Here is an 89,486-nt window from a genome sequence, read left to right as displayed (position 1 = left end):
ACACCAGCGCCGCCGACATACGCGCCGGCTGCGACGCCGCCGACGAGGGCTGCGCCTCGCGTTGCACCACCAATCACCTTCGCGGTGAGGGGCGTCGCGTACGTGAACGTCTTCCAAGTCACATAGAGTGAGATGAGTGGGAGAGATACAGAGACGAGATAGCTGAGAAACGCTGAATCAGGTGTTAGCGACGCTCCAACGTACAAGAGGTCGTATCCCTTGAAGATTATTGCAGCTGGAAGCGGAAGAACAGCCAACGGGACGAAGCGTTTAGCGAATCCCATTGCAACATCCGAGACAACTGGGATGTTTCCGTAGGTGAGAGCGAATGCGATCGGCATCCCATACAGATAGACGAAGAGAAGGATTGTCCGAATGTAGAACACCGCTTCCAGGGCCCACATAGAAACACCACCCAGAAAAGCGAACAGCAGGCCTAAGCTCGGGTTGGTGATGGAACCCCCTAGAAAGCGCAGCATCGCCGTAGATACTGAAGAGACATCCGGCAGTAGAGCGATAGTGAATCCATCAATAAGGAAGAGTGAGAGGGCACTAATCCAGTACCAAGAGATAATCAAGACGGCACCGACCCAGGCAGTTTTCTTGGTTTTTCGTGCTTCGTATGCACTACCGATATTGAATATTCGGATCGTATGACGGCCCTGGACACACATTATGAGCAATACGAGTGCAATGAGCGTTATTTCGCCACCAATGAGTCCATCGTGAATCGCTGGCCAAGGCGTATTGGTTGGATCACCAAAGACGAACACACCATCGGTCTGAGGCGTCGGGGTTCCAAACATACCTTCAGACAACGTTCGGTATCCAGACCGCAAACCCTCCATGAACGAAGAGATAATCCACTCAACGATGTCTTTGAACCCTTCTAGTACGACATCGATTAAGTCAACCATTGGTCAGGCCTCCGTGATAGTGACCTCACACTCACTCATACTGTTGGACCCAGAGTACGTCACATCGAACGACTTCGAGACTTGATTTGCATCAACTCGGGTCTCAATAATGGTTCTAAATTGTCCAGAGTTCCCCTCAGAGGAACAACCCATGCCTTTCTCTGATTCTGAACCGAATGGGAATGAGTTACTGAACAGGTCAACTGTCTCTCCCGGCGCAACAATGACTTGTTCAGTTTCGTACATTCCACTCCCACGAGGGTCCGAAATAGGATTCGGAACGTCTTCAGCAAATATCAATTCAACAACTGCGTCAGGGCCTGTTCCATGATTCTCCACGGTGACTACTGCTTCACCGTTTTTGAGACGGTCTGTCTCAGTATCTCCATAGACCTCGTCCCACGGCTTATCCGGGACATTCCGAAACAGCCCAACGTCCTGAATCTCAATCTGGGGGCTAATCTCAAGCAAACCCTCAGCAACCGTCTCCTCACCATCCAAGGCAACGACACGGTACTCACCGGGTTCGTAGGCAGTCCCGATTTCGAACGAAACCTGTCGTGCGCCGGCGGCAAGCCCACGCTTCCCGAACAGTTCTCCATTCGGCTGTATGAGGTTCACCTGCTCAACGGGTGCGTCAGCGTCGGTCTCGACAACGATGGCTTGCTCCTCGACAGCGATGCGTGAGAGAGGGCCAGCACGCTCGGTCGTCGCAGACGTCTGGTCGGGCGTCGTTGTGCCCGAGTTACGGCTACTATCGAGGCAGCCAGCAACGCTGGCGAGTGTGACCCCGCCGAGGGTTCGGAGGACAGTACGTCTATCAATCGGTGAATCGGTTGGAATCATTGGTTTCTGTAGGTGCTATCTGTCGGTCCAAACATGCGGAGGAGTCGGCGACCGGCGTAGAACGTCACAACGAACGGGATCGCCTGCCAGCCGACTTCGAACACGAATGCAACCCAGCCCTCGAGAGTTCCGAGCGGGTGCCAGCGAACCGAGGCCGTGTCGCCCACATACGCCGGGTCGTGACCAAGCCATGTGCCGGGGTGGTAGCGGGCGGTGTAGATCCCCGGCTCGTCCAGCGTGACGATCGCGATGCCACTCTCGTTGGTCTCAACACGCTGGTCACCCACCGTGATGTAGCCGCTGTGTGACGATCCGCCAATCGGGTACTGTCGGTCGCTCCCATTCGATGCGATTGGCGCACCTGTCTGGTTGTCGCGCAACTCGACTCGGAGCGTCGCGTTCGACGTCGTCTGCGAAACGAGCTCGACAGAGAGGTTACTCTCTCGAAGCTGTCGCGCTGACCCGACTTGGGGGTCGACAATCGTGGCATTCACCCCGCGAACGATCCCACTTACCCGAAGCGCCTCCGGGTCGACAGTCTCTGCACGGACGGCCAGCCCGTACGTGGGCGTGTAGGACTGGTTGACGACCTCGACGGTGACGTTCTCTCCGATCGTCTCACGGGGTGATGCCCGTTCAGCCCCCCACGTGTCGATGATATCCGGGCCATCGCGAACCGGCTCTGCGCGCGGCCCGATCTGTGAGGGATACGCATGAACTCGGACGGGAATCGCATCCGACTGTGCCGTGGTCGTCGTTGTCCCGGTCGACGTAACGAGTGTGTCCCAGTCCGTGTTCCGAGCGGTGTAGAACCGCCACACACCACGGACTCTGGAGCTCTCATCGTCGGTGAGCGTATAGCCCTGCCACGGCCGGGACTGGAAAATCGCGACGCCAGTCTCCCCGTTCGGATACTGCGCGTAGTATAGGGGTACGCTGCGAGGTCGTAAATCTCGGCATCGAGTGTATCCGAGACGGTTCGTGTCTCGGTCCGGTAGTTGATTGTCGTCTCAGATTCGCCACCAACCGTTGTCTCGACGGTCTTCTTGAGGCGAACGGAGATGGTCGCTTCGAGCGTGAGATTCGCGCTCCACGAGTGGGTAGTCTGATACTGTAATTCTGGCGTGTGAGTGCCTGCAGTCGAGGCAACCGGGATACCATCGATTTTCAGACGGGTGTTCTCAATCTCGTGGGAGACAAGCGTCCAATCGACGGTCCGATTGCCCGTTTCGTTCCCGGTTGGAACACGAACACGATAGTCGACGAGCCCGCGAACCATCCCATTGGGAGCGATATAGAGCGGCGTCTCACCCGCATCGAGATGGCCACGCGTCGATGGCGTGACCGCGAATATCGTCGCGTGCGCATCATCGATGAACGTCCCATCTTCGAGTGACGCATGGGGCGGGTACGTCGACGTGTCGGGCCCGCCGGCGTCGAGATCCGCGAAGTCGTTGCGCGTCCACGTCGCGGCTGTTGCCGGCGGCCGGGTGAACGTTATGTCAGTCCCATTGGCGAGCTGGTGGAGTGCCGTTCGGTCGTCGCCGTACTGCTGCTGGTAGGCCTGTTGGCTGACGTAGCGGTCGCTATCACGAGACCAGAGCGTTGCCGCCTCGTTTTCCGTGAGGCCGTTTGTTTCAGTCCCTGGTCTCGGGGGCTGTGCCGTGGCGAGGCCGATAATGGAACTCGACACGAGCAAAGCGGCTACCAGTACGGAGGGCACTCGATGCTCCATGGGAGGGCAAAGGTGGATTGGTGGGGCTTACCAGGGAGCGAGGTTCACACAGTCACCGAGTGGGAGGCCCATGATCGACGCTACGACGGTATACAGCGGGCCGAGCACCGCCAAGATGAGGGCGGACTTGAGTGCTGCGCGCTTGTGGACTTTGAGTCGCTTTTTCTGTTCGGGGCTGGCCGTGAAGATCTCAGCGAGGGAGTCGGCCTGCCAGATGACTGCTAACCCAATGAAGCCGAGCGTTGTCGTAATCTGGAAGAAGCCCTCGACCATCCCCGGCAATTTCTCAGCGCTGCAGACCACGCTGTCTTGTGCGGCAACTGGCTGGACAGCAGCGATCGTGAACAGGACGCTCCCGATCGCGACGTGTCGGAGGATAGACCGGGAGGGCCGTAGCCGATGGACGGACTGAGCGTCAGCAGAGAACTGGTGTGAGTCGGACATGAGGTCACTTGGTGTGGTCGTACACGAGCGCTTGGAGGTCGGCGTAGCGACTCGTCATGGTTGCAATCTCATCGAGCGAGTAGCCCAACTCACGCGCTTCGGTGAGTTGCGCGCGGAGTTTGTGCGGCTCAACGTCGCGAAGTTGCATCTCGTCGCGGAGGGCTTGCCGATAGAGGGCCGATGCGTTGAGATGGTCGTTCCACCTGAGGAACAACTCATCGATGTCTTCGACGGTGACTGAGCGGGAGATCATGTGTTCGGTATCGTTCCACACCGATTGTCTTGCGGTGCATACATGTCAACTAAATTTCCGGAATATTATATATTTACTGGCCAACATGAAGTGTGGTAGCATGCCAAACTAGGTGCTAGAATACCTGAGGCAGATAGGAACCAGACTATTGCTGTCAATCCATACTGGTTGAGATATTGTCCCGCCGAAACTGAGAACTCACTCTTCAATGCCAAACTTCGAAGGATACTGTTGGTACCGCCACCAACATAGTTATTATGTTGGCAGACATACCAACACTCGTAGATGCCACCCTCCGATGAAGTCGAAGTTCTGTATCAAGACACCCGCGAGTTTGATAACAAAATTATTCATATCCGTATCCTCAGCGTTCCCAAATCGGAGAAATTCCCAGAGGGTGTCAAATACGGGCTTCACTACGGTCGGAAGGGAGGCGACGATCCTATCGTTCGTTACGACAACCATCACGGTGTACACGAACGACACGAGGGAGATACCGTCGAAGAAATCCCATTCCCAGGGGTAGAAACACTACTTCGACGCTTCCAAGACGAAGTTGAAACACACCGATAAACCAGTAGGGGCCATCTACACCAACCAACAAACCATGACCGAAAACACACTCACCGTCCGCGTCGAATCGAACGACGAGTTCTTCGACCGTGCACTCGAAGCCGCAGCGAAAGCCGACGCTGGTGAACTGACTGATGACCACACTGGCGTCTCACTTCCAGACGAGGCTGCACTTGCACGTGTTCTGAGCGAAAAAAATCTCGAACTGATCCGGACTACTGCCCGCGAAGAACCGAAGAGTCTCCGCGAGCTCGCACGACTCGTTGATCGTGACATCAAGAACGTCTCGAACGCTATCAACGACCTCGCAGAACTCGGACTTGTCGAATTTGAGCAGGATGGCCGATCAAAGCGGCCGGTCGTCTGGTACAGCGATATCCACGTAGAGTACGACCTTGGCGTTGGGACTGACGATACCGAGGTCGCTGCACAAGGGTGAAGAACGTACTCAACTTTCTACTTCCTTCGTGAAGTGGCTTCATCTCTAATCTACAACAGAATCAGTATCACATGCGTCTCCACACTCCCCTATGACGAGTGATTCGACGATACTCGGTCGATGTCCTGACTGTGGCGAAGAGACTGAGGCATACCAGTCGATCATCGAGTTTGAGGATAGCGATGGCTCAACTGGCGTGTTCGCAGAGTGCTACTCGTACGACGAAGTTGTCCGCCCAGAGTGACGAACTGGCGCTACTTATCCACGAGGAGGTCTATGCTTGCGCCCGAATGTTGGACGATGCGTCGCAGCACGTTGTAACCTAGCGCGAAGCAGGAAGTCGGCGTCATCAATTTAACCAACAAAATTTTTGATTAGCGTCGTTGGTCTTCCCGGGCGAGAAAGCGAGATATCCTCTGAGAGCGTATTTCTAACGTTGTGACACGCCCAGTTGGGAGCCAAACAGAGTTAGAAGCGCGGCGACGGCTTGCCGTCGCCTTGCTTCGGCTAGGTCACAGCGTCTCCGACGTTGCACAAGTCGTTGACGTCTGGCCTAGCTCGGTTTATCGCTGGAAAGACGCCTACGAAGCCGGTGGCGATGCTGGTCTTACCTCAAAACCGGTCAAAGGCGGCCCATCGACCAAGTTATCGGACGAACAGCTAGTAGCGCTTGTGGCCCTCCTCGAAGAGGGGCCGCAAGCTCATGGGTTCGATACTGATCTCTGGACGCTCAAACGCATCGCGGTGGTGATTGACCAAGAATTCGGCGTCTCTGTCGGCTAAACAACCGTCTGGCGATATCTTCAGAAGATGGGCTGGAGTTGCCAGAAGCCTGAGTGTCGCGCGATCAAGCGCGACGCGAATGCGGTTCGTCGCTGGAAACAACAGACGATTCCGACACTTGAAAAAAAAGCGCGAGTGAACGATCTTGCGCTCGTGTTTCTCGACGAGAGTGCCGTCCGAATGCAGTCGACAGTTCGGCGAACGTAGGCACCGTGTGGAAACACACTAATCCACCGGAATTCGGGTAGCTGGCAAAGTATACGTGCGATTGCGGCCCTGACGGTCGCGCCGAAAACTGGCGCGACCGCCTTGGATTATTGGCTCTCTGAGAAAAGCATCGACAGCGAGAAAATGGCATTCTTGCTCCGCGATTTATTCAATCAACGAGGACAAGATTGTATCCTCATCTGGGACAATTACCCGGCGCACAAACCGACAGCAAGGATGATGACAACACCAGGATGGCCGATGGCTCCCAAGGTCACCATCGACATCCAGTTCCTCCCGACCTACGCACCAGATTTCAATCCGGTCGAACAGGTCTGGAAATTGGTGAAGCACGACGATCTCGCGAACTACGTACCCACTGATCTCGCCACGCTGAAAGCACGATTCGATCAGTCGCTCCGAGCAGTGCAAGATCGGCCGGAACTACTCAGATCCTTTGTCAGATGGGCAGGATTCGATCTTGATGAGTCGCATTACAAGTGAAAAGACCAATTAGAATTGTTGGTTAATCTTATCGTATATTAACTCGAGAGTTCCTCGATAACCGCTACTGTAGCAGCGAGTGTCTGTCGCCGGTCTCCCGTTCTTCTATCTCCTGGTTCAACTGCCGAATCACTGTTGAGAGTAGCTCAACTACGTCCGTCGTCTCAGGGAGACGGCCATCGGGACGAGGGACGTTCCCACTGCGAATTTCGAGATCGGTCCGCCGTAGATGCTTGCACCCACCGCTCGGGCTCCGCTTCGAGAAATCTGGACACGTACACGTCGCACTCGCAACGTCGACCTCGTAGATGTTCCCTGACTCCGATTTCACCTCGTAGATTCCTCCCTTCTGTAGTAACGAGACGTCCATCTCTTCAGTTCGAACTCGCTTAGTGTGCAGCCCGAGTGTCTCTTGAGACGGCGACTAGTCGGTGAGAACGTACAGGAAACGCTATTCCTGTTCTGTATCACTGACCGAGCGGAAAATGACGCGTCGGGCCTCGAAATCCTCCAAGAACGCCTTCGAGCCGCCGACGGTAAACGTGTCGTCAGACGTCTCAACGACGAACGACTCCTGGGTCGGAAAGTCGTTCGAGAAGGGCCGGACGAGGCTCTGTTTCACCGCCACGATCGTCCCAGTAGTCGTCTCGAACGCCGCGTTACTCTGGGTGGGACGAATGTCCATCTCGGCCGTGACGACAGCACCGTCCATCAGATGTAACGTCGCGTCGAACACCGCATGGCGGAAGCTCGTGAACGTCGCCGGCAGTTGGCTTTTCGACCCAACGTGTACCTGCTCACCCATCGGCCAGTAGTTGGCGATAAATGAGTCAAACAACGAGGAGACGATATGCTCCTCGGCGTGATAGATGGCGTACTCATCTGAGTTCGAGTTCAGTATCGCATCTGCCGAGGCAATGATACCGTCACCCCGGTCAACGGTCAGCGTCACTGGCGCCGGGGCGCTCCACGTCTGGATGATACTCGCAGTCGCACCGTCGATCGAACTCGTGCCGTCGTATTCCGTGACGAGAAGCATACAAAATACTCCCCGACTCTGGGCCTCTCTGAGCGAGTCTTCGACCCGATGAAGAACCGATGCGGGAAGTGCGAGAACGAGTTCGGATTCAGCGGTGTCGATCAGCTTGTTGAGCTGAGCGAGTATCGTCCGTCGAGATTTGATGATACTGAACTTCTGCTGTTCGTAGCTCTCGGAGTCAAACAGATCCTCTAACTGGGATTCGACGGTCTGTAGTTGAGAAACGAGATTATCGATGCCCTCTGCGGGCGGAATCGCTCGTAACTGCGTCGGTTGGACGTGGTCGTCGATTTCGATGAGGTCGCGCTCCTCGAGTTTCCCGACGATATCGTACGCGTAACTCTTAGAGATGTCAGCCTCTTCGGAGACGACCCGGATTGTCGTAGCCCCGTTACGGAGTATCGTCACGTATGCTCGTGACTCCTTGTCCGAGAGCCCGATCCGCATGAGGCTGTCCACCACCTCGTCTTCCACCATACCCAAGTGTTCGGCCAAGGCGGGGGATAAATCTTAGTATGGGAGTACAGACAGGGAGCTGTCCGGCGGGTAACCGCCTCGAACCCCGTTGTTCGAATGTAACACTCCCTACTCGGTGCGGGCACCTCGGGTGACACGGGATGCGTGCGTGGCTAGTCGAATGGCGTGGGACCAACCCAACGGCGTCGCGCTGTCCGGCGCCCCAGTGTCGAAGAACTGCTCTGGGAGGTACCCCGATGGAAGGCACAGACTGCCGTCGAGATCAATTTGGTCGAACAACTGGTCGGCCCACTTCTCGGAATCGTACTCGTCGGTCGACGAGAAGAGTCGAATCGACTTCTCGGCCGCGTACGCGCCCCAGCCAGTCGAGACGGTCCAAACCTTCTCGCTTCCCTGCCCTCGCTGCCGCCACGTATCGCCCTCGAATCGCGTGAGTCCGGAGATGTCGTCGGTCTCTTTCCAGAGCCTGGAGAACGCGGTGTGGAGATGGCGCTCAAGCCGCCGCAGTCGTGTTTCGCCGATGTCCTCGATGGCCCGGTAGGCGAGGTAGGCGTCGACGAGCGAGAAAGTCGTGCTGTCGACTCGGTCGTCCAAGTTACCGTCACCGTCGTCTAATCGAAGCGCGTAGATTCCCTCGTCGGCGGCCCACGCCATATCGAGCGCGTCGAAGACCTGCGTTGCCCGCGTAGCTGCGCGCTCTCTGGTGGCTGCATCGCACGTGATGGCCGCAATCGTACTGTAGGCCTGAACGAACTTCGCGGCAGTGTGCGTGAAACGACCATTCGTATTCTCCCACGCGTTTTCGCACACCGTCGGAAAGCCATCGTCTTCCAGCGAACTGTCGAGCCCGTCGACTCCCGACTGTAACGCGTTCTCGATGGCCTCGACGGTGACGTTTCGGAGCGACTGTCGATATGCCGAGAGATACTCGGCGAGGAAAACGAGGACGCTCGCAGTCTGGTCGGCTTGGTACTGCGTTTCCGTGCCCTCGATGTGGCCGTTCGCCCATCCCGGCGCAAGCCGGCCGTTCATCGGCCACACCCGGTGAGGCCACCGGCCGTCAGGTAACTGTGTCCGCAAGTAGAACTCGGCGCTCTGTCGGTGTATCTCGGCTGCATCGAACCCGAGCGACTCGTCGGCTTCCAAGAGAAACGTCGAAACTTCTCCGTCGTCTCGGAACCACGTGTAGCCGTAGCCGCCGGAGTACTGGTAGTATGGGTCGAAATCCGGTCCCGCAATTCGGGCCCCAGTCGGTGCGGAGAGTAACTCAAGGACCGAAAGGTCAGTCGCGACAAGTCGGTCCGTGACCGTGGGGTACTGTCCGGCCTGCCGTGCCGTCGCGAGGAGCGCGTCTGAATCGCTGTTAGTTCGTCGCGTTCGGGTCGCGACCGCAGAGAGCGCATCCGAGCGCGACTGCGTTTCGATGTCCGACAGCAGGGTGACGAGACTGGTCTCACCGTCCTCGAAAGCGACGCGGACTCCAACACCGCCGGTGAGGCGGCTCTCCTCGTACTCTTCGGACGCGCCGAACTCCGGAAACGACCGCGATTCCGCGGCGAGTATCTCGTCGAACCGTTCGAGTACTTGGGGCGTACACTCCACGAACTCGGTCGAGGTGCCGAGATAGTCGTGTTCGCGGTTGTGATACACCTCGACGGCCTCGTCGTGGATTAGCTGCCCGACGCGCCCGTCTCGCCCCTCCGGGCTGATCTCGACGAACCCGGCCAGTTCGGCATCTTCCGGCGCACCGTCGCCAAGCTCAAACGTCGTCGTGTGGGCGAGTCCATCGGTAACGTCGCGTTGTATCACGTCGAATCCATCGAGACGGTGCGTCGTCTCGACGAGCGACCGGCCCGCTCGGTACGTCTGGCTCCCCGTGTCGAGCGCATCGAACCACTCGACTGCGTCACCGACACGGACGCCGAAGCGTGAGGACACGATGCCGCTGAATCCCGAAAGTGGGTACGAGTAGTCTCGGAGCGACCCGGCTGGTGAAACGTGAACGAGGCGTTGGTCCGACCCGCTGAATCTGCCTTGCTGCGTACGCCGTTCGCCCGGAAATACGTCGGTTGCGTCTTCGTTCTGCTTGTAATCGTCGAGTGACCGTCGGAGTCCCATACACCTACTGGCCACAGAGTTCAGATAAAGTTCTTGTGATATCTCAAAGCTAATCCCTAAAGTATAAGTGGCCCTATTTTGATGAACAATTCGGACGATGACAGCGAACCCAGAGACGAGCAAGACGACGAAGAAGAGCGTCTCACGACGGCGGTTTATCGCCGCTGCAGGTGCGACGGGAGTCACAGCGGGCCTCTCCGGCTGTGCGAGTATGTTCGGCAACGGCTCCGACACCGGTGCACAGGTCGGTGAGTCTGAAAGCGGCGGAACGACCGTCGTCTGGGGCTTTGACGCGACTGTCGCACAGGACCACGCGGACCAGCTCCGCACTGCGCTACACGAGAAAGGAGGGCTCTCGGACGACATCCGCGTCGAGTTCCAGCCGGGCCAGCCGGACAGCGGGAAGCGTCGCTCGACGTACAACCGGCTCTTGAGCTCTCAGGAGACGACGCCGGATATGTTCATGATGGACAACGGCTGGGTGAACATCTTCATCCAGCGGGGACAGCTCGCTAACCTCTCTGAGGTTCTCCCCGAAAGTGCGCGTTCGACCATCGAAAACGAGTACTTCGCTGGATTCACTGAGACGGCCATCGACCCCGCCAGCGGGGACCTGTTCGGTGTTCCGCTGTACCCCGACTACCCGACGATGTTGTACCGGAAAGACCTCGTCGAAGAGGCCGGCTACAATCCGACCGAGGAAAACTGGGCCACCGAGCCGATGACGTGGAAGCGGTGGTCGAACATCGCTGCCGAGGCACAGGAGGTCTCGGGCGTCGATTACGGCTTTACCACCCAGTGGGATATCTACGTCGGAACCGCCTGTTGTACCTTCAACGAGGTCCTGTCTTCGTGGGGCGGCGCCTACTTCGGTGGTCGCGAGAACCTCTTCGGTCCCGTCGGCGAACGACCCGTCACCGTCGATTCGGACCCGGTCGTTAACTCGTTGAATATGATGCGAAAGTTCGTCCACGACGAGAGCTTCGACGGGCAGTTCAGCGACTACGGCGGTGGCTTCACACCGACGAACATCCTCGGGTGGATCGAAGACAGTTCGCTCGCGCCGTTCGTCGACGGGAACGCCGTGTTCCACCGCAACTGGCCGTACGCGATTAACCAAGCAGCGTCGGAGTTCGGCGACGACCTCGGGACGATGCCGCTTCCCTACGGCGTCCCCGAAAGCGAGGCGCAGTTCCCCGGAACCGGTGGGTCCACCTCCGCACTCGGTGGCTGGCACATTACTGTCAACCCGAACAGCCAGAAGCTCGACGCTGTCACGCAGGTCATCCAAGCGTCGATGCGCGAGGAGTTCCAGCTGTTCCTCCTGGAGGTCGAGGGATGGCTACCGCCGCGGGCGAGCCTGTTCAACTCCGAGACGGCTTCGGAGCTCGAACCGACCGGCGACTACATGGACACGCTCCGCGTCGCCGGTGAGAACACGATGGCTCGACCGGTTACGTCCGTCTGGAACAACCAATCGAGCAAAATCGCAGAACAAGCGAACCGTGCGGTCGGACAAGAGGTGTCGTCGGCCGAGGCGATGGCGACGCTCCAATCCAGCCTCGAAGAGACTGAGAGAAGCAACTGACGAGCTGAGAGCTCCACACTCAACAGATCAAACCATGAGTCCCACACCTCTCGGAGGGATAGTATGAGCGCCGATACGGCTGCGGAGCCGGCACGTGAGTCACGGCAGTCGGGGCCAGTCGTCGTCTTCTTGCGGTGGCTGGAGAACCTGAGCGACACGCAGTACGCGTACCTACTGCTGACCCCAGTATTCGTCCTGCTTGGTATCGTGGCTATCTACCCACTCTTGCGGACGTTCGAGCTGTCACTGTACGCCGTCTCGACTGACCTCTCCAGTGTCCGTTTCGTTGGTCTCGACAACTACGTCGCGCTGTTCACCGGAGAGAAAAACCGGTTCCTCCCCGGTGGAACGACGTTCCTCCCGACCGGATTCGACGCCGCGAGTCTCCTCGATAGCGCCCTCGTAATAACCCTCATCTTCGCCGTGGCCAGCGTATTGTTCGAGACCCTCATCGGACTGGGTCAAGCGCTCGTCTTAGATCAAGACTTCTACGGCCGGCGGTGGGTCCGTGCGGCGATTATCATTCCGTGGGCCGTCCCAATCGTCATCCAGGGGATGATGTTCTTCTTGATGTTCGACTCGAACGTCGGATTCGCGACGCCGATTCTCGCCGACCTCGGAGTAGTGGCACCAACCAACACGCTGAACGATACGGTCAGCGCGACGTTCATCATTATCGTCGCTGACATCTGGAAGACCTCGGCGTTCATGGCGCTACTCATCCTTGCCGGGCTCCAGAGCATCAATCGTAATCTGTACGACGTGGCCCGCGTCGCCGGTGCGAGCAAGTGGCAGCAGTTCAGATACATCACGCTCCCGCTCATCCTGCCGACCATCGGAGTTGCAGTATTATTCCGCTCGGTGCAGGCGATGCGCGTGTACGGTATCATCGATACGGTCTCAAGCTGTACCGTCGTCCCCTCACTCTCCTGCATGGTCGTCTCGACGTTCAACACGCACGAGGGGACGTCCGCGGCCATCGCATTCGTGACAGCGGCCATCATCGGCGTCGTCGTGATGGGTATCATCCTGTGGCAGGGGGAGGACGCGATATAATGTCCAGCGAAACCGACGGCACGGCAGACGACGCCGGTCCGCTCGCGCGGTGGGCACGGAACGCGATCCACAACCCACGACGGGTGTATCGAGCGCTGTTCTACGTCGCGATGGCGTTTTTCATGGTCACGACAGTATTCCCGTTCTACTGGTTACTCGTCCTCGCGGTGACGCCGCAGGGGAACCTGCTTTCCGGGAGTTTCCTCCCGACGGTCGAAATATTCGGTGTCAGCGGCACGTTCCCGCTCCCCGTTCCGAAAGGATTCAATCCGACGGCATTCGTTACCGTCTTCGAACAGGTCCCGTTCCACCTGTACGTGCTGAATAGCTTCGTGCTAGCTGCCACGACGACAGTTATCGTCCTCGTCGTCGCGAGCCTCGCGGGCTACGTGTTCGGACGGATCGAGTTCCCCGGACGCGCGCTGTTGATGCTCGGTATCCTCGCCATCAGCTACTTCCCGCCCGCAGCGTTCGTCATCCCGCTGTTTCAGGCGTTCGCCGGTAACGCCCCGATAACGATTCCGTTCATAGGTGTCCCGCTATTCACGCCGCCCCGACTACTGAACACCCCGGGGTCGATGGTCATGCCGTTCAGCGCGCTGTTCCTGCCGCTGTCGATATTCATCCTCACGACCTTCTACGGGCAGATTCCCGACGGGTTGGAGGACGCGGCGCGGGTGGAGGGAACGACCCGACTGGGCGCGCTATTCCGCGTCATCGTGCCGCTTTCGGCACCCGGCGTGGCGACCGCGGGCGTCCTCACGTTCATCAGCGTCTACAACGAGTACTTCTTCAGCTCGATTATGGCGACGTCGCCCGAAGCGTCCAAGTGGTCGCCGATCGTCGGCGGGATTCTCAGCTACCAGACTCAGTACACGACGCAGTACAACCTCATGGCCGCAGCGAGTGTTGTGGGGGTTATCCCCGTCGTCGTCCTCGTTATCATCGCGCAGGAACGCATCGTCAGCGGACTGACCGCAGGAGCACTTAAAGAATAACAATGGCACGAGTACGACTCGAACACGTAAGCAAGCACTACGACGACGTAACGGCGGTCGACGACATGAATCTCGACATCGACCACGGCGAATTCATCTGCTTTGTCGGCCCGTCGGGATGTGGGAAGTCGACGACGATGGAAAGTATCGCTGGACTCACGAAGCCGAGTGAGGGTGAGATCTACATCGGCGACCGCGAGGTGACGAACCTCCCGCCGAAGGACCGCGGGGTGGCGATGGTGTTCCAGAACATCGCGCTGTTCCCCCACATGGACGTCTACGACAACATCTCCTTCGGGCTTCGCCTCCGCAACTACGACAAGGAGGAAATCGAGCGCCGCGTCGAGCGCGCCGCCGAAATCGTCCAGTTGCAGGGCATGCTCGACCGCATGCCCGACGAGATGTCCGGCGGCCAGCGACAGCGCGTCGCCATCGCCCGCGCCATCGTCCGTGAGCCTGATGTCTTTCTCATGGACGAGCCGTTAGCGAACCTCGACGCGAAGCTCAAGGTCCACATGCGGACCGAGCTCCAGCGCCTCCACAAGGAACTGGACACGACCATCATCTACGTCACCCACGACCAAGAAGAGGCGATGACGCTCTCGGACCGTATCGCCGTCCTTGACGCCGGCCAACTCCAGCAGATAGACCCGCCGCTTGTCTGTTACAACGAGCCGTCGAACCTGTTCGTCGCGGGTTTCATCGGCTCGCCCTCGATGAACTTCGCCGAGGCGACGGTCACAGAAGACGCGCTTTCGACAGCGAACTTCTCGCTCGCGTTCGATCCGGCGTCTGTCGAGGCTGTTGAGGTGGGTGACGAGGTAACCATCGGGATTCGTCCCGAAGACATCTATCCCAGCGGAGCACGGGTCGAAGTCGAAGACTCCTCTTCGCTCATCGCCGCGCGCGTCGATATTCTCGAACCGATGGGTGACGAGATATTCGCGTACATGCTGTTGGGCGAGGGTCGAACCTCAATGGACCAGTCAGGGACTGATGACCAGTTGCTGATGAGCGTTGAGCCCGACTCGACGATTCGGGAAGACACGGACGTCGAAGTCGTGATAGACCGGGGGAATGTCCACCTCTTCGATACGGCGTCAGGAAACGCACTCGCCCACGGCCTATCCCCCGTTTCAGGCAAGTTAGAGACCGAGACGACAGCCGACGCAGACGACTGAAGCGACCCGGCAACCTCGCCGTCGGCGACGGTGAGACGCAGTAACTCTTGGAGGCCACCGAAAGAAACCGCTCTCTCGGGCCTCCTCTCCTCACACCAAGGGTGTGCCGAGCACAGATGGGTTCCGCAGTTTCTATCAAGACGCGTTGACATCCATACTTTCCTGCAGGGCGGAGTTTAGCCTTGGTTTTTCCATAATGGGGGGAGAATAGGTTCCGCTACCCCTCATCGTATAAGTGTATTAGTGGAAACGGTGAGGTCTGATATTCGTCAGACAGTCTAGATAGATTCCCAACGTAGAGAAGAATGCTGTTCACTCGTTGGTTATCGAAGTCGACTGCGAACGAGTCCGCCCCGTAGGCGGCGTGGTAGGCGCGGTGGCGTTCGAGCGAGCCAGTCACCTTGAAGTGGAAGAATGCGGCCGCCGTGAAGGGCTTGCTCTGTGTTTCGACCTGCGACTCGACGGATGCGGGGAGCGCGATTTGGGGCGTCTCCGCGTCGATACTCGCAGCGAACTCCTTCGCTTCCTCGACGGTTGCTTGCGAATGTGCCGGTGTCTCGCCGGTGAACACGTTCACCGGGGGTTCCGTCCCGTCGGTGAACAGGACGTCTTCGAAGGTGTGTGTTCCGAGGATCGCCTCGGGACCTAACTCGCAGTCGTGAAACGGATCGTCGCCTTGTTACTCGGGCATCAAATCACGAGCCTCCGGCGGGACTCACCCATTCCGGCCCCTGAAAAACAGCAGTTGGCTTCGAGTAACCCGCCCACCGATGGATACCCAAAACCCCTATGGGTTCTGTATCCGACGTTTCGGTCAGATGCCCTCCATATCGCGCCGTGAATACCTTGTAGTCTCAGCCACGACGGTTCTCGCGGCAACTGCCGGCTGCCAGACCAATTCGTGTACACCGACAGATCCTGGCGTCGCGCAGTGGCCACAGACACGTGCCTCTCCGCACAATACGAACGCCGTTCCCGATCAGCCGACGCTCACGGCTGGCGGTGATTATTGGACGAGTTCCCTCGCAGACGATATCGATATCACCGGACTCGTTGCCACAAATGATACGGCTGTCGTCGTCGGCCGCGCGCCTCGCGAGCAGAATGGTATCGTGACCACCGTACAACTCGACGACGGGTCCTCCGAGACGACCCACGAACTCAATCGGCGTCCAACTGGGCCGCCAGCCCTCGCAGGTTCGATTGCTGTTACGCCCGTACTTGGCGACTATACTGAACCATCGACTGGCGGGATCGTCGCACTCGACACCGCTAGCTGGACGACCACTTGGACACACGATACGGCTGGCAGACCCAATCCGGCGACCGTCGCTGACGACCTCCTCGTCGCCACGAGCGATCGGGGCGATGTAACCGCTCTTGATACGTTTACCGGCGATACGCAGTGGGCGCGGTCGTTCGGTGACGATCACCAGCGTGCAAGCATCCCGGCACCGCCGGCCATCGACAATGACTCTGTGTACATCACGGCAGATGGCTCTGCCGCCCAAGGAATCTACGCGCTAGACCGCGAGACGGGTGAGACCCAGTGGGGGACCCCTGGGCCAAATATCCCGGAACCGCTCGTCCGCACGGAGGATGTCGTCCTCGCGAGCTACGACCGTTACGAACTCGTGGCGTTCGATGCCACCAGTGGAGACCGGCAGTGGTCAAAAGCGATGTACGATGGTGACCTGTTCGCGCCAGCGGTCGGGTACCGCCGCGTTTTCAGCGCGGACAAGGAAACCGTGTATGCGCTGGCCGTTGAGAGTGGAGACGTCCAGTGGGAACAAGCCCTTGATGTCGCAGGCCCCCCATTGGTCGTTGGGGAGTCGGTCGTCGTTCCGACGACTGACCGGACTGTCGGTCTGAGCATTGAGGACGGGAGCGAGTTGTGGACTCTGGCTGAGACGGCTGCAACAGGACGTGTGCCTATCAGCCGTGGTCTGCTTTTCACGTCTGGGAATTCGGTGACGCTACGAACGAACTGTGACTAACCAGAACGAACGGGGTGCTGGTCGGTGCTGGGGATGCGCAGTTCTTGGCGGTCCCCGACTCGCTCGGCCAGCTTCCGTTGCAGGTACTGCCTCGCCGTCGACGGCGTGAACACGCCTGTGTCAAGTACGTCGCCGACGACGTGCTTGAGGGCCACGAACTGTCCCTGCAGGTGGTCGTCGCCGACCGGCTCGCCGTCGTACCAGCGCACCGTCGCGAGCGCGCCGTTCCCGACCGTCTCTCCCTGTTCGACCGTCTCCGAATCGTACTGCAGGCCGAACCACAGCGTCCGGTATGCAGTCACCTCGAACGTGGTCGACACCACAAAGAACGCCTCGTGGTGGAGATAGTCGAGAGGGTCAGCGACGATTTCGTCGAGGGTGAGCCCGGTGGCGCGGGACTTCGGCTCGACGACCGTCGACGGTCGATCCTCGCTGACGAGATAGCCGTCGACCGCATCCGCTTCGAGGCCATCGGCCAGTTCCGCCAGCAGCTGTTTCGCCCACGTGGTGTCGGTGTCGTCGCCACCGAACGGCGACTCCGCCGATATTCGGTGCTTGAGCTTCAGGTTCGCTGCGCCCCAATGAGAGTAGTGGAGCGTGTACTGTCCGTCTGTGCGTTCGTACGCAACGAGTGTGCGGTGGCCCATTGAACAATCACCTCACGGGGCGACCGCGACTGGATCGCCCTGCACCCCTCCCGGGGGACGAACAACTCTACTCGTCGATCGGCTTGAGGGAATTGAGATCGGCGTGGAGGACTTCGCCGTCGCGAACGACGTACCGCTTCGCAAGCACGGGGAAGCGGCAGTTCGTGAACCCCGCCGTCTGGATGTCGAGTTCTTCACCGGGTTCGAGATGGTTGGCCAGCTTTCGGAGGAACTCGTGAGTGACGAGACCTCCTTCGTAGTCCGGAAGTCCATCCTCACAATTCGTTGAACGGCACCGTAGTTCCCGCAACGAGACAGGAGGAACAGAAGCTGAGCAAGCGCTTGTTCACGTCTGACTCGATATACCCGACTACTAGACTGAACAGAATCAACAGTCCTCCCCAATCACAAGTTCTTATACAAGTGCGCAAAACCTGCTCCAGTATGCCCTCCGTGTCAGTCGTACGAACAGAGTTCCAGCGATGCCTCCGAGGAAAGACGCCGTGGCTTCTGGCGCTCTGTCTCCTCCTCGTGAGCCGCGTCCCCACGAGTCCCGAACAGGCCGTCATCCGACACCTCGGCGACGCCGCCGCGTTTCCACGCGCTCAGACCGCCGTCGCAATTGTCGTTCCGTTCGCCGCCGCCGCGCTGGGCTTCCGATCAGTCGTCGGCGAGCGCGAGAGCGGCACCGCCCGCGTGCTCCTTGGCACTGAACTCTCTCGCACCGACCTCGTCGTTGGGAAGGCTCTCGGCCGCGGATCCGCCATCATGGTTCCCGTCCTCGTCACCACGCCGCTGCTCGTCGCCTACGGTACGTACACGTACGGGAGTATCTCTCTCCCCGTGCTCGCTGGCCTCCTCGTCGCGGCGGCCGCCTATGCGTTCGCGTGGACGACCGTCACCGTCTCGCTCTCGGCCGCGATGTCCTCGACCACGCGCGCCGCCGGCGTCGTCTTCGCCGTCACGCTCCTCCTCGGGATATTCTGGAGCGACATCACGGTTGCGCTCCTCTGGAATCTCGTGACGGGCTCCACGCCGAGTAACGAGATGGCCCACCCCGAGCTGTTCTCTGCTCTCAAATGGTTCTCTCTCCCGAGCGCCTACTACGTGCTCACGGATTGGCTCCTCGGGGTCCCGGTCGGTCCCGGAAGTGCCGCGCTCCAAGTGAGCGACGCGCTCCGCAACAACGGGACGCTCGCCACGGCGTCCCCGCCGCTGCCGGTATGGGTCGGTGTCCCCATCTTCCTCGCGTGGCCTGCCCTCGCGCTCCTCGTGGGCGTCTCGGCAATCCGCTACGGCGACCTCACCCCGCGTGGTGGCCCCGGCCGGCTCCGCCGTACGTGGGCGAACCGTCCGTCACTCCCGCGTGTCGCCGTAACGCCGGCCACAGCGGTCGTCGGCCGCGGAGGCTGGGTGGATTCGCTCCCCGGACGGTGGCAGCCGCTCGCGCGACGCGAGTTCCGCCGGCTTACGCACGGCTCCGGCGTCTGGCTACTCGGCGCGACCGTCCTCGTCGCCGGCGTCCTCAGCCTCTCGCCGTCAACACTTGTTCGAGATGCCCTCGGAGCGCGCGTGCCGCTTGCTGCCCTGCAATCGCCGATCAGCGTTATCGGCGGATTTGGAACGCTTCTGCTGACATTTCGCACGGTCGTCACCGAACGCGACTCCGGGAGCATCCGTATGACGGCCGGGACGGCCGTTTCGCGCTCCGCGACGCTCGTCGGTGTTATCATCGGACGAGCCAGCGCAATCGCGTTCTCGCTCGTCCTCGTCGTCCTCGGAACGTGCCTCGTCGCCATCCCCCAGCACGGCGTCGCCCCACCACACGTACTCGTCGGGTTCCTTGCGGTTACTGTCGCTTTCGTCTACTGCATGACGGGATTCGGCGTCGCGCTCTCGACAGTCGTACGCCGGCAGATGGTCGCGGGCGTCGCCGTCCTTGTGCTTGCCGGCCTCTACCTGACGTGGTTCCAGATTTCGAACATCGTCTACGGCGCGCTCACCGGGACGGCCGTAAACGGTTTCTCCCCGCCAGCGAGCCCGACGTACCTTCTGCTCCGGTGGGCGCCGCCAGCGAGCCTCTATCACGTCGTGACGAACGCCCTCCTCGGCGTTCCGAACTCTGCCGGGAACGCGGCCGGGGTACTCACCGACGCGCTTCAGTCGAACGTCTTCTCAAATATTGTGGTCGTGCGGGCGGCCTACGGCGCGGATGTCCCTGTCTGGTATCTTCATCCGGCGGTCGCCCTCGGGGAACTCCTCTGCTGGTTCGCACTCCCAGTCGCGCTCGCCCTCATCAGCTATCGGCGCCGCGCACTCGATTGATTACGGCGCGTCCTCGCTTGGCGCCGTCGGCTCACCGTCGGCCATGGCGACGAAGGCGTCCTCTATCGTGCCCACATCGACGTCGAACGACCGAATCGTCGCCCCGGAATCGTCGAGTGCTTCGAGCGCACGATAGCGAGTCGCGGCGTCGCAGACGACCTCGATTCGACCGTCCGTTCGCGTGATACGCGTAACGCCATCGATGGCTCGCACGGCCGCGAGCGCGGTATCATCGGCGTCGGCGTCGATACGGAGGCGGCTTTCGACACCTGCCGTCGCGCGGAGTTCTGCCGGCGTGCCTTCGGCGACGAGTTCGCCGTCGGCGAGCAGGCCGACGCGGTCGCAGACGCGCTCGACTTGGTCGAGGACGTGACTGGAGAAGAAGATTGTCGCACCGCGGTCGCGCTCGTCCGAGACGACTTCACGGACTAACCGAACTCCATACGGATCCAGTCCGGAGAACGGCTCGTCGAGGATGAGGAGGTCTGGATCACCGGCGATGGCCATCCCCAGGCCGAGGCGTTGTTGCATCCCCTTCGAATACCCCCCGGCGCGTTGGTCAACGGCGTCCGTGAGGCCGACACGGTCGAGGATCGTCTCGGGGTCGCCGGTCGCGTCGTTCGCGTCGAGGATATAGGCGACGTGTTCGCGGCCGGTGAGCGAGTCGTAGACGCCGAAACGGTCCGGGAGGATGCCGGTGCGGGCGTGAATCGTGCTTGCCTCCTCGCGGACGTCTAACCCGAAAATCCGCGCTGTCCCCGCACTCGGGCGTGTGTAGTCCATCAGCATATCAATGGTCGTGGACTTCCCGGCGCCGTTCGGGCCGAGGAAGCCGTACACCTCGCCCTCGTCGACGGTGAGGTTGAGGTCGGCGACGGCGGGCGCGCCGCCGTAGCGCTTCGTGAGGCCGCGCGTCTCGATGGCGGTCATCTCCGGTCACCGCCCGCTCTGGGCGTTCGTTCGCTGGCGACGCGTGTGGGCTGGAGGGCCATGCACTCCCGTATTCTGTGAACGTGGAAAAGTCTTCGCGGTACTCGGCGCGACGAGGTGCGGTGCCGAAGTGAGTTAGATATTGGTTCGCTAGTATGCAACAGTATGCTCACAGAAGGCGAGGTTCGCGCCCTCATTGCCCTCCACGGTGAGCAGACGGTCTCTGAACTCGCAACGAACTACGTATTGCATTTTGTTCCACCAAAGAGTACCCAGAAGACATATTATCTCGACAAAAAAGAAACAAATATGTCAACAGGTGGAGCACCGGGGTTCGTTACAACTCTCCCCCTCGTGGCTCTTATCGGTCTCTTCGGTAGTTCGGCAACGATTGCCTACTGTATTCGAGTACTCGCTACCCGATACGAGACACCGCCACCGTTTTCAACAGGAAGTCTCACGCTCATCAGCGTGCTAGGACATTTGGCGGTTCTATTCACCGCAGGAACTGTCCTCGCCGCAATTGGTGGAATTCCTGCGAGTCCTTCCTTCTTCGGTCCCGCAGTCCCAGTACTCTTGTTTGGCTATGGACTCCCTCTCGTAGTCATCGCAGTTCTCATCGGGAAATTAATCGAGTGGCGCAGTCAAAATGAACCGCCACGTCGATTCGTACATAGTTCGAGCACCGTGTTCGCATTCATCCACTTGCTATCGATCCCTACGGTTTGGGCTATGTTTGTTCTAATTGAATTACTGATTCACAGCAACGGCACCGTCTAGTTAAGGGACGAGCAGGTCGAAGAGATAGTCTCCTATGCTACTCTCAAACCTGCTCAACGAGCGTTTGGACACAGCTACGCTTGAATGTTGGCAGCGTGAGCGGACGACGAACGCCCGAACGGGCGTCCCCAGAAACCTCCGGTTTCTGGTGTCTCGAAATCCGTTGGATTTCGACGAGTCCGCAGGACCTGCGGTCCTGCGAGATGCGAACGAGACGCTGCGCGTCTCGTCGCGTCGCCGTCCGGCTCCATGCTGCCGGCTTTCACTCAGAGAGACAGAAGCGACTCTTCGGCTGCTCGGCGTAGAACGCTCGCTTCAAGCAATTTTTCAGTAAATGTGTCGATTGTCTGATAGTGTTGCAGACCCGCCGAAGGCGCAGCCGAGGCGGGTCGCAGTCGACGAGACCGCTGTCAAAATCAATGGTGAGTGGTCTTGGTTGTGCGCTGCAATAGACCTCGACACGAAAGTAATTCTTGACGTCGCGTTGTTCAAGCGTCATGGAACTGACCCGGCGGCTGCGTTTCTCCACGGAGTCTGTGAGAAACACGACTGTTCAGAGACGGTGTTTCTAGCTGATGCCTTTGACTATCGGATTGCCTTCTCTCGATTAAGGCTGAATGATCGGGTCGACTATACCGACCGAAACCTGATTGAAAAGTGGTTTCACACGTTCAAAATGAGGGTCGACCGTTTCCACAATTCGTGGGTGGACAGTCGGCTGAGCGTCCGCCAGTGTCTTGCAATATTTATTCATTACTATGAGTTTTATCGACCGCATCAGTCGCTCGACGGACGAACGCCAGCTCAGGGGGGGTAACTAGACAGTGCCGCATTAAACAGATTCCGAGTTGTTCACGAGCAGTCACGACCGTGATGACTCCACCGGTCCCGGACAGTCGCCGACTATACTAACAACAACACGGTCGTTGTACGGTCGGTTCGTCCCCGATGGTGTCGGGAAGCAATCGACCGGGGCTGGGCGGAGTCCGGAACGACGTCAAATCCGATTCGTTATCGAAATCTGATTAATCACTGTCCGTGCTCTTGTCAGAATTACTTTGTGACTGTTTCGCCGACGAGATCCAGTTGACGAGCGTGTTCGACGACCCCCAGTCTTCCTCGCGCGTGAGTAGGACGGGACGGCTCTTCTCCAACTGGTATGCGAACCCGACCACCGTTACCAAGGCGAGAAGCGCCATCGGGAGCCCCGCGATAATCGTGAAGTTCTGGAGGATTCCCACGCCGCCGATTATCAGGAGTAGCGACGTGAGAAGCCCGATAATCACGCCCCAGACGAACCGGTTGGCGATTGAGGGGTGCTGTGTTCCCCCGCTGGTGGTGAGGATGGCCAGGCTGATCGTCGCGGAGTCGATGGTCGTGATGAGGAAGGTGAACACGAGCAGTAAGAACAGCGCGACGAACAGTTCCCCGAACGGCAGTTGCGCCAGAATCGGATACGTAGCGACCGAGATTCCGTAGGAATCGATGATAGACAGCAGGTCGACCTGCCCCGAATGCTGGAGCAGCATGGAGTAGCCGCCCATGGTGACGAACCATGGCAGCGTCGCGGCGGTACCGCCGACCATCGCGCCGAAGATGACCTGTTTGAGCGTCCGACCGCGGCTGATGCGCGCGATGAAGATGCCGGTCATCGGGGCGAAGCTAATCCACCACGCCCAGTAGAACACCGTCCACGAACCGACCCACGACTGCCCGCCGCCCACGTTGACGTACAGCGACATATCGACGAAGTTCGCGATGTACTTCCCCATGCCCGCGGTCCCGAGGTTGAATATCGACGCGAACGGTGAGAAGACGAGAATGCAGACGAGGATGAACAGGAAGAGCATCACGTTGAACGTGGACACTCGCTTTATTCCCTTTTCGATTCCCAGCACGGCCGAAGCGGTGTATCCGACCGTTAGCCCCGTCACGAGGGCGATAATCCCGAAGTCGCCGACCGACACGCCGTAGTTGTACGAGAGGCCGGTGATAAACTGCTGGGCGGCGAGGCCGACGGTGACGGTCGCGCCACCGGCCGCGGCGACCACGGCGACGACGTCGACGACTTTCAGCCAAGTCTTATCCAAGTTGTTCACGCCCAGAATCGGTGCGAACACCGAGGAAGGCTTCATCGGGGCGTCCTTGCGGTGGACGTAGTACGCGAGCGGGACCGACAGTATCATGTGATTGACCCACGGCGAGATGCCCCAGTGGAACATCGTGTACTGCATCGCGCCAATCATCGCGCCGACCGATTGAGGCTGCGCGTTGACCAAGGGAGGGACGGTCTCGTAGTGAGACAGCGTCTCGGCGGCCCCCCAGAACACGATGCCCGCGCCGAACGTCGCCGCGAACACCATCATGATGTACGAACCGTAGCTGAACTCCGGCGGCTCGTCCGGCTTGCCTAATTTAATCTCCCCCCACGGGCTGACCATCCACGAAGACGAAGAATATCACGAGCGCGAAGATTAGTGCCTGGAAGTACCACGAGAGGTTCGTCGTGATGACCTCGTTGACGTTGCCAATCACGGTGCTCGACGCTTTCGGGTAAAAGGCTAACGCCGAGACGAGAACGCCCGTTAGGAAGACTCCAATCGCGAACACGGGTGTGTCAATCTCGTCGTACAGGTTGGCGATCTCATCGCGGATTAGTGAGCCTGTCATTGGAATAGTTACGTCCGGGTGAAGTTGCTGCGCGCTGGGCCGAGTCGGTGGAACATCTTCTGCGTCTCCGCGACTCGGAGACGGAGTACGCGTTCCGCAGTTCCCACAAACTGCCTGTTAATACCTGACATACACTATGGTGGTCAATCTTCATATATTTAAATTCTTTGGATTTCTCTCAAACTGGCAGTCGCGCACAGCGGCCGCCGCCGTATCGAGACCGCTCAGCGCTCGACTGCGCCGGCCAACTCTGCGAAGGCATCGCGGAGAACGGGTGCGTCCTCAGCGAGCGTGACGTACTGAACACCCGTTTCGAGCCATTTTCCCGCCTGCGTTGGCGTGTCGGCATACGTTCCCACGACCGTACCGGAGTCCTTGGCCTTGCGGACGACGGACCGCATCGTCTCGACGACGTCATCGTGCTGTACGTCGCCGGGGACGCCCAGCGATTGCGAGAGGTCGTACGGTCCCAGAAACAGGACGTCGATGCCGTCGACGTCGAGGATGGAATCGATGTTCTCGACCGCTTTAACGCCCTCTACCTGCAACGCCAGCACGGTCTCTTCGTTCTGCGTCGATTCGAATTCGGGTCCCCCCTCGTACGTTCCGGCGCGGCCGTAAGGCGAGAGCCCGCGCTCACCTACCGGGTGGAACTTGGCCGCGTTCACCGCGCGTTGAGCGTCGTCCGCGGTTTCCACCTGCGGGACCTGCACGCCGTCGGCGCCGACGTCCAGGGCCCGCTGGATTTCGCCCGGCGCGTTCTCCCGGACCCTGACGACCGCCGACCCACCCTGAGACTGCGCGCCGGCACAGGCGCGCATGGTCGACTGAGCGGTCGCGGGGCCGTGTTCTTGATCGATGACGACGAAATCGAACCCGGCCACGGTCGCGATTTCGGAGACCATCATCGAGTTCACGATCTGAAACGTACCGAGGACGGCATCGCCGTCTACGATCCGCTCTCGGAGAGAGTTTCCAGGCATATCGAGCACGTTTCGAGGGCCGAAGTATCAATCTGCCGCTGGCCGCATTGCCCCCCGTGTTTCGTGTGATAGAACACGATTCGCCGTCATGAGGCGCTCCGCTGTCACTTGCGAGCGCGCCCGAGGGATTGAGGAACTGAACCCCCGCGTCAGTAATCGCGGAGGTTCAACTCAATCCGGTTTCTGACCCGCTTGAGTCGCCTGGGAAGCTCCGTCGCCAACCGCTCACCGACGACCTCCGTCGCGGGCCCCGACGCGCTCAGCGCCCCGACGACTGCGTCATCGCCGTTCAGAACCGGAACCCCGACGCATCGCAGTCCCTGTCCGTACTCCTCGTTGTCTTCCGAGTATCCTCGGTCGCGTATCTCGGCTAACTCCGAGCGGAGCGTCTCGCGGTCAGTTATCGTGTTTTCAGACCGCTTCGGAAGGCCGTGTTGGTCGAGAATCGATTCGACCCGACGCTCCGGCAAGTGCGCGAGAATCGCCTTTCCAGTGGCGGTGCAATGTAGCTCGTGGACTTCGCCGGCCCGCGTCGACAGGCGGATGCGGTCATCGCCTCTCGTCCGGTAGAGGTACACGCCCTTCCCCCGGTCCTCGACGCTGATGTTGACGAGTAGTCCGGTCTCCCGAGAGAGCTCGTCGGCGTGCGGCCGAGCGACCTCGTATATCTCCGTGTTCGTGCGGGCGCTCTCGCCGAGTTCCAGAAAACGGAGGCTGAGTTCGTAGCCCCGCTCGCCGTCAACCACGTAGCCGTGTTCGCGGAGCGTACTCAGATGGTTGTGAGCCGTGCTCTTCGAGACCCCCGCGTGAGTGGCCACGTCGCTGACGCTCGGGGCCGTCTGCGCTTCCAGCGCCTCAAGTATCGCCAGCAGCGTTTCGTCCGACCGTATCGGCCGGGTCGCTTTCTCGGTCATATGACTCCTCCCGCGTCCAGCCCATAGAATGTTTCCCAACCGATAATCGTTCAGCGTGGTCGAACGCTCGTTTGAAAAATTATGGACGCCTTTGGTGACGGTTTGTGACACCGCTGGTGGGCTGTTGTTTTGGTACGGATGCGTATTACAGATATATGCTTGTAATGTATCAGGCGGGTAAACGACCGCTCGGCAGGCACGAATCCGTTCGATGTCATAGAACGCCCCGTCGACGTCCCGTGGTCTCGTCGTGTTAGCACCCTGTCTAATACGGACGCGACGCTCTACGTGGTCGGGAAAAAACGGCGAAAAGTGCGGGGCGCGTGAACCCGGGACCGGGCTCAGTAGTTGAGGTACACCGTCTTCGACGTCGTGAAGAAGTCGAGGCCAGCGTCACCCTGCTCGCGCCACGTCTCGCTCGACGACGACTTCATGCCGCCGAAGGGCACGTGGAGTTCGAGACCAGTCGTCTTCTCGTTGACCTTGACGACGCCGGCTTCGACGTCGTCGGCGAACTGATGGGCCTCGCTGAGGTCTTGCGTGACGATACTGGCGGAGAGCCCGTATTTCGTGTCGTTGGCGAGCGTCACCGCTTCCTCGTAAGAACTCGCGGGGATGACACCCACGACCGGCCCGAAAATCTCTTCCTGTGCGATGCGCATCTCGCTGGAGACGTTCGAGAAGACCGTCGGCTCGACGAAGTAGCCCGACTCGTGGCGCGGTGCTTCGGGGACGGACCCACCGGTTTCGAGGGTCGCACCCTCCGAGACGCCGACGTCGACGTAGTCCAGCGTGCCTTCGAGCTCGGATTTACTGACGTGCGGCCCCATGTCGTAGCCGTCCAGCGCTGGTCCGATGCTGATGTCCTCCGCAGCGGCCACGAGTTCGTCGACGAACTCGTCGTAGACGTCTTCGTGGACGATAGCTCGGGACGCCGCAGTACAGGCCTGTCCGGTTCCGCCGAACGCGCCGTCGGAGACGATTTCCGCGGCGGTACTGACGTCGGCGCTCGGCATCACGACCGTCGGGTTCTTCCCGCCCATCTCAAGTTGGATGCGCTTGCCGTCCGCCGCGGCCGTCTCGCCGACCTGCTGTCCCACGACCGTGCTCCCGGTGAAGGAAATCGCGTCGATATCGTCGTGGGTCGTGAGCGTGCCGCCGACCTCGCTGCCCGAGCCGGTGATGACGTTGAGCACGCCGTCCGGAAGGCCGGCTTCGTCGAGGCACTTGGCCACTTCGTGTGCGACGGCGGGGGCTCGGGACGCGGGCTTGAGAACGACGGTGTTGCCGGTGACGAGCGCGGGCGCGAGCTTCCACGTCGGGATGGCGATGGGGTAGTTCCACGGCGTAATCAACCCGACCGTGCCCAGCGGCTCGGTCTTGGTTTCGAGGCGCGTGTCCTGTGAACTCGACGCTTTGACCTCGCCACCCAGGTCCAGCGCCTTCTCGGCGAAGTAGTACAGGATACCGACGGCCCGGCCGACTTCGCCCGTCGCCTCGGGGAGTGCTTTTCCTTCCTCCCGAGCGAGGAGTTCGGCGACCTCGTCGGACCGGGATTCGAGACGCGACGCGGCGCGGCGGAGAATCGCACCGCGCTCGGGCGCTGGGGTGTCTTCCCACGCCGCTTGAGCCGCGACCGCGGCATCGACCGCGTCTCGGGTGTCGTCGGCCGTCGACGACGGGAACTCGCCGATTACGTCGTCCGGGTCCGCGGGGTTCCGCACCTCGAACGTCTCGCCTGATTCAGAGCCTGTCCACTTGCCGTTACAGTAGTTATTGAACACCGGCATGTACTCTCATCCACAGAACCCTCATTATAATATCTGTCGGTCTCGTCAATACGGGCGCCGTCGCGGCCGTTCGCGGTCACCCTCTCTCACGGTCACGCCGGTGGTTTCGGAGTGGCGCGTACCGCTACTGGGAACTCGTTGGGACGTTGAGCACCGGTACTTCGGAACTGAGCATCACGCGCTGCGTGACGCTTCCGAACAGGGCCTTCCCCGTCGGCGACCTGCGTCGTCCCCCGACGACGATGTATCGGGTGTCGACGCCGTCGGCGTACGTCGTGATCTGTTCCGCCGGGTCGCCGACGCGGACGACGTTCTCGATCTCCGCTGTGTCGTGTTCGAGTTCTGCGTTCGCCGCCGCTCGCTCGATAATCTCGGCTCCGACGCGTCTGACTTCGCGGTTCTCGGTGACCGCCTGCCCCTCGACCTCCTTTTCGAGGGTGTCAACGAGATCCGTGCGCTGGAGCACGTGAAGCGAGTGAAGCGGTTCGCCGAGGTCCGCGGCGAGCGCCGATGCCCGCGCGAGAACGGTTGCTGCTCGGTTCGAGTCGTCGACTGCGGCTACGACCGTCATATCTCACGTATGAACGTCGGACAACAAATTTCCTTGGGAGGCGGTATGCTCCGCATCGCCTACTGTGCGAGCAGTATCACCGCGCCGACCGCCAGCGCGATACCCGCGATTTTGACCTGCCCGAGAACTCCTCCAGAAAGACGACCGCGAGGAGGGTCGTCCCGAGGAGGTACATCCCGCTGATGCTCGTCGCGACGGCGGCGGAGCCCTGACTGAGCGCGAGGTAGTAGCTGATCGTTCCGAGTCCGAGGAACAGTCCTCCCGCGAGCGCGAACCCGATTCCTCTCGTGGAGACGACGACCGGGCCGCCGCGCCACAGGAGATACGAGGCGGCGGCCGTGAGCCCGGCGACGTACGTGTAGATGACGGCTTGCTCCGCCGGCAGTGACTTCGTTGCGACCTTGGCGAGAAACGCCCAGCCCGCGTAGAGCGCCATCGACCCGAACGCGAAGATAACTGTCTTCGACATAGCGTGCGTTACCCGTATATCAGGGACAATCGGTATTGGTTCTTCGGCTGTCCGTGACGGAACTCACCCCGGAAGAAAGCCTGCTCACGTCCCTCTCTCCCCCTCGCTCGGCCGGCGGCCGAGGAACGCGTCACTCGTCGGGTCAATCCGACCCCCGGGGGAGGTAGTACCCGCACGTTCTACAGACGAACTCGCTGTCGTGGTACGTCTCGACGGCGACGAGGGTTTCGTCGCAGTTTGGACATCGCATACGGGTCCACGTCGTATCGACAGTAGGTTAAATCTTTATACGACAAATGTCGAATTAAGAGGGACAGCGACCGATACTCTCGGCGCGTTCGCTTACGCGGACGTCGCGGCCTGCTTAGGCGGCGTCTGTTCTTCGGTCAGCTCGAAGCCGCGCGCTTCCATCATCTCGAAGTATCGGTCGGCGTCCATGCCGCTGGTCTCGGTCACGAAGATGCCGTCCTTGTTCACGGCACCCTCGGCCATGAGCTGAAGCGTCACCGACAGCGGCACGCCGACGTAGCAGCCGTACTCCCGCATCATCGAGATTTCGTTGCCGTCGAAGAACGGGAACGGCTGTTCGAAGTGGTAGACCGCGGTCCCCGCTTCTCCGCCCGCCGTCCCCGTGACCTCCGACGAGAGAATCGTCTGTGGCGTCCACTCCGTCTCGCTGGAGAGTTCCTCGGGTGCCCGCCACTCGGCGTCTCGCTGTCGGCCGGCGCGCTTGACCTGCGACTGGGCGACTTCGAGGGGGTCGACGGTCCCGCCTTCGACCTCGATGGGGTCGGCGTCGAACGCGTCCATCGCGTGGAGCGTCCGCTCGTATTCGGTCCACTCGTCGTGCCAGACGCCGCGGGTGATGATTCGGTCGACGTTCGTCTCTTGTGCGATGGGTGCCTTCGGGAACGTGATGGGTTCGGGATGGGAGATGACGTACGTCTCCTGTTCCCCGATGGGGTCGGGGAACTCGAACGTCCGCTCCTGAGAGAACGGCGGGAGGTCGTTGATGACCGCTCCGTCTTCCCAGCGGGCCCGCTCGTCGACGTTCGGGTCGTGTTCGTAGGTAACGGTGTCGGTGAGGCCGGCGGTCGTCTGGCTGAGGAGCCGCCACATCCCCCAGTAGAAGTTCACGTCCTCGACGTCGTCGAACTCGTCGCAGCCGACCATGCCGAGCGCGATCGTGCTGACGAGGCCGCCGTTCGCGAACCACAGCGAACAACCCGCCTCAGCGAACTCGTCGGACCGGCTGAGTACGGCGTCGAAGTCGAAGGCGTTCAGGTCGACACCGGTGAGGTCGCCGACCTCGACGATGGCGTCGAGGACGTTCTCTTCGAACTGGTACGGGAGTCCGTTCACCACGTACGCCGCGTCGTCGAGGACGCGGGCGATGTCGTCTGCGCTCGTCGCGTCCACGGGTTCGAACGTGACGCGGTCGTCGTCGATTAGTTCGACGAGCCGACGGGCGTTCTTCTCGTCAGCGTCCGCGACGACGATTTCGTCGAAGTCGCTGGTTCGGTACAGGTCGTACACGCAGGCGGAGGTCATCGCTCCGGAACCGCCAAGGACTACGGTCTTACCGCTCATAATACAGTAGGATATGCATGATTAACCGACTTAATTCTATGGGGTGTCGGATGGCCGCAGTCCGCGTCTCCTACGGACCGGAACCCGGCCCGCCCCCGTGAATCGGCGAAATCCGCCCGCTGGTCGTCTCGGAGGCCCGTTACACTTCTTCCCAGGGCATCGGCTCGTCGTGAATCATCAGACTCGACTCGCGCGTGACGGTCCGCTTCTCCTCGCTGATGGCGTCGATTTCGGCGATGTCCTCGGCTGCGAGTTCCAACTGTCGTGCGGCCCAGTTCTCCGCGACGTGTTCACCCGTCGCCTTCGGAATCGCCGCGACCCGGTCTTTGCTCAACAGCCAGGCCAAACTCACCTGTGTCGGCGTCGCGTCGTACTTGTCGGCGATATCGACGAGCATCGGTATCTCCAGCACTTCGCCCCCGACGAGCGGACGATACGCGACCAGCCAGTAGTCGTGTCGCTGGGCGTGTTCGAGCAGGTGCTGTTGCTGCAGGAGCGGGTGCATCTCGACCTGGTGAGCAAATAGGGGTGCGTCAAGGACCCCCATCGCCTCGTCGAGCATCGGTATCGAGTAATTGCTGAGACCGACGTTGTCGATGAGTCCCCGCTCGTGCAGTTCCGTGAACGCCGCCATCGTCTCTTCGACGTCGTAGGCCTTCAGCGGATAGTGGACGTACAGTAGGTCGATCGTCTCGACGCCGAGCGCGTCCAGGCTCTCTTTCGTGCTTTCGAGTACGCGGTCGTGGCTGAGATTGCTCGGCCGCACCTTCGTCGCGACGAACACCTCTTCGCGCGGAACGTCCGACTGTCGGATGGCTTCGCCGACGTATTCCTCCGTACCGTACTGCTGTGCGGTGTCTACGTATCGATACCCCTCGTCGAGCGCGGTGAGAACGCTGTCGACGCATCGCTGTCGCTGGTCCGGGTACCAGGTTCCGATACCCATCCCAAACGTGCTACTATGACTCACGACACCAACTACCAACGAGCGAGGTATAACGCTTTGCCCCTCGGAAGCGGCCTCGGACCGAGGCGAAGTTTCTTTGCGGTCGCTCGACCAGTGATACGTATGACCGATAACTCCGACACTGACCGGCCTGACGACGTTCCGCCGTGGTGGGACGACGAACGTGGAGATTCGCGAGGAGCTCGACCTCCCGGGCTACGACGCACCGAAGTTCGAAGACGACGTCTACGTCCACACGGTCGTCGAGGAACTCGAAGCGAGCCACGGCTGCAACATCCGACTCGTCGACCCGTCGCCGTCGAAACTGAGCACGTGGCAGATACGGCTCGACGGCGAGCCAATCGAGTCGGTCTACCGGTCGCGCGACAGTAGCGCGAACACCGTCTTCTCTATCACGTCGTCGTCGTTCAGATCGCTCGTCGAGGACGCGGTCGCCGAGCGAGAGTGACCGCGCGTCTCACTCGGCAATTTTAATTGCCAGCGCCGCGGACCGGGACATAACGCGCTGCAAGCAGCGCCCGAGACGGTCGCCCGTCTCGTCACGCTCCGGGTGGAGTTCCTACCGCGGCGCGGACCGCCTCCCCGACCGTGCGAGCAGTTCGCTTCCCGCCCCCGACGACGACGACCGAGACTCACCGATGACGACCGAGACTCACCCGACGACTCACCCAGACACCATGACACTCCCACACCAATGCTAGAGACGTTTCGCGGTTACAACGGCGGACAACTGAACCTCCACGCGCTCGGCATCGTCGTATCGCTCTCCGGTCTCCTCGTCGTCGCACCGATGCTCCCGGAGATAATCGACTACTTCGGGGTCAGCGCGGCCGAGGCCGGCGTGTCCATCTCGTTCATGTGGGCGTGCAACGCCGCCGCGCAGTTCCCCGGCGGTCGGTACTCCGACCGCCTCTCGGCCGGCGTCGTGTTGCTCGGCAGCCAAGGCGTGATGATTCTCGGGTTCCTCGTCTTGGCGGTGGCGACGACGTTCCCGGTGTTCGTCGCGGGACTCGGACTCATCGGCGCGGGATACGGGCTGTTCGAACCCGCCGGATTCGTCCTGCTGCAGACTCACTTCGAGGAGAACCGCGGGCGCGCTTTCGGTATCCGAGACGCGGCCGTCAACCTCGGAAGCGCGCTGTCGGCGGTGCTCGCGGTCGCCATCGTCGGGACGTTCTCGTGGCGAGACGCGTTCGTTCCGGTGGTCGTATTGCTGGCGCTCGTCGGGGCCGGCACGCACAGACACAACCGCGGCGAGTACGCCGTCTCGCGCGTGGCGCTCGACCCCAAAGCGGTGTGCTCTCGGCTCTTTCGGGAGCGCGAGACGTACGCCGTCCTCGTCGTCATGTCCGTCTCGATGTTCCTCTGGCAGGGCAGCGCGAGTTTCCTCCCGGCGTATCTGCAGGCGGTGAAGTCCTTCTCGTCGTTCGAGGCGACGGTCGCCTTCGCGAGCATGTTCGTCGTCGGCATGGTGGTTACGCCCGTCGCCGGCGCGCTCAGCGACGCGTGGTCTCCCACCGGGATGGGCGTCGCCGCGATGGGATTCGGTGTCGTCGGGCTCTCGACGCTCGTACTCGTCGACTCCCCCGTCGGCGTCGGGGTCGGACTCGTCGCCTACGCCGTCGCCATCACCGCCATCTGGCCGGTCATGTACGTCTATCTCAGCGACGTGCTGGCGACGGAGACGATCGGCGGCGACCTCGGCGTCCTCAGAACGGTGTACTTCGCCGTCGGCAGTCTCGGCCCCGCGTACATCGGGACCGCCGCCACGCGACTGGGCTACACGTCGGCGTTCGCGAGCCTGCTCGTCGGCTTCGGGCTCGCGGCGATACCGCTGGTGTGGCTCGGGCGACGCTGATTCGAACGGCTCGTCGGCTTTGCGTGTCGCTGCCAACGATGCGGTGACAAGAGGGTACGAGGGGCAACCGTCTCGGGGGACTCGATTGGCGGCTGTCGGTTCAGGCTTCCGCGGCCGGACCGCCGCTTTGCGTGGTCTGCGTGTCGAGGTTCCGCTCGGCGACGCCGAGAATGGTGTCGAGCGAAATCGCCAACACCGCGCCGGGAATCGCGCCGGCGAGAATCTGCGGCGTGTTGAACAGTTGGATGCCGGTGACGACCCAGTCGCCGAGTCCCCCGGCACCGATGAAGATGGCGAGGTACGCCGTTCCGACGTTCATCACGGTGCTGGTCCTGATGCCGGCGAAGATGACTGGGACGGCCAACGGGAGTTGGATCTGACGGAGGATTTCGCGGTCGGTCATGCCCATCCCTTCCGCCGCTCGGATGGTTCCCTCGTCGACGTCCTCGATGCCGGCGATGGTGTTCGTGATGATGGGCAACAGCGCGTACACCCACATCGCGAGCAACGCCGAGTTGAAGCCGATGCCGACGAACGGGAAGACGAGCGCGATGACGGCCAGCGGTGGGACCGTCTGGGAGACGTTCCCCGACGACAGGACCCACGTCTTCGCTCGCTCGTTTCGCGTCGCGAGGATGCCTGCCGTCACCGCGACGACTATCGCACCGACCTGCGCGACGAGCACCAAGATGAGATGCTCGCGCAGCAGGTCGACGAACGTGTCGAAGTTGTTGAGCAGGTAGTTCGTCGCCTCGACGAGCAGGTTACTCATGCGTGAGTTCCTCCCGCGTTGGTCCGTTACTGTGGCGGAGGTGTTCGAGGGTCACCGTCCCGACGACGCTGTCGTCTCGGACGACCGCGAGGTCGTCGCAGTCGGATTCGAGCAGCACCGACAGCGCCGTCTCGGCGCTTTGCCCGGCGGTGACGTACGGCGGCGTTCCCGCGCCGTCCGCCGCGGCGGCTTCGAATTCCGGCCGCTCCCGAGCCAGTTCGGAGACGGACTTCCCCACGAGCGAGTCGTCCGCGTCCATGACGTCTTCGACCGGTAGCACCTGCAGTTTCTTCAGGCCGCGGTTCGACCCGATGAAGTCCTCGACGAACTCGTTCGCCGGGTCCTGGAGGATGTTCTCGGGCGTGTCGTACTGGACGACTTCGCCCACGTCGTAAATCGCGATTTTGTCCCCCATCTTCAGCGCCTCGTCGATGTCGTGGGTGACGAACAGAATCGTGGTGTTGATCTGCTCTTGAATCTCGAGGAACTCGTCTTGGAGGTTGTCGCGGGTGATGGGGTCGAGCGCCCCGAACGGCTCGTCCATCAACATCAGGTCCGGGTCGGCCGCGAGGGCACGGGCGACGCCGACGCGCTGTCGCTGGCCGCCGGACAGTTCCCGGGGGTAGTTCTCCCGGTACTGATCCGGCGGGAGGTCCATGAGCGACAGGAGTTCGTCGACCCGGCTCTCGATGCGGTCTTCGTCCCAGTCTTTCAGCCGCGGGACCGTTCCCACGTTCTCCGCGACGGTCATGTGGTCGAACAGGCCGATGTCTTGGATGACGTAGCCGATGCTTCGCCGGAGACTCGTCTTCTCTACATTCTGTACGTTTTCGCCTTCGAACCGAACCGTCCCATCGGTCGGGTCTTCGAGGCGGTTGACGAGTTTCATCGTGGTCGTCTTGCCACAGCCGGATGGCCCGACGAGAACAGTCGTTGTCCCAGCTTCGACGCTGAAACTCACACCGTCGAGCGCCACCGTCTGCCCGTACTCTTTCCGAACGTTTTCGAACTCGATTGCGTGTTGACTCATGAGAGTATCCTCCAGATTGCGCGGGTCGGTCGTGCTTGGTCTATCCGCTCTCCGTTACGAAGTCTGAACAGTTGCTCGCTGACCGCGAAGCAGTAATCGAACGCCAGCGTCAGCACCACCAGCACGACGGTCGTGACGACGATCATCGGGATGTTGCGCTCGCGGATTCCTTGGAAGATGAAATCCCCCAACCCGCCGGCTCCGACGAACGCTCCGATGGCGGCGACGCCGATGATGATGACGACGGCGTTTCGCAGTCCGGTCATGATGACCGGGAGCGCCATCGGAACCTGAATCCGCCGAAGGCGCTCGATACGGGTCATGCCCAGTCCCCGACCGGATTGGATGACCGCGTCGTCGACGCCGTTGAGCCCGACGTACGTGTTCCTGACGAGTGGAAGCTGCGAGTACAACACCAGCGAGACGATGACCGGCGGTTCCCCGATTCCGAAGACGGGGATGAGCAGACCGAACAACGCGATGCTCGGCACCGTCATGGCGACGCCGGCGAGCCAGAGAACGACCGTGGCCGCTGTGTCGTTGAACGTTATCAGGACACCGAGAGAGATACCGATGGGTATCGCGAGCAGCATCGAGATAGCGATGATATCGATGTGCTCCAGCGTCAACACGAGCAGGTCGCCGGCGTACCGGGAGACGAACGACTGGTACGCTCCGAGTGTGGAGTTCAACGTCACCGACGTGAGGACGGTGAGGACCGCTTCGAGGGATGTCGTCGATGGCATGTCAGATGAGCCCTTCGGAGCTCAGGTGGTCGCGAGCGATGCTCGCCGGGTCCTTGTCTTCTTCGCTGGCCTCAAGCGCCATCTGCTGCATCTTCTCGGTGGTGACGCTCGGTGCCACCTCGTCCAGCGTCTCTTTGACGGCGGGATTGCTGTCGATGGCGTCCTGCTGTATCATGGGGACGATCCAGTACTTCGAGAAGTGACCCTTGTCGTCGTGGAGGATGCGCAGGTCGTACTTGTATATCTGCGGCTGCGTCTGCCAGCCCGAGGTCGCGACGGCCTGGCCGTCGTTGAGAATCTGGTAGTTCAGGCCGCCGTATCCGACCTTCCGCAGTTTCACCTCGTCCCACGCGGACTGCTCGATGCCGTAGTCTTCGATGAGGGCGGGCAACCCGTCCTCTCGTTCCGCGTATTCCGTGTAGGACACGAACGTCATGTCCGTGTTCCCGTCGTTGACGTACGAGGCGAAGTCGCTGATCGTTTCGATACCGTGTTCGCTCGCCCAATCGGGGCGGGCGACGATGGTCCACGACGCGTCGGCCCCGGTGGGCTCCGTCAGCGTCAGTCCCCACTCTTCTTCGGCGGCGCTCTTCGACTCGCTGTATATCTGCTCCCCGTCGGGGATGACGTTCGACTTCCCGAGAATCTGGTGCCAGAGCGTCCCGGTGTACGTCCAGTAACAATCGATTTCGTCGTTCTTGAGCGCGTTGAAACACTGGGAGGTCCCGCCGAGTCCCGTCTCGTCGTTGACCGTCAGGTCGGTGTTTTCCCGGAGGGCGGCAATCGCCATGTGCCCGAGAATCTCCTGTTCCGCGAACTGCTTCGAACCGATAGTGATACTGTCGCCGCTACCGCCGCCGTCTACGATACTGGAACAGCCCGCCATGCTTGCGATACCGATTGCTCCCGCTGACTGAAGGAACGCTCTCCTACTGTTGTGCATGATTCATCCTGATGAACTGGGTCGGAGATATTTATAATTTATCCTCAGACAGTTTTTGCCGCCCGAACTGGGCGAATCCTGCGCGTCTTAGATGATGTACGCACGCGCATCCAGAAATAGCAGCTAAGCAACATGAATATCCGCTCTCGCTCCCCGTCCAGCGGATCGGAGCAGCGCCGGACGACCTCGGGAGCCGGTCTCGCGGGAGCGGGTTCGCTCACGACCGCAATTCCGTCTCTCCGAGCGACTGAGCAGCGTGCTGCTCCGTGCTCACCCATTCGGGGTTGCGCCGTCGTCCTTCGCAGGTTGTTATGGGACGCTCCGCTGTCGTCTCGAAAACGCCTAGAACGTCTCGTGTTCCTCGTAGGCGTCGAACGCCCCGACGCCGTCTTCGAGGGCGGCCCGAACCGCGTCTTCGGACGACGCCATCTCGTGGGCGTCGTCGGCGACGTCCTCGGCGATTTCCTGGGGAACGACGACGACGCCGTCGCCGTCGCCGACGACGATGTCCCCGGGCGAGACCTGAACGCCGCCGACGACGGCATCGACTCCCCAGTCGAGCAATTCCCAGCGGAAGATACAGTCTACGGGGGTCGTGTATCGATTGAACACGGGGAAGCCGCGCTCTCGGATGACGCTCGTGTCGCGGACGCCGCCGTCGATGACGGCACCGGCCACGCCCGACGGTTGGAGTGAGGTCACCTCCAACTCACCGAGATGGGCCGAGTTCGTGTCGTTGGTGTCGTAGATCATGACGCCGTCTTTGGGGACGTCCTCGTGCATTTCGAGGAAGCGCTTGAGCACCTCGTCGGCGTTGACGCTTCGGTTCGGTCGACCGACGATGGGGAATGCGCTTCCGATCACGGTCATGCCGTCGTCGAGCGGCGTGATTTCGGGGTCGAGCGTCTGCTCTTCGTACCCGTACTCGTGCATTACGTCCGCCACCGCCGGCGTGTACAGGTCTTCGTATTTGGCGAGCAGTTCCTCGTCGACTTCTCGTTCTCTCTCTGAGGTGGATTGGTTGATCATCGGTTTGGGTTGGTATGGTGTGGTTGGTGGGTGTGGTGTTCGGATAGCGATTACAGCGTGACGACGACGTAGCCGGACTCGTTGCGAACGGGAATAGACCGGAGTTTACAGCCGTCGTCGACGAGGCAGTCACCGGTCGTAGCGTCGAACTCCCAGCCGTGCCACGGACAGCTGAGAATCTCTCCTTCTCGGCACCACTCGAGTTCGGTCGTGAGCGTGTCCCGGTCGTGTTCCGCTTCGACGGTTCCGCTCACCCTGCCTTCACAGAGCGGGCCGCCCTGGTGAGCACACCAGTTCGGGTAGGCGTACAGCTCGCCGTCGATGTTGAAGACGCCGATCTCTTTTCCATTCAGGAGCGCGATGACGCGCTCACCGTCGGTGAGTTCATCGGACCGCGCGACGACGTGCTCGTCGTCGTCGAGCGGCAGATTCTGTGCATTCTGGCTCATGAGACGTCGATGTCGAAGACTTCTGCCGAGTTTCCGTACAACACCTTGTTACGGTCTTCCTCGGAGAAGTTGCCGAGGTACTTCAGCAGCGCTTCCGTGTTGTCGATGTCGAAGTGGGGGTGGTCCGTCGCGAACATGAGCACGTCGCCACCCCACATCTCGACGAGCTGTTTCATCATGACGGGGTCGTTCGGCTCGTCGAGCGGTTGCGTGGCGAAATAGAACTGGTCGCGAACGTACTCCTCCGGCGTCTTCTCCAGCAGCGGGACCTCGCTCCGGCGCTGCTTGTACTCCCGGTTCAGACGGAAGATGAGCGAGAGCCACGCGATGCCAGCCTCCTGGAACACGAAGTCGACGTCGGGGAACTTCGCCGGTGTCCCGTTCTCGAAGAGACTCGTCAGCGTCAGGAACTGAGAGTAGACGTGTGCGAGCGCGTGGTTCGCCATGTACGTCTGTAGTTCGTGCTGGAGCGTGGGGAAGTCGAGAGCGAGCCCCGGAGCGGCCGCCCCGTGGAAGACGACGGGGAGGTCGTTGTCCTCGGCCGCACGGTAAATCGGGTCGTACTTCTCGTCGCCGAGTGGCGTCTTCGTCCCCGTCGAGTTCAGGAACACGCCGCAGATCTGGTCCTCCTTGGCGAAGCGGTCGATCTCCTCTGCGGCGGCCGACGGGTCGTGTGGGACGACCGACGCCAGGCCGTAGATGTTGTCGTGGCCGTCGAGGAAGCGCTCGACGAGCACCTTGTTTGCAGCCTCGTTGATTGCCACCGCCTTGTCCGTCTGCCGAACCATGTTGAGCTCCGGCAGCATATTGACGATGGGATAGTCGACGTGGAACTCCTTCGAAAGGATATCGTCGATGTCCTCTTTCGGCTCCGTCACCTGCATTAGCTCTGTCGGGAGCTTCCCACTCAGGTCACGGTTGTAATTGTCCGTCGGGTACATCCCATCGTACGAGGACGTCCCCGGCTGAAGGTAGTACTCGATTTCCCGCTTGTACGGGTCGTCGAGGTGTTTCAGTAGGTCCCGCTGGATTTCCTCGTTTCTGAAGGACGTGTGAACGTCCATGTCGATGACCGGCACTTCCTTGAGCTGGTCTGCGAGGGGGTTTGACCTGGCTTGCTCACTACGTTCGGCGAGTCGCTTGCTTTGGTCAGCCATACGGTTCCAATGTTGGATACAATCGTTATAAATGTTCTCCTCAGACAGCGAACCAGAGATGCCCCGAAACATTTTGTCACACGAAACGGGTTCGGTTCCGAGCGGTTAGTACGTTCCCTCGGTCCGCGTGATGTTGAGGCTGATAACGTTTGCCGCGCTTTTGACGGCTTCTGCGAGCGTTTCGCGGTAGTACTCCCCGGTGAATTTCATCGCCGGCCCGGAGACGCTGATTGCGCCGAGCGCGCGGTCGTCCTTGTCGAGAATCGGGGAGGCGACGCATCGAAGCCCCTTCTCGTACTCCTCAAGGTCCAACGCGAGTTGGCGTTCGCGAACTGTTTCGAGGCTTTCTTCGAGTTCCGCGCGGTCCGTGATGGTGTTTTGGGTGTATCTCGTCAGGCCGTGGACGTCCTCGAATTCGTCTAACACCGACTCCGGCGAAAAGGCGAGTATCGCCTTTCCGGTCGCGGAGCAGTGGAGGTCGTGGTACTCGCCGGCGGCTGTCGAAAACCGCACTTCTTGCTCGCTCTGAGTTCGGTAGAGATAGACGCCACGGGCGTGTTCTACGGTCGATAAGTTGGTCAGCTCTCCTGTTTCGTTGGCGACTTTGTCCGCTTCCGGGCGACCGAACGAGAACAGCGGCCCGCGGTTTCGTGCGACCTCCCCCAGTTTGAGGAACCGTAGCCCCAGGTAGTACCGGTCTCCGTCTTTAACGATGAATCCCTGCTGACGGAGCGTACTGAGGTGATTGTGGACCGTGCTTTTCGTGATTCCCGTCTCGTCGGCGATGTCTTGGATGCGCCCTCCGCCCAGCTCGTCCAGTCCGTTGAGGATTTCGAGCAATGTCAAATCGGAGTTGATGGGATTCTTGGCTTTGTGTGGCATATGCTAGCGTTAGTTTCGTGCGGACTTTACTGTTTCGCATCACGAAATATGACGCATCGTGTTCTGAGACACCAGTTCAAACCACGCTTGGGCGCGGTTGTGTTCGTCCTCAGACGAGCAATCTAACCGGAGACCGGTTCGGGGCTTTTGTGGATCACCCCGTCTGCCAACCGCGGCCGTTTCATATCACGAAACGCAAGGTCGCTATCCACTCTCGACACCTCCGATGAGCGCTGTCGAGCCGAAGTCGCGTGACGAGTTACTGCCGCGGTGGATAGTCGCGCGGCCACCCGCAGTAGCCGAGACACAGATTACATTAGTACTGGTGTAATCTTCTGACCGCTATTTATCTCGCGACACGTCCTGAACTGGCCGGATAACATGGCACGAGACGTTCACGGGTCGTTGCGTGATTCCTGGTGTCGGCTCGTTCGGACGAGTTTGCCGTCAACCCGGCCGCTGCGTACCATTATCTGCACTCGATCAGTGCGATTCTCACTAGCGCACCGAAATTCGCGAACATGTCCGAAATGTATCACTGTCTAGTTAAGTCAGTTTGAGAAGCGAGCAGGTCGTTGAGTTTGCTTGGGACAACGCTCGCAGACCTACTCAGCGAGCGCTTTGCAGCGGATTTAGAAGAGACTTGGGAGCGTGAGCGGACGGCGACGCGACGAGACGCGCAGCGTCTCGTTTGCCCACCAGAAATCAAAGATTTCTGGGGACGTCCCAAACTCGCAGAGCGAGTTTGTGGGCTCGAAAGACGCCTGTCGGTCAGTTTCTCGGTGGGTGTACGCGTTCTGGGGGGTCACAACACGCCGACTCGCGGTATCTCGACTGTTCTTCCTCTCAGAACAACTATCCGCGGTTCGATACGAGTACGGCACCCCACAGAGCGGGGCTCTGCTCCCACCCGTGACCCTTTGTCCGAGGCCACGAGTTAGCGCGTGGCCGAAACCGGTCTCTGTAGCGCCTTATTCGCGACTCCACCATCTCTGAGATGAATCACCAAGCGAGCTCGCCGTTCGTGGGGGGCGCGCCGATAGGTGCGGTCGGAGAACCCGATGTATTCTGTCTTCCTGCGCGTATTGGAACTCTCGACGCAGCGCTCTCATCAGCGCCTAAAATATCGATATTCGGATGAAATCAGTCCAGTAAATTACATACACAATTATGTAAGGCTTACCTGTGTGCGGCCGATGAAAATTCTCAGATAGCAAACGAGGAGTTGGCAACCGACGCCGCTAGTCGAGGGGTCGCTTTCAATTTCGCGTGAGTCGGCTAGAGGTGGTCTCGAAGGAGAACAGAATCGACGGTGACCCGTGTGCTCACGTGTACTTCACCAACCGAACAGTCCGTGGTTGAGTTCTCTCGCCGGGCAAGCGATACTTACTGACGACTCCGGGAGACGAGGTTCACCGAGTAGTGACGGTGACGAATCCGTCGAACTCAAGGATGACTCGCTGCGTGGTGTCACCGAAGATAGCCTTACCCGCCGGCGACCGTTGACGTCCGGAGAGGAAGATATGGTCGCACTCGTTTTCGACTGCCGTATCGAGTACTTCGGCGGCCTTGTCGCCGAGGGACCCGACCGCCCGGTACTCCACCTCGAAATCAGCGAGCACTTCGCGTCCGAGGTCGCGAGCGAACTTCGTCGCCCCCTCTCGCGCGTCGTCGTGTGTGTAACTCCTCGAAGCGCTCAGGAGCGTCTCCATCGTCCCGCGTCGAGCTTTGTACTCGTCTTCCGTCGTCACGTGGATGAGGACCATTTCGGCATCCATCTGTTCGGCCACCGAACCGGCCTCGCGGACGACCTTCTTCGAGGTCTCCGATGGGTCTACGACGGCTAGGACTCGTTCCATACCTCCTACACGTGGGTCTTCTTTGAAGAAACCACGGGCAGCGACTTCGCAGATTGTCTCAGGGAACGATATATTTCCCCGAACAGTACACATAATCAAGCAGTGGCACATAGTAACAATTATTAACTAACATGATTGATCGGAAGACGGATCATGACGGTGGAGTTCGTCCATAGTCCGCTACTTACGTTCGTAGCCGGGCTCATACTAGTTGTACTGTTCCTCGTCGTGTGGGACCTCCCCGCGTTCGTGGGGTTAGGACTCGCCGCGTTCTCCGTCGGCATCGTCAACTCGGTGTTCGTCTCGGACTTCGCGCTCGTCGATGCGGCGACGAGAACGGCAGCGGCGTTCGGAAACGGGATGGAAGGTATCGGCATTCCGATCCTCATGGCGGCAATCATCGGCAAGTCGATGCTCGAAAGTGGGTCCGCTCAACGTATCGTGCGGACGTTCCAATCGCTCGTCGGGAGGGAGAACTCGGAATTTGCGCTGTGGGGGAGCAGCACGGTCCTCTCGATTCCGGTGTTCTTCGACAGCGTCCTGTTCCTTTTGGCTCCGCTCGCACGCTCGATGCGTGCACGCCGCGGAAAGAACTACGCGTTGTACCTCATCGCCGTGGGCGCCGGCGGCTCTGCGGCGCACGTGTTCATTCCACCGACTCCGGGACCGCTGGCAGTCGCTAGTCAAGTGCACGCCGACCTCGCCATGACGATGGCTGTCGGCGTGGCCGTCGCGATTCCCTCGGCGACGATGTCCGGGCTCGTCTTCGGCCATTGGGCCAACGCTCGGATGGAGATTCCGCTGCGAGACTCGATGGGGACGACGACCGAAGAACTCGAAGAACGGGCACAGCAGAGCAGTAGCTCGCTTCCGGGGACGTTCGAGGCCGCGCTCCCGATAATCCTCGCGGTCGCGTTAGTGAGCTCGCTTACGATTCTCAACACGCTCGAACCGCTCTATCCGTCTCTCGCGGTCGTCAGACCAGGAATCGCATTCGTCGGAGACAAGAACGTCGCCATGACGCTTGCTGGGCTTACAGCGGCGCTCACGTACCTTCGCTGGTCTGACCTCTCGCGTTCGCTGTGGGAAGACGAGCTTACTGAGGCACTCAAGAGCGGTGGGAACATCGCTGCAATCACCGCGATGGGTGGCGCGTTCGGTGCGCTGCTCGCTGCGTCGGGAATCGGTCCGTACATCGCCGATAGCCTCCGCGGGATTGGCATCGGACTGCTGGTGACCGCGTGGCTTATCGCCGCTATCGTCCGCATCGCACAGGGGTCAGCAACGGCCGCGATGCTGACGACCGCGGGTATCATGGCACCGCTGACGAGCCAGCTCAACGTACACACCGCATACCTCGTTATGGCAATCGGCTCGGGCGGCATCATCTGTTCGTGGTACAACGACTCCGGTTTCTGGCTGATGAAGGAAATCGGCGGTCTGACGCAGATGGAGACGTTGAAAACGTGGACGGCGCTGACGACGATTATCTCGGTCACGGGAATCGCTTCGGTGCTCGTCTTCTCGACTATCGTTCCGCTCGCGTGAATTTCGGCCGTCGAAACCGAGTGTCAAACGGAAGTGATGCACGCACCGAGACCACAACCGCGTAATCTCTGGGTGTCTTTTTCCTCCGTCGCTCGGCAGTGAGCCGCTGTGGACTCCGGAGATGCACGGCGTCGGCGCGTCGTTCGTCACCAGCCACCTGCTGTACGTCGCCGGCGGCGACGCCGTGCCGTAGGTCCGGTCGGTCGCTCGGTCAGACCGAGGTGAACGTCCACCGCTGGTGTGAACCGCCGTTGTCGCTCCACTGCTGGACGTTGTCGCCGTCGGCGGTGCCCGCGTTCGCCACCTCGGCGAGCAGCCCGCTGTTCGCGTTGACGAGGCGGTACTCACCGCCGCCCGCGTCTTCGATAGTCCAGGCCTGAGTCGGGTGGGTGGTGTTGCTGTACTGCTGAATGTTGTCACCCTCTGCCGTGCCGGCGCTCGCAACCTCCAGCCAGAGGCCGCTGTTGACGTTCGTGATCGCGTAGGTGCCGTCGCCGTTCGCCGTGACGTCCCAGTCTTGACACGCGCTCCCGGTGTCGGCGTACTGGCGCACGTTGTCGCCGTCGGCCGTTCCGGCGTTGGCTACTTCGAGCAGTTTGCCGCTGTTGACGTTCGTGATCGCGTAGGTACCGTCCGAAATGGGACCGCTTTCACAGCCCGAGGGCTCGCCGGGGACGGGGGCCTCGCTGCTCGGTACGCCGTTGCAGGCGATGACCGGCCAGTCGTTGTTGTCCCACTCGATGCGGTCTTGCATCATGTAGCGCGTCTCGTCGTCGGCGGTCGCCTCCACGTGGTAGAAACACCACCAGTCGCCGTCGGGGCCCCGGAAGACGTCGTTGTGGCCCGGGCCGGTGAACTCGCTGTTGCCCTCCAGAATCGGGACGCCCTGGTGGGTCTCCGTGAGGTCCCGCAGGTCCGTGCCGTTCTGGTTGTAGTACGGTCCCGTGAACGACGTCGCGCGGCCGCATTCGAGGCGGTAGGTGCTGTCGTACCCCTCACAGCACTGCCCCGAGGAGTAAAAGAGGTACCAGTACCCGTTGTCTTGGAGCATCACCGGCCCCTCGATCATCTGACCCGCCATCTGGAACTCGGTGCCGGGGACGATATCGTCCATCGCGCCGTTCATCTGGACGGCGTAGATGCCTTCGTAACTGCCCCAAACTAGCCAGGGTTGCCCGTCGACGATTACCGTGTCCGCGTCGATGCAGTTCGTCAGGTCGAGGTCGCCGCTCTCGATGACCGGTCCCTGGTCGGTGAAGGGACCGTCGGGTGTGTCCGAGGTGGCCAGGCCGATTCCGGCGTTGTCGCTCCCCCAGACCGACAGCGAGTAGTAGAGGTGGTACTGGCCGTCGTGGTATCGGATATCCGGTGCCCAGCAGCCCGGGTCCGATTCCGTGGGGTGCCAGCCCGGCGTCTCCGTGAGCGCCGGCGCGATGTACGACCAGTTGTACATGTCCGTCGACTCCGCGATGGGGATGATGTCTTGGGGCGTCTCCGTTCCGTAGGCGTAGTAGGTCCCGTTGTCCTCGATGATCGACACGTCGCCGAAACCGATCGGCCCGACCGGGTTGTGGTAGTGCGTGGAACTCTCGTCCGCACTGACGGTCCCGCTCAGTCCGAGGCCGCCGACGGTCGCCACCGCACCCGCCCCGAGCGATTTGAGTACTGTCCGTCTATCGATATTGTTGCTGCCATGACGTTTAGTCATGTCTTCTAGCATACAGATGGCGGGTATATAATGCTTGTTGGTAACATTTGTGACGGCTCGGTCAGCGCCGCGGTGAGAAGACCGAACGGCAGGCTGAACAGCAGACCGAACAACAGACCGAACTGCAGTTGAGAGAAGCAGCGAACGGTATCGAGTTGAACAGCCGGGGATACCGACGCGACTGTTTGCTCTGCGACGTTCGGGCCGACTCCAGAATCCGGTTCGGCTCTAGTGCCGGGTTTGCAACGGTTCCCCTGTCGTTACGGCTGAGAAAACGAGAACCGAAGCCAGAAGAGATGAGCCGGACAATAACAGCAAAAAGCATTATGTATGTGTGCCTATATTTTGGCAGTTGCATGCCAGAAGATGACAGTGGCGTGAACAGGCGGAACGTCTTGAAAAGCATCGGTATCGGCGCTCTCGGCTCGACTCTTGCAGTTGGCGGGGAGCGGGTCAGTCTCCGCGACGACGGACGATTCGACACACTACCACAACGCGCTGTACGGCCCTCACTTCCCCGACCCCACGATTCATCGGGCGGGAGACGGAACCTGGTGGGCCTACGGAACGAACATGAATCGGAACAGCGACTCCGACGAGTTGCTCGTCCCGATTCTGCGCTCTGACAACCTCCACGAGTGGACCTACGTCGGGGAAGCCTTCGACTCCCGTCCGGGCTGGACGTACGGCTCCATCTGGGCACCGGACATCCACTACTACGACGGAGAGTGGGTGATGTTCTACTCGCTTTCGCCCCGCCCGTGGGAGAGCGGTGAGTTCGGTATCGGCCTCGCGAAGTCCGACACGCCGGACGGCCCCTTCACTGACTACGGCCAGATTATCGGTGACAACGACCACGCCGGCGGCGGGTCCATCGACGGGTACTTCGTCGACTACAACGGCACGCCGTATCTGTTCTGGGGGAGCTTCCAGGGAATCTATCTGGTGGAGCTCACCTCGGACCTACAGGACTGGAAGCCGGGGACGCTCCAACAGGTCGCCGGTGACGCCTACGAGGGGTCGACGGTCTTCTACCGCAACGGCTACTGGTACCTGTTTGTCGCAACCGGGACCTGCTGTAACGGCTACAGCAGCACCTACGAGGTGGAAGTCGGGCGCTCGACGAACTTCTTCGGGCCGTACACCGACGTGTCCGGAACGGACATGATGAGCTACAACAGCGACAACGCCGGCATCGCGCAACTCACCTCGAACGGTCGGTTCGTCGCGCCCGCCCACGGAGACATCACCACGGACGACAACGGGCAGGATTGGTTCGTGTATCACGCCTACGACCGTACTGGTCCGGAGTACGTAGACGGCGTTCCGGCCCGGCAGTTCTTCATCGACCGCGTCGAGTGGACAGACGACGACTGGCCCGTCATCGCCGGCGATAAGACGCCCAGTCTTCAGTCGGTCGAACCGAACACCAACGACAGCGGCATCCTCGCCGACGGCATCTACGAGATCCAGAACGTCAACAGCGGGAAAGTGATGGAGGTCGCAGATGCCAGCACGAGCGACGGGGCGAACGTTCGGCAGTGGACCGCGAACGACTGCACCTGCCAGCGATGGTGGGTCGAGTACATCGGTGGCGGCGAGTACCGCATCGTCAACGAGAACAGCAACCGCGCACTCGACGTGCCGGACGGGACGACCACGGACGGCGCGAGTCTCCAGCAGTGGCCGTGGTTCACCGGTGCCGCCCAGAAGTGGAACATCATCGACAACGGTGATGGGACCTACCGCATCGAAAACGTCGCGACTGGTGATGTAGCCGAGGTGTACAACGCCGGGACCGCTGACGGAGACGACGTGGTCCAGTGGCCGTGGAACGGCGGGGACCAGCAGCGATGGAACTTCAACTTCATCGGCGGCGTCCAACCCCTCTGGGACGGTCGCCCGTGGTGATCGGCAAGACAACACCGCAACGGCGCTAAGCCAGCACGCAGCTTCTGACCCCGTTGCAACGACAGTCGCTGGGCATGGCTCGCGGTTCGGCGTCTCGTCGTTGCAGCGACGCACCTTTTTCGAACGTGGAATCCGCCCCGCACTCTACTACTGGCGCTCGGGCGCGTCTGCTTTAATACGCCACGGGCAGTGGTTCAGCAACTTGGGATTGCTATCTTAGTGATAGGCGTCGATGTTGTGGTTTGGGCAAGAAATATTCTATCGTTGATACCCGATTCGAGGAACTGAAACCCCCTACACTTAGTGCGGAGACGCTGGCTATGACGACCGACTTGTAAGTTCAGCACGGCCTCTAAAAAGTGTCACAGATTGGTACTTCGACGGGGTCGGTAGGTCTGAAGTTCACGAATCCATCCCGAGGCAGCGCCGAAGCGGGTTGCGGTCGACGAAACCACTGTCAAAATCAATGACGAATGGTCTTGGTTGTGCGCTGCAATAGACAGCGAGACAAAGCTAATTCTTGGCGTCGAGTTGTTTGGACGACATGGTACTGATCCGACTGCTGCGCTTCTCCATCGACTCTCGGAGAAACACGATCTCTCAGACGCGGTGATTCTCGTTGATAGCTACGGATATCTGCTGTTCTCTCTCAGTTAGGGTGATCGGTCGACTTGACTACATCGAGCGAAATCTCATCGAAAGTGGTTTCACACCCTCAAGATGCGAGCCGACCGCTTCCATAATTCGTGGGTTGGTAGCCATGGTGTCGCCCGCGACTATTTCATATGGTTTGTACAATATACAACATTCAAAGACCTTGCCGAGCTCTCGGTGGATAAATACTCGTAGATGAGACCACTAAATAGGCATTCGACTCCGTTGAAATTCGCCAACGTTGATATTAGAAGAGCTATTCTTCCAACCGGATTTCGTCGATTCGGTTAGAAACGAGCCTCTCAGCGACTCGACAGACGCGAAGTGGGTTTCAACAGAGCCAGGTATTCTTAAATCCGAAATCTGTCACTAGGTGACTGTCTAGAGTCACACTCTCGATATCATTTTTGAATATCCACACAGTGGAGTGTTCACTCCAAGATTCCAAGTTGGAGTGGTCGCACTATTGATGATTAATGCTGGCGTCGAGGGCGCATGCACTTTAGCCCGACACGCGGTCGAGTGGCGGAGAAACGAGACCGCGACAGTCCGAGATGGTCGGTCGCGAGCGAAGCGAGACGCGACCGCAAAGAGCGTCTCGATGCGAACGGCGAGCAGCGCGAACCGTGAGCAAGCGGAGGGCGGCGAGCGGTGCGAGCCGTATCGTCCCACACCAGCCACCCGATGGCGTGCGTTGATTCCGCAACGAGCTCCAGGCGAGATAAGGGGTCGGGGTTCGAAACCGCAAGCGAACGCATATGTTTCCGGCCGCCGCAGCATCACTATGTCTCTCTCGTTGAGCTGTTATCGTTGCGGGGAGCGCTACGACGACGGCACCCGGGTCAGGTGTGACTGCGGGGAGCCGCTCTGGGTCGATACGGAGCCGACGGCATTCTCGTGGGGCGACTGTCGAGACCGGGGTGGGATGTGGCGGTACGAAGCGCTGTTGCCGGTCGATCGCCCCGAGGGCGTCGCGCGGGCCGCAGGCGGCACACCCCTGGTCAGGAGCCCCGGACTCGACGATGCCGCGGGCGCTCGGGTGTTCGTCAAAGACGAGGGTGAGAATCCAACTGGTGCGTACAAGGACCGTGGGAGCGCGGTGGCCGTTCCTCACACGGTCGCGACCGGCGACGACGTCGTTGGCACGGTCTCGTACGGGAACATGGCGATCAGCACCGCTGCCCACGCGGCGAGCCTCGATCGGGAGTGCGTCGTGTTCGTCCCGGAGCGGACCTCGTCAGTGCGGCTGGAGCTCATCGCTCAGTACGAGCCGACTATCGTACAGGTCGCCGGCGACTACGGGAAGCTGTACGGGGACGCGCTCGACCTGTCCGAGCGCCTCCCGATCGACGTGCTCGTGAGCGACGCGCCAACTCGTGTCAGTGGGTACAAAACGGCACTGTTCGAGATCTACGAATCGCTCGCGCCGGCCGCGCCCGACGTGATCGCGCTACCGGCGAGCTCCGGTGGATTCGCTTCGGGGATATGGCTCGGAATCCGGGACCTGGAGCGCGCGGGACTGATTGCGGAGCCGCCGCGCCTGTGTCTCGTCCAGACCGCGACAGCCGACCCGCTAACGCGGGCGTTCGAGGCCGGAGAGACGGAGCCGACGCCGCTGTCGCCCGACGAGACCGGCGATACGATCGCTCACTCGATCGGTAACCCGGACCCGCCGAGCGGCGCTCGCGCCCTCGCCGCGGTTCGCGACACTGACGGCGTCGTCGTCTCCGTTACCGACGACGAGATACGGACCGCTCAGCGCCGGTTCGCCGTCGACGGCGGTTTCTGCGTCGAGCCGGCGTCGGCGACGACGCTAGCAGGCGTGTCACGCCTCGCGGAGCGCGGCGATATCGCCGCTGATGAGTCCGTCGTCCTCGTGCCGACCGGGACGGGGTTCAAGGAGATGGGAACCGGCGAGGGTGAAGTCGCGACTGAGACGGTCCACAGGGACACTCTTCGGGATCGGCTCGAATCGCTGCTCGCCCCGTAGCGCTCGTGGTTCGGGTCGAGAGAGATATGTCAGTTAACGTTGATTCTTGACAACAGTTACATCGAACTTGCCACGCCAGCGATATCGCCGACCACCCCAGACGAACGTCCGACGGATGAGCGCATAGAAAAGAAGGGGCACGAACACGAACACCGCCGGGTAGGCGAGTACGGCCGTCCACCGACGGACGCCTAACACTTCGTTGATGGCGAGGTGGAGCACCGTCAGGACTGCCGCTGTAGGGAGCGGGGCTATGATTGCACCAGTCAGGACGACCAGTGAGATTGCCAACGTCCCGGCGATGGCACTGGGAAAGTGCCACCGGAGAATTTGTGTCCATCGGACCGGGCGCTCAATCGCCTCACGGACGGTCCCTCCGATGGGAACCATGCGCGTTCGACTGACCGTCGTCACCTCAAGGTATTCCATGAGGAGACCGTCGTCGCTGACGGTCCGCCGAAGCTCATCGAGGAACGCGACCTCGTCGATGTCGTTCCGGTTGAATATTACTGCGCCGCCCCAGATCTGGTTGCCGAGGTAGAGACCTAACGAGCCAGCAGAGGCGTACAGTGGTTCGAGCAGCACCGACAAGGGGTCCCGTCCTATGAAGTACGGCACTTCCGAGGTCGGCCCGTGGGATTCGTAGTCCGCGTTGAGGGTCGCCAGCCAGTCTGGGGGGTGATGATAGTCGTCGTCCGTCCAGACGAGGCGGTCATGGCGCGCCGCCCCCATCCCGGCAGCGATGGCATTGGCTTTCCCGGAACAGCCCGTCGGCTTACCGGCAGTGATGAATCGGACTTTCTCGTGGTGGGGCGCCTGATCGGCGACGGGGTCGTTCGGGCAATCGTGAATAATCAACAACTCGTCGCCATCGTTAAGTTGGGCGGCCAGCTCAGCGCATGTGTCGGTCCACCGCGTGGTCGGGAGGAGAACGCTCGTCGGCGGTCGGTCGGACATGTCGTTATTCTTCCTCACCGATGGCGATGAATCCGCTGCCGGCCATCCATGGACGCTTATGGGGCACAACGTCTGGAGCCCGTCGGCCGCACGCCCGCAGGCGATTGCCATCGAGCCACGCGTCGTCACTCCGAATTGCCGACGATTCCAGCCGTCATTCGCCGCCAGATCGACGGGAACCAGCGGGTGAGCGCCAACCCGACTCGCGTCGTCAGGTCGGGTGTGATTACCGGTCGGGCTGAGTGAATCTTATCGGCCAGTTTGCGGCCGACTTCCTCGGGTTCGACCGTCATCCACTCGGGATAGTCGATGTCGGCGGTCATCCCCGTATTCGTGGACGGCGGAATCATCAACGTACAGGTGACGCCCGTGCCACGGAGTTCGAGCCGGAGCGAGCGGACGAACGCCTTGACGGCACCCTTGGTCGCGGAGTACCCGGACAGGCCGGGGTGTCCGGTATCGGCTGTCCCCGAGCACATGTTGTGAATAAGACCGGACCCCTGCGCTCGCATGTGCGGGAGGACCGCCCGGATTAGACGCTGATAGCCGAAGAAGTTGACCTCGAACTCACGACGCGTCTCAGCCATCGGCTGTGACTCGAAAAACCCGGCTCGAGCGACACCCGCATTGTTGACCACGACGTCGATCCGACCCCACCTCTCCACGATGTCGTTCACCGCCGTGGTCACGTCGTCGGTGTCGGTGACGTCGCACTCGTAGTATCGAACCCGAGCGGTTACGTCGTCTCGGGCGTCAAGCACGTTGTCCCCGGCCACGTCGAGTGCAGCGATCAGACGGTCTTCCTCGGCAAGCGCCGTCAGCAAGTGATAGCCGATCCCTTCGTTCGCACCGGTGAGAACGATAACCTCTTCGTCGGTGGGTATTGTCATACACGGACCCAACAGATTTCTCGTCTGCAACGGTTTACACGCCTCAGCGCAGGGCCATCACAGTGGTTGTGGAACCGAGTCCGACGAGCGCCGAGGACGTTCGCTCGCTCGGTCATTTCGCCGGGAACTGAGTCTACCGTCTCTCTCATCGCGTCTCCGAATTCCATCGGGTAGATCTCTTCACCCGGAGATGGTGAGCGTGCTGCCGGCGATCCACGGACGCTTATGAACACTGGTTTTATGGGCGGCGACCCATCGTGACGCATGCGCTGTGTCACTCTCGTGGCTTACCCCGACGAGGACGGGATCAACCGGCTCGACCGGCGAGTCATGAATCTTGACCTTGAGTATCGCGCTATCCACCGCATGGAACTCCTCGACGACGATACCGTCGCCATGTTCGCCGAGGGGCGCGGCGACGTGGAGGGACTCCGTCGGGTGCTCTCGGAGTCGTCTAAGGTGATCGAGTTTACGATATCCGGTGACGACGGTGGTTTTTTCTCGTACACACGCTACGCGGCCGACGACCTGACAAGGACACTCATGGAGGGCCGACGTGAATCATCGTCCCTCATCGAGATGCCGGTCGAGTACACCGACGACGGCGGCCTTAGAGCGACCTACATCGGAACAGAAGCGGCCTTCGCCGACGTACTTACCGAACAGCCCGAGGGTGTCAGGATCGAAATCGAACGCACAGGACGATACACACCCGGCCCACGCCACGTCGTCTCCCGCCTGACCGAGCGACAGCGCGAGGTACTCCGGGTGGCGATCGACCTCGGCTACTACCGGGAACCCCGCGAAGCGACTCACCACGAGATCGCGGCGGCGACCGGACTCGCCGGGACGACCGTCGGCGAGCACCTCCGGAAGATCGAGGCGACGGTGTTCTCGTCGCTACACGTCGGCACCAGCGATCGCTGAAGCCGCCGATGTTTCGGGCAGCTACGTTGGTGCGAATTAAACACAACCGTGGTTTCTCGCCCGAATCGAACCGCTCCGGTTCCAAGCGCCGTCTCCCCGCGACGGACTCTGCTGGGGACGCGCTCACACTGGGACTCAAAGGCGTCTTTGACTCTCCGCGGACTCTATATTTCCGTCCGCGTCAGTCACACGTACTTATAAATTCGCTCCTGCCCTCAAATCGCCAACCGAGTCAATATCTGACCGCGATGTCGATCCGAAACTCGTGGACTTTGAGGATGCGGACGCCGACGAGATTCTATCGGTCGTCTCACAGACGACTGTTGTTCCACGAAATCAGCTTTTAAGCACGACTGGTCTACTATTCGGAGCTGTTGCTATCGTGTTTGCACTCGTGGAATTCAAAAATGTGCTCTGAATCCACTCATCTACAACGATGAATTCGCAGTAGTCACTTAACAGCGGTTCCGGGAGTCGAGACAGAGAATACAGGGGCACACAGCGATTCCATCCTCCGAGGTTGTGCCGCTCCACAGTTTCTGAGGATAGGGGATTTTATTGTTTCTATACGCCGGACTAGTCACGGATACGGGAAGGAAGAGCTAGAATACCTGTCAATTACAGTTATCACCCTGTGATTCACAAAAATAATCTGAAATATTCCACCCAGAGATGGTGCCACCGCCCATGAGAGGCAAGCCGATGTGTTCGTTCAGTTAATCAAGTGGAAGTACGCCAAAGAGACCAACTCGACGCATTCTCCTGCGGTTATCGCGGGCGCGTGTCTATTTCACCACTGACACCGGTCCTCAACAGAAAATCGGTGAGCCGCCAGATATTGTGCGGTAGCACCACGACTTCGAAGTAGAATAATCGCATGCGGTGATCTTTCGAGGAGGTCTTCGACAAGAAGTCGTAGTTGATGCTCTTGTACTCGTTCTCAATCTGCCAGTGACGGCTGTAGCGGCCGCGGAACGTCTCAGATTTCTTGGGAGTGACCGAGGAGTTCATCGCAAAGACCGCTGTTCGCTCTCCTTTTGTTTAGAATGAGCCAACCTCGGTTAACTAGTACTCCGATGGTTCGGAAAAGACCCGGAGCCAGAGTTAGCGACTGGTATTGGAGGCGGCAACACGGCGCCGCAGCCACCGTCAGAAAACCAGTCGCAGTCAACCACTCAAACCACGTCATCGGTCACCGATGAGTCGACAAGTAGTGCAGATCGCACAGTTGAGTCAAAATCCGATTCTCCGGAAGAGGAACTTGAGACCTTCTTTTTGCGGCATAATATCCTTGAACCCTGTACGGACGCGGATGACCTCTGTTTGACCGATGAGTTCGAGGCAGATTGGACTGCGGCGACCGACCCACTACTCGACTCGGACATCACGGGAGAACTGGTCGCAGAGACTTTCGGGATGGAGGCAGATACGCACGAGGCGTTCGAACTCATCGAGCAAGACGAGGCGCAGATTCTTCAGTCCGACTCTGAATGGGTTGGCCAGTGGCCATCCCGTGCAGCCCTTATCGCAGATATTGCAGCCAGCCGTGTCCTTCAATCGTGGGTCCCGGGATGGAACAGTTTCGACGCAGAAGAACGAGGACCGATTCTCAACAGTTTGCGGATATTCCTCGAAACGTGCCCGACGACCGGTGGCGACATCCAACTCGGCGAGGAAGTCGTCGAGTCGTGCTGTAGTTCTCACAGGGTCATCGCGGTCAGTTGTGAGGAGTCTGGCGAACGGCTTTTCGAACACCCACTTCCAGATTCTGAATAGCATATAGACATATAGGGCATTCTGGTGAAAACCTGTAAACCGTGCACAGTACTAATTTCCTATGATTCGGGTCAAAACGAATACCGCATTGATAGAAGTGGGTATGGGAATACTCTCGATGGTCAGGGACCACTGCCGTAGAGCACTATTAGCAACGTCAGGAAGAAAAACGTGGATGCCAGTAAGATAGAAAAGCTAATCCAGCGAGTATTGGACGGGTTTGAGGGAACTGCGTATCCGGCGATGATCGGAAACGAAAAGTGGAGAAGGAAATCAATGAGCGCGAAGTCTTTTGAGACCCCGTCCGGATGAATGACCGAGAAGGTAATAGCGATAGATAATATTGCGAACGAAAAACTAATCATCGTGAATTTTGACTTTATCCCTCGGGCGGCGGCAACAAGCCCGGAATACAGAAAGTATGAGAGAAACCTGAGTCCAAGTATGATTGCTACGGACAGCGGGTTGGTATATTGACTAGTAAACCAGTCAATCATAATCGTGAAATGTGACTGCAATGCTATATTTTTCTCATTTGTCATCTTCACGATTTGTCGTATAACCTTGTATAGCATAGTGGAAGAATAATGAATATTCAGCTCTGTTGGCACTGTCTAGTTAGTGACCTCCTCAACCGGTGTTCGCCCATCGAGCGCTTGATGCGGTCTCTGAAAATTGTAGTATTGCACAAATTGTATGAACCACTCGCGGACGCTTCCGTGACTGCCCACCCACGAATTATGGAAGCGGTCGACTCGCATTTTGAGGGTGTGAAACCATTTTTCGATGAGGATTCTCTCGACGTAGTCAAGCCGACCGCTCAATCCTAATCGAGAGAGGGCAGTCTGATATCCGTAGCTATCAACGAGAAACACAGCATCTGAGAGATCGTGTTTCTCCGAGAGTCGATGGAGAAACGCAGCAGCCGGATCGGTACCATGTCGTCCAAACAATTCGACGTCAAGAATCAGCTTTGTCTCGATGTCTATTGCAGCGTACAACCAAGACCACTCGCCATTGATTTTGACAGCGGTCTCGTCGACCGCAACCCGCTTCGGCGTTGCCTCAGGCGGGTTGTGACCGCTGTCAGCCAGTCGATATACTCACTGCCAAACAGCTTGATGAGACCGTTCAACGCCGAGATATCGAAGAATCTGTTTTGTTTCTCTGAGCGAATATCCGGTCGCGTGGAGCTGGACAGCGAACGCCCTAACGGGCGTCGCTGTCCGCTCACGCTCCCAAGTTTCTTCTAAATCCGTCGCAAAGCACTCGCTGAGCAGGTCTGCGAGCTTCATCCCAAACACACTCAACGACCTGCTCGTTCCTCAAACTGGCTTAACTAGACAGTGCCAGTTGAAATCAAGTATCAAAAAGAATACAACTGAGAAATAAAATGATTCGATATGTCCCCTGCTGGTCCCCTACTACTCAGCCTTGGAACCCTACTTCAGATGGCTGTATTAGTCGCCGCAGTTATCTGGGTAATATCTGATGCACGGGGTCACGGCAGTTCTCACCCTTTTGCTTGGAGTATTGCACCACTCACAGGCATTGTGCTCCTATACTACATAATCTGGTGGCGTCCCCGACACGATCGAACTCGTCCTCGGTCTCGCCGGGAGAATTACGCTGGAGCTATCGCTCTCAGCGGACTTGGAGGACTTACCATGAGTACGATTGCATTTCCCGCAGACCCAGTGACCCAAATGATCGTGTGGCCAGCAGCATTCTTGTGTTGTATCCCGCTTGCATACTGGTTGACAAAACGTACCCTACAGGAGACATGACCCCTACAAAAGTTTCATAGCTGATCGTGTATACTCGCACTCAACGCCTTCTGAGTGCCGCGAGAAAGCCGTCGAGCCATTTACAAACCGCATCGGCCCTATTCTCAGTACGACCTCAACAAACGATCAGCAGCAGATCATCTCAACAGAGTCGGTATCTCTTATTAAGTATCTCAGATATCGCAACGAAGGCATCTTCAATTGTTGCGCGATTCACATTAAACGTGGAGATAGACGCGACGATCTCGAGGGCATGGAGGACCGTTATCTGAACACCTGAGTCTCGACAGGCCATGTAGCCGCTTCCGATCATCGAACTCGGCCAATCGTCATGCCGCCAACTGTTTGTGCCCGTCTGAGTAGTTCTTGTGTACACTACTCACATTTCTAAATGAGAGAAACAACTCTGAGGTGACGCCGGCTTGTTCCCGTACTTGTGTGGGTGTGACCTCAGCTACAGGTTCTCCACCGGCGAGAAGGCCGATCCGGTCACACACCCGTTCGGCTCAGACCGACGGCACGGCCCGTGCGGTTCCAGTGGGACGACCACCAATGGTATCCCGTCGGGGTACGGTGGCTCACGACGAATAGCGCACAGACCTGCAAGATGCCGCCGTGGTGTCGCCGTGACACCAGCGAGCGGACGCTCCGAATTTCTGGAGTGGATGTCGATCCACTGGTCGCTCGCTGTTCGAACAGATAAGAACCCGGTTAGCCCTGAACCAGCTGTTCGGATAGACGTGTCGTCCATAATGGATAAGCGACCTGCGGTGACTTTTGAGAATATGCCCTCCGAACTAGGTCCACTTGCCCGAGAATTATCGCGCGCATATTACGAGGCCGCCTTCCCCGCACACGATATTTTCCATGCCAAGCGCGTACACGATGTCTCACAACAGCTCGCGGACAAGCACCCCGAAAGTGTTGATAGAGACGTACTCGCAGCAGCTGCGTGGTTTCACGATATCGGACGGCCACTCGAACGTGTCGGAGAGATCGATGACCACGACAGATGGGCAGCTAACGAAACCACAAACTTGCTTGAAGCTGAAGGCGTGAGGGCTGACCAGATTTCAGCCATCGAACACTGCCTCCGAGCACACAGCATCCGAGCAAGCTCTCCTGACCCAGAAACGATCGAAGCAAAGCTTCTCTTCGATGCTGATAAGCTCGATGCGACCGGTGCAGTCGGACTCATTCGACTCGCCTGTATCGTCGGCGAACGCTCGGGGCGTACTGGCGATCAGTATGCCGTTATCGATGACGCATCCACGTTCAGTACAGAATACGCCGACTTACCGGATATCGAACTCGTACGTGAATGGGCACGCGAGCGACTTGACGCGTTATATACTGAACAAGGCCGACGCCTTGGAGCGTCCCGGTGGGATTTTATGAAGGGCTTTTTCGAACAGTTCGCCCTCGAAACCACGAGGGCGTAGAACAGTAAAGGAGCTGTATTCAGCATCAGAGCCAAGAACCAATACGCGACTTATTCCAGATTTGTGATGCCCCGACTGAAGACATCTCTTATCGATGCGCTCGGCCTTGATGTTCCCACTGTTCAAGCACCGATCGGAAGGGTGATTGATGCGGAAGAGACTGACACAGTTCACTCGACACTGTTCGACGAAGGATGGCCAGCCGTGCCGCACCGGGTACTCGAAAACGAGACTGTCGCAGAATGGAAGGCGGCAGAACAACCTGCGATGGACCGACCGGGAGAGGGAGACGTTGTCGCGGAAACAGATGATGGGAATCCGGTACGGCGGTATGAGGATTCACTTGCAGTCCCCGATATGAGCGGAGATGTAGGGGAATTACCGCTCTATGCGGGTCAGAGTGTCGGGTTAACCCAAGAACTGCAACCAGCAGACGAGCTAGTGACGGCTCTCGCTGAGGAAACAGCCGAGGCGCTGGTGGGGGGTAACTGATAGATACACCCGCCGCCGATTCAGCACCGATTCGGCTCAACTTCAGAGGGATTTCACAACCTTGGTCCTCGCGCTGGAGATCAACCTGAACTGAGAGAATCGTTCCAGAGAGCGTCTTAGCATATTACGTACCGCCCCCATACCCATTGGGGTTACATAACGAACCATTTTGTACTCTCCCAGTTTGATAGTTAATTAGCTATGTGCGAGCGTTCCGACCTAGGCCCGAAGCGGGACGGGGAGCGAGTCCGAATTGGCACCGAGATGACTGTGTACTGTAGCCTTATGGACAAATAATGGTCACTTCCTTTCCTATCACCGATTCGTCGACTGTGTTACTCGTCGGTACTGACGACTGGCTCACGCGTTTCGCCGCGACGCTTGAGTCTCGGACTGACGCAACGGTACGGACAGTTGGCACCAAGGTAGAAGCGCTTGAAATGGTCCGAGAGCGGACCACTGACTGTCTCATCAGCGAGTACGTACTCGAAGAGGCAACCGGACTCGAACTTCTCAGAGACATCCGGACTGAAACCAGAACGCTTCCAGTATTACTCTGTACCGCCGCAGGGAGCGAAACCCTCGCTAGTGAGGCAATAAAAGCCGGTGTCACCGATTACGTCGCACTCACAGACCCGATAGAACAGACGGCAGATGACCTCATCGAACGAACTGAACGCGCCATCCGAACTGTACAGCGGTCGGCCACGAAACAGGAACGGGCCAGACAGTTCGACGCGATGTTCAACGATTCGCGGACCGCGACGTGGGTACTTGATCTGGATGGTTCACTCGCCCGCGTGAACGAAACGGCACGAGAGATGGTCGAAGCAGACGTTGAAACGATTGTTGGAGAACCCTTCTGGACGCTTCCGTGGTGGGCGGCCCCCGATTCAACGAACGCGGATGTACAACAAATCGTGGAGAACGGACTCGGTGGGAAACTCGGCAATGCCGTCGTCACACAGCCACCACACGTCGAGGATCCACGCGTCATCGATCTCTCCGTACACCCAGTCGAGAACGAGTGTGGTGACATCGTCTCGATCGTCGTCGAGGGCGTCGACATCACTGCGCGTGTCGATCTCGAACGCGACCTCCGTCAATCGGAGGAGCTCCATCGTGTCACGCTCAACAATATGACCGATACGGTTCTCATCACGAACGAAGACGGCGAGTACACCTACGTCTGTCCCAACGTCCACTTTATTTTCGGCTATACGGCCGAAGAAATCCACGAGCAAAGGACGATCGACGATCTCCTCGGTGCGGATCTCTTCGACCGTAAGGAGCTCGCAGAGGACGGAGTTCTCAAGAACATCGAGACGACTGCGACAGACAAGGCGGGTCGCGAGCACACCCTCCTCGTCAATGTTCGTGAAGTCTCGATTCAGGACGGGACGCTCCTGTTTAGCTGTCGGGATATCACGAAACGCAAGCAACGCGAGGAGGCGCTCGCAACCCTCCAAGAGACCGCCCGTGATTTCCTGTACGCCGAAACGCACCAAGAGATTGCCCAGCATGTCGTCGACGGCACACCCGGCGTTCTCGATCTGGATGCGAGTGCGGTCTATCTCTTCGATGCCGATGCCAATGAACTCCAACCCGCGGCCCGCTCGGCGACGATGAAAGAGCTCAACGGTCCGCTCCCCATCGTTCACGCCGACGGCGAAACGCTACCGAGTTATAGTTTCGTCGAGGATGAAGCGCTGTTCTTCGACGACGTTCACGGGGCAGACCGGCTCGAAAACCGGGCGACTGACCTTCGCAGTACAGCCTACATTCCACTCGGCAACCACGGCGTGTTCGTCGCTGGCTCGGACCGAGTCGGCGTTTTCGACGACGTAGCCCGGGAACTGGCAGACCTTCTCGCTGCAACCGCTGAGGCGGCCCTGGACCGCGTCACACGGGAGTCCAGACTTCGAAAGCAAGATCGCACACTTCAGGAGCAAAACGAACAGCTCACCGCGCTGAATCGCATCAACGAGACCATTCGAGAGATCGATCAAGCGCTCGTGCAAGCCGAGACGAGAGAGGAAATCGATCATACGGTCTGCGAGCGGTTGACCGGTGAGGACCGGTTCTGGTTCGCCTGGATCGGCACGATTGACCGGATAACCGACACCGTCGAGCCACGGGCCTGGGCAGGCAACGAACAGGGGTATCTGGATAGCCAATCATTCGCCATCGGCGAGCCAGGTGCAGAGCCAGCCGGCCAAACCGCGGCCACTGGCGACGTGACGATGGTGACAAACGTCGCTGCCAGGCTCCGTGAGGATCCGTGGCGGAAGGCCGCACTCGCTCGTGACTACCTTTCCGTATTGAGTATCCCTCTCGTCTACAATGACCTCACATACGGGGTGTTGACTGTCTACGCACCGCGTCAAGGCGCGTTCGACGACACGACGAAAGCTGTCCTTGCTGAACTCGGCGAGACCATTGCGTCTGCGCTCAGTGCTATCGAACGAAAGAATGCACTGCTCACGACGTCGATGACGCGTGTCGAGTTCGATATCGATGATTCGTCATTCATCCTCTCAAGGCTCGCTCAAGATTCAGAGTGTACACTCTCGTATCAGGGTGGCGTCCAGCAATCCACAGAGGGAAGCTACGTGTTTGTGACTGTCGACGACGGAGCGGTAACTGCCGTTGCCGACGCTGCCTCGAAGTTGGTCGGGGTTGATGAGGTCCAACAGATTAGTGTGGATGGTGAGGAGGGTGTGCTACGGCTTCGGCTCACACAGCCGTTTCTTGCCCTGGAACTGGCCGATCATGGTGCCGTCTTCCGCGAGGCGACTACCGACCAGACGTCCACGACCCTCATCATCGACATCCCGGATGGTATCGACGTCCGGACGATCACACAACTCGTCCGGGACACGTTCTCCACTGTCGAACTCCGTTCGAAGCAGGCTCTGGATCAGTCCTTGGAACGCGACTTGTACTCGAAGTTCCTTGAGAAGCTGACTTCGCGGCAACTCGAAGTCATTCAGACGGCATACTACAGCGGATTCTTCGAGTCACCACGCGAGAACACGGGCGAGGATGTTGCGGAGACACTCGGAATCTCCCCGCCGGCGTTTTATAAACACTCCCGGACCGTCCAGCGCAAACTGTTCGAAACGCTCTTCGAGGAGAACAACGTCTCAATTCCGTGACCTGAGGGGGTTGAATAACTAACCATGTCTTTTAGAGGTCGTTGGGTAATTAACAACCAGATATTCCCTTATACACCTATTACTCCCAGACAGAGTACCGATTCCCAGCAGGTACTCGTGAACTCACAATGAGAGATGTCGACACTGAATCAGACGAAGAAGCGCCCTACGAGTGCTTCGAGTGCGGAAAGATCATCATCGCGGAGGATAGCCCGGGCCAGTGTCCCGACTGTAGCGGCCCGATACGAAACCGACGAATGCCGCTCGAATGACTATAACATCGAAATCCGACACGGTCCACGACGAGTCGGGAGATTAGACTGAATCGGAATCGGCACTCGAAACCGCCCGCCGCCAGCGGCATCATGCTGCCAACCATCTCGATATTAACCCGCACATCGTCGAACGGCTCAGCTATCCTAAGAAGGTCCACGAGGTGGCAATCCCCATCGAGCGACTGGACGGCCGAAGTGTTCACGGGCTACCGCGCTCAGCGCGACAGTGTTAGAGGTCCGTATAAAGATGGGATTCGGTATTACCCCGCGTGACCAGCGACGAGTGTGTCGGCCTCGGCACGTGGATGGCCTGGTAATGCGCCGTTATCGGGTCAACCGAGACATCTCCGCCCCGGATACGGGGGCCGTCGGTTCGAGGATATCGACGCGCGTGGAAATGAGCGAAGAAGGGCCTTCCACTTCGACGCGCGTTCCGCCGGGATAGATATCTTCGGGACGAATTCCGACGGTTACCTCGCCATCCACGTCGACAGCCCCGATAGACGCCGGATCGAACGCGAGCGAGAAGTTCGCCGTCGAAAGCGAGTCTTCTGTGACCGTCGCCTCGGCGAATTTTATCGAGTGAGCCGATGAGGCCCGCGACGAACAGGTTCGCCGGCTCGTTGTGACTTTGACGCCGGTTACTCCGCCGTCTACTCCGGGACCGGTACTTATTCGACTCGGCCCGAAACAGCACCGCATGAGTAACAGCTCGCTCGGCCGCCGGCGCGATTTCCGGGACCTGTTCGACCAGCTTGACGGAGTCGCGCTTTGGACGGTGTCCACCCCCGGCGAGTTCGACTACATCAGTGCCGGCTTCGAAGCCATCTGGGGGATTCCCCCCGATGACGTCGTGGATGACGTCACGCGGTTGCTCGACGGCATCCATCCAGAAGACCGCGACCGGGTGCGACGGAACATCGAGGCCTCGGCCCAAGGGGCCCACGACGAGGCGTACGAGGGTCGTGTCGTCCGACCAGACGGGTCGGTTCGCTGGGTGCTGACGCGACAGGTGCTCCTCCGCGATGACGATGGCGACGTCTCGGAGGTCGTCGGTATCTGTACGGACATCACGGAGCAGAAACGCCGGGAGCGAGAACTCGAACTGCTGAACCGAATCGTCCGCCACGACATCCGCAACGATATGGGAATCGTACTCGGCTGGGCCGAGATGCTCGAAGACCACGTCGATGCCGGCGGGAGCCAGTACCTCCAGAAAATCCTCGACAGCGGTGAGCACGTCGTCGAACTCACCGAGGTCGCGCGCGACTACGTGGATACGATCGCATCGAACGACAGTCTCACCGTCGAGTCGGTCCCGCTTCGCTCGGTCCTCGAAACCGAGCTATCACTTCGCGAGGAGTCTTTCCCGGAGGCGGCGTTCGTAGTCGAGGGAACGCTCCCCGACGTCGAGGTCGCCGGGAATAGCATGCTCAGTTCCGTGTTTCGGAACCTCCTGAACAACGCCGTCCAACACAACGACAAGGACGCGCCTCGCGTCGAGGTCTCGTGTACGGCCCGAGCGGACGACGTCGAGATTCGAATCGCAGACAACGGGCCGGGAATCCCCGACGACAAGAAAGACGTCGCGTTCGGGAAAGGAGAGCGAGGCCTCGGGAGCCCCGGGACGGGCCTCGGGCTCTACCTCGTCGACACTCTGGTCACGCAGTACGGCGGGTCGGTCCGGGCCGAAGACAACGAACCGACGGGGGCCGTCTTCGTCGTCGAACTCCCGCGCGCCGACTGACTCGACTGCGGTTTCTGTGGTACAGTACGACATCGCCCTTGGGGTGGGGACGCCGCGCGACGTCGCCGTGAGGGCAGAAGAAGGCGGTGACGGGCTGGAGATTCACTCACCGCCGAGGCGCGCCGGTGGGACGACACCCGGCCGGCCGAGTCGGAAGCGATCACCGACTTCGACCTCCTCGATCACGTGCGGGTACTCGAACGTCGTCGCGGCCTTCGAGAGTGCGCCGGGGTCGGCGTGAATCGACCGCCAGCGCCGCCAGTGCTCGGGAATCAGGCGGTCGATGCCGAGCGCGTTCGCGGCCTCGACGATCTCGTCCGCGTCGTTGTAGAGTTTGCGCGTGACGACCTCGCCGTCTTCGACGAGGCGGGCGTCGGTGCCGTAAGATAGCATTCCGAGGTCGATGTCGAACTCCGAACCGGTCTCGTGGAACGCCTCACAGGGTCGGTTGTCGCCGCCGTGAAAGACGGTGCCCGTCTCGTGCTCGATAACGTACGTCACCGTGCCGTCCGCGTCCGGGTCGTACCCGCCTCTGACGTGAACCGTGAGGTCGCCGACCTCGTAGCTGTCGCCGGGTTCGACGACCGTCCGCTTCGCCTCGTCGATTGCGCTCACGTCGAAGTTCTCGTAACACTCGGCGGGCGCGTGGACGGAGCCGCCGTGGTCGAGGAGCGGCCCGAACGAGGGCGGCCAGAAGTGGTCGCGGTGGTCGTGGGTGCAGAAGACCGCGTCGCAGGCGTCCGCCCACTGCGGCTCCATCGGCACCGGCGACATCCGCGCGACGTACTCGCGGTCCCGCTCGGTACTGAAGTAGGGGTCGATGTAGATGGCGGTCTCCGGCGTCCGTATCGCCCAGCCGGCGACCCCGAGATACCACAGCGAGACCCCTTCCTCGACGTCGACGCCGTTGAGTTCCTCCCGGGCCCACCATTCGCCCCAGTCGCTCGTAATCGTCATCGTACGCTCCGCGCCGCGCTGCCGGGTTCGCCGTGATCGTACATGTGACAGCGGTCCGCACGGGACCTGTAAAAACTTCCGGCGCGGCGAACACGCACCCCGATGCTGACCCGAACAACGGCTTCTCCGTCGAGACGCCACGTGACGCACACTCTTTCGTCGTCCCTCTCGGGTTGACCGCTACGAAGTGCGTCCCCTCGCGCTCGCACTTATTCCAGTAGCGAGAGGAACGTCCGCCACGCGGCAGAGGCGGTGTTGCGGCTGTTCAACGGCGACTCCATCATCCCCCTCACGTTCAAGTCCTCAACCGCCACGAGGTCGTACTCCCGAGCGTAGCAGTTCGAGAGCTTGTGCAAGACGTCACGGCGCTTCCGTCGGAGGTCCGCATGATACTCCGCAACCCGACGCCGTTGTTTCCTGTAGTTGTTCGACCCGTGTTGCCACAGTTGCCTACAAGCTCGACACCATAGTTGTCCGTGAACCCGCTGATGACCTCGTGAATGAATTGGGTTCGGTCAATAATACCCTACTGCATAGACACTCCGACTGCGCGGGCCTGTGGGCTTGCCACCGAATTGTGTATGAGAACTGTGCAGCGTTGACGAGACGCTTGCGTCTCGTCCGCACACAAGAGCTCTGCTCTTGTGAACGCTGTATCCCCCCGATCGCGCCTCCCATTCGGTCGGCGCTCGCTGAGGAAGGGGGCTTAGCGCCTCAATTCAGCTAAACTGAACCGTATCATGTGACAGTACTCACGTCGAGACCGTTCACCTTCCTCCTCGGTGGCGCTCTCCTCCCTCGAAACAACGGCACTGATGACTTATTTTCTGAGCCAGAAAACCAGCGTTGGCGGTTATACCATCGGGCCTCTTTCTCTCACCCATGGGAGTCCTCCAAGCCCTCAGACGGACACCGGGTGCGCTCAAGCGTGCTCCGGGTCTGTTGGTCCCACAACTGATCGTGTTCGTGCTGCTAGTACCCCAACTGCTGTTGCAGTCGTCGTACCCACTCATCTCGACGTTCTACTCGTTGGGCATCTCCGCAGTTCTCCTCCTCGTGACACCCTTCATCCAGGGCGGCATGTTCGGGATGGCGGACGAGGCCCTTACCACCCGCAGCTCGCTATCACGTTTCATCGCCGACGGGAAGGCCAACTATCTCTCGTTGCTGATCGCCTACGTACTCTTGCTCGTCGTCAACGGTGTCATCGGTGCAGTCGGCGTTGCGGCTGGCTTCGGGGCGTTCCTGGCTCACGGCTCCATCGGGACGGTGTTTATCGGTCTGGTGGCCATTGCGGGGTTCCTGTATCTCGCCGTGGCGTTCTTCGTCCAGTTCTACGGCCAGGCCATCGTCATCGACGGTGCGTCCGCAATCGACTCGTTCAAGCGGAGTTATCGCGTCGTCCGGGAGAACCTTCTGGCGACGTTCGGTTACATGCTTCTCACAATGGTCATCGGCGCGCTTTCCGGCGGTGTCTACGCCGGCGTCTCGCTCTTGGCTAGTCCCGAGGCTGCTTCGACGGCTGGCCTGCCGACGCTCTCGACGCCCCTACTCATCGTCGTGGGGGTCCTCGCGGCGGTCATCGGTAGCGTCGCGTCGGCGTTCATGCTCACGTTTTCCGTCGCCGTCTACGACGAACTGACCGGGTGAACTACGGCGCACTACGCAGCCGTTCGTTCGCCCTCAAGAACTCTGTTCCCGTCTGGTGGAACAGATTATTGATCTTCTCAGCGTAGCGGTTTCGACGGATTTCCTGTCTCGAAAGCGCGCATCGGCCGCAAGATGTGTATTGCGACGAACGAACTTTGGCCGTGTCCCGCGACGTTGCCATTTCATGGAAGGTGTTTGCTTTCTTCGTTCTCTTTCCACCGGCGGCTATCGTTGCGATTGTGTTCTTTCCGTTGACGTGGCCGTCTCGTACTGTCTATAACTGAGACAAATCTCTCAAGAGACACGTTCTCTGTCTGTCGGACGACTTCCGGGAGTATCACCTGTTGGTGGATACAACGACGCCACATCTCCGCGACTACAGGCACTATCGAGCGGAACTCGAATCGATAGCAGCGGCTCAGGATCGGCTATAAAGCGAATAGAGGATACAGACCAGCCCGACGACTTCGATGAGTCTGTTCAGTATGGGGGCGTAGTACGTGTACACAACCGGGCCGAACCCGAGCGCGGTTCCGGCCGATGCGACCGTCAACGATACCACGAACGGCACGACCGTGAGGAGGACCAGTCCGACCGCGAGCCACAGCATCGGCTGGCTTCGATTGCGTCGGTACCCGCGGTAGGCTTGAAAGACGATGGCAAGGCTGAGAACCAACGCCAGCAACGTCACCGCCAGCAACACGAGGTAGTTCACGTACAGGTCCATGCTGGGTTGAACCATCTCAGATTCCCTCCCAGAGGTCGGTGAAGCGGTCGGCCGGGTCTTCGGCCCGCCCCGTGTCGAGACTCACTGAGATGTCTCCCTCGTCCACTTCGACGGTGAGACTGTCGAGTCGTGCCTCAAAGATGCTGTAGTGGTGGCCGTTCTCACCGATTTCGGTCCGTTCTGCGAGTAAGTCACAGTTGATGAGCCTCTCCGTGCGCCGGTATATCGTGGGCAGGGAGGCATCACATCGATCGCTCAAGGTTTTGGCGGACATCGGTTCGATGCTCGTCTGAGCGAGGATTGCACGCGCGTACTCGTCATCGAGGAGCGCGAAGATTTCCTCGGTGGAGGGATCCTCACTCACGTCGGATACTTCAGGGCGGAGTAATTAATACCCTCTACTCTTTTTCCAAACCAGAAAGTCGACGGCCCCAATTTAGCGTCTCGCTGTCATCGTCCCACGTGCCGGTCCCCGTACCGGCCCTCCTGCCATTGCTCCAAGCCCCGGGCCTGCACCCCCCGCACGCGATATTTTCCGAACCAGAAAAGCACCCCTGGGTTTGAACTCACGGCACGAAGAATCGCGGTGCATGGTCCTCCACGTCCGACAGATCGTGTCCGACGGACTCGGACGCGTTCTCACGCGAAATGGCGCGCTCCTCATGACGACCTTCTTCGTTGCAACCGTTCTCCAAAGCGTGTTTGTCTGGCTGTTGGCGACCACGTACGTCCCGCTCGGGATGCCAGGAGCGGCGTCACCACCAGGGACGCCGGCACCCGGGACGGCCCTCCCGTCGCTGGTATCAGCGAGCGCCGCACTCCTCGGCGGGCTCACTGGGGGCGTGCTGACGGTACCGATACAGATCGTTGCGGTTCGCTCGCTCGTCGACGACGGACGCGATCACCTCCCGGAACAGCTGGTGTTTCGAAATCTTGGATGGGCGACACTGCGGCTGTTCATCGCCACGCTACTCAGGGTGCTGGCCATGTTCGTTCTGGTATTCCTCGTCATGATAGTCGTCGTCCTCGGGGCTATCGGGGTCTTCACCGTGCTTCCCGAATCACTGCAGACGACACTCGTCGGTGCGTGGTACACACCTATCCTCGTTGTTCCAGCGATATTGGTGGTTCTGCTGCCAGTCGGGGTCGTCCTGTTGACGTTTGCGTTTGTCGACCAAGAGATCGCCGTTCGCGACGCGACAGTCCCGACGGCATTCGTCCAAAGTTGGCGCACCGTCGCTGGGAACCGCCTCCGACTGGGTGCAGCCCTCATCGTTCCCTACGGAATCAATATAGCGTTCAGTATGTTTCTCGGACAGGTCATGCCGGATGCGACGTTCAGTTCACCGACCTTCTTACTCACTCAGGTGGCACTCTCGGTGGAGTCTTCGGTCATCTCGATCGTCATTCTCGGTATTACCTCGCAGGCGTGGATCCAACTAACCGGTGTTGACGGTCCGCTAGACGACTACTGGGCTGGTGGGACAGAGGATTCAAAGCTCTCTGGCGAGGGAGCAACAAAGAACGCGGTCGAGTGAACTGATAGAGAGCGCTCGACGAGCGGGTGTTCGAGCCGTCGGCGACGACGCGGCTGACACCTATTGCGTCGAGTACACACCGCTGTCCGGCGGTGTGGTGACTGACGAATGGACTGTATTCGGGGGGTGTCGGAGTGCAAACAGGCTTGTAGCTGCAACACGTGAGAAATTCACAATGTCATGATCCCGAACTGGCAACTTCTTCTATCTGTAATTGCCATCGTGTTTGGTTATGCCGCCAGTGGGCTAATCCAGAATAATCGAATAGCTGACGTTGTATATCGGGTTTTACTCAGTGTCGGGATACTTTCGACAATATACGTACTTATAATATATTGAAGTCCTGCAAACAATCGATACTGTGTTGAGAAACGTGCTGGAATGTTCCCACAGATTCGCGCTGTACAATAGCCGTCCGCGATTCTGGTTGTATAACAGTAGACCCGATTTCACGGGTGACTGTTGCACGTGACAACGTTGCTTACTAACCAGAGAATACCACGCTGTTCGTCAAATGAGCTGATTTTGATGTGTACGAACTGCAGTACCCGTATCGAACACGTATGTACAAACTAGCATGACGTCATCGGTCTCTGAACGTGACGCTAACCGTCTCCGCTGGTTGGGTAGTTAACGACGGAATCACGTTGAGGCTCTCATCGGCTGACTTTGTTAATCGGAACTCCCTCAATACATTAATCAAGATCAGTTTTGCTTCTAACCTTGCAAATCTCTCACCTACACATCGGCGTGGACCTGCAGCGAACGGGAAATACGCACCTGTCGGCACTGATTTTTCGAACTCCTTCGACCACCGTTCTGGATTAAACTGTGTCGGTGATTGATACCAACGAGAATCCCGGTGAGCAACCCATTGATTGAGCGCGATAATGGACCCCGATGGGACATGGAACCCGCTCAGTTGGTCGTCCTCGATGGGTTGGCGAAAAATCCCATAGACTGGGGGGTACAAGCGTAGCGACTCCTGTATTACTTTGTCGAGTTCGGAATACTCGTTGTTGTACCCGAAGAAGTAAGAAAACGGCTTCTCTCGGACCTCACGCGCCACAGTCTCTTGGACTTCCGGATGTCGCGCCAATAAGTCACCAGTAAACGTGAGCATGAGCGCAGTTGTCTCGTAACCAGCGAGTAACAGCGTCACGATTTCGTCTCTGAGGTCTTTCGTGTCCCAGTCTTCGTCCGACTCAAGGAGATAGTTGAGGACCGTTGGCCCGTCGATATCTCCCGCACGGTGAGCCGCTATTAGGTCCTCGACGGCGGAATCAAGCGTGCTAATCGCACTTCTGTATGCTCCGTTTTCAGGGGTCGGAATCCACTCTGGAAGATACAGGTACGTTTGGCTGATGCGTTCGAAATGTGTTAAGATTCGCTTGAAGGCGGGTTCTAAGTCCCAGTCTTCTGTGGAAAGGTCGACTCCAAAGAGTGCATCCACGATAATATTGAGCGTGAGATGCTTCATCTCCTGTTCTAAGTCGACTGTGTCCCCCGCCGAAATCCGCTCGATCGTCGACAGGGTGTGTGACGTGATTACTGACTGGTACTCCTCCATCCGTTTCGGATGGAAGACAGGCTCGGTTCCTTGGCGCTTGGCTCACCACTCCTCACCTTCAGCGATGACAAGCCCATTGCCGAGAAGTGACCTCGTTACCATTTTTTGGAACCCACCTTTCTCGTAGTTCTCACTATTCGTGAGAAGGACCCGTTCGATATCGTCCGGCTCTGTCGGAAGGATGAGTCGCTGCCCAGCAACTCGAAGCTGGACGACTGGACCGTATGCTTCGTTTAATTCCGTGAACCAATCGAGCGGGTCACGACGGAGGAATTGATAGGTGTGCCCGACAATCGGAGGAGAGGGTGGCTCAGGCGGTGTTTCCCGAGTACGCGAGCGGGTATCGTGGTGACTCATACGACTACTTCACCTCGTGGAGTCGGGCTTGTTGTCTGCTGCTCATCGTCAATTCTCTACGAGTTGGTACCGAGTCGTATCCGCTTTGAACGACTCATACTGCTCACGCGCCCACTTGACGGCTTCCGATGCGGTGTTCGTCAACATTCCCCGTACGCCACCGTGTTGATGGACAGTTATCCCAGCGACCTCCCCGTCTACTCCTTCCATGATCCAGAGTGCGTAGGGGAGTTCGTCATCCGTGACAAGGAGAACCACCCGTCCGGAGTCTATCAATTCAGTAAACGACTCTCGGTAATCAACCAACTCAGACAGAACGCCCTCGGATACGATGATCTCTGCTGTGCATTGCGTCTCTCGAACAGCAGCCTCAACATCGTCGATATATGATTTGAGAACGACAGGTGCAAGGCCGACCATCCTCTCAGACTGTCGCAACCGCGCAGTACTCGAACTGAGCGCAGATTCCGGGAACTGTGGATCTGCCGTCGAGACCGTCACTTGACGAAGGAACACTGACGGGAGCTCTTTCAGATTTGGATTTTTATTTAGTATATCGCTAGCACGCTGCACGTCGTGTATCTTATCGAGATACTCCTGTCGAATATTTAGTGAGGCTCGCCCGAGTGGGGTCGTTCGATATTCTCGATTATGAGACTCGACGCAGTCATACTGGAGTAACTCCGTGATCGCCCGGTCGACGGTCGACCGCGAACAGTCGACTGACTCGACAAGTTCCGGTTTCCGCTGCGGTTGCTCGTTAAGCGTGTGTAAGATCTCAAACCGCTTCGCAAGTACCTTCGAGAAATCAGAACCCATCAAGCCAGTCATGATAATTCTAAGTCAAATTTCGCCAACACTAAAACGTCAGGGTTGGCGCAGTCGATATCCGACATCAAATAAATTATATTAACAGACCGAGTGCGAACGCTGCGTTCAAGAACGTCGCAACGTAGGCCGTATTGAACCGCTGTGCCGTAATGTCTGTTTGTTCTTTCTCGGTCTGTTCTCGTACTCGATAGTAGAGCCACACGTAACGGCCAGCAACGAGAAACATCGCAAACGCACCTCCCAGGGCGTGGAGTATGCCTGCACCAACGCCAGCCATGGCCGTACAGATTGCTGACAGTAGTATGCTCGCTGACACTCCAAAGTTCTGTGTGAACGTCCGTATTCCTGCTTGCCGGTCATAGTACGTATCTGCGGCTTGATGCAGTGTATGATACCCAAACGTATAGAGAAAAATAACACCGAGAGCGGTAGCCGCATACTCAACTGATGGGTCCCCTGCTAGTATGACGAGCGGAAGGACGACGAACCCGACATCGGTACCCGTCGTTACGAGGTGGTTCAGTATCCCTCGCTCCTTAATTCGGGGCGGGTATGAGTATACGAACCCAGATATCGAAAACAGGGCACCGACAGTAGCGAACAGAAGTGACGACGTCTGTAGTGAGACCCACATCCAAAGAAACAGACCAGCTGTGAGTTCAATAACGAGGATAGTATGCGCACTCTCGTATCCGATTTCATCGACTGCGGTCGCGTTCTGTTGTTTCTCAGGATTTTCTTTGTCAACGGCATAATCGTGCAGGACGTCTGCGACTGACGCCTGCATTTTCGTTAGCATCGCCGCACTAAATGTGGCTGAGATCTGTATCAAACTCTCTATTTCGAGGCCTAAATCTAGCCGTGAGCGAGCAATTGCAACGGCGAGGAGGGCATACGCTACGTTATACCCTACTGTTTCAGGCAGTCGATTGATCTGCGAAAACGCCCATACTTTCGTTGAATATCTGCGCTCGGTCTGCCCGTGTTTTGCTAACCATGATGACATTATCATCAAGTGGCCCGCAACATCATATTACCACATTCATTGGTGACATCATCACTGTCTAATAAATTGGAACGAAGGTCCTTCCGAATGTCAACAGTGAACAGTTCCGACAGAGTCAGCGATCTGGCCACTAATTACATACTCCCGGTGAGCGCGCCACCGGTCCCGCGGACGGTCTCGGTCATCGCTTCGAACACATCAGTCGACTCGTCGTACTCCCGCTGCCATACGAGGAGACATGTATGAAATGACAGTTATTTTCGGTCCCGTCAGCTGACCAGCGTCACCCCAATCACGCTCCCGACGCCGTAAGTGAGGACCGCAGCGGCGAGGCCGATACCGACCTGACGCAGTCCGGAGAAGAGCACGGAACGTCCCGTGAGGAGCGTGATTCCCGCCCCGATAACGAACAGGGCAACCGCGCTCAACACGAGGCTCGCACCCACGGCGACCAGTTCGCTCAACACGAAGTACGGAAGTACCGGGACGATGGCTCCAAGCGCGAAGAGGACGAACGACGTGGTGGCCGCTTCCCAAGCAGAGCCACCAAGTTCCTCCGGATTAATTCCCAGTTCCTCGCGAGCGAGCGTGTCCAGCGCCATCTCCTCGTCGGCGATCAACTGCTCGGCCACCTCTCTGGCGCGTTCTTTCGAGAGCCCTTTCGCCTCGTAGATGAGCGCCAGTTCTTCTGCCTCTTCTTCGGGGACTTCGGCGAGTTCTTCGGCCTCGATTCCGATCTGTCGTTGGTAGAGTTCCCGAGAGCTCTGGACGGAGAGCCACTCGCCCATCGCCATCGACCCCGACCCAGCGAGAAGTCCGGCCAAGCCGGTAATCAGAATCGCCGTCGAATCTAATGCCGCGCCGGCGACGCCCATCACGAGACTGAGATTTGAAACGAGACCATCGTTCGCGCCGAGCACTGCGGCACGGAGGGCATTGCCACTGGTCGCTCGGTGGCGGCCTTCGAGTCGGGCGAGGACCTCTCCCTGCGCACCCCGCCCGGGAGCTTCCGCGATGGCCGCTAGGAGACGATCATGCGAGCGTTCGTCGGCCGCCATCCCGGTTCCCATGACCTCCGGTTGGATCGCGTAGTCGTCCGCGCCGATGGCTTCCCCCGCTTTCATCGAGGAGATCACAAATCCCGGCCCGAATCGACCGGCCAGCCATGCGAGTGTTCTGGCTCTCCGGGACGGGTTGGCTTCTCCCGGGTCGGAACCGGCCTCGCGAATCTTCTCTGTCCAGAAGTCTGCGTGGGCTCGCTCCGCGTCGGCAAGTCGCCGATACACTTCTGCGACCTGCGGTTGCGATTCGGCGTCAGCCATCGCCGCGTAGACCGTCGCACTGTCGAGTTCGTCTTGCCGATTGCGACGATAACGTTCGATATCCTCCGAAGGAGCCATATAGTGTAATCGCGCTGTGAGGACTTAGTGGTGCGCTCAGTACGCCACGGGAGCGTTCTGACCACCGTATACCTCCCCAGCAAGTAGCTGTGCTATCTTGCCTCGTGACCGGGTTCAGACATCGTCGACTCCGTGGAATCGGCGTGCGCGCGAATGTACGCACCCACGTAGCCACCCACCGCACCCAAGCCGGCGTTCCAGAGCACGCCGAGAGGGACGATGAAAAGCAGGACGACGGCTAGCTCCACACCCCCCGGAACACCGAACCCGCCTGCCGGAGCCGTCCCGAAGAACACGGCGACCCCAAGGCCGAGTACGAGGAGGAACGGGATGCTCGCTATCGCGCCGGAGATGGCCCCAACTCTCGCACCTCCTACCGGAGGTTCGCGCTGAAGGTAGCCAGCCACGGCCCCACCAATCGCCGGCGAGACAGTGGTGAACGCGAGAACGATTGTGACGACAGCACCGATGACTGCGTTTCGAAGCGTCTCTGTCTTGCTCATATGTATCGATTCGTCAACGAGAGAGATATATACGAACGCTCGCTCTCCTGATACGAGATTCACTCACGTCGAAAGCAAGTAGTCCGGCCCGCAGCGAGAGAGTCACACAATCAGCGGTGGGGAGGGAATCGAGAGAGCCCCAGAACGAACAACGGAGGACCTTCTCCGAGAGCCAGTCGGTCGCCCAGATGATGTCGCTCGACGTCCTTGGACTCGAACTCCGAAGTAGACGAAACCTGTGGGAACACACACCCCTCGTCCAGAGTGAAAACGGTCGAAAGGGTGGGGTACTGTCCACGGGAAACGGAGGTTTGTGAGGGGAGAAAAACGACGAACCCACGGAGAGAGCCTCTGAAACGGAGATTGACGACAGAATGTAAATAAAAAAGGCGAGTAACGCTTCGCGAGACACAGACGAATGGCAGTTCGTCTTACTTAGTAGGGAGAATATACTTGGCGGACTATACGGATTTATAGGATATAAAACTTTCATATAATACTAAAGAATGTGACTAGTTGCTGGTTCGAGTCGGTTCTACGGGTGTTCGACAGCAGCGTTCCTACGTCTGACCCGGATTCACGGCGTTTTTAGTCGGTCCAGTCGTTCGATTCTCGTCAACCACCGGACTCTCTTCGTTTCAGTTTCACTCTTGACGAGGGGTGGGTGGGTCTCATCTCGTCGTGGTTTGAATGTGATGATTTCCTCGATATTCCATATTCTCGACAGCCGTTAAATCGGTTCAGGATGGGATTGATTCAGAGTAGAGGTTGACGACTGCGATTTACGTCCGTTACCCCGACTGGGGATGGGAACCACCCCGAACCGCCAGTCGACTCACTTCACGACTGTTTTCACTCTTGACGGGGGTGTCTGCCGCACGTCAGACGCCGCTCGTGTCCCGCGTTGTGCGATTGTCTGGACTCGGTTTGAGTTACACTCGTGATGAGGGGTGTGCCCTCCGAGGCGATCGGCCGAATCGCGGCGTTTCACTCGGGACGAGGGGTGGCCAGATATTGGCTTCTGTTCGTTTTTCACTCTGGACGAGGGGTGTGTCCTCGTGCGAAGCACCTGCACGGGTGGGCCGTCTTTCACTCTGGATAGCCTCTACCCCTTCTCGACTGACATTGGACACACTGCGCAGTAGGTCTCTGCTACGGGACGATTTACACTCTTGTCGAGGTGGGCGAATAATTAAGTAGCCGGGTAGCGGGATATCTTGTAACGATGGCTAAGGACCCGTCGCAACTCTCCGACTTCGACGACCGGTACGAAGACCCGGCTGAGGATCCGCTGTTCAATATCGAGGGAGACGATCCCGACCGGGTCGATATTTTCACTCGCAAGGAACTCCTGAAGGTCGGTCACGTCCCGGAGAGTGCTCGAATCGTCGGCCGCGATGAGGAAATCAAGGACATCGCCGCGGAACTCAGGCCCATCGTGCAAGACGACCCGCCGAACAACGTCATGATCTACGGCAAGACGGGGACGGGCAAGTCGCTGGTCGCCCGCCATGTTACGGAGCGTGCCCGTAGGGCCGCAGAATCGAACGGTGTCTCGGTCGGGACTGTCTACGTCGACTGTGCACAACACAATACGCAGACGCGCGTTGCCCGTACTGTGACGCGGGAACTCAACAAGACCGAGCGAACTGATTTCGACGTCCCGCGCGCGGGGATTGGCAGTGGTGAGTATTACGATTACCTCTGGGAGATTCTGAACCTCGCCTACGATGCGGTCATCATCATTCTGGACGAGGTCGACCGGCTCGACGACGACGATATTCTGATGCAACTCTCACGGGCCCGCGAGTCCGGGAAAGCCGACTGTCACTTGGGCGTTATCGCGGTGAGTAACAAAATCGAGTACCGCGATCAGCTGAACGAGCGTGTCAAGTCGAGTCTCCGCGAAGAGGAGTTCGTCTTCCAACCCTACGACGCGAATCAACTCCGCGGGATTATGAAGCATCGGCGCGATGCGTTCCACGATGGCGTTCTTTCTGATGACGTCATTCCGCTGACTGCGGCGCTCGCCGCGCAGGAACACGGCGACGCCAGAAAGGCAATCGAAATTCTCCGACACGCGGGCGAGCTCGCTGAACGAGAGAACGCCGACCAGGTCGTCGCGGAGCACGTCCGCGATGCCCAAGAGTGGGCGGAAGTCGACCGATTCGAGGAGTTACTTCGCGGATCGACGACCCAAGTTAAGTTCATTCTCTACTCACTCGCGCTGCTGACCGAGGAGAGTTCGAACGAAGACGAGTTCTCGACGAGCCGAATTTACAAGCGATACAAGAACACGACTGAGACGGTCGATGCGAAGGTTCTGAGCGAACACCGCGTCTACGAACTGTTGAAGGAACAGGCGTTCCTCGGCGTCGTAGAGTCGACCCGTACGGGTGGTGGGCGGGGAGAAGGAAGCTATCTGGAGCATCGATTGGTTCAGGACACTGGTATCGTGTTAAAATCCGTGCTCCGCGATAGCCGGCTGGAAGATCTCGCGTAATCCCCGTCTCCTCTCCGACCGCGCACCCCCGGTCACGAGTGTAAGTCCCGATTTCTCACGCCGGGAACTCGCACCCTGCATGTAAAGTGTAAATGTGCGGAATCTCGCTGGGAGACCCCGTCAAACACGCATATACTGTCTAGGTGACCTGGTTTGGGAAGCGCACTGCGAGCAGGTCGTCCAGTGAATCGGTCATGACGACCGCAGAGTTCGCACCGGGTGCTTTGCGACGGATTTCGAGGAAACTCGGAAGGGCTCGCCGTCCAGCCACACGCGACCGGCTGTTCACTCGGAGACAAAAAGGAATTCATCGATTTATCGGTGTCGAACGGTCTCATCAAAACGTTTGGAAATCATCGCACAGACTGATCGATAGCGGTCACACCCCGCCTGAGGCCAACCGACGGGGGTTGCGGTCGACGGGACCGCTGGCAAAACCAACGGCGAGTGGTCTTCGACGTCGAGTTTCACACCCGCGATTTTCGAGCCGACCGCTTCGACAGTTCCTTGGGTGGGAAGCCACGCGAACGCCTGCAAAAGTTAGCACAGTTTGTGCAATACTATAGCTTCCAACGCCCGTATTACCTCCCGATTATTACTGTGTATATCGTGCAATAATAGCTGGCTCAGATTGATTCATTGGTAAACTGGTGACCGACTCATTCAGATTATCACATCGCGATTAGCCTGCGCTGATATCGGCTGAGAGACGATGATCTATTTAAGCGAGTGTAGCCCACGTACTCGTAAACTATCTCACGGTAAGTGGTCAAAACCCCCGAAATGTGTTGTTATAGTACGTCTCTTCTCTTTCTATAGAGACCACCACGATGTGGTGACTCCTCATAGGTCTGCTCAAAATGTATTGTAAAAGAAATACAATTATCTATCCGGGATGAACTGAACTAACGGCCGGTATCGAGATGAGTCGTTCGCGACGGACGCCGACCTACTCACCGCTCAGCGAGTCGTCCCCGGAGGTCGGACGGTCGGTTCCGCTTCGGTCGCACCCGAACGAATCGCTTGCCATATCCACACAGACGAACTGGACGCTATTCGGATTCCGAGCGTCCCGCTCGTCACCCGATGTCGACGGGCAGGTCGTCGTTCCGAAGCGAGTAGTGAGGCGGGTCGAACGAGGTCGTAATCGCGTGTACGTCCACCCCGGTCTCCCGTACGCGGGCGAGTAATTCGGCGAACTCCGGGTCGACAGCTTGGTAGGGTCGGAAGCGTTCGACGTCAGGTCGCTGCACCACGAACACCACGTGTGTCTCGTGGCCGTCTTCGGAGAGCGCTTCGAGGCTCCGGAGATGACGCCGACCGCGCTCGGTTTGGCGGTCGGGAAACATGGCGACGCCGTCCTTGACGTGCGTGCAGGATTTGATTTCGACGAAGGCGGTCTCGCCGGCCGGCGTCTCGACGAGAAAATCCGTTCGACCGTGCTCCGGTAGCGAAGGCTCGCGTTTCAGGCAACTGTACCCGTCGAACGCGGGGATTGCATCGCGGGCGAGCGCACGCTCGAAGAGATCGTTCGCAAGCGCCGGGCGGACGCTCACGTACACGCCGTCGACGCGGACGGCGATGGCGTCGTAGTCCGTCGCTCGCTCCGGGTCCTCGACCGGTGAACAGAGAATCTCGTTTCCCGGTTCGACCGTGCCTTCGAGGGCTCCGGGGTCTCCGAGAAAGACGCGTTCGGGCGCGTCCTCGAACCGAACGCGGACGACGAACCGATTCGGTCGGTCGACGATAGTCCCGGTGAGTAACTCGCCGTCGATTGTGAGTAGCGGGTCCATGTGTTGTGGATACGATGCGGCCGAGGGAATACCAATCGTTCGCTTCGAGTCTGTGAGAGCGCTCGGGCCGTCCGGGCGTGTCTCTCTTCTGGTTCTCTTATCAGGGTCCGAAGGCTGCGATATCTGAACCGACCGTCGCCAGCGCGTCGGCGGGGTTCGGGTCGCTGTCCGCCAGATGCTCGTACCAGTGGTTCGGAACGCGTGCCAGCGCCGTGGCGATGGCCTCGCTGTACGTCTCGACGCCGGGCTCTGTCGGGTCGTTACCGCCCCAGATATCGCGGATAACGGTCATCGAGTCGATTCGAACCGCTACGCTGTGTGGTTCGTAGCGGGCCAACAGCTCGGAGAGACCGAGTTGGAGGGCGACGTACTCCGCGGTGTTGTTCCCCGCCCGCGAGCCGACGGGGCGACCGAGACGAGCAAGCCGATTTTCTTCCGAGTCCATGATGACAGCGCCCGCTCCGGCGGGACCGGGGTTGCCGCGTGAGCTACCATCGACGTACAGGATGAACGAGCGGTCGGTCGGCTCCGAAACGGGTGGACGGCCGAGGTCCGAGGAGAGGAGTTCTTCGAGTGCCTGACGGAGCTCTGCCGGGGTGGTCGCGGGGTCGAAGAGGCCGCCGTAGCCGGGGACCGCGTCGTCGATGAGTTCAGTGGCAACTGCCATCTCGTATCCGACGCCTGCGAGCACCTCGTCGACGAGCGTGGCGAGCGGTGAGAGGTGCTCGGAGGGGAGCGGTTCTCCGCTCACGCCGGCACCACCTCGTTCCGGTCTCCGTTGCCGGGCCTCCCATCCTCGCTCCCGGGTGAGTTCGTCGGTTCGTCGAACACCTGCATACCACACCTCTGTCGTCGAGCGGGATAATTCCTTCAGTGCTCCGTCGTGGGAGTGAGGTATCGATTGAACCCCGCCTGCCCGTCCCGACGATGCCCGACGCGAGCGCCCCGATAACCGGAGGGAGCGTTGAGTTGGTGGTCCAGCCATCTCTGCCTCTCGGCGGCCATCCCACTCGTCACCGGCTATCTCGGGTTCAAACGCGCTGACCTGAGCTGGCCGATTAGTCCGGCCGATTAGTCCGGCCGACTACTCCGACCACCGCCCGAACAGCACTGACAGCGACGGTCCGGCGTGCGATGCTCCCGAGTGCGAGCGAGTCGGAGCGGGAGCCCCGGTATCGGACAAAGATTACGCGATTAGCTCTGTAATTCGCTCGCTCGCCATCGGTGCCGCTGGGCCGGTGCGCGTTTCTTCATACTGGAGCGCGTCGCTCTCGAACCGCTGGCTCTCGCCCGGTGGTTCTGAATCGCCGTGTCCGGGTTCGTCGTCGATACCCGCAACGTTGGGGTGTTACGACCGGCTCCAACGGCTGATTCGGAAATAGTGAATGCTGTGTCGACACCGAGTACGACCGGGAAAAGACTAAACGCGGCGTCCGCCCGCCCACAATTCTACAGCAATCCAAACCTATATTAGAATGATAATGATAATGGTCTATTATGGCGCAAGTCATTATCGGCGTAGACGCCGGTACGACAGTGATTAAATCGGTCGCCTTCTCGCTCGACGGCGAGGAGCTACACAAGAGCAGCGTCGAAAACGCGGTCGACCGCCCCGAGTCCGGCTGGGCGGAGCAGTCCATGGTGACGACGTGGAAGAAGACCGCACAGACGCTCAGCGAAGTCGAAGACCAGTTGGACGACGACGACGAGGTCCTCGCGCTCGGCGTCACCGGGCAGGGCGACGGCTGTTGGCTCGTCGACGAGGACGGTGACCCGGTCCGTCCCGCGATTCTCTGGTCCGACGGCCGTGCGAGTTCCGTCGTGCAGGCGTGGCAGCAGTCGGGAGTCTCCGAGCGGGTCTACGACATCTGCGGCGGCACCCAGTTCCCGGGGAGCAGCCTCGTCATCCTCCGGTGGCTCAAGGAGAACGAACCCGAGCGCTACGAGGAGGCCGACACGGTCTTCTACTGCAAGGACTGGCTGAAGTACAAGCTCACCGACGAACTCACCACGGACCCGAGCGACGCGTCGCTCCCGTACGTCGAATCGGAGTCCGCCGAGTACTCCGACGAGGTTCTGGACGTCGTCGGAATGCCGGAGGTCGGCGAGATGCGTCCCGACCTCGTTCCGGGCACCGACGTCGTCGGCGGTCTCACCCGGAACGCGGCGGTCGAAACGGGGCTCCCCGAGGGGACGCCCGTCGTTTCCGGCTTTATCGATATCGCCGCGTCAGCCTTCGGAAGCGGGGCCGCGAACCCGGGCGACGGCTCTTCTATCGTCGGGACGACCTCAGTGAACCAGACGGTTCTCGACGAGGCCCCCGACGACGACGAGCAGACGGGTATCCTGCTGACGCTCGGCGTCGAGGGCGGGCTCTGGACCAAGTTCATGTCCTCGATGACCGGCACGCCGAACCTCGATTGGGCCATCGAGGAGATCATGGACAAGAGCAGTTTCAACCTCGTCGAAGAGGAGGTCGAGTCGATTCCCGTCGGCTCCGACGGCCTCATCTACCACCCGTTCCTCAGCTCCGCGGGCGAGCGCGCGCCCTTCCTCAACCCCAACGCGCGGGCGCAGTTCATGGGTCTGAACCAAGAGCACACGCAGGCACACCTCGTGCGCGCGGTCTACGAGGGCATCTCGCTCGCCATGCGTGACTGTTTCACGCACCTCCCGCAGAACGCCGACGAGGTGTATCTCAGCGGCGGCGGCGCGAACTCGGACTTCTGGTGTCAGATGTTCGCCGACTGCCTGAACGCGACCATCATCATCCCGGAGGGAACCGAGTTCGGCGCGAAGGGAGCCGCGCTCCTCGCCGGCGTCGGCACGGGTGCCTACGACGACCTCCCCGGCGCGGCGGCCACCACGTCGTCCGTCTCGCAGTCGTTCGAACCGCGGCCGAAGAAAGTCCAGCAGTACAGCCGCTGGTACGACGTGTACACCGATGCCTACGAGGCGACGTTCGCGGTCTGGGACGAGCGCGTCGAGGCGCTGGAGGACCTCCGCTACATGTCGCAGTCCGCGGGCGCGAGACCGAACAAGAAGACCGTCGTCGGCAAGGACACCGTGAAAGGGGGATACGATGATTGACCTGTCGTTCCTCTCTTTCGGCATGCTCGTCGCCGCCTTCGCCGGCGGCGCGTTCGGCGCCGCAATCGGCGGTCAACCCGCCTTCATCTTCACCGGCTTCCTCGTTATCGCGGGCGAGGCCGGCAACCTCGCGACCGAGGCCGTCGCCGCTGCCACGAACGCCGACCCGGCGCAACTGAGCGCGCTCGGCCTCACCGGGTCGGTCGCGTTCGGTCCGGTCTTCGGCCCGCACATCAGCTTCGCCGCGGGGGCCGCCGCCTCCGCCTACGCCGCCAAGCGGGGGTACATGGACGCGGAGTTCGACTACCACCCCGCGAAGAACATCAACTACGCGTTCGGCACGAAACCGGACGTGCTCCTCGTCGGCGGGCTGTTCGGTATCGCCGGCTACCTGATGGCGCAGGTCATGGTCGCGTTCGCCGCGCCGTGGGACCCCGTCGCGATGGCCGTCGTCCTCTCGGCGGCGCTCCACCGCGTCGCGTTCGGCTACGACCTCGTCGGCCAGTCCGCGGAGGGGCGGCTCAACATGCGCCCGTTCGTCGAAGAACGGTTCCGCGACGCGCCCCAGGCCGCCACCGACGGCGGGCAACCGCAGTCGGGGCCGGCGACCCGGTTCCTCGTCGAGCCGTGGCTGCCGCAGCAGTACAAGTGGCTGAACGTCTCTCTGCTCGGACTCGTCGTCGGCGTACTCGGGGCGTACCTCGGGTACGCGACGGGCAGCGTCTACCTCGGGTTCGGCATCAGCGCCGTCTCGCTCATCTTCTTGAGCATCGGCTTGGAGCACTTCCCCGTCACCCATCACATCACGCTCCCCGCGAGCACGGCGGTTTTCGCGATGGCCCCCGAGGGCGCGGCGGTGAGTTCACTGCCGCTCGCCGAGGTGGTCCTCGTCGGCGCGGGCATGGGCCTCGTCTGCGCGCTGTTCGGCGAACTCTTCCAGCGCGTCTTCTACGCGCACGGAGACACGCACTTCGACCCGCCGGCCGCGGCCATCGTCTTCGGGACGTTCCTCGTCGCGGTCCTCGGGGCGCTCGGCGTGTTCCCGCACACCTCGTGGGTGCCGCCGCTGTGACCGACGCCCGCCCACCGGCCGCGAGACTCGACTGAGACGACGACTCGACTGAGACGACGACTCGACCGACGCACCAGACCCGACCGCTCTCGACCGACGGGCACCGACGGACTACCGCTCCCAGTCCGCACACCGCGAACGGCTCCCCGCATAGACGACCGCTTCGACGTCAGTGAATCGCTTCGAACGCCGCCTGCGCTGTTTCGAGCACCTCTTCGTGGGCCCGACCGTTCGACGCGACCAGTCCGGGGCGTCCCGGCAACCACTCGTTTCCGCGAATGTCCGTCACGACACCGCCGGCCCGCCGAACGTGGTGTACGCCGGCGACCGTGTCCCACGCGTTGGGGTGCTCGTCGAGGCCGACGACCGCGTCTATCGAGCCGTCGGCGACCCGCGAGAGCGTCAACTGCGTGGTTCCGATTCGGCGTAGTTCGCCGAACCGGCCGAATATCTCGCCGGCGAGCGTCTCGACCGCGGGGCGGTCCTCGGGTCCGAACCGGAGCGTCGAGGCGACGATGAACGCCTCGATATCGCGTTCGTCGTTCACGGTTATCGGGCGACCGTTGCGTTCGATTTCCCCGCCGGTCGCGACGTACGTGTCGCCCGTCGCCGGCGCGACGTTGACGGCGGCCAGCGGTTCCATGTCCTCGACGATGGCGACGCTCGTCACCCACGCGTTCGTCCCGCGGGTGAAGTTCTGCGTCCCGTCGATGGGGTCGATGACCCACGCGTAGCCCGACTCCGGCACGGTCTTTCGCTCGTCTTCCTCCTCGCCGACGACGGCGTCGTCCGGGAACCGCTCCCGAATCGTCGAGATGACCCGACGCTGGGTCTCGCGGTCGATTTCGGTCACGAGGTCGGTCTTGTCGCCCTTCTGTTCGATATCGAAGTCCGTTCTGAAGTGTTCGAAGGCGTACTCCGCCCCGGTCTCTGCGGCCTCTACCGCGACTGCTTCGCGCGAGCGCTTTTCCATACCCGGCTATCCGTTCACGGCGAGAAAAAACCTCGGACGGCGGTCGTTCCTTCCCGAATTCGGTTCGTCCCGTTCCGTCTCGCTCCGTTCCGTCCCGTGACGACCCGAGCACCCTCGGCCGCGCCGCTCACTCGACCGGGTCGACCGCGCGGTTCGCCGTCGGAACCGCCTCGTCAACGCCCGCGGCCGCCCATCTGACCGCGTTGTCGAGCACCTCTCGCACGACGGGAACCTCGTACACCGGGTAGGTCTCGTGGCCGGGCCGGAAGTAGAATATCCGACCGCTACCGCGCCGGTAGCAACAGCCGGAGCGGAACACCTCGCCGCCCTCGAACCACGACGCGAACACCAGACGGTCGGGCTCGGGGACCGCGAACGGTTCGCCGTACATCTCCGTCTCCGGGACGACAAAGGACTCGTCGAGGCCGTCGGCGATGGGGTGGCCGGGGTCGACCACCCACACCCGCTCTCGCTCGCCGGACTCGCGGTACCGGAGCGAACAGGGCGTGCCCATCAGTCGCTTGAACGCCTTCGAGAAGTGCGCGGAGTGCAGCGGGACGAACCCCATGCCGTCGTAGACGTGCTCGCAGACCCGCTCGACGACCGCGTCTTCGACCGCCTGGTGGGCCTTGTGGCCCCACCAGACCAACGCGTCGGTGTCGTCGAGCACCGCATCGGTGAGGCCGTGGTCAGGTTCGTCGAACGTCGCGACACGCACGTCGTGACCCCGCGATTCGAGGGCCTCGGCGAGCACCGCGTGGATGCCGTCGGGGTAGACCGCGGCGACTTCCTCGTCCGTTCGCTCCTGTACGTACTCGTTCCATACGGTCACGGATGCCATACGTCCACTACGCGCGCACCCGGTCTAAAACCTCCGGAATATCGACATGTTGACTGTAACCGCCGCCGCGGCGGTCTCGAAAAGCGAGGCGGGACAGACGCCCCGTGGGTGCCTGCGTGAGCGTTCTCGAACCGCGGTCACGACTCGGTACCGGTCGCGTCTCAGGGTCGCGTTCGACGCCGGGTGTCGACCTCCGAGTCCGGTCGCTCCCGCGGTCAGTCGTCAGTCGCTCGCGTTTCCTCGGAACGGCTCAGTCGTCGCTCGGAACCGCGTTCGCCTCGACGAGTTCGGTCCAGCGCTCGACGCCGGCCTCGGCGACGTCGCGGTCCTGCGAGACGGCGCCGCCGGAGACGCCGATCGCGCCGACGACTTCGCCGTCGCGTTCGAGCGGGTAGCCGCCGCCGAAGACGACCATCCGACCGTCGTCCCGCGTGTCCAGCCCGTACAGCGAGTTCCCCGGCTCGGACGCCTCGGCGAGTTCGTGCGTCGGCATGTCGAGCGCGGCGGACGTGTACGCCTTGTTGCGCGAGATACTGACGGAGGCGAGCCACGCGCCGTCCATCCGGTGCTGCGCGATGAGGTTCCCCTCGCTGTTGGCGACCGTGACGACCATCGGGTTCTCGATTTCGTCGGCCCGGGCCTCGGCCGCTTCGATCAACTGCGTTGCTACGTCTAGCGGGATTGCTTCCACCATGCGTGCGTAACCCCCGCACGCGGACACATAAATCCCGGTCATCTTTCGTCGGATTTTCCCAAGCCGTCACTCGACGAGCGCGTCTTCGAGCAGTTCGAGCGGGTGGCGAATCTCGTAGCCAGTGCCGTGTTCCATCTGCATCGCGCAGGTGGGACACTCGGTGATGCCCGCGTCGCCCTCGGCGTGACGCATGTGGTCGAACATCTCCTCGCCGATTTTCATCGACTTGTCGTACTTCTCTTCCTTCCAGCCGTAGGTGCCGGAGATGCCGGAACAGGAGTCGCCGACGTCCTCGATTTCGACGCCGTCGACGTCGCGGAACAGTTCGACGACCTGCCGGTGGAGCCCCTGATTGCGAGCGTGGCACGGTCCGTGGTAGCCGAACGACCCCCCGTCGAGTTCGGCGTCGGCCAGCGCACCCCGCAGGTCCTCGTGGATGCGGAGGTACTCCAGCGCCTCGAACGCGTTGTCCGAGACGTCCTCGATACCGTCGATGTCGAACAGTTCGGGGTACTCCTGCCGAAGCGACAGCGAACAGGAGGTACACGACGCGATGACGTCCGCGCCGTCCGCCAGCGCGGCCGCGAGGTGTTCGACGTTCGTCTCGGCGTGTCGCCGGGCGTCGTCGAGCATGCCGTTCGCGAACATCGGCGTCCCCGAGCACCCCTGCGGCGGGACGAGGACCTCGTAACCGAACTGCTCGAAGACGCGGACCATCGCCTTGCCCACCTCGGGCGTGTTGTAGTTGGCGTAACAGCCGTGGAAGTAGGCGACCCGCTTTTCGGGGTTCTCCACCCGCGCCCCGCCGCGTTCGCGCCACCACTCCCGGAACGTCTGCGACGCGAACTCTGGGAAGTCGCGTTCGGCGGTGACGCCCAGCAGTTTCTCCATCGCCCAGCGCGCCGGACCGAAGTTCATGGCGAAGTTCGCGAGTCGCGGGACCGCCGACGCGACCGCCGCCGAGGTCCGGTAGTTAGCGAGGATACGGTTGCGGACGTACTCCCGCGAGAGCGTGCTCATCCGCTCGCTCACGTACTCGCCGCGGGCCTCGTTGTGCATCTGGCTGAGCGGGACGCTCGACGGGCACGCCGAGTCACAGCGCATGCAGTTCGAACACGACATGACGGAGTCGTCGATGTCGGCGTTCTCTTTGCGCTTGAGTCGCCACTGCTCCGGCCCTTGGAACTTCGGTCCGGGGAACTCATCGTCCACCTCGGCGACCGGGCAGGACGTGTCGCAGGCGGTGCATTTGTAGCAGTCGTCCGCGCCCGCGCGGAGGTCGAGGTCACCCTCCTCGAACACGTCGGTCAGTTCCGGGTCGGTGTCGTACTCGGCACTCTCGGGGGCTGACGCGGCCGCGACGCCGCCGTCGGTGACTCGTCGTTCCCCGTCGGTCCGTCGCTGTTTCCCCTCCTCGGCCGTTCTGTCTCTCTGGGCCGTTCTGCCTCTCTCGGTCGCCTGGTCGCGGCTGTTCGTCCGGTTCGGTTCGGTCGTTCGGTCTCCGTCGTCGGTCGCTGTCATAGTCTCGTGTGGTGGGTCGCGTCCGGCGTCGTTCGGCCGTCTGTTGTCGTTCGGTCGGTCCGGTTCGGTCGTCCAGTCTCCATCGTCGGTCGACTCGCCGTCAGTCGCCGAGTCTCTTCGCGGCGTTGCGTCCCGCGACGACGCCCGTGGCGAGAGAGACGCCGGCGGCGGACTTCTCCCGGGCGGCGTCCGCGCCGCCGACCACCGCGCCGGCGGCGTAGAGGTTCCCGAACTCCGGCGTTCCGTCGGCGGCGAGCGGCCGCATCTCGGCGTCCGGTTCGACGCCGAAACGGGCGTAGGGATGCGCCCCGAACGCGTCGTCGACGAACCAGTCGTAGCGGTCCGACGGCTGGGGGACGCGACAGTCGAACACGGGCTCTCTGACCGCCGTCCGGTCGGAGTCGAGGCCCTTGCCGACGAGGCCGCCGGTCGCGAGGACGAACGAGTCGGCCCCGTACGGCACCTCTCGGCCCTTCCGGTCGACGAGCACCGCGTCGACGTGCCCCGAGTCGCTGTCGGTCTCGTAGCCGACGACGGGGTTTCCGGTCTCGTACAGGACGCCCTCGGCGTCGAGCGCGTCGTAGAGCCGGTCCTCCAGCCGGAGGCCGGGGAGGCTCGGCGGTCCCATCGGAATCTCGAACACGTCGACGCCGAGTCGCTCCGAGAGCGCCGCCCGAACCGCGTCGTCGCGGTCGTCGCCGAGCACGGCCGGAAAGCCCACGCGCTCCGCGCGGTCGACGTACGGCTTCACGGCGTCCGCGAGCGCCCGCCTCGCCGGAGTCCCGTCGAGGCGCTCGTCGTGGTCCAGCGCCTTCGCAATTCGCGTCACCGGCGCGTCAGCCCGGAACTCCTCGGCGAACTCGACTTCGACGCCGGCGACGGGAAACGGAACGCCCGCGGCCTCAAGCGAGTCCGCGAGCATGCGGGCGTCGAAGTCCGTGAACGACCGGAAACCGACGACGAGCATCGGGCGGTCGTCGCTCGCCAGCCCCGCGGCCGCGGCGCGCGGGTATCGCGCTGTCGGCTTCACCGCGCCGCCGAACGTCGGCACGAGCGCGTTTCGCTCCGTGTGGCCGCCGAGATACGCGTCGCCCGTGAGGTCGTCGAACAGCGCGAGGCCGTCTCGCAGGGCGGACTCGCCGACGAGCGAGTAGGGGTGGTCCGCCGGGAGGTCGTCGAATCCGTCGGTCGGTCTGACGAGCGGTCCCCGGTAGGCGTCCCGGTTCGACCGCACTTCTCGGAAGTCCGCGCGCTCTTGGGAGACGTAGTCCGTCCCCTCGACCGCCGAGTCCCGGGACGGCACGTAGCCGAGGGCGTCGACCAGCCCCGACGCCTGTCGGAGCGTCGTCTTCTTGTGGGAGACCAGTCTGACCGTCGCGCCCTCGCGGGCGGCCGCGACCGCGCTCGCCATCCCGGCGAGTCCGCCGCCGACGACGAGCACGTCGCTCTCAATCGCCATGGCTGCCCTCCGGAACCGCGGTCCGCCCCCCGTCGAAGGCGCGGTACTCGATGTTCTCGTCGCCGACGACGTGATTCGCGTCGTGATTCATCGTCGTCGCGTGGAGCATGGCGTTGAGCATGGCCTGCGAGAGCTGTTCGCCCCAGAGGGCGTGACGCTGGCCCTTCCAGCGCTCCTGATACAGTTCGTCGACGGCGTCGCGGGCGGCCTCGGCTCCGTGGTCGGGATAGAGTTCGGCTCCCAGCCGATGGCTACAGAAGCCGCCCTGACAGTTCCCCATCGACGCGCGGGTCCGGAGGCGGACCCCGTTGAGGTCCGCGCCGACCTGGTCGATGGCGTCTCTGACCTCGGCGCGGGTGACGGCCTCGCACTCGCAGAGCGTCGGGTTCGGCCCGTCGATGTCGAGCACCTCGGGGGCCCGGTCGCCGAGTCGCTGACCGCTCCTGCGGGCGATGGGCGAGCGCAGGTCGAACTCGTCCATGTACTCGTCGAGCGCCGAGGGGTCGGCGCTCCCGGGGAGCGGGACCTCGTCCGTCCGGCACGGTTCTTCGACGCCCAGTACCTCGCAGACGTGGTCGCCGACGGACTCCGCCATCTCTCGGTAGGTGGTGAGCTTCCCGCCGACGACGGAGGCGAACCCCCCGACTCCGTCGCGCTCGGCGTGGTCGAGCACGAAGTAGTTCCGCGTCACGTCGCCGGGGTCGGTCGTCGACTCCGGGTTCGGGTCGTACAGCGGTCTGACGCCCCAGTAGGCGCGTATCATGCGGGCGTCGGCGACCACCGGAACCATCTCGGAGGCGACGTCTATCATCATGTCCACTTCCCACTGCTCTTCGGGGTAGTCGTCGGGGTCGTCCACCGGGTCGTCGTTTGCGCCGAGCAGGACCGTCGTTTCGTGGGGGATGATGGTGTCGCCCTCGCCCTTCGGGAGACAGCGGTTGATGACCGTGTCCAACTGCCGGACGTTGGTGACGACCATCGCGCCCTTCGAAATCGCCATTTCGAGGTCGACGCCGGCCATCGCCGCCAACTGTCCCGCCCACGCGCCGGTCGCGCTGACGACGTAGTCCGCCTCGAACGTCTCGGTGTCGCCCGCCGCGCCCTCGCCGCGGTGGTTCGGCCTCGCCGCTCGACTTCGACGCCGGCCACGCCCTCGCCGCGGTGGTTCGGCCTCGCCGCTCGACTTCGACGCCGGCCACCCGCCCCCCCTCGACGACGAGGTC

At 60.4% G+C, this 89,486-nt stretch carries 74 protein-coding genes and 14 pseudogenes; 33 read left to right on the top strand and 55 right to left on the bottom strand.

Features of this window, described 5'->3' with window-relative positions; translation table 11 throughout:
- The 5 genes and pseudogenes from ATB1_RS08055 to ATB1_RS08035 form a co-directional block, all read right to left on the bottom strand.
- Positions 1-917 (bottom strand): hypothetical protein (locus ATB1_RS08055; RefSeq protein ID WP_042663152.1); only part of this gene is annotated, 917 nt, incomplete at its 3' end.
- A 3-nt stretch (positions 918-920) separates the two neighbouring features.
- Positions 921-1,763: a hypothetical protein gene (locus ATB1_RS20575; protein WP_082256345.1), complete on the bottom strand. Its 843-nt coding sequence runs from the start codon at positions 1,761-1,763 to the stop codon at positions 921-923.
- Positions 1,760-3,498 (bottom strand): annotated as a pseudogene (locus ATB1_RS08045) (hypothetical protein). Before ATB1_RS08045 ends, ATB1_RS20575 begins: the two are co-directional and overlap by 4 nt.
- 27 nt (positions 3,499-3,525) lie before the next feature.
- On the bottom strand, positions 3,526-3,942 hold the full coding sequence (locus tag ATB1_RS08040) for a hypothetical protein (protein WP_042663150.1): 417 nt from the start codon (positions 3,940-3,942) through the stop codon (positions 3,526-3,528).
- 4 nt (positions 3,943-3,946) lie between these two features.
- On the bottom strand, positions 3,947-4,195 hold the full coding sequence (locus ATB1_RS08035; protein ID WP_042663149.1) for a hypothetical protein: 249 nt from the start codon (positions 4,193-4,195) through the stop codon (positions 3,947-3,949).
- A gap of 285 nt (positions 4,196-4,480) precedes the next feature.
- Here ATB1_RS08035 and ATB1_RS22370 point away from each other — a divergent pair, with 285 nt between their 5' ends.
- The 5 genes and pseudogenes from ATB1_RS22370 to ATB1_RS08010 form a co-directional block, all read left to right on the top strand.
- Entirely contained in the window at positions 4,481-4,768 is a 288-nt protein-coding gene (locus ATB1_RS22370; RefSeq protein WP_082256344.1) for a DUF6516 family protein, read from the top strand.
- Between the two features lie 34 nt (positions 4,769-4,802).
- A complete protein-coding gene (locus ATB1_RS08025; RefSeq protein WP_004967633.1) occupies positions 4,803-5,207 on the top strand; it encodes a winged helix DNA-binding protein in 405 nt (134 codons plus the stop codon).
- A 438-nt stretch (positions 5,208-5,645) separates the two neighbouring features.
- Positions 5,646-5,990, top strand: a complete 345-nt coding sequence (locus ATB1_RS20565) for a helix-turn-helix domain-containing protein (RefSeq protein WP_157837728.1) — start codon at positions 5,646-5,648, stop codon at positions 5,988-5,990.
- Positions 5,991-6,005: 15 nt separating this feature from the next.
- Positions 6,006-6,197: pseudogene (locus ATB1_RS24570) on the top strand (winged helix-turn-helix domain-containing protein); the annotation flags it as partial.
- Positions 6,198-6,215: 18 nt separating this feature from the next.
- Positions 6,216-6,701, top strand: a pseudogene (locus ATB1_RS08010) (transposase); the annotation flags it as partial.
- A gap of 64 nt (positions 6,702-6,765) precedes the next feature.
- Here the strand turns inward: ATB1_RS08010 and ATB1_RS23115 are convergent.
- The 3 genes from ATB1_RS23115 to ATB1_RS07995 all read right to left on the bottom strand — a co-directional run bounded on the left by ATB1_RS23115 (position 6,766) and on the right by ATB1_RS07995 (position 10,335).
- Positions 6,766-7,071, bottom strand: a complete 306-nt coding sequence (locus ATB1_RS23115; RefSeq protein WP_349674955.1) for a hypothetical protein — start codon at positions 7,069-7,071, stop codon at positions 6,766-6,768.
- 81 nt (positions 7,072-7,152) lie between these two features.
- Positions 7,153-8,217 carry a TrmB family transcriptional regulator gene (locus ATB1_RS08000; RefSeq protein WP_042663141.1) on the bottom strand — a complete coding sequence of 355 codons (1,065 nt, stop codon included), beginning with the start codon at positions 8,215-8,217 and terminating at the stop codon, positions 7,153-7,155.
- 108 nt (positions 8,218-8,325) lie between these two features.
- A complete protein-coding gene (locus ATB1_RS07995) occupies positions 8,326-10,335 on the bottom strand; it encodes a glycoside hydrolase family 15 protein (RefSeq protein WP_042662588.1) in 2,010 nt (669 codons plus the stop codon).
- 97 nt (positions 10,336-10,432) lie between these two features.
- Here ATB1_RS07995 and ATB1_RS07990 point away from each other — a divergent pair, with 97 nt between their 5' ends.
- From ATB1_RS07990 to ATB1_RS07975, 4 genes are all read left to right on the top strand, one after another.
- Complete coding sequence (locus tag ATB1_RS07990; RefSeq protein WP_042662589.1) at positions 10,433-11,923, top strand: extracellular solute-binding protein; 1,491 nt, start codon at positions 10,433-10,435, stop codon at positions 11,921-11,923.
- 63 nt (positions 11,924-11,986) lie between these two features.
- A complete protein-coding gene (locus ATB1_RS07985; RefSeq protein WP_042662590.1) occupies positions 11,987-12,979 on the top strand; it encodes a carbohydrate ABC transporter permease in 993 nt (330 codons plus the stop codon).
- On the top strand, positions 12,979-13,977 hold the full coding sequence (locus ATB1_RS07980; RefSeq protein ID WP_042662591.1) for a carbohydrate ABC transporter permease: 999 nt from the start codon (positions 12,979-12,981) through the stop codon (positions 13,975-13,977). Before ATB1_RS07985 ends, ATB1_RS07980 begins: the two co-directional genes overlap by 1 nt.
- Positions 13,978-13,979: 2 nt before the next feature.
- On the top strand, positions 13,980-15,158 hold the full coding sequence (locus tag ATB1_RS07975) for an ABC transporter ATP-binding protein (RefSeq protein WP_042662592.1): 1,179 nt from the start codon (positions 13,980-13,982) through the stop codon (positions 15,156-15,158).
- A gap of 217 nt (positions 15,159-15,375) precedes the next feature.
- On the opposite strand, the gene ATB1_RS07970 is transcribed toward ATB1_RS07975, so the two are convergent.
- Positions 15,376-15,792: a hypothetical protein gene (locus ATB1_RS07970; protein WP_241768079.1), complete on the bottom strand. Its 417-nt coding sequence runs from the start codon at positions 15,790-15,792 to the stop codon at positions 15,376-15,378.
- A 184-nt stretch (positions 15,793-15,976) separates the two neighbouring features.
- On the opposite strand from ATB1_RS07970, the gene ATB1_RS07965 reads away from it, so the two are divergent.
- Entirely contained in the window at positions 15,977-17,155 is a 1,179-nt protein-coding gene (locus ATB1_RS07965) for a PQQ-binding-like beta-propeller repeat protein (protein ID WP_042662593.1), read from the top strand.
- On the opposite strand, the gene ATB1_RS07960 is transcribed toward ATB1_RS07965, so the two are convergent.
- Both ATB1_RS07960 and ATB1_RS07955 read right to left on the bottom strand, forming a co-directional pair.
- Positions 17,152-17,802: a DUF6735 family protein gene (locus tag ATB1_RS07960; RefSeq protein ID WP_042662594.1), complete on the bottom strand. Its 651-nt coding sequence runs from the start codon at positions 17,800-17,802 to the stop codon at positions 17,152-17,154. The two genes, ATB1_RS07965 and ATB1_RS07960, sit on opposite strands and share 4 nt — an antisense overlap.
- Before the next feature lie 67 nt (positions 17,803-17,869).
- Positions 17,870-18,079, bottom strand: a pseudogene (locus tag ATB1_RS07955) (hypothetical protein); the annotation flags it as partial.
- 167 nt (positions 18,080-18,246) lie between these two features.
- Between ATB1_RS07955 and ATB1_RS07950 the strand changes: the two are divergent.
- Positions 18,247-20,127, top strand: coding sequence for an ABC transporter permease (locus ATB1_RS07950; RefSeq protein WP_082256341.1), 1,881 nt, complete (start codon positions 18,247-18,249; stop codon positions 20,125-20,127).
- On the opposite strand, the gene ATB1_RS07945 is transcribed toward ATB1_RS07950, so the two are convergent.
- Complete coding sequence (locus ATB1_RS07945; RefSeq protein WP_042662595.1) at positions 20,128-21,057, bottom strand: ABC transporter ATP-binding protein; 930 nt, start codon at positions 21,055-21,057, stop codon at positions 20,128-20,130.
- Positions 21,058-21,222: 165 nt separating this feature from the next.
- Between ATB1_RS07945 and ATB1_RS21520 the strand changes: the two genes are divergently transcribed.
- The 3 genes and pseudogenes from ATB1_RS21520 to ATB1_RS07940 all read left to right on the top strand — a co-directional run bounded on the left by ATB1_RS21520 (position 21,223) and on the right by ATB1_RS07940 (position 22,654).
- Entirely contained in the window at positions 21,223-21,837 is a 615-nt protein-coding gene (locus ATB1_RS21520; RefSeq protein ID WP_128081405.1) for a hypothetical protein, read from the top strand.
- A 34-nt stretch (positions 21,838-21,871) separates the two neighbouring features.
- Positions 21,872-21,962, top strand: a pseudogene (locus ATB1_RS24565) (IS6 family transposase); the annotation flags it as partial.
- 78 nt (positions 21,963-22,040) lie between these two features.
- A pseudogene (locus ATB1_RS07940) lies at positions 22,041-22,654 on the top strand (IS6 family transposase).
- 208 nt (positions 22,655-22,862) lie between these two features.
- On the opposite strand, the gene ATB1_RS07935 reads toward ATB1_RS07940, so the two are convergent.
- From ATB1_RS07935 to ATB1_RS07900, 9 genes are all read right to left on the bottom strand, one after another.
- Positions 22,863-24,278 carry a BCCT family transporter gene (locus ATB1_RS07935; protein ID WP_082256340.1) on the bottom strand — a complete coding sequence of 472 codons (1,416 nt, stop codon included), beginning with the start codon at positions 24,276-24,278 and terminating at the stop codon, positions 22,863-22,865.
- Positions 24,253-24,507: a BCCT family transporter gene (locus ATB1_RS23840; protein WP_082256339.1), complete on the bottom strand. Its 255-nt coding sequence runs from the start codon at positions 24,505-24,507 to the stop codon at positions 24,253-24,255. Before ATB1_RS23840 ends, ATB1_RS07935 begins: the two co-directional genes overlap by 26 nt.
- Before the next feature lie 224 nt (positions 24,508-24,731).
- Positions 24,732-25,490, bottom strand: coding sequence for an HpcH/HpaI aldolase/citrate lyase family protein (locus tag ATB1_RS07930; RefSeq protein ID WP_042662598.1), 759 nt, complete (start codon positions 25,488-25,490; stop codon positions 24,732-24,734).
- Between the two features lie 149 nt (positions 25,491-25,639).
- Entirely contained in the window at positions 25,640-26,404 is a 765-nt protein-coding gene (locus tag ATB1_RS07925; RefSeq protein ID WP_042663139.1) for an IclR family transcriptional regulator, read from the bottom strand.
- 341 nt (positions 26,405-26,745) lie between these two features.
- On the bottom strand, positions 26,746-28,194 hold the full coding sequence (locus ATB1_RS07920) for an aldehyde dehydrogenase family protein (protein ID WP_042663137.1): 1,449 nt from the start codon (positions 28,192-28,194) through the stop codon (positions 26,746-26,748).
- Positions 28,195-28,318: 124 nt separating this feature from the next.
- Positions 28,319-28,765 (bottom strand): universal stress protein, encoded by a 447-nt coding sequence (locus tag ATB1_RS07915; protein ID WP_042662599.1) that lies wholly within the window; start codon positions 28,763-28,765, stop codon positions 28,319-28,321.
- A gap of 76 nt (positions 28,766-28,841) precedes the next feature.
- Positions 28,842-29,234, bottom strand: coding sequence for an EamA family transporter (locus ATB1_RS07910; protein ID WP_198526061.1), 393 nt, complete (start codon positions 29,232-29,234; stop codon positions 28,842-28,844).
- A 342-nt stretch (positions 29,235-29,576) separates the two neighbouring features.
- Entirely contained in the window at positions 29,577-30,824 is a 1,248-nt protein-coding gene (locus ATB1_RS07905; RefSeq protein WP_082256282.1) for a saccharopine dehydrogenase family protein, read from the bottom strand.
- Positions 30,825-30,963: 139 nt separating this feature from the next.
- Complete coding sequence (locus tag ATB1_RS07900; RefSeq protein ID WP_042662602.1) at positions 30,964-31,770, bottom strand: aldo/keto reductase; 807 nt, start codon at positions 31,768-31,770, stop codon at positions 30,964-30,966.
- A gap of 184 nt (positions 31,771-31,954) precedes the next feature.
- On the opposite strand from ATB1_RS07900, the gene ATB1_RS07895 reads away from it, so the two are divergent.
- Positions 31,955-32,239 (top strand): hypothetical protein, encoded by a 285-nt coding sequence (locus ATB1_RS07895; protein WP_042663135.1) that lies wholly within the window; start codon positions 31,955-31,957, stop codon positions 32,237-32,239.
- A 246-nt stretch (positions 32,240-32,485) separates the two neighbouring features.
- Positions 32,486-33,649: an MFS transporter gene (locus tag ATB1_RS07890; RefSeq protein ID WP_052367879.1), complete on the top strand. Its 1,164-nt coding sequence runs from the start codon at positions 32,486-32,488 to the stop codon at positions 33,647-33,649.
- A gap of 100 nt (positions 33,650-33,749) precedes the next feature.
- Here the strand turns inward: ATB1_RS07890 and ATB1_RS07885 are convergent, their stop codons facing one another.
- The 9 genes from ATB1_RS07885 to ATB1_RS07845 all read right to left on the bottom strand — a co-directional run bounded on the left by ATB1_RS07885 (position 33,750) and on the right by ATB1_RS07845 (position 42,516).
- Positions 33,750-34,421, bottom strand: coding sequence for an ABC transporter permease (locus tag ATB1_RS07885; RefSeq protein WP_042663133.1), 672 nt, complete (start codon positions 34,419-34,421; stop codon positions 33,750-33,752).
- Complete coding sequence (locus ATB1_RS07880; protein WP_042662604.1) at positions 34,414-35,451, bottom strand: ABC transporter ATP-binding protein; 1,038 nt, start codon at positions 35,449-35,451, stop codon at positions 34,414-34,416. The genes ATB1_RS07885 and ATB1_RS07880 overlap by 8 nt, the downstream gene beginning before the upstream one ends.
- On the bottom strand, positions 35,448-36,197 hold the full coding sequence (locus ATB1_RS07875; RefSeq protein WP_042662618.1) for an ABC transporter permease: 750 nt from the start codon (positions 36,195-36,197) through the stop codon (positions 35,448-35,450). Before ATB1_RS07875 ends, ATB1_RS07880 begins: the two co-directional genes overlap by 4 nt.
- A 1-nt stretch (position 36,198) precedes the next feature.
- Complete coding sequence (locus ATB1_RS07870) at positions 36,199-37,140, bottom strand: glycine betaine ABC transporter substrate-binding protein (RefSeq protein WP_082256338.1); 942 nt, start codon at positions 37,138-37,140, stop codon at positions 36,199-36,201.
- A 342-nt stretch (positions 37,141-37,482) separates the two neighbouring features.
- A complete protein-coding gene (locus ATB1_RS19845; RefSeq protein WP_052367767.1) occupies positions 37,483-38,169 on the bottom strand; it encodes an RraA family protein in 687 nt (228 codons plus the stop codon).
- Positions 38,170-38,219: 50 nt separating this feature from the next.
- The gene (locus ATB1_RS07860; protein ID WP_042662605.1) at positions 38,220-38,618 is read right to left on the bottom strand and encodes a Rieske (2Fe-2S) protein; all 399 of its coding nucleotides are present in this window, start codon (positions 38,616-38,618) and stop codon (positions 38,220-38,222) included.
- Positions 38,615-39,775, bottom strand: coding sequence for an amidohydrolase family protein (locus ATB1_RS07855; RefSeq protein WP_052367768.1), 1,161 nt, complete (start codon positions 39,773-39,775; stop codon positions 38,615-38,617). Before ATB1_RS07855 ends, ATB1_RS07860 begins: the two co-directional genes overlap by 4 nt.
- 105 nt (positions 39,776-39,880) lie before the next feature.
- Entirely contained in the window at positions 39,881-40,657 is a 777-nt protein-coding gene (locus ATB1_RS07850) for an IclR family transcriptional regulator (RefSeq protein WP_042662606.1), read from the bottom strand.
- 1,412 nt (positions 40,658-42,069) lie between these two features.
- Positions 42,070-42,516 (bottom strand): universal stress protein, encoded by a 447-nt coding sequence (locus ATB1_RS07845; RefSeq protein ID WP_042662607.1) that lies wholly within the window; start codon positions 42,514-42,516, stop codon positions 42,070-42,072.
- Between the two features lie 153 nt (positions 42,517-42,669).
- Here ATB1_RS07845 and ATB1_RS07840 point away from each other — a divergent pair, with 153 nt between their 5' ends.
- The gene (locus ATB1_RS07840; protein ID WP_042662608.1) at positions 42,670-44,064 is read left to right on the top strand and encodes a GntP family permease; all 1,395 of its coding nucleotides are present in this window, start codon (positions 42,670-42,672) and stop codon (positions 44,062-44,064) included.
- 211 nt (positions 44,065-44,275) lie between these two features.
- Here the strand turns inward: ATB1_RS07840 and ATB1_RS07835 are convergent, their stop codons facing one another.
- Complete coding sequence (locus tag ATB1_RS07835; RefSeq protein WP_042663131.1) at positions 44,276-45,703, bottom strand: family 43 glycosylhydrolase; 1,428 nt, start codon at positions 45,701-45,703, stop codon at positions 44,276-44,278.
- Positions 45,704-46,210: 507 nt separating this feature from the next.
- Between ATB1_RS07835 and ATB1_RS07830 the strand changes: the two genes are divergently transcribed.
- The 3 genes and pseudogenes from ATB1_RS07830 (at position 46,211) to ATB1_RS07825 (ending at position 50,327) form a co-directional block, all read left to right on the top strand.
- The gene (locus ATB1_RS07830; RefSeq protein WP_042663129.1) at positions 46,211-47,683 is read left to right on the top strand and encodes a family 43 glycosylhydrolase; all 1,473 of its coding nucleotides are present in this window, start codon (positions 46,211-46,213) and stop codon (positions 47,681-47,683) included.
- Positions 47,684-48,097: 414 nt separating this feature from the next.
- Positions 48,098-48,522: pseudogene (locus ATB1_RS20550) on the top strand (IS6 family transposase); the annotation flags it as partial.
- A gap of 599 nt (positions 48,523-49,121) precedes the next feature.
- Positions 49,122-50,327, top strand: a complete 1,206-nt coding sequence (locus tag ATB1_RS07825; protein WP_349674954.1) for a threonine synthase — start codon at positions 49,122-49,124, stop codon at positions 50,325-50,327.
- Between the two features lie 33 nt (positions 50,328-50,360).
- On the opposite strand, the gene ATB1_RS07820 is transcribed toward ATB1_RS07825, so the two are convergent.
- Positions 50,361-51,284 carry a glycosyltransferase family 2 protein gene (locus ATB1_RS07820; RefSeq protein ID WP_042663127.1) on the bottom strand — a complete coding sequence of 308 codons (924 nt, stop codon included), beginning with the start codon at positions 51,282-51,284 and terminating at the stop codon, positions 50,361-50,363.
- Between the two features lie 125 nt (positions 51,285-51,409).
- A complete protein-coding gene (locus ATB1_RS07815) occupies positions 51,410-52,174 on the bottom strand; it encodes an SDR family oxidoreductase (protein ID WP_082256337.1) in 765 nt (254 codons plus the stop codon).
- A 264-nt stretch (positions 52,175-52,438) separates the two neighbouring features.
- On the opposite strand from ATB1_RS07815, the gene ATB1_RS07810 reads away from it, so the two are divergent.
- The gene (locus ATB1_RS07810) at positions 52,439-53,101 is read left to right on the top strand and encodes a helix-turn-helix domain-containing protein (protein ID WP_042663126.1); all 663 of its coding nucleotides are present in this window, start codon (positions 52,439-52,441) and stop codon (positions 53,099-53,101) included.
- Positions 53,102-53,813: 712 nt separating this feature from the next.
- Here the strand turns inward: ATB1_RS07810 and ATB1_RS23110 are convergent.
- A pseudogene (locus ATB1_RS23110) lies at positions 53,814-54,142 on the bottom strand (transposase); the annotation flags it as partial.
- A 282-nt stretch (positions 54,143-54,424) separates the two neighbouring features.
- Here ATB1_RS23110 and ATB1_RS21505 point away from each other — a divergent pair.
- A complete protein-coding gene (locus ATB1_RS21505) occupies positions 54,425-54,877 on the top strand; it encodes a hypothetical protein (protein WP_052367874.1) in 453 nt (150 codons plus the stop codon).
- A gap of 614 nt (positions 54,878-55,491) precedes the next feature.
- On the opposite strand, the pseudogene ATB1_RS20540 reads toward ATB1_RS21505, so the two are convergent.
- Positions 55,492-56,172: pseudogene (locus ATB1_RS20540) on the bottom strand (IS6 family transposase).
- Positions 56,173-57,449: 1,277 nt separating this feature from the next.
- On the opposite strand from ATB1_RS20540, the gene ATB1_RS07785 reads away from it, so the two are divergent.
- From ATB1_RS07785 to ATB1_RS23105, 5 genes and pseudogenes are all read left to right on the top strand, one after another.
- On the top strand, positions 57,450-58,106 hold the full coding sequence (locus ATB1_RS07785; protein ID WP_042663163.1) for an HD domain-containing protein: 657 nt from the start codon (positions 57,450-57,452) through the stop codon (positions 58,104-58,106).
- Positions 58,107-58,172: 66 nt separating this feature from the next.
- Entirely contained in the window at positions 58,173-58,598 is a 426-nt protein-coding gene (locus tag ATB1_RS07780) for a hypothetical protein (RefSeq protein WP_226908770.1), read from the top strand.
- Between the two features lie 296 nt (positions 58,599-58,894).
- Positions 58,895-61,756, top strand: a complete 2,862-nt coding sequence (locus ATB1_RS07775; RefSeq protein ID WP_042663121.1) for a bacterio-opsin activator domain-containing protein — start codon at positions 58,895-58,897, stop codon at positions 61,754-61,756.
- A gap of 128 nt (positions 61,757-61,884) precedes the next feature.
- Positions 61,885-62,028: a rubrerythrin-like domain-containing protein gene (locus ATB1_RS21500; protein WP_128081438.1), complete on the top strand. Its 144-nt coding sequence runs from the start codon at positions 61,885-61,887 to the stop codon at positions 62,026-62,028.
- Positions 62,025-62,345 (top strand): annotated as a pseudogene (locus tag ATB1_RS23105) (Glu/Leu/Phe/Val dehydrogenase dimerization domain-containing protein); the annotation flags it as partial. The gene ATB1_RS21500 and the pseudogene ATB1_RS23105, both read left to right, overlap by 4 nt.
- A gap of 55 nt (positions 62,346-62,400) precedes the next feature.
- Here the strand turns inward: ATB1_RS23105 and ATB1_RS24365 are convergent.
- Positions 62,401-62,659: pseudogene (locus tag ATB1_RS24365) on the bottom strand (ABC transporter ATP-binding protein); the annotation flags it as partial.
- A 72-nt stretch (positions 62,660-62,731) separates the two neighbouring features.
- On the opposite strand from ATB1_RS24365, the gene ATB1_RS07765 reads away from it, so the two are divergent.
- Positions 62,732-63,778 (top strand): PAS domain-containing sensor histidine kinase, encoded by a 1,047-nt coding sequence (locus ATB1_RS07765; protein WP_042663118.1) that lies wholly within the window; start codon positions 62,732-62,734, stop codon positions 63,776-63,778.
- 102 nt (positions 63,779-63,880) lie between these two features.
- Here the strand turns inward: ATB1_RS07765 and ATB1_RS07760 are convergent, their stop codons facing one another.
- The 3 genes and pseudogenes from ATB1_RS07760 to ATB1_RS21490 all read right to left on the bottom strand — a co-directional run.
- Positions 63,881-64,735: an MBL fold metallo-hydrolase gene (locus tag ATB1_RS07760; protein ID WP_042663117.1), complete on the bottom strand. Its 855-nt coding sequence runs from the start codon at positions 64,733-64,735 to the stop codon at positions 63,881-63,883.
- Between the two features lie 94 nt (positions 64,736-64,829).
- A pseudogene (locus ATB1_RS20530) lies at positions 64,830-65,175 on the bottom strand (RNA-guided endonuclease InsQ/TnpB family protein); the annotation flags it as partial.
- Between the two features lie 14 nt (positions 65,176-65,189).
- Positions 65,190-65,252: pseudogene (locus tag ATB1_RS21490) on the bottom strand (IS200/IS605 family transposase); the annotation flags it as partial.
- Positions 65,253-65,677: 425 nt separating this feature from the next.
- Here ATB1_RS21490 and ATB1_RS07755 point away from each other — a divergent pair.
- Entirely contained in the window at positions 65,678-66,385 is a 708-nt protein-coding gene (locus ATB1_RS07755) for a hypothetical protein (protein ID WP_052367872.1), read from the top strand.
- A gap of 418 nt (positions 66,386-66,803) precedes the next feature.
- Here ATB1_RS07755 and ATB1_RS07750 read toward each other — a convergent pair whose 3' ends face one another.
- A complete protein-coding gene (locus tag ATB1_RS07750; RefSeq protein WP_042663115.1) occupies positions 66,804-67,127 on the bottom strand; it encodes a hypothetical protein in 324 nt (107 codons plus the stop codon).
- Position 67,128: 1 nt separating this feature from the next.
- A complete protein-coding gene (locus ATB1_RS07745) occupies positions 67,129-67,476 on the bottom strand; it encodes a helix-turn-helix domain-containing protein (protein ID WP_042663114.1) in 348 nt (115 codons plus the stop codon).
- 226 nt (positions 67,477-67,702) lie between these two features.
- On the opposite strand from ATB1_RS07745, the gene ATB1_RS07740 reads away from it, so the two are divergent.
- The gene (locus ATB1_RS07740; protein ID WP_042663111.1) at positions 67,703-68,650 is read left to right on the top strand and encodes a hypothetical protein; all 948 of its coding nucleotides are present in this window, start codon (positions 67,703-67,705) and stop codon (positions 68,648-68,650) included.
- 583 nt (positions 68,651-69,233) lie between these two features.
- Here the strand turns inward: ATB1_RS07740 and ATB1_RS07735 are convergent.
- From ATB1_RS07735 to ATB1_RS07715, 5 genes and pseudogenes are all read right to left on the bottom strand, one after another.
- Positions 69,234-70,577: pseudogene (locus ATB1_RS07735) on the bottom strand (cytochrome P450).
- 48 nt (positions 70,578-70,625) lie between these two features.
- Positions 70,626-71,408, bottom strand: coding sequence for a winged helix-turn-helix domain-containing protein (locus tag ATB1_RS07730; RefSeq protein WP_042663110.1), 783 nt, complete (start codon positions 71,406-71,408; stop codon positions 70,626-70,628).
- A gap of 73 nt (positions 71,409-71,481) precedes the next feature.
- Complete coding sequence (locus ATB1_RS07725) at positions 71,482-72,414, bottom strand: UbiA family prenyltransferase (protein ID WP_082256346.1); 933 nt, start codon at positions 72,412-72,414, stop codon at positions 71,482-71,484.
- Positions 72,415-72,683: 269 nt separating this feature from the next.
- The gene (locus ATB1_RS07720; RefSeq protein ID WP_042663109.1) at positions 72,684-73,814 is read right to left on the bottom strand and encodes a VIT1/CCC1 family protein; all 1,131 of its coding nucleotides are present in this window, start codon (positions 73,812-73,814) and stop codon (positions 72,684-72,686) included.
- Between the two features lie 92 nt (positions 73,815-73,906).
- Positions 73,907-74,317, bottom strand: a complete 411-nt coding sequence (locus ATB1_RS07715) for a DUF5518 domain-containing protein (RefSeq protein WP_052367865.1) — start codon at positions 74,315-74,317, stop codon at positions 73,907-73,909.
- 1,225 nt (positions 74,318-75,542) lie between these two features.
- Here ATB1_RS07715 and ATB1_RS07710 point away from each other — a divergent pair.
- Positions 75,543-76,820 carry a Cdc6/Cdc18 family protein gene (locus tag ATB1_RS07710; protein ID WP_042663107.1) on the top strand — a complete coding sequence of 426 codons (1,278 nt, stop codon included), beginning with the start codon at positions 75,543-75,545 and terminating at the stop codon, positions 76,818-76,820.
- 139 nt (positions 76,821-76,959) lie between these two features.
- On the opposite strand, the gene ATB1_RS24560 is transcribed toward ATB1_RS07710, so the two are convergent.
- The 3 genes from ATB1_RS24560 to ATB1_RS07700 all read right to left on the bottom strand — a co-directional run bounded on the left by ATB1_RS24560 (position 76,960) and on the right by ATB1_RS07700 (position 79,364).
- Positions 76,960-77,091, bottom strand: a complete 132-nt coding sequence (locus ATB1_RS24560) for a hypothetical protein (protein ID WP_394324767.1) — start codon at positions 77,089-77,091, stop codon at positions 76,960-76,962.
- A gap of 808 nt (positions 77,092-77,899) precedes the next feature.
- Positions 77,900-78,613, bottom strand: a complete 714-nt coding sequence (gene sfsA, locus ATB1_RS07705) for a DNA/RNA nuclease SfsA (RefSeq protein ID WP_042663105.1) — start codon at positions 78,611-78,613, stop codon at positions 77,900-77,902.
- A gap of 100 nt (positions 78,614-78,713) precedes the next feature.
- Positions 78,714-79,364: a ribonuclease HI family protein gene (locus ATB1_RS07700; protein ID WP_042663103.1), complete on the bottom strand. Its 651-nt coding sequence runs from the start codon at positions 79,362-79,364 to the stop codon at positions 78,714-78,716.
- 746 nt (positions 79,365-80,110) lie between these two features.
- Here ATB1_RS07700 and ATB1_RS07695 point away from each other — a divergent pair.
- Complete coding sequence (locus tag ATB1_RS07695) at positions 80,111-81,703, top strand: FGGY-family carbohydrate kinase (protein WP_042663101.1); 1,593 nt, start codon at positions 80,111-80,113, stop codon at positions 81,701-81,703.
- Positions 81,696-82,775, top strand: coding sequence for a hypothetical protein (locus ATB1_RS07690; protein ID WP_042663099.1), 1,080 nt, complete (start codon positions 81,696-81,698; stop codon positions 82,773-82,775). Before ATB1_RS07695 ends, ATB1_RS07690 begins: the two co-directional genes overlap by 8 nt.
- Positions 82,776-82,944: 169 nt before the next feature.
- On the opposite strand, the gene ATB1_RS07685 is transcribed toward ATB1_RS07690, so the two are convergent.
- The 6 genes from ATB1_RS07685 to ATB1_RS07660 all read right to left on the bottom strand — a co-directional run.
- A complete protein-coding gene (locus ATB1_RS07685; protein ID WP_042663097.1) occupies positions 82,945-83,748 on the bottom strand; it encodes an inositol monophosphatase in 804 nt (267 codons plus the stop codon).
- Positions 83,749-83,875: 127 nt separating this feature from the next.
- A complete protein-coding gene (locus ATB1_RS07680; RefSeq protein ID WP_042663096.1) occupies positions 83,876-84,589 on the bottom strand; it encodes a ThuA domain-containing protein in 714 nt (237 codons plus the stop codon).
- A 250-nt stretch (positions 84,590-84,839) separates the two neighbouring features.
- A complete protein-coding gene (locus ATB1_RS07675) occupies positions 84,840-85,283 on the bottom strand; it encodes a heme-binding protein (protein ID WP_042663094.1) in 444 nt (147 codons plus the stop codon).
- A gap of 66 nt (positions 85,284-85,349) precedes the next feature.
- Positions 85,350-86,804 carry an anaerobic glycerol-3-phosphate dehydrogenase subunit C gene (locus ATB1_RS07670; protein ID WP_042663093.1) on the bottom strand — a complete coding sequence of 485 codons (1,455 nt, stop codon included), beginning with the start codon at positions 86,802-86,804 and terminating at the stop codon, positions 85,350-85,352.
- Between the two features lie 100 nt (positions 86,805-86,904).
- Entirely contained in the window at positions 86,905-88,263 is a 1,359-nt protein-coding gene (glpB, locus tag ATB1_RS07665; protein WP_042663092.1) for a glycerol-3-phosphate dehydrogenase subunit GlpB, read from the bottom strand.
- On the bottom strand, positions 88,253-89,486 hold a 1,234-nt coding region (locus tag ATB1_RS07660), incomplete at its 5' end, for an FAD-dependent oxidoreductase (RefSeq protein ID WP_349674953.1). The genes ATB1_RS07660 and glpB, both read right to left, overlap by 11 nt.

The organism is Haloferax sp. ATB1 (assembly GCF_000730175.1).
This window is presented reverse-complemented; position numbering and strand designations above follow the sequence as displayed.

Excerpts from the sequence above, each read along its gene's own strand:
- ATB1_RS07885 (WP_042663133.1), bottom strand. The coding sequence starts at position 34,421 with ATGAGTAACCTGCTCGTCGAGGCGACGAACTACCTGCTCAACAACTTC.
- ATB1_RS07775 (WP_042663121.1), top strand. The coding sequence starts at position 58,895 with ATGGTCACTTCCTTTCCTATCACCGATTCGTCGACTGTGTTACTCGTC.
- ATB1_RS07695 (WP_042663101.1), top strand. The coding sequence starts at position 80,111 with ATGGCGCAAGTCATTATCGGCGTAGACGCCGGTACGACAGTGATTAAA.
- ATB1_RS07920 (WP_042663137.1), bottom strand. The coding sequence starts at position 28,194 with ATGCCGGTGTTCAATAACTACTGTAACGGCAAGTGGACAGGCTCTGAA.
- ATB1_RS07780 (WP_226908770.1), top strand. The coding sequence starts at position 58,173 with ATGCCCCGACTGAAGACATCTCTTATCGATGCGCTCGGCCTTGATGTT.
- ATB1_RS07995 (WP_042662588.1), bottom strand. The coding sequence starts at position 10,335 with ATGGGACTCCGACGGTCACTCGACGATTACAAGCAGAACGAAGACGCA.
- ATB1_RS08000 (WP_042663141.1), bottom strand. The coding sequence starts at position 8,217 with ATGGTGGAAGACGAGGTGGTGGACAGCCTCATGCGGATCGGGCTCTCG.
- ATB1_RS20575 (WP_082256345.1), bottom strand. The coding sequence starts at position 1,763 with ATGATTCCAACCGATTCACCGATTGATAGACGTACTGTCCTCCGAACC.
- ATB1_RS07820 (WP_042663127.1), bottom strand. The coding sequence starts at position 51,284 with ATGTCCGACCGACCGCCGACGAGCGTTCTCCTCCCGACCACGCGGTGG.
- ATB1_RS07960 (WP_042662594.1), bottom strand. The coding sequence starts at position 17,802 with ATGGGCCACCGCACACTCGTTGCGTACGAACGCACAGACGGACAGTAC.
- ATB1_RS23115 (WP_349674955.1), bottom strand. The coding sequence starts at position 7,071 with ATGGACGTCTCGTTACTACAGAAGGGAGGAATCTACGAGGTGAAATCG.
- ATB1_RS07715 (WP_052367865.1), bottom strand. The coding sequence starts at position 74,317 with ATGAGCAAGACAGAGACGCTTCGAAACGCAGTCATCGGTGCTGTCGTC.
- ATB1_RS22370 (WP_082256344.1), top strand. The coding sequence starts at position 4,481 with ATGCCACCCTCCGATGAAGTCGAAGTTCTGTATCAAGACACCCGCGAG.
- sfsA (WP_042663105.1), bottom strand. The coding sequence starts at position 78,613 with ATGGACCCGCTACTCACAATCGACGGCGAGTTACTCACCGGGACTATC.
- ATB1_RS07860 (WP_042662605.1), bottom strand. The coding sequence starts at position 38,618 with ATGAGCCAGAATGCACAGAATCTGCCGCTCGACGACGACGAGCACGTC.
- ATB1_RS07740 (WP_042663111.1), top strand. The coding sequence starts at position 67,703 with ATGGTCCTCCACGTCCGACAGATCGTGTCCGACGGACTCGGACGCGTT.
- ATB1_RS07980 (WP_042662591.1), top strand. The coding sequence starts at position 12,979 with ATGTCCAGCGAAACCGACGGCACGGCAGACGACGCCGGTCCGCTCGCG.
- ATB1_RS07845 (WP_042662607.1), bottom strand. The coding sequence starts at position 42,516 with ATGGAACGAGTCCTAGCCGTCGTAGACCCATCGGAGACCTCGAAGAAG.
- ATB1_RS08040 (WP_042663150.1), bottom strand. The coding sequence starts at position 3,942 with ATGTCCGACTCACACCAGTTCTCTGCTGACGCTCAGTCCGTCCATCGG.
- ATB1_RS19845 (WP_052367767.1), bottom strand. The coding sequence starts at position 38,169 with ATGATCAACCAATCCACCTCAGAGAGAGAACGAGAAGTCGACGAGGAA.
- ATB1_RS07690 (WP_042663099.1), top strand. The coding sequence starts at position 81,696 with ATGATTGACCTGTCGTTCCTCTCTTTCGGCATGCTCGTCGCCGCCTTC.
- glpB (WP_042663092.1), bottom strand. The coding sequence starts at position 88,263 with ATGGCGATTGAGAGCGACGTGCTCGTCGTCGGCGGCGGACTCGCCGGG.
- ATB1_RS07870 (WP_082256338.1), bottom strand. The coding sequence starts at position 37,140 with ATGCACAACAGTAGGAGAGCGTTCCTTCAGTCAGCGGGAGCAATCGGT.
- ATB1_RS07985 (WP_042662590.1), top strand. The coding sequence starts at position 11,987 with ATGAGCGCCGATACGGCTGCGGAGCCGGCACGTGAGTCACGGCAGTCG.
- ATB1_RS07945 (WP_042662595.1), bottom strand. The coding sequence starts at position 21,057 with ATGACCGCCATCGAGACGCGCGGCCTCACGAAGCGCTACGGCGGCGCG.
- ATB1_RS07720 (WP_042663109.1), bottom strand. The coding sequence starts at position 73,814 with ATGGCTCCTTCGGAGGATATCGAACGTTATCGTCGCAATCGGCAAGAC.
- ATB1_RS07670 (WP_042663093.1), bottom strand. The coding sequence starts at position 86,804 with ATGACAGCGACCGACGACGGAGACCGAACGACCGAACCGAACCGGACG.
- ATB1_RS07925 (WP_042663139.1), bottom strand. The coding sequence starts at position 26,404 with ATGACCGAGAAAGCGACCCGGCCGATACGGTCGGACGAAACGCTGCTG.
- ATB1_RS07710 (WP_042663107.1), top strand. The coding sequence starts at position 75,543 with ATGGCTAAGGACCCGTCGCAACTCTCCGACTTCGACGACCGGTACGAA.
- ATB1_RS07730 (WP_042663110.1), bottom strand. The coding sequence starts at position 71,408 with ATGACTGGCTTGATGGGTTCTGATTTCTCGAAGGTACTTGCGAAGCGG.
- ATB1_RS07975 (WP_042662592.1), top strand. The coding sequence starts at position 13,980 with ATGGCACGAGTACGACTCGAACACGTAAGCAAGCACTACGACGACGTA.
- ATB1_RS07680 (WP_042663096.1), bottom strand. The coding sequence starts at position 84,589 with ATGGCATCCGTGACCGTATGGAACGAGTACGTACAGGAGCGAACGGAC.
- ATB1_RS07675 (WP_042663094.1), bottom strand. The coding sequence starts at position 85,283 with ATGGTGGAAGCAATCCCGCTAGACGTAGCAACGCAGTTGATCGAAGCG.
- ATB1_RS07910 (WP_198526061.1), bottom strand. The coding sequence starts at position 29,234 with ATGTCGAAGACAGTTATCTTCGCGTTCGGGTCGATGGCGCTCTACGCG.
- ATB1_RS23840 (WP_082256339.1), bottom strand. The coding sequence starts at position 24,507 with ATGACAGGCTCACTAATCCGCGATGAGATCGCCAACCTGTACGACGAG.
- ATB1_RS08025 (WP_004967633.1), top strand. The coding sequence starts at position 4,803 with ATGACCGAAAACACACTCACCGTCCGCGTCGAATCGAACGACGAGTTC.
- ATB1_RS07905 (WP_082256282.1), bottom strand. The coding sequence starts at position 30,824 with ATGAGCGGTAAGACCGTAGTCCTTGGCGGTTCCGGAGCGATGACCTCC.
- ATB1_RS21500 (WP_128081438.1), top strand. The coding sequence starts at position 61,885 with ATGAGAGATGTCGACACTGAATCAGACGAAGAAGCGCCCTACGAGTGC.
- ATB1_RS21520 (WP_128081405.1), top strand. The coding sequence starts at position 21,223 with ATGCTCACAGAAGGCGAGGTTCGCGCCCTCATTGCCCTCCACGGTGAG.
- ATB1_RS07725 (WP_082256346.1), bottom strand. The coding sequence starts at position 72,414 with ATGTCATCATGGTTAGCAAAACACGGGCAGACCGAGCGCAGATATTCA.
- ATB1_RS07950 (WP_082256341.1), top strand. The coding sequence starts at position 18,247 with ATGCCCTCCGTGTCAGTCGTACGAACAGAGTTCCAGCGATGCCTCCGA.
- ATB1_RS08035 (WP_042663149.1), bottom strand. The coding sequence starts at position 4,195 with ATGATCTCCCGCTCAGTCACCGTCGAAGACATCGATGAGTTGTTCCTC.
- ATB1_RS07930 (WP_042662598.1), bottom strand. The coding sequence starts at position 25,490 with ATGCCTGGAAACTCTCTCCGAGAGCGGATCGTAGACGGCGATGCCGTC.
- ATB1_RS07760 (WP_042663117.1), bottom strand. The coding sequence starts at position 64,735 with ATGACGATTACGAGCGACTGGGGCGAATGGTGGGCCCGGGAGGAACTC.
- ATB1_RS07785 (WP_042663163.1), top strand. The coding sequence starts at position 57,450 with ATGCCCTCCGAACTAGGTCCACTTGCCCGAGAATTATCGCGCGCATAT.
- ATB1_RS07840 (WP_042662608.1), top strand. The coding sequence starts at position 42,670 with ATGACGGTGGAGTTCGTCCATAGTCCGCTACTTACGTTCGTAGCCGGG.
- ATB1_RS07900 (WP_042662602.1), bottom strand. The coding sequence starts at position 31,770 with ATGGGTATCGGAACCTGGTACCCGGACCAGCGACAGCGATGCGTCGAC.
- ATB1_RS07815 (WP_082256337.1), bottom strand. The coding sequence starts at position 52,174 with ATGACAATACCCACCGACGAAGAGGTTATCGTTCTCACCGGTGCGAAC.
- ATB1_RS07685 (WP_042663097.1), bottom strand. The coding sequence starts at position 83,748 with ATGGAAAAGCGCTCGCGCGAAGCAGTCGCGGTAGAGGCCGCAGAGACC.
- ATB1_RS07890 (WP_052367879.1), top strand. The coding sequence starts at position 32,486 with ATGCTAGAGACGTTTCGCGGTTACAACGGCGGACAACTGAACCTCCAC.
- ATB1_RS07825 (WP_349674954.1), top strand. The coding sequence starts at position 49,122 with ATGTCTCTCTCGTTGAGCTGTTATCGTTGCGGGGAGCGCTACGACGAC.
- ATB1_RS07750 (WP_042663115.1), bottom strand. The coding sequence starts at position 67,127 with ATGGTTCAACCCAGCATGGACCTGTACGTGAACTACCTCGTGTTGCTG.
- ATB1_RS07990 (WP_042662589.1), top strand. The coding sequence starts at position 10,433 with ATGACAGCGAACCCAGAGACGAGCAAGACGACGAAGAAGAGCGTCTCA.
- ATB1_RS07855 (WP_052367768.1), bottom strand. The coding sequence starts at position 39,775 with ATGGCTGACCAAAGCAAGCGACTCGCCGAACGTAGTGAGCAAGCCAGG.
- ATB1_RS07965 (WP_042662593.1), top strand. The coding sequence starts at position 15,977 with ATGCCCTCCATATCGCGCCGTGAATACCTTGTAGTCTCAGCCACGACG.
- ATB1_RS07915 (WP_042662599.1), bottom strand. The coding sequence starts at position 28,765 with ATGACGGTCGTAGCCGCAGTCGACGACTCGAACCGAGCAGCAACCGTT.
- ATB1_RS07810 (WP_042663126.1), top strand. The coding sequence starts at position 52,439 with ATGCGCTGTGTCACTCTCGTGGCTTACCCCGACGAGGACGGGATCAAC.
- ATB1_RS07765 (WP_042663118.1), top strand. The coding sequence starts at position 62,732 with ATGAGTAACAGCTCGCTCGGCCGCCGGCGCGATTTCCGGGACCTGTTC.
- ATB1_RS07880 (WP_042662604.1), bottom strand. The coding sequence starts at position 35,451 with ATGAGTCAACACGCAATCGAGTTCGAAAACGTTCGGAAAGAGTACGGG.
- ATB1_RS07850 (WP_042662606.1), bottom strand. The coding sequence starts at position 40,657 with ATGCCACACAAAGCCAAGAATCCCATCAACTCCGATTTGACATTGCTC.
- ATB1_RS07875 (WP_042662618.1), bottom strand. The coding sequence starts at position 36,197 with ATGCCATCGACGACATCCCTCGAAGCGGTCCTCACCGTCCTCACGTCG.
- ATB1_RS07935 (WP_082256340.1), bottom strand. The coding sequence starts at position 24,278 with ATGGTCAGCCCGTGGGGGGAGATTAAATTAGGCAAGCCGGACGAGCCG.